The 115,343-nt window shown below is 37.6% G+C and carries 108 protein-coding genes, 3 pseudogenes and 1 other annotated feature (1 of these 112 cut by a window edge); of the genes and pseudogenes, 69 read left to right on the top strand and 42 right to left on the bottom strand.

What is annotated here, in order from left to right; translation table 11 throughout:
* The 5 genes from CSE16_RS11475 to CSE16_RS11460 all read left to right on the top strand — a co-directional run.
* A protein-coding gene (locus CSE16_RS11475) for a methyl-accepting chemotaxis protein (RefSeq protein ID WP_099424029.1) crosses the window boundary here: on the top strand, nucleotides 1–1,824 show its 3' portion. The gene continues 141 nt to the left of window position 1, outside the view; only the last 1,824 of its 1,965 coding nucleotides appear in the window; its start codon lies beyond the left edge, outside the window; the stop codon is at nucleotides 1,822–1,824.
* Nucleotides 1,825–1,972: 148 nt separating this feature from the next.
* On the top strand, nucleotides 1,973–2,311 hold the full coding sequence (locus CSE16_RS11470) for a YqzG/YhdC family protein (protein ID WP_099424028.1): 339 nt from the start codon (nucleotides 1,973–1,975) through the stop codon (nucleotides 2,309–2,311).
* A gap of 690 nt (nucleotides 2,312–3,001) precedes the next feature.
* Nucleotides 3,002–3,628: a hypothetical protein gene (locus CSE16_RS11465; RefSeq protein ID WP_099424027.1), complete on the top strand. Its 627-nt coding sequence runs from the start codon at nucleotides 3,002–3,004 to the stop codon at nucleotides 3,626–3,628.
* A 23-nt stretch (nucleotides 3,629–3,651) separates the two neighbouring features.
* On the top strand, nucleotides 3,652–3,792 hold the full coding sequence (locus CSE16_RS21400) for a hypothetical protein (RefSeq protein ID WP_157764800.1): 141 nt from the start codon (nucleotides 3,652–3,654) through the stop codon (nucleotides 3,790–3,792).
* A gap of 716 nt (nucleotides 3,793–4,508) precedes the next feature.
* Nucleotides 4,509–5,135 carry a hypothetical protein gene (locus CSE16_RS11460; protein ID WP_099424026.1) on the top strand — a complete coding sequence of 209 codons (627 nt, stop codon included), beginning with the start codon at nucleotides 4,509–4,511 and terminating at the stop codon, nucleotides 5,133–5,135.
* Nucleotides 5,136–5,489: 354 nt separating this feature from the next.
* On the opposite strand, the gene CSE16_RS11455 is transcribed toward CSE16_RS11460, so the two are convergent.
* Genes CSE16_RS11455 through CSE16_RS11445 form a run of 3 tightly spaced genes read right to left on the bottom strand, consistent with a single transcriptional unit; the run spans nucleotide 5,490 to nucleotide 8,002 of the window.
* The gene (locus tag CSE16_RS11455) at nucleotides 5,490–6,341 is read right to left on the bottom strand and encodes a dTDP-4-dehydrorhamnose reductase family protein (protein WP_099424025.1); all 852 of its coding nucleotides are present in this window, start codon (nucleotides 6,339–6,341) and stop codon (nucleotides 5,490–5,492) included.
* Nucleotides 6,338–7,366 carry a polysaccharide biosynthesis protein gene (locus tag CSE16_RS11450; protein WP_099425822.1) on the bottom strand — a complete coding sequence of 343 codons (1,029 nt, stop codon included), beginning with the start codon at nucleotides 7,364–7,366 and terminating at the stop codon, nucleotides 6,338–6,340. Before CSE16_RS11450 ends, CSE16_RS11455 begins: the two co-directional genes overlap by 4 nt.
* Nucleotides 7,367–7,402: 36 nt before the next feature.
* Nucleotides 7,403–8,002: a glycosyltransferase family 2 protein gene (locus tag CSE16_RS11445; RefSeq protein ID WP_099424024.1), complete on the bottom strand. Its 600-nt coding sequence runs from the start codon at nucleotides 8,000–8,002 to the stop codon at nucleotides 7,403–7,405.
* Between the two features lie 365 nt (nucleotides 8,003–8,367).
* Between CSE16_RS11445 and CSE16_RS11440 the strand changes: the two genes are divergently transcribed.
* Both CSE16_RS11440 and CSE16_RS11435 read left to right on the top strand, forming a co-directional pair.
* Entirely contained in the window at nucleotides 8,368–9,468 is a 1,101-nt protein-coding gene (locus tag CSE16_RS11440) for a glycosyltransferase (RefSeq protein ID WP_099424023.1), read from the top strand.
* 38 nt (nucleotides 9,469–9,506) lie between these two features.
* Nucleotides 9,507–10,481 (top strand): glycerophosphodiester phosphodiesterase family protein, encoded by a 975-nt coding sequence (locus tag CSE16_RS11435; protein ID WP_099424022.1) that lies wholly within the window; start codon nucleotides 9,507–9,509, stop codon nucleotides 10,479–10,481.
* 122 nt (nucleotides 10,482–10,603) lie between these two features.
* On the opposite strand, the gene CSE16_RS11430 is transcribed toward CSE16_RS11435, so the two are convergent.
* Nucleotides 10,604–11,809 carry an iron-containing alcohol dehydrogenase gene (locus CSE16_RS11430; RefSeq protein WP_099424021.1) on the bottom strand — a complete coding sequence of 402 codons (1,206 nt, stop codon included), beginning with the start codon at nucleotides 11,807–11,809 and terminating at the stop codon, nucleotides 10,604–10,606.
* 494 nt (nucleotides 11,810–12,303) lie between these two features.
* Between CSE16_RS11430 and CSE16_RS11425 the strand changes: the two genes are divergently transcribed.
* The gene (locus CSE16_RS11425; protein ID WP_099424020.1) at nucleotides 12,304–13,449 is read left to right on the top strand and encodes a DUF418 domain-containing protein; all 1,146 of its coding nucleotides are present in this window, start codon (nucleotides 12,304–12,306) and stop codon (nucleotides 13,447–13,449) included.
* A gap of 455 nt (nucleotides 13,450–13,904) precedes the next feature.
* Here CSE16_RS11425 and CSE16_RS11420 read toward each other — a convergent pair whose 3' ends face one another.
* The gene (locus CSE16_RS11420) at nucleotides 13,905–14,531 is read right to left on the bottom strand and encodes a hypothetical protein (RefSeq protein WP_099424019.1); all 627 of its coding nucleotides are present in this window, start codon (nucleotides 14,529–14,531) and stop codon (nucleotides 13,905–13,907) included.
* Nucleotides 14,532–15,201: 670 nt separating this feature from the next.
* Between CSE16_RS11420 and CSE16_RS22225 the strand changes: the two are divergent.
* A pseudogene (locus CSE16_RS22225) lies at nucleotides 15,202–15,573 on the top strand (DUF2691 family protein).
* Between the two features lie 570 nt (nucleotides 15,574–16,143).
* Nucleotides 16,144–17,334 carry an MFS transporter gene (locus CSE16_RS11415; protein ID WP_099425821.1) on the top strand — a complete coding sequence of 397 codons (1,191 nt, stop codon included), beginning with the start codon at nucleotides 16,144–16,146 and terminating at the stop codon, nucleotides 17,332–17,334.
* Nucleotides 17,335–17,543: 209 nt separating this feature from the next.
* Here CSE16_RS11415 and proS read toward each other — a convergent pair whose 3' ends face one another.
* The gene (gene proS, locus CSE16_RS11410; RefSeq protein WP_099424018.1) at nucleotides 17,544–18,980 is read right to left on the bottom strand and encodes a proline--tRNA ligase; all 1,437 of its coding nucleotides are present in this window, start codon (nucleotides 18,978–18,980) and stop codon (nucleotides 17,544–17,546) included.
* Between the two features lie 53 nt (nucleotides 18,981–19,033).
* Nucleotides 19,034–19,251, bottom strand: a binding site (T-box leader).
* A gap of 88 nt (nucleotides 19,252–19,339) precedes the next feature.
* Complete coding sequence (locus CSE16_RS11405; protein ID WP_099424017.1) at nucleotides 19,340–20,128, bottom strand: GNAT family N-acetyltransferase; 789 nt, start codon at nucleotides 20,126–20,128, stop codon at nucleotides 19,340–19,342.
* 855 nt (nucleotides 20,129–20,983) lie between these two features.
* Here CSE16_RS11405 and CSE16_RS22220 point away from each other — a divergent pair.
* Both CSE16_RS22220 and CSE16_RS11400 read left to right on the top strand, forming a co-directional pair.
* Nucleotides 20,984–21,166: pseudogene (locus tag CSE16_RS22220) on the top strand (hypothetical protein); the annotation flags it as partial.
* A 17-nt stretch (nucleotides 21,167–21,183) separates the two neighbouring features.
* Nucleotides 21,184–22,587: a serine hydrolase domain-containing protein gene (locus CSE16_RS11400; RefSeq protein ID WP_099424016.1), complete on the top strand. Its 1,404-nt coding sequence runs from the start codon at nucleotides 21,184–21,186 to the stop codon at nucleotides 22,585–22,587.
* A 103-nt stretch (nucleotides 22,588–22,690) separates the two neighbouring features.
* Here the strand turns inward: CSE16_RS11400 and CSE16_RS11395 are convergent, their stop codons facing one another.
* The 3 genes from CSE16_RS11395 to pgeF all read right to left on the bottom strand — a co-directional run bounded on the left by CSE16_RS11395 (nucleotide 22,691) and on the right by pgeF (nucleotide 25,237).
* Entirely contained in the window at nucleotides 22,691–23,689 is a 999-nt protein-coding gene (locus tag CSE16_RS11395) for an LLM class flavin-dependent oxidoreductase (RefSeq protein WP_099424015.1), read from the bottom strand.
* A gap of 55 nt (nucleotides 23,690–23,744) precedes the next feature.
* Nucleotides 23,745–24,320 (bottom strand): YdcF family protein, encoded by a 576-nt coding sequence (locus tag CSE16_RS11390; protein WP_099424014.1) that lies wholly within the window; start codon nucleotides 24,318–24,320, stop codon nucleotides 23,745–23,747.
* A gap of 158 nt (nucleotides 24,321–24,478) precedes the next feature.
* Nucleotides 24,479–25,237: a peptidoglycan editing factor PgeF gene (gene pgeF, locus CSE16_RS11385; RefSeq protein WP_099424013.1), complete on the bottom strand. Its 759-nt coding sequence runs from the start codon at nucleotides 25,235–25,237 to the stop codon at nucleotides 24,479–24,481.
* Nucleotides 25,238–25,785: 548 nt separating this feature from the next.
* Here pgeF and CSE16_RS11375 point away from each other — a divergent pair.
* From CSE16_RS11375 to CSE16_RS11355, 6 genes are all read left to right on the top strand, one after another.
* Nucleotides 25,786–26,046 carry a metal-sensitive transcriptional regulator gene (locus tag CSE16_RS11375; RefSeq protein WP_099424011.1) on the top strand — a complete coding sequence of 87 codons (261 nt, stop codon included), beginning with the start codon at nucleotides 25,786–25,788 and terminating at the stop codon, nucleotides 26,044–26,046.
* A gap of 90 nt (nucleotides 26,047–26,136) precedes the next feature.
* Nucleotides 26,137–26,799 carry a reverse transcriptase-like protein gene (locus tag CSE16_RS11370; RefSeq protein ID WP_099424010.1) on the top strand — a complete coding sequence of 221 codons (663 nt, stop codon included), beginning with the start codon at nucleotides 26,137–26,139 and terminating at the stop codon, nucleotides 26,797–26,799.
* Nucleotides 26,800–26,820: 21 nt separating this feature from the next.
* Entirely contained in the window at nucleotides 26,821–27,144 is a 324-nt protein-coding gene (locus CSE16_RS11365; protein ID WP_099424009.1) for a hypothetical protein, read from the top strand.
* A 124-nt stretch (nucleotides 27,145–27,268) separates the two neighbouring features.
* Nucleotides 27,269–27,409: a hypothetical protein gene (locus CSE16_RS21385; protein WP_157764799.1), complete on the top strand. Its 141-nt coding sequence runs from the start codon at nucleotides 27,269–27,271 to the stop codon at nucleotides 27,407–27,409.
* Nucleotides 27,406–27,705 (top strand): DNA primase, encoded by a 300-nt coding sequence (locus CSE16_RS11360; RefSeq protein WP_099424008.1) that lies wholly within the window; start codon nucleotides 27,406–27,408, stop codon nucleotides 27,703–27,705. The genes CSE16_RS21385 and CSE16_RS11360 overlap by 4 nt, the downstream gene beginning before the upstream one ends.
* A 496-nt stretch (nucleotides 27,706–28,201) precedes the next feature.
* Nucleotides 28,202–29,059 (top strand): hypothetical protein, encoded by an 858-nt coding sequence (locus CSE16_RS11355; protein WP_099424007.1) that lies wholly within the window; start codon nucleotides 28,202–28,204, stop codon nucleotides 29,057–29,059.
* 297 nt (nucleotides 29,060–29,356) lie between these two features.
* On the opposite strand, the gene CSE16_RS11350 is transcribed toward CSE16_RS11355, so the two are convergent.
* The 4 genes from CSE16_RS11350 to CSE16_RS11335 form a co-directional block, all read right to left on the bottom strand.
* Nucleotides 29,357–30,208: a DegV family protein gene (locus tag CSE16_RS11350; protein WP_099424006.1), complete on the bottom strand. Its 852-nt coding sequence runs from the start codon at nucleotides 30,206–30,208 to the stop codon at nucleotides 29,357–29,359.
* A gap of 313 nt (nucleotides 30,209–30,521) precedes the next feature.
* Complete coding sequence (gene aspA / locus CSE16_RS11345; protein ID WP_099424005.1) at nucleotides 30,522–31,937, bottom strand: aspartate ammonia-lyase; 1,416 nt, start codon at nucleotides 31,935–31,937, stop codon at nucleotides 30,522–30,524.
* A gap of 308 nt (nucleotides 31,938–32,245) precedes the next feature.
* On the bottom strand, nucleotides 32,246–32,455 hold the full coding sequence (locus CSE16_RS11340) for a helix-turn-helix domain-containing protein (RefSeq protein WP_099424004.1): 210 nt from the start codon (nucleotides 32,453–32,455) through the stop codon (nucleotides 32,246–32,248).
* 12 nt (nucleotides 32,456–32,467) lie between these two features.
* Nucleotides 32,468–32,947: a DUF2975 domain-containing protein gene (locus CSE16_RS11335; RefSeq protein ID WP_099424003.1), complete on the bottom strand. Its 480-nt coding sequence runs from the start codon at nucleotides 32,945–32,947 to the stop codon at nucleotides 32,468–32,470.
* Between the two features lie 227 nt (nucleotides 32,948–33,174).
* On the opposite strand from CSE16_RS11335, the gene CSE16_RS11330 reads away from it, so the two are divergent.
* The 4 genes from CSE16_RS11330 to CSE16_RS11315 all read left to right on the top strand — a co-directional run bounded on the left by CSE16_RS11330 (nucleotide 33,175) and on the right by CSE16_RS11315 (nucleotide 36,114).
* Nucleotides 33,175–33,705 carry a GrpB family protein gene (locus tag CSE16_RS11330; protein ID WP_099424002.1) on the top strand — a complete coding sequence of 177 codons (531 nt, stop codon included), beginning with the start codon at nucleotides 33,175–33,177 and terminating at the stop codon, nucleotides 33,703–33,705.
* Between the two features lie 179 nt (nucleotides 33,706–33,884).
* The gene (locus CSE16_RS11325) at nucleotides 33,885–34,637 is read left to right on the top strand and encodes a GNAT family N-acetyltransferase (RefSeq protein WP_099424001.1); all 753 of its coding nucleotides are present in this window, start codon (nucleotides 33,885–33,887) and stop codon (nucleotides 34,635–34,637) included.
* A 129-nt stretch (nucleotides 34,638–34,766) separates the two neighbouring features.
* The gene (locus tag CSE16_RS11320; protein WP_099424000.1) at nucleotides 34,767–35,261 is read left to right on the top strand and encodes an RNA polymerase sigma factor; all 495 of its coding nucleotides are present in this window, start codon (nucleotides 34,767–34,769) and stop codon (nucleotides 35,259–35,261) included.
* Complete coding sequence (locus CSE16_RS11315; RefSeq protein WP_099423999.1) at nucleotides 35,251–36,114, top strand: hypothetical protein; 864 nt, start codon at nucleotides 35,251–35,253, stop codon at nucleotides 36,112–36,114. The genes CSE16_RS11320 and CSE16_RS11315 overlap by 11 nt, the downstream gene beginning before the upstream one ends.
* Before the next feature lie 238 nt (nucleotides 36,115–36,352).
* On the opposite strand, the gene CSE16_RS11310 is transcribed toward CSE16_RS11315, so the two are convergent.
* Nucleotides 36,353–37,246: an EamA family transporter gene (locus CSE16_RS11310; protein ID WP_099423998.1), complete on the bottom strand. Its 894-nt coding sequence runs from the start codon at nucleotides 37,244–37,246 to the stop codon at nucleotides 36,353–36,355.
* Nucleotides 37,247–37,560: 314 nt separating this feature from the next.
* Here CSE16_RS11310 and CSE16_RS11305 point away from each other — a divergent pair, with 314 nt between their 5' ends.
* The 11 genes from CSE16_RS11305 (at nucleotide 37,561) to CSE16_RS11255 (ending at nucleotide 51,006) form a co-directional block, all read left to right on the top strand.
* Nucleotides 37,561–39,087 (top strand): stalk domain-containing protein, encoded by a 1,527-nt coding sequence (locus CSE16_RS11305; protein WP_157764798.1) that lies wholly within the window; start codon nucleotides 37,561–37,563, stop codon nucleotides 39,085–39,087.
* A 262-nt stretch (nucleotides 39,088–39,349) separates the two neighbouring features.
* Entirely contained in the window at nucleotides 39,350–41,233 is a 1,884-nt protein-coding gene (locus CSE16_RS11300; RefSeq protein WP_099423996.1) for an N-acetylmuramoyl-L-alanine amidase, read from the top strand.
* Nucleotides 41,234–41,399: 166 nt separating this feature from the next.
* Nucleotides 41,400–42,302 (top strand): ABC transporter ATP-binding protein, encoded by a 903-nt coding sequence (locus CSE16_RS11295; protein WP_099423995.1) that lies wholly within the window; start codon nucleotides 41,400–41,402, stop codon nucleotides 42,300–42,302.
* Nucleotides 42,295–43,527, top strand: a complete 1,233-nt coding sequence (locus CSE16_RS11290; RefSeq protein ID WP_099423994.1) for an ABC transporter permease — start codon at nucleotides 42,295–42,297, stop codon at nucleotides 43,525–43,527. The genes CSE16_RS11295 and CSE16_RS11290 overlap by 8 nt, the downstream gene beginning before the upstream one ends.
* A gap of 485 nt (nucleotides 43,528–44,012) precedes the next feature.
* Nucleotides 44,013–45,776: an ABC transporter ATP-binding protein gene (locus CSE16_RS11285; RefSeq protein ID WP_099425820.1), complete on the top strand. Its 1,764-nt coding sequence runs from the start codon at nucleotides 44,013–44,015 to the stop codon at nucleotides 45,774–45,776.
* Nucleotides 45,766–47,532, top strand: coding sequence for an ABC transporter ATP-binding protein (locus tag CSE16_RS11280; RefSeq protein WP_099423993.1), 1,767 nt, complete (start codon nucleotides 45,766–45,768; stop codon nucleotides 47,530–47,532). Before CSE16_RS11285 ends, CSE16_RS11280 begins: the two co-directional genes overlap by 11 nt.
* A 203-nt stretch (nucleotides 47,533–47,735) precedes the next feature.
* On the top strand, nucleotides 47,736–48,503 hold the full coding sequence (locus tag CSE16_RS11275; RefSeq protein ID WP_253896069.1) for a hypothetical protein: 768 nt from the start codon (nucleotides 47,736–47,738) through the stop codon (nucleotides 48,501–48,503).
* Between the two features lie 68 nt (nucleotides 48,504–48,571).
* Nucleotides 48,572–48,760: a hypothetical protein gene (locus tag CSE16_RS11270; RefSeq protein WP_253896068.1), complete on the top strand. Its 189-nt coding sequence runs from the start codon at nucleotides 48,572–48,574 to the stop codon at nucleotides 48,758–48,760.
* A gap of 339 nt (nucleotides 48,761–49,099) precedes the next feature.
* Nucleotides 49,100–49,447, top strand: coding sequence for a PadR family transcriptional regulator (locus tag CSE16_RS11265; RefSeq protein WP_099423992.1), 348 nt, complete (start codon nucleotides 49,100–49,102; stop codon nucleotides 49,445–49,447).
* On the top strand, nucleotides 49,413–50,609 hold the full coding sequence (locus CSE16_RS11260; RefSeq protein WP_099423991.1) for a DUF2812 domain-containing protein: 1,197 nt from the start codon (nucleotides 49,413–49,415) through the stop codon (nucleotides 50,607–50,609). The genes CSE16_RS11265 and CSE16_RS11260 overlap by 35 nt, the downstream gene beginning before the upstream one ends.
* Before the next feature lie 67 nt (nucleotides 50,610–50,676).
* The gene (locus CSE16_RS11255) at nucleotides 50,677–51,006 is read left to right on the top strand and encodes a hypothetical protein (protein WP_099423990.1); all 330 of its coding nucleotides are present in this window, start codon (nucleotides 50,677–50,679) and stop codon (nucleotides 51,004–51,006) included.
* A gap of 174 nt (nucleotides 51,007–51,180) precedes the next feature.
* Here CSE16_RS11255 and CSE16_RS11250 read toward each other — a convergent pair whose 3' ends face one another.
* A complete protein-coding gene (locus CSE16_RS11250) occupies nucleotides 51,181–51,825 on the bottom strand; it encodes a hypothetical protein (protein WP_099423989.1) in 645 nt (214 codons plus the stop codon).
* 384 nt (nucleotides 51,826–52,209) lie between these two features.
* Between CSE16_RS11250 and CSE16_RS21380 the strand changes: the two genes are divergently transcribed.
* Nucleotides 52,210–52,395: a hypothetical protein gene (locus CSE16_RS21380; RefSeq protein WP_157764797.1), complete on the top strand. Its 186-nt coding sequence runs from the start codon at nucleotides 52,210–52,212 to the stop codon at nucleotides 52,393–52,395.
* 28 nt (nucleotides 52,396–52,423) lie between these two features.
* Here CSE16_RS21380 and CSE16_RS11240 read toward each other — a convergent pair whose 3' ends face one another.
* Nucleotides 52,424–53,596, bottom strand: a complete 1,173-nt coding sequence (locus tag CSE16_RS11240) for an amidohydrolase (protein ID WP_099423987.1) — start codon at nucleotides 53,594–53,596, stop codon at nucleotides 52,424–52,426.
* A gap of 129 nt (nucleotides 53,597–53,725) precedes the next feature.
* On the bottom strand, nucleotides 53,726–54,508 hold the full coding sequence (locus CSE16_RS11235; protein WP_099423986.1) for an SDR family NAD(P)-dependent oxidoreductase: 783 nt from the start codon (nucleotides 54,506–54,508) through the stop codon (nucleotides 53,726–53,728).
* A gap of 387 nt (nucleotides 54,509–54,895) precedes the next feature.
* Between CSE16_RS11235 and rarD the strand changes: the two genes are divergently transcribed.
* From rarD to CSE16_RS11205, 5 genes are all read left to right on the top strand, one after another.
* Nucleotides 54,896–55,822, top strand: a complete 927-nt coding sequence (gene rarD / locus CSE16_RS11230) for an EamA family transporter RarD (RefSeq protein WP_099423985.1) — start codon at nucleotides 54,896–54,898, stop codon at nucleotides 55,820–55,822.
* Between the two features lie 159 nt (nucleotides 55,823–55,981).
* A complete protein-coding gene (locus CSE16_RS11225; protein WP_099423984.1) occupies nucleotides 55,982–56,608 on the top strand; it encodes a GIY-YIG nuclease family protein in 627 nt (208 codons plus the stop codon).
* Nucleotides 56,609–56,757: 149 nt separating this feature from the next.
* On the top strand, nucleotides 56,758–57,129 hold the full coding sequence (locus CSE16_RS11220; RefSeq protein ID WP_099423983.1) for a hypothetical protein: 372 nt from the start codon (nucleotides 56,758–56,760) through the stop codon (nucleotides 57,127–57,129).
* A 160-nt stretch (nucleotides 57,130–57,289) separates the two neighbouring features.
* Nucleotides 57,290–58,000 carry a cytochrome c biogenesis CcdA family protein gene (locus CSE16_RS11215; protein ID WP_099423982.1) on the top strand — a complete coding sequence of 237 codons (711 nt, stop codon included), beginning with the start codon at nucleotides 57,290–57,292 and terminating at the stop codon, nucleotides 57,998–58,000.
* A gap of 186 nt (nucleotides 58,001–58,186) precedes the next feature.
* On the top strand, nucleotides 58,187–58,678 hold the full coding sequence (locus CSE16_RS11205; RefSeq protein ID WP_099423980.1) for a CcdC family protein: 492 nt from the start codon (nucleotides 58,187–58,189) through the stop codon (nucleotides 58,676–58,678).
* Between the two features lie 66 nt (nucleotides 58,679–58,744).
* Here CSE16_RS11205 and CSE16_RS11200 read toward each other — a convergent pair whose 3' ends face one another.
* The gene (locus CSE16_RS11200; protein WP_099423979.1) at nucleotides 58,745–59,179 is read right to left on the bottom strand and encodes a DUF2621 domain-containing protein; all 435 of its coding nucleotides are present in this window, start codon (nucleotides 59,177–59,179) and stop codon (nucleotides 58,745–58,747) included.
* Nucleotides 59,180–59,286: 107 nt separating this feature from the next.
* Between CSE16_RS11200 and CSE16_RS11195 the strand changes: the two genes are divergently transcribed.
* From CSE16_RS11195 to CSE16_RS11175, 5 genes are all read left to right on the top strand, one after another.
* Nucleotides 59,287–59,505: a DUF1659 domain-containing protein gene (locus tag CSE16_RS11195; protein WP_099423978.1), complete on the top strand. Its 219-nt coding sequence runs from the start codon at nucleotides 59,287–59,289 to the stop codon at nucleotides 59,503–59,505.
* 39 nt (nucleotides 59,506–59,544) lie between these two features.
* On the top strand, nucleotides 59,545–59,766 hold the full coding sequence (locus CSE16_RS11190) for a DUF2922 domain-containing protein (RefSeq protein ID WP_099423977.1): 222 nt from the start codon (nucleotides 59,545–59,547) through the stop codon (nucleotides 59,764–59,766).
* A gap of 69 nt (nucleotides 59,767–59,835) precedes the next feature.
* Complete coding sequence (locus CSE16_RS11185) at nucleotides 59,836–59,967, top strand: YvrJ family protein (RefSeq protein ID WP_083493586.1); 132 nt, start codon at nucleotides 59,836–59,838, stop codon at nucleotides 59,965–59,967.
* A 125-nt stretch (nucleotides 59,968–60,092) separates the two neighbouring features.
* On the top strand, nucleotides 60,093–60,707 hold the full coding sequence (locus tag CSE16_RS11180) for an SCO family protein (RefSeq protein ID WP_099423976.1): 615 nt from the start codon (nucleotides 60,093–60,095) through the stop codon (nucleotides 60,705–60,707).
* Between the two features lie 67 nt (nucleotides 60,708–60,774).
* Nucleotides 60,775–61,506, top strand: a complete 732-nt coding sequence (locus CSE16_RS11175) for an AAA family ATPase (RefSeq protein ID WP_099423975.1) — start codon at nucleotides 60,775–60,777, stop codon at nucleotides 61,504–61,506.
* Between the two features lie 82 nt (nucleotides 61,507–61,588).
* On the opposite strand, the gene CSE16_RS11170 is transcribed toward CSE16_RS11175, so the two are convergent.
* Together CSE16_RS11170 and CSE16_RS11165 are read right to left on the bottom strand one after the other, a co-directional pair.
* Entirely contained in the window at nucleotides 61,589–62,704 is a 1,116-nt protein-coding gene (locus CSE16_RS11170) for a copper resistance D family protein (RefSeq protein WP_099423974.1), read from the bottom strand.
* Between the two features lie 2 nt (nucleotides 62,705–62,706).
* Nucleotides 62,707–63,255, bottom strand: a complete 549-nt coding sequence (locus tag CSE16_RS11165; protein WP_099423973.1) for a copper resistance CopC family protein — start codon at nucleotides 63,253–63,255, stop codon at nucleotides 62,707–62,709.
* A gap of 337 nt (nucleotides 63,256–63,592) precedes the next feature.
* On the opposite strand from CSE16_RS11165, the gene CSE16_RS11160 reads away from it, so the two are divergent.
* The 5 genes from CSE16_RS11160 to CSE16_RS11140 all read left to right on the top strand — a co-directional run bounded on the left by CSE16_RS11160 (nucleotide 63,593) and on the right by CSE16_RS11140 (nucleotide 67,590).
* Complete coding sequence (locus CSE16_RS11160) at nucleotides 63,593–63,955, top strand: rhodanese-like domain-containing protein (RefSeq protein ID WP_253896067.1); 363 nt, start codon at nucleotides 63,593–63,595, stop codon at nucleotides 63,953–63,955.
* Between the two features lie 82 nt (nucleotides 63,956–64,037).
* On the top strand, nucleotides 64,038–65,099 hold the full coding sequence (locus CSE16_RS11155; RefSeq protein WP_099423972.1) for a beta-carotene 15,15'-monooxygenase: 1,062 nt from the start codon (nucleotides 64,038–64,040) through the stop codon (nucleotides 65,097–65,099).
* A gap of 304 nt (nucleotides 65,100–65,403) precedes the next feature.
* Nucleotides 65,404–66,249: a copper amine oxidase N-terminal domain-containing protein gene (locus CSE16_RS11150; protein ID WP_099423971.1), complete on the top strand. Its 846-nt coding sequence runs from the start codon at nucleotides 65,404–65,406 to the stop codon at nucleotides 66,247–66,249.
* 286 nt (nucleotides 66,250–66,535) lie between these two features.
* Nucleotides 66,536–66,772 (top strand): phosphoglycerate mutase, encoded by a 237-nt coding sequence (locus tag CSE16_RS11145; protein ID WP_099423970.1) that lies wholly within the window; start codon nucleotides 66,536–66,538, stop codon nucleotides 66,770–66,772.
* Between the two features lie 236 nt (nucleotides 66,773–67,008).
* Nucleotides 67,009–67,590 carry a DUF7010 family protein gene (locus CSE16_RS11140; protein ID WP_099423969.1) on the top strand — a complete coding sequence of 194 codons (582 nt, stop codon included), beginning with the start codon at nucleotides 67,009–67,011 and terminating at the stop codon, nucleotides 67,588–67,590.
* A gap of 419 nt (nucleotides 67,591–68,009) precedes the next feature.
* On the opposite strand, the gene CSE16_RS11135 is transcribed toward CSE16_RS11140, so the two are convergent.
* The 12 genes and pseudogenes from CSE16_RS11135 to CSE16_RS11080 all read right to left on the bottom strand — a co-directional run bounded on the left by CSE16_RS11135 (nucleotide 68,010) and on the right by CSE16_RS11080 (nucleotide 80,876).
* Nucleotides 68,010–68,576 (bottom strand): NADPH-dependent FMN reductase, encoded by a 567-nt coding sequence (locus CSE16_RS11135; RefSeq protein ID WP_099423968.1) that lies wholly within the window; start codon nucleotides 68,574–68,576, stop codon nucleotides 68,010–68,012.
* A gap of 12 nt (nucleotides 68,577–68,588) precedes the next feature.
* On the bottom strand, nucleotides 68,589–69,644 hold the full coding sequence (locus CSE16_RS11130) for an LLM class flavin-dependent oxidoreductase (RefSeq protein WP_099423967.1): 1,056 nt from the start codon (nucleotides 69,642–69,644) through the stop codon (nucleotides 68,589–68,591).
* 18 nt (nucleotides 69,645–69,662) lie between these two features.
* Nucleotides 69,663–70,601 (bottom strand): ring-cleaving dioxygenase, encoded by a 939-nt coding sequence (locus tag CSE16_RS11125; RefSeq protein WP_099423966.1) that lies wholly within the window; start codon nucleotides 70,599–70,601, stop codon nucleotides 69,663–69,665.
* A gap of 35 nt (nucleotides 70,602–70,636) precedes the next feature.
* On the bottom strand, nucleotides 70,637–71,077 hold the full coding sequence (locus tag CSE16_RS11120; RefSeq protein ID WP_099423965.1) for a MarR family winged helix-turn-helix transcriptional regulator: 441 nt from the start codon (nucleotides 71,075–71,077) through the stop codon (nucleotides 70,637–70,639).
* 144 nt (nucleotides 71,078–71,221) lie between these two features.
* Nucleotides 71,222–72,907 (bottom strand): thiol reductant ABC exporter subunit CydC, encoded by a 1,686-nt coding sequence (gene cydC, locus CSE16_RS11115; protein WP_099423964.1) that lies wholly within the window; start codon nucleotides 72,905–72,907, stop codon nucleotides 71,222–71,224.
* Nucleotides 72,891–74,606 (bottom strand): thiol reductant ABC exporter subunit CydD, encoded by a 1,716-nt coding sequence (gene cydD, locus CSE16_RS11110; protein WP_099423963.1) that lies wholly within the window; start codon nucleotides 74,604–74,606, stop codon nucleotides 72,891–72,893. Before cydD ends, cydC begins: the two co-directional genes overlap by 17 nt.
* A gap of 388 nt (nucleotides 74,607–74,994) precedes the next feature.
* A pseudogene (locus tag CSE16_RS11105) lies at nucleotides 74,995–76,157 on the bottom strand (aminotransferase class I/II-fold pyridoxal phosphate-dependent enzyme).
* Entirely contained in the window at nucleotides 76,154–77,269 is a 1,116-nt protein-coding gene (locus tag CSE16_RS11100) for a methionine biosynthesis PLP-dependent protein (protein ID WP_099423962.1), read from the bottom strand. Before CSE16_RS11100 ends, CSE16_RS11105 begins: the two are co-directional and overlap by 4 nt.
* Nucleotides 77,270–77,519: 250 nt before the next feature.
* Complete coding sequence (locus tag CSE16_RS11095; protein WP_099423961.1) at nucleotides 77,520–78,200, bottom strand: ABC transporter permease; 681 nt, start codon at nucleotides 78,198–78,200, stop codon at nucleotides 77,520–77,522.
* Complete coding sequence (locus CSE16_RS11090; protein ID WP_099423960.1) at nucleotides 78,197–79,096, bottom strand: osmoprotectant ABC transporter substrate-binding protein; 900 nt, start codon at nucleotides 79,094–79,096, stop codon at nucleotides 78,197–78,199. Before CSE16_RS11090 ends, CSE16_RS11095 begins: the two co-directional genes overlap by 4 nt.
* Nucleotides 79,093–79,740, bottom strand: coding sequence for an ABC transporter permease (locus CSE16_RS11085; RefSeq protein WP_099423959.1), 648 nt, complete (start codon nucleotides 79,738–79,740; stop codon nucleotides 79,093–79,095). Before CSE16_RS11085 ends, CSE16_RS11090 begins: the two co-directional genes overlap by 4 nt.
* Complete coding sequence (locus tag CSE16_RS11080; protein ID WP_099423958.1) at nucleotides 79,737–80,876, bottom strand: betaine/proline/choline family ABC transporter ATP-binding protein; 1,140 nt, start codon at nucleotides 80,874–80,876, stop codon at nucleotides 79,737–79,739. The genes CSE16_RS11085 and CSE16_RS11080 overlap by 4 nt, the downstream gene beginning before the upstream one ends.
* A 366-nt stretch (nucleotides 80,877–81,242) precedes the next feature.
* On the opposite strand from CSE16_RS11080, the gene CSE16_RS11075 reads away from it, so the two are divergent.
* Nucleotides 81,243–82,112 carry a GNAT family N-acetyltransferase gene (locus CSE16_RS11075; RefSeq protein WP_099423957.1) on the top strand — a complete coding sequence of 290 codons (870 nt, stop codon included), beginning with the start codon at nucleotides 81,243–81,245 and terminating at the stop codon, nucleotides 82,110–82,112.
* A 32-nt stretch (nucleotides 82,113–82,144) separates the two neighbouring features.
* Nucleotides 82,145–82,810 (top strand): HAD hydrolase-like protein, encoded by a 666-nt coding sequence (locus tag CSE16_RS11070; protein ID WP_099423956.1) that lies wholly within the window; start codon nucleotides 82,145–82,147, stop codon nucleotides 82,808–82,810.
* A gap of 119 nt (nucleotides 82,811–82,929) precedes the next feature.
* Here the strand turns inward: CSE16_RS11070 and mscL are convergent, their stop codons facing one another.
* The gene (mscL, locus tag CSE16_RS11065; RefSeq protein ID WP_099423955.1) at nucleotides 82,930–83,322 is read right to left on the bottom strand and encodes a large conductance mechanosensitive channel protein MscL; all 393 of its coding nucleotides are present in this window, start codon (nucleotides 83,320–83,322) and stop codon (nucleotides 82,930–82,932) included.
* Nucleotides 83,323–83,489: 167 nt separating this feature from the next.
* On the opposite strand from mscL, the gene CSE16_RS11060 reads away from it, so the two are divergent.
* Entirely contained in the window at nucleotides 83,490–84,179 is a 690-nt protein-coding gene (locus CSE16_RS11060; protein ID WP_099423954.1) for a lytic transglycosylase domain-containing protein, read from the top strand.
* A 106-nt stretch (nucleotides 84,180–84,285) separates the two neighbouring features.
* On the opposite strand, the gene CSE16_RS11055 is transcribed toward CSE16_RS11060, so the two are convergent.
* The 6 genes from CSE16_RS11055 to CSE16_RS11030 form a co-directional block, all read right to left on the bottom strand.
* Complete coding sequence (locus CSE16_RS11055; protein WP_099423953.1) at nucleotides 84,286–85,158, bottom strand: glycine betaine ABC transporter substrate-binding protein; 873 nt, start codon at nucleotides 85,156–85,158, stop codon at nucleotides 84,286–84,288.
* Nucleotides 85,159–85,174: 16 nt separating this feature from the next.
* Nucleotides 85,175–86,026, bottom strand: coding sequence for an ABC transporter permease (locus CSE16_RS11050; RefSeq protein ID WP_099423952.1), 852 nt, complete (start codon nucleotides 86,024–86,026; stop codon nucleotides 85,175–85,177).
* Complete coding sequence (locus CSE16_RS11045) at nucleotides 86,019–87,218, bottom strand: quaternary amine ABC transporter ATP-binding protein (RefSeq protein WP_099423951.1); 1,200 nt, start codon at nucleotides 87,216–87,218, stop codon at nucleotides 86,019–86,021. Before CSE16_RS11045 ends, CSE16_RS11050 begins: the two co-directional genes overlap by 8 nt.
* A gap of 529 nt (nucleotides 87,219–87,747) precedes the next feature.
* Nucleotides 87,748–88,377, bottom strand: coding sequence for a GntR family transcriptional regulator (locus CSE16_RS11040; RefSeq protein ID WP_099423950.1), 630 nt, complete (start codon nucleotides 88,375–88,377; stop codon nucleotides 87,748–87,750).
* Between the two features lie 302 nt (nucleotides 88,378–88,679).
* Nucleotides 88,680–88,937: a GlsB/YeaQ/YmgE family stress response membrane protein gene (locus CSE16_RS11035; protein ID WP_099423949.1), complete on the bottom strand. Its 258-nt coding sequence runs from the start codon at nucleotides 88,935–88,937 to the stop codon at nucleotides 88,680–88,682.
* 94 nt (nucleotides 88,938–89,031) lie between these two features.
* Nucleotides 89,032–89,577 (bottom strand): cysteine hydrolase family protein, encoded by a 546-nt coding sequence (locus tag CSE16_RS11030; protein WP_099423948.1) that lies wholly within the window; start codon nucleotides 89,575–89,577, stop codon nucleotides 89,032–89,034.
* A gap of 508 nt (nucleotides 89,578–90,085) precedes the next feature.
* Between CSE16_RS11030 and CSE16_RS11025 the strand changes: the two genes are divergently transcribed.
* From CSE16_RS11025 to leuD, 10 genes are all read left to right on the top strand, one after another.
* Nucleotides 90,086–91,261, top strand: coding sequence for an alanine racemase (locus CSE16_RS11025; protein ID WP_099423947.1), 1,176 nt, complete (start codon nucleotides 90,086–90,088; stop codon nucleotides 91,259–91,261).
* Nucleotides 91,249–92,568: a D-arabinono-1,4-lactone oxidase gene (locus tag CSE16_RS11020; RefSeq protein ID WP_099423946.1), complete on the top strand. Its 1,320-nt coding sequence runs from the start codon at nucleotides 91,249–91,251 to the stop codon at nucleotides 92,566–92,568. The genes CSE16_RS11025 and CSE16_RS11020 overlap by 13 nt, the downstream gene beginning before the upstream one ends.
* Before the next feature lie 608 nt (nucleotides 92,569–93,176).
* The gene (gene ilvD, locus CSE16_RS11015) at nucleotides 93,177–94,847 is read left to right on the top strand and encodes a dihydroxy-acid dehydratase (protein ID WP_099423945.1); all 1,671 of its coding nucleotides are present in this window, start codon (nucleotides 93,177–93,179) and stop codon (nucleotides 94,845–94,847) included.
* Nucleotides 94,848–95,277: 430 nt separating this feature from the next.
* Nucleotides 95,278–97,029, top strand: a complete 1,752-nt coding sequence (ilvB, locus tag CSE16_RS11010; protein WP_099423944.1) for a biosynthetic-type acetolactate synthase large subunit — start codon at nucleotides 95,278–95,280, stop codon at nucleotides 97,027–97,029.
* Nucleotides 97,026–97,541: an acetolactate synthase small subunit gene (gene ilvN / locus CSE16_RS11005; protein ID WP_099423943.1), complete on the top strand. Its 516-nt coding sequence runs from the start codon at nucleotides 97,026–97,028 to the stop codon at nucleotides 97,539–97,541. The genes ilvB and ilvN overlap by 4 nt, the downstream gene beginning before the upstream one ends.
* A gap of 84 nt (nucleotides 97,542–97,625) precedes the next feature.
* Nucleotides 97,626–98,639, top strand: coding sequence for a ketol-acid reductoisomerase (gene ilvC, locus CSE16_RS11000; protein WP_099423942.1), 1,014 nt, complete (start codon nucleotides 97,626–97,628; stop codon nucleotides 98,637–98,639).
* 2 nt (nucleotides 98,640–98,641) lie between these two features.
* Nucleotides 98,642–100,186 (top strand): 2-isopropylmalate synthase, encoded by a 1,545-nt coding sequence (locus CSE16_RS10995; protein ID WP_099425817.1) that lies wholly within the window; start codon nucleotides 98,642–98,644, stop codon nucleotides 100,184–100,186.
* Between the two features lie 82 nt (nucleotides 100,187–100,268).
* A complete protein-coding gene (gene leuB, locus CSE16_RS10990; protein ID WP_099423941.1) occupies nucleotides 100,269–101,369 on the top strand; it encodes a 3-isopropylmalate dehydrogenase in 1,101 nt (366 codons plus the stop codon).
* 16 nt (nucleotides 101,370–101,385) lie between these two features.
* Entirely contained in the window at nucleotides 101,386–102,795 is a 1,410-nt protein-coding gene (gene leuC, locus CSE16_RS10985) for a 3-isopropylmalate dehydratase large subunit (RefSeq protein ID WP_099423940.1), read from the top strand.
* A gap of 14 nt (nucleotides 102,796–102,809) precedes the next feature.
* Entirely contained in the window at nucleotides 102,810–103,400 is a 591-nt protein-coding gene (leuD, locus tag CSE16_RS10980; protein WP_099423939.1) for a 3-isopropylmalate dehydratase small subunit, read from the top strand.
* 80 nt (nucleotides 103,401–103,480) lie between these two features.
* On the opposite strand, the gene CSE16_RS10975 is transcribed toward leuD, so the two are convergent.
* A complete protein-coding gene (locus CSE16_RS10975) occupies nucleotides 103,481–104,359 on the bottom strand; it encodes a LysR family transcriptional regulator (RefSeq protein ID WP_099423938.1) in 879 nt (292 codons plus the stop codon).
* A 114-nt stretch (nucleotides 104,360–104,473) separates the two neighbouring features.
* Here CSE16_RS10975 and CSE16_RS10970 point away from each other — a divergent pair, with 114 nt between their 5' ends.
* Nucleotides 104,474–105,484, top strand: a complete 1,011-nt coding sequence (locus tag CSE16_RS10970) for a DUF2332 domain-containing protein (RefSeq protein WP_099423937.1) — start codon at nucleotides 104,474–104,476, stop codon at nucleotides 105,482–105,484.
* Between the two features lie 54 nt (nucleotides 105,485–105,538).
* On the opposite strand, the gene CSE16_RS10965 is transcribed toward CSE16_RS10970, so the two are convergent.
* On the bottom strand, nucleotides 105,539–107,275 hold the full coding sequence (locus tag CSE16_RS10965) for an ABC transporter ATP-binding protein (protein WP_099423936.1): 1,737 nt from the start codon (nucleotides 107,273–107,275) through the stop codon (nucleotides 105,539–105,541).
* A 152-nt stretch (nucleotides 107,276–107,427) separates the two neighbouring features.
* Here CSE16_RS10965 and CSE16_RS10960 point away from each other — a divergent pair, with 152 nt between their 5' ends.
* From CSE16_RS10960 to CSE16_RS10935, 6 genes are all read left to right on the top strand, one after another.
* Nucleotides 107,428–108,849, top strand: a complete 1,422-nt coding sequence (locus CSE16_RS10960) for an ABC transporter permease (RefSeq protein ID WP_099423935.1) — start codon at nucleotides 107,428–107,430, stop codon at nucleotides 108,847–108,849.
* Between the two features lie 14 nt (nucleotides 108,850–108,863).
* A complete protein-coding gene (locus CSE16_RS10955) occupies nucleotides 108,864–110,360 on the top strand; it encodes an ABC transporter permease (RefSeq protein ID WP_099423934.1) in 1,497 nt (498 codons plus the stop codon).
* Between the two features lie 20 nt (nucleotides 110,361–110,380).
* The gene (locus tag CSE16_RS10950) at nucleotides 110,381–112,195 is read left to right on the top strand and encodes an ABC transporter substrate-binding protein (RefSeq protein ID WP_099423933.1); all 1,815 of its coding nucleotides are present in this window, start codon (nucleotides 110,381–110,383) and stop codon (nucleotides 112,193–112,195) included.
* A 310-nt stretch (nucleotides 112,196–112,505) separates the two neighbouring features.
* The gene (locus CSE16_RS10945; protein WP_099423932.1) at nucleotides 112,506–113,183 is read left to right on the top strand and encodes a response regulator transcription factor; all 678 of its coding nucleotides are present in this window, start codon (nucleotides 112,506–112,508) and stop codon (nucleotides 113,181–113,183) included.
* Nucleotides 113,164–114,531 carry a HAMP domain-containing sensor histidine kinase gene (locus tag CSE16_RS10940; RefSeq protein ID WP_099423931.1) on the top strand — a complete coding sequence of 456 codons (1,368 nt, stop codon included), beginning with the start codon at nucleotides 113,164–113,166 and terminating at the stop codon, nucleotides 114,529–114,531. Before CSE16_RS10945 ends, CSE16_RS10940 begins: the two co-directional genes overlap by 20 nt.
* Before the next feature lie 77 nt (nucleotides 114,532–114,608).
* Nucleotides 114,609–115,010, top strand: coding sequence for a hypothetical protein (locus tag CSE16_RS10935; RefSeq protein WP_099423930.1), 402 nt, complete (start codon nucleotides 114,609–114,611; stop codon nucleotides 115,008–115,010).
* The last annotated feature ends 333 nt before the right edge of the window (nucleotides 115,011–115,343 follow it).

Genomic DNA, 115,343 nt, shown 5'->3' with positions numbered 1-115,343 from the left:
AACCAGAGCATAGGGGTATTAAACAAACTTATAGACAAAACCATTAGTGAAAAAATTAATGACATTGATGTCTTTAGTGAGGAAATTAATTCGTCGATGTATGAACAGGGTGAGGTTGCCTTAAGGACATCTCTTCAACAATACTTTAAACGAAACCCAGATATCTTCAGCATTTATGTTGCAACGACGAGTGGGAAATTTATTCAAGGAGAGAACGTGCCTACTGCCGAAAATTATAACCCTTTGGATAGAAGTTGGTATAAAAATGCAGTAGAGCTTCAAGGGGATCCTTTTATAACAGAGCCTTACAAAGATTTGAGGACTGAAGAAATGATTGTTACAATTGCTCAACAGTTAAAAGACCGTTCAGGGGTTGTTGCAGTAGATCTTAAACTAACAGACTTACAAAAAATGTCAGAATCTATTCAGATCGGGAAAGATGGGTACTCTTCCATTTTTGATGTCAACAAAAAGGTTATTTCACACCCTACATTAGAAGGGGGTGGAGAAGTAAAAGAGAGCTTCATGGATAAGATGTATGAGAAGGAATCTGGTACGTATGATTATGTTTATGAAGGGGATAACCGAATATTATTTTTTACAACAAATAAATTGACGGGTTGGAAAATTTCAGGAACAATTTTCTCGAAAGAAATAGATGAATCTGCTTCCTTTATATTGTATACAACGTTACTTGTGTTAATTATTGCCATTGTAGTTAGCGCGATTGCCGTTCATTTCGTCGTAAAAGGAATTATTAGACCGATTGACAAATTAAAAGTAAGTGCAGTGACGATCAGTAAAGGGGATTTAACTGAAAAAGTAACGATCACTTCGAATGATGAAATTGGACAATTAGGTCAAGCTTTCAATGATATGCAGGAAAGTCTTCGAACACTAATAAAAAAAGTAGAAGTAAATGCAGAAGAAGTCGCATCTTCAGCGGAAGAGTTAACAGCTAATGCCGATCAAACGAGCTCGGCAACCGAGCAAGTGGCAATTGCGATACAAGAAGTTGCTTCTAGTGCAGATACGCAAACAATCAGTGCAAGCAAAAACGCGGAATCTTTAAATGAATTGTCAAAAGCAATTCTTCATATAGCAGAAATATCTTCTACTGTAACGGATCTTTCACAGCACGCTACGATGCAGGCAGATGAGGGTGGCAAAGTAGTCCAAGATACGAAGGATCAAATGAATTTCATACATCAATCCGTTTCAGAATCAAACACAAAAATTCAAACGTTACATGATCGTTCGCAACAAATTACGTCCATTTTAGATGTCATTACAGGCATTGCTGATCAAACGAATCTACTCGCTTTAAACGCTGCGATTGAAGCTGCAAGAGCAGGAGAGCACGGGAAAGGTTTCGCTGTAGTTGCAGATGAAGTGCGTAAACTGGCAGAGCAATCCCAACAATCAGCAAAACAAATTTTCGAATTAATTCATGGTATTCAAGCAGACACGGAACAATCGGTACGTATTATGGCTCAAGTTACAGAGGACGTACAAAGTGGCTTACGCGTATCGGATGAAGCGATTTCTAAGTTCCAAGTCATCATGACAAGCATGAGAGAAATTACTCCGAAAATGGAAGAAGTATCTTCCGCTTCCGAACAAATGTCGGCAAGTGTGCAAGAGGTTACCGCAATTACAGAAGATTTAGCTTTCACAGCAAAAGGGAATGCTGCTACATCAGAAGAAGTTGCTGCATCTACAGAGGAGCAATTAGCTTCAATGGAAGAAATTAATGCATCTGCACAATCACTTTCTCATATGGCGGATGAGTTAAAATCTCTTATTAACCAGTTCAAATATTAAATTTTAGTTTAATAGTACATTTTAAAAAAGATGGTTGAAGTAATGTTTATATGCTTCAACCATCTTTTTACTATTCAATTAGAGTAGCCAAAAGCGAATGGTCAAAAAAAACAAGGAAAGACTAAGATAAAAAGGAGCATTAAAAGACATGAAAACCTTTTTATCAATAGCAGTCATTTCTTGTACATTACTTTTAGCTAATTTCATATTTGCGAATTCGAACGATGTGGAAAAGGTATCACAAGAAGTTCCTCCATATGCAAAATGGGGAGGAATTGCTATGCAAAAGACTAAGGAAAAATATCCGCAAGCAAGTATTATTGATTATCATCATATTGGAAGAGAGGAAGGAACGGATACCTCCACAGAAAAATTTAAACTTTGGTTACGTGAAGGCAACAAAGAGTTCGGTGTATTTATTAACATTAAGTTTGATCGAAAAACAGAAAAAGTAATAAACATTACATTCAAAGAAACGACTCGGTGAACGGCCTTCTTCATATTATACACTGGGTGCAAGTACAATTATTCGGTTCCTATGCTTTAATACAAAAGTGATTATGAAATTGGCACAGTGGATAGAGCTATTAATAAAGCGCTAATCATACAAAATAAAAAAACTCATTCACAATTAAATAGGTTCTTTATTAATTTTCAGTTGAAATTTATGTCCTCATTTCAGCCAATATTTCCGCTGTGTTGATCTACAAATATGGAATAAACCAATTTTTGTATCGGGTGCAGCAATTAGTGCTAGCCAAAAATAGTCGCTCAATCCAAAAAGTCTTATTGAACTCTAGTGTTCAGCAAGGCTTTTATGACGTATTAAAATATATATCCCTGTAGATTATTCAGTAAAAATATTCTTCACCAGGTGCATACCCATTTATAGTTGAATTACATAAACCTATTTCATTTTGTAATGCTTAGAATCAATTAATTTTAGATATGATGAGCATCCGTTATTCTTTCTATTGCTAGATTAGACAACTAAACAGTAGAGAGACTTGGGTGGCTAGCAATTATCTTTAAAAGTTCTAGACTTTGCACCTCTAATTTGCAATAAAATTGAAACTATAAAATTAATGAGTAAAAATAGGTTATATATCCAAAACATATTATTGAAACTGAATAGATTAACACTGTAGTGCATTTTACAGGAAAGGAGGAAAAAATAATGTTAGATAAATATTATAAAGTCGCTCAATTTGAGGAGAATTCAAGTTTACTTCAACAAATCGAATCTTTATATGGTGTTAGTGATATTAATTTCGTTAGCTCTAAAGAAGAGATGATGGAAAAGTATTCAGACATTCTAAAACATGAAACAAATTTTTGTGATAGACCATGTAAGCAAACTTTCTCTACATGTTTTATTAAAGAAGCGCCATTAAATCTAGTAGCTGTTTCTAATGGTATTAACCCAGTTGCTGATTTTTCAGATCTTCATTGTATTATTGAGCCATGTGTTACGAAAGCAACCATTGATATTTATGGATGTAAGTCAAAACACGTCAAAACGAAACTAAACGCTGTTCATATTATTGGTAAATTTGGTTACTGGTTCAATTTTGAAGAAGTTTTTTTAAACAAATGTGAGAGAAGATTTGACTTTAGAACGGCAGCAGGTCAAGGAACAGGTTTCGTGGACCAAGTACTTTGCTATATTCCAGAATATGAACATGGATGTCCTGTAGACCTTTGCGATTCGAAAATTGATGTTGATTTTAAAAAGGCAATTATTTGTGATGACAAACTTTATTTAGTGTATGACGTTAAGGTGAAATTCCCTAAATGTTGTTAGTACTGAACGGAGGGAGGTTTACAATGAAGCGAATGGCAGGAGCTTTTAAAGAAAAGCATTTAGAGCAACAGAAAAAAACAAAAGAAAATGTAAAACGTTTTTGTGGTTGTGGTTGTAGAAAATATTTTGCACCGTGTGCCCAATCAATTTGTTGTAATTCATAAAATGAAATGAGCGGTGTTGGAAAAAATTCATGTACAGGGCCCGTATTTTATTCAACACTGTGACCAAGAGCGCTATCTGAAAAGGTATGCGCTTTTTTGTATTATGCGAGAGAATCCAATCGCGTATTTCAACAATCATTTCTTCATAACTTGGTACGGTAAATGAAAAATCTTGTCGGGAATTAAGTAAGGTTTTATATAATTGCACGATAGGAGAGGGTAAGATAGTCATCTTGTTTTTTTTACCTCAAGCAACTCACCTAAACTTTTCGCACGGTCATATAGCGTTTCGCCATCATGTTTATTGTTCAGCAAGGCTTTTATGACGTATCATGATATAGATCCCGATAGAATCTACATTAAAAAAATCCTTCCACAGGTGTATAACCATTTAGGGTTGAATTACATAAATCTATTTCCTTTCGTAATGCCTAGATTCAATTAATGTTAGACATGACGAACATCCTTTATTCTTCCACGCGATAGATTCGACAACTAAACAGTAGAGAGACTTGGGTGGTTTGCAAGTCTTTTTTTATGCAAGATAAAAGTGCTAGACTCTGCCCGAATTCGTTTCACAAGTTTGCATCTCTATTTTGCAATAAACATGTAGCTATTAAATAAAAAATAAAAAATAGGTTATTTATCCAAAACATATTTTTGAAACTGAATAGATTATAACTGTAGTACATTTTAAAGGAAAGGAGGAAAAAACAATGTTAGATAAATATTATAAAATCGCTCAGTTTGAAGGGAATTCAAGTTTACTTCACCAAATCGAATCTTTATATGGTGTTAACGATATTAATTTCGTTAGCTCTAAAGAAGAGATGATGGAAAAGTATTCAGATATTCTAAAACATGAATCAAATTCTTGTGATAGACCATGTAAGAATACTTTCTCTACATGTTTTATAAAAGAAGCGCCATTAAATCTAGTAGCTGTTTCTGATGGTATCAACCCAGTTGCTGATTTTTCAGACCTTCATTGTGTTATTGAACCATGTGTTACGAAAGCAACTATTGATATTTATGGATGTAAGTCAAAGCATGTAAAAACGAAAGTAAACGCAGTTCATATTGTTGGCAAATTTGGTTACTGGTTCAACTTTGAAGAAGTCTTTTTAAACAAATGTGAGAGAAAATTTGACTTTAGAAGAGCAGCAGGTCAAGGAACAGGGTTTGTGGACCAAGTACTTTGCTATATTCCAGAATATGACCATGGATGTCCTGTAGACCTTTGCGATTCAAAAATTGATGTTGATTTTAAAAAGGCAATCATATGTGATGATAAACTTTATTTAGTGTATGACATTAAGGTGAAATTCCCTAAATGTTGTTAGTACTAAACTAAGTGTGATTTACTATGGAACGAGAGGCAGAAGCATTTAAAGAAAATTATTTAGCGCATCAGAAAAACAAAAAATAATGCAAAACGTTTTGTGAGTATGGTTGTGGAAAATATTCTGAATCAGGTACCCAATCAATTTGGTGTAATTCATAAAATGGAGTGAGTGGTGTTGGAAAATATTCATGTATCGGGCCCGTATTTATTCAACACTGTGAACAAGAGCGCCGCCTGAAAAAGGTAGGCGCTTTTTTGTCAGCAAATAAAAAGTTCAATTAAAAAAGCCTTATTGAACTAGTGTTCAGTAAAGCTATTTTGACGTTTCACGATATAGATCATTTTAAGTTTTTCACTTAAAATAATGTGGATATAAGTTTTTATGCGAGAAGATCCAATCGTGCATTTCAACAATCATTTCTTCATAACTTGGTACGGTAAATGAAAAATCCTGTCGGGAATTAAGTAAAGTTTTATCTAATTGTACGATAGGAGAGGGTAGAATAGTCATCTTGTTTTCTTTTAAATGCTTGTTGAATAATTGAAGTAACTCATACTTGTTCACACTAGTCGGATGGACGAGATGGTATAGTCCGGTGAGGTTATCTGTTGCTGCTTTTTCTATGGCCTTTGCTAATGTTAACGTCGTTACACCATTCCAAATAGCTCCAGTGTATCCATTAATCGTACCAGATTGTTTCATAAACCAATTCAATAAGCCAATGCCACTTTCCTTTATGTCAGGACCAATTATTGAATTTCTGAATGTTAAGTGCCTACCACAAGCAACTTCACCTAAACTTTTAGTACGGTCATATAGCGTTTCGCCATCATGTTTACTTTTTTCACTATAAGGCGCAGCTTTTCCTGAGAAAACACAATCCGTACTTAGATGAATAAGCTTTGTATCTGTATCTTTTATTCTATTGACGATTGCATGTGGCAAATAACTATTCAAAAAGATGGCTTTTTCAGGGTCTTTATCACATGCCTCATTTAAAATACCGATACAATTGATGATGACATCATAATCGTCTGAAATAATGGAACGGAAAAAAGAAGAATCCGTAATATCACCCGTTATACCTTTGTTTAAAGGGAAGTGAGTTCGTGAATAAGTAGTGACGTTATGCCCGTTCTCACGTAAGAAGTAAGTAATCGTGTGACCGGCCATACCTGTTGCACCAAGAACTAGAAATTTCATGGTTTTCCGCCCTTCCATTTTTGTAATTCATCATGAATGTATGGAAGTTTTATTAGTTTTTCTTTAATTTCTTCTATTGAAAGTATTTTAGTATTATTGGAGTTATATTCATCTGTTAGCGTAATTTTTGGAGAACCTTCTTCAAGATACTTACCATAATTTAAATCACGATTATCTGCGGGAATTTTATAAAAGTTGCCCAAATCAACTGCTTTCGCGGCTTCTTCCTTTGTTAAAAGGACCTCGAATATTTTTTCTCCGTGACGTGTACCGATAATGTTTACATGATTTTGGACATTAAATAATTCCAGTAGAGCTTGAGCTAAATCAACGATCCGCGCAGCTGGAGATTTTTGGACCATAATGTTTCCATTTTCTGCGTGCGAAAAGGCATACAAAACTAATTCGACCGCTTCATCTAGGCTCATCATAAAACGTGTCATATTGGAATCTGTAACGGTTAATGGTTTGCCAGCTTTTATTTGTTCAATGAATAGGGGAATGACAGAACCGCGTGATGCCATGACGTTGCCGTATCTTGTACCGCATATAAGAGTTTGATCAGTTGTAAGCATTCTAGACTTAGCAATAAATGTTTTTTCCATCATTGCTTTTGAAATACCCATTGCGTTTACCGGGTAGGCAGCTTTATCGGTAGAAAGGCAAATTACTTTTTTTACACCTGCATTGATCGCTGCAGTTAGTACATTCTCGGTGCCTAGAACATTTGTCTTAACGGCTTCAAGTGGGAAAAACTCGCAGGAGGGGACTTGCTTAAGGGCTGCCGCATGGAAGACGAAATCTACATTATACATTGCGTTATGTATGCTCTGTATATCGCGTACATCGCCAATGAAAAATTTGATTTTATTATTTTGATATAAAATACGCATATCATCTTGCTTTTTTTCATCGCGAGAGAAAATCCGAATTTCTTTAATATCGGTATTTAAAAACCGTTCTAATACTGCATTTCCAAATGAACCAGTTCCTCCTGTAATCAATAATATTTTGTCGTTAAACATCGTCATGAAATGTTTCACCTCCTAGATGCGTGGGCGCTACTTAAGCCCTCTTTGATGTAAATCGGATTCAGAATTTTCTCTTGGAAAGTTATACCAATAGGCTAATATTCCGGTGTACTTGCATGAAGGGTTTTTATCCATGAGCGCGCAATTAAAATCCCAATCTCCTGCAATATCTTTTCTATTCGTGAAAAAGGCATCCCCAATAAAACTTCTTCGGATGATTTTAAATTGTCCAGGTAATGAATATCGATTTGATTCATCTTTGAAAAACGAGTATCCCGCTTTCGCATACATATTGTAGTAATAAATGTCATATGTTCCATCCACTTGTGCTAACACATCTCGGATCGCAGGTAAGTAATGATCATCGCTATCAATGATAGCTACGTAATCACCAGTTGCTGCTGCAATGCATCGATTATAAGATTCACTCGCACCTAAATTGGTGCCATTTTCAAGTATTTTTAAGACAGGAAAATACCTTTGATAGTCTTTTAATATAGCTACTGTAGCATCCGTTGACCCATCATCGCAGACGATAATTTCATAGGCATATTCTTTAGGAATGCTATTAAGCATTGTCACAATCCAATCTCCACTATTGTAAGCAGGTGTTAAAAAACTAATCTTCATTCACAACCCTCCATTCTATACTTATTGTCATTCAGCAGATTGTTTAGTAACGAGGGCGTAATTAATGAATATTGCTCATGTTAAAACGAACCCCGAATGAACGTTAAGACGCTTTCCTATACAATATGCATAATATTAACTAGTCGATAGGCTATTGTTCTTTTGGGCAAATGAGATTCAAAATTATCGTTTCATCTGGCATTAGGTTAGGAAACTATTAGCAGTAATCGTGCTAAATAGGAGCATTGGATAAGTGAAGTATTCGGGCAATTATAAGAAAGCATGGTTGATTCTGGTTAAGTTTTTCACGTAATGTTTCACGGCAACATACCTTAAATAAATCACTTATTTATTTGGGGGATACGATGTCAAAAAAAATAGCCTTTATTTGTAGTGTTGAATCATATAAGCTTTCAGAAGCTCATATTTTCAAAGATCTTTGTCTCGTACCGATCTTGCTCGGTGAATATTTAAATTATGATGTGACGATTGTAACGTCTGAATTTAATGAATCCGTACTCCATCAAACATTTCCTTTTGTGAAATTCCAACATATCCCTTTTGAAGGTAGTTTTGAGGAAAATATGAATGCTTACTTAAAGGAACATGCACAAGAAATTGATATAGCTTTTGCCATTGGACCTTATCCATCCTATTTATCCATGCTAAAAACATATAAGCAATACAATCCAAACGGTAAAATTTATATGAAGCTAGATGTTAATCGTTTTTGGTTGAGCCGACTTATGACTTATTCTTATTTTGAAGAGTTGCTTCACCTTTGTGATTTAGTCACTTCTGAATGCGAACCGATTCAAACACAAATTAATAGTGCGCTGAATTTAGATGTAAAGCTGATTCCAAATGGGTATTATGAATACTTTCCAACTGTGCCCGTTTCCTTTGAACAGAAAAAAAACAGAATACTGACGGTTGGTCGTTTAGATGCGCCTGAAAAACAAATTAAGATGGCAGTAACCTCCTTTTTAGCTGCTGAGCTTGCGGATTGGGAATTTCGCCTAGTTGGCCCCATGTCAGAGAAATTTAGACAGGAATTACACGAAATGCTTGAAGGAAGCGCATATGCTGATCAGGTAATCATTTTAGGACCGATCTACGATAAATATTTGTTAGAACAAGAGTATAGGCTAGCTAAAATATTTTGCCTCACATCCACAGTAGAATGTCATGCACATGTATTTGCTGAAGCGGCTAAAAATGGTTGTTATATCATATCTACCAATGTTGATGGTGCTTCGGACATTACACAAAATCAACGTTTTGGTAAAATTCATCCGACGTATGATTGGGAACATATTGGACTAGAATTAAAAAATGCGGCAACACAAGAGCAAGTACTTTCACATACATGTGACGAACTACAAAAGTTTGCGCGGACTGAATTGAATTGGAAGGTTATTGTGAAAAAAATTGCAGGTTTATTAGATGAGGAAAGAGCTGATTGAGGGCTCTTTTTCTTATTCAGATAAGAAAGGGTGACAAAATGAATAAAAGGAAAGGGAAAAAGAGATGGATTATTTTAGGGGGATTTATCCTGTTGGCTGCTTTCGTTTGGATAAATAATACGAGTTTATTTTATTCTAAAAATACGAATTATAAGATTCTGGCTCATCGAGGGTTAGCTCAAACCTTTGATATATCTAAGGTAGAGAGTGATACGAATACAGCTGAAATGATTTATCCACCTGAACATCCTTATTTAGAAAATACAATTCCTTCTATTAAAGCAGCGTTTGATCATGGTGCGGATGTAGTGGAATTGGATATTAAACTAACGAAGGACCGTCAACTAGCTGTTTTTCATGATTTTACGCTAGAATATCGAACAAATGGAAAAGGCGAAGTCAAAGATTTTACGATGGACGAATTAAAAAAGTTAGATATTGGCTATCGCTATACGGCTGATCAAGGCGCTACATACCCGTTTCGTGGTCAAGGTAGGGGTATGCTACCAAGCTTAGACGAGGTGTTTGCTGCTTTTCCGAATAAAGAGTTTTTAATACATGATAAAGATGCCACTAAAGAAACGACAAAAGTTTTGTGGGATACGTATTTAAGCAAAATGTCTAAAAATCAATTGAATTACATAACCGTTTATGGTGATGGAGAAAGTGAAGGATTTTCCTATTTACGATCAAAGAATAGTGACATGAAGCTATTAACAAAAGCAATGATGAAAGAGGCGTTATTAAAATATGAATTAATAGGTTGGACAGGCTATATTCCAAAAGAATTGCACAATATGGAGCTTCATTTACCTTTAAATTATGCAAAATACTTATGGGGTTGGCCGAATAAATTTGTAGATAGAATGGCGTCGGTTAATACAAGAGTCGTAATTGTAGAAGGAAATGGCAAATGGTCAGAGGGTTTTGATACAAAAGGCAGCCTTGAAAAAATTCCAGAAGGGTATCAAGGGTATATATGGACAAATCGGGTGGATAGGATTGCTGAATGATTTCTCAATAGGTCCTACTACCAAGCATGTAATGGACTTTCCCTATGGAGTTGTTGTGCCTATCGGGCAAACCAATAAAAAACCTTTGGATAAAATATCCAAAGGTTTTTGTGTTTAGGTAATTAAGAGACTGTTACGGCTTCATTTTGGTTAACTTGTACCACAACCGGTCCCATTGCATTTGTAATTATTTGTTTAATATCTTCAAGAGTAGCTTTTCGTGGGTTTGTCGCTGCGCAAACATCTAACATCGCATTTTGAGCTAAAATTTCGATGTCTTCGTCTTTCGCACCAAGCTCACGGAAGCCACTTGGAATATTTAAGTCTTTTGCTAACGCTTCAATTACTGAAATTGCTTTTTCAGCAGCATCGCGCTTGCTTAGACCTTCAATATTTGCACCTAATAATTCAGCGATTTTTGCAAAGCGTTCTGTACGTGCTGTTAAATTGAAACGGCAAACATGTGGTAATAAAATCGCGTTACATACGCCGTGTGGTAGGTTATAGAAGCCACCTAATTGATGGGCAATGGCATGTACATAACCTAATGATGCGTTGTTGAACGCCATTCCTGCTAAAAATTGAGCGTAAACCATTTGCTCACGTGCTTCTAAATCAGTACCATTTGCATATGCGCGTGGTAAAAACTCAGGGATTAACTGCAGTACTTTTTCGCCACAAGCATCTGTAATTGGCGTTGCATTTGTTGAAACAAATGCTTCGATCGCATGTGTTAATGCATCTAAGCCAGTTGCTGCTGTTAGTGCTGGTGGTAAACCAATCATTAACTCAGGGTCATTAATCGACACAAGAGGGGTAACATGTTTGTCGACAATGGCCATTTTTACTTTACGTGCTGTATCTGTAATAATTGTAAAGCGCGTCATTTCGCTCGCTGTACCAGCAGTTGTATTGATGGCAATTAGCGGAACTAATGGATTTTGTGTTTGATCTACGCCTTCATAATCATGAATGCAACCACCATTCGAAGCAATAATACCGATACCTTTTGCTGCATCGTGTGCACTTCCGCCTCCAAGCGATACGATTGAATCACAGTTCTCGGCATGATAAACCGCGATACCATCTTCAATATTTTTGTCCGTTGGATTTGGTTCTGCTTTCGGGAAAATTGCAACTTCAATACCAGCAGCTGTAATGATATTAGCAATTTGTTCTGAGAGACCTAATTCGTGTAAGCCCTCATCTGTTACGATTAATGTCTTTTTCACTTCTAAATCGGTTAGTTTTTTACCAACTTCTTGAATTGCACCAGGTCCAAATAAGTTTTCTGATGGCATTACAAATTGCTTTAGAACGTCTGACATGTTTCCAACCCCTTTTCAATGTTAGATATTGCTTGAATGGCGAAGAATCACCCTTCGAAATTCATATTATTCTTTTTATTTAGTAAACTCAACTGAAATCTTCCAGTTAAATGTAAAGATTTAGTGAACGTTATTGTAGAAAATTTTGTACATTTTAGCATATCTATAATTCATACTAAAAATGCAAGTGAATAATTGTTTAATGAAGGTAAATTGTTTTTCTAGGAAAATAGAAATTTTTCGAAATGGTTTGAGCAATTGATTTGAAGTAGAAACGTTAGCGATATTGATAAGCTATTAACTAAGCGAATTAACAGAAATTATTAAAAGGGTATAAACAAGAAGCGTTTTACATCTGCTACATTCGAAATTAATAACGATTTTCCATCTCCAAAATTTGGTGATGGCTTGTGGAAATACATTTTTTCCAATTATTATGAAACTATCTTTCGCTACATTCGTATAGTAATTAATAACGAAAAGAAGGTGAGAGATTGAAGGTAGAACGTGTAGAACTGATGGACGCATTGAGGGGATTTTCGCTAATTGGAATATTATTAGCTAATATGCTCCATTTCCAATTTGGTTCATCAGGCGTAGAAATTATTGAATCGGCAAATTTGCTAGATAAAATAAGCTATTATTTTGTGAAAATAGTTGTGGAAGGGTCATTTTATCCGATTTTTGGTTTTGTATTTGGATTTGTTTTGATAAAAATGATTGAATCAAGAGAGGCTTCGGGGTTAAAGTACAAAAATATTGTGTTTCGACGGGCTATTGGCTTATCCATATTAGGAGCGATGCATATTGCACTTGTATGGGAAGGCGATGTTTTATTAACATATGGCTCAACCCTTTTCATTTTATTAGTATTTTTCTTAAAGCGTCGAGTGAAAACGTATTTTGTATGGGGCATTATTTTAACAGCAATCCTAGGAGTGGGAGCCTATTTTGGTAGCAGTTTTATAAAGCTACTGAAACCTTTAACAGCAGCGGAAATTATGATTTATCAGGACGGTACATATGCCGAAATATTTGCACAACGTATAGGTGATTTTATTATAGGGGATGGACTTATATTTTTATTAACTTTACCAATTGGCTGGCTTTTCTTGACTATTGTAAGCTTTCTAGCTGTCGGTCCCTTTGTATTATTCGGAATAGGCATGGCGAAAAAGGGAGCATTTTTACAGCTCGCTAATAGCACTCAGACATATAAAAAAGTGGCGATGCTCGTACCAGTCGGGCTACTGCTGAAGGGATTCATTATTTTTGACACGCCGTTTAGCCTATTTATTTATTCGGCAGGGACATATGTGTTAGCAATCGGTTATATTGCCTTATTCGCATGGCTATTTAACCGCTATCAAACGCAAATGACTAATTATTTTGCCCCAATCGGAAAATTATCGCTTACCAACTATTTGATGCAATCGATTATTTGTACAATTATTTTTTACGGTTACGGTTTTGGATTGTTTGGGAAGCTAGGTGTATTTGTTGGGATCCTGTTATCGGTCATCATTTATGTTATGCAGCTAAAAATAAGTCAACTGTATTTAACACGCTTTTCAATTGGTCCAGTAGAAATGATGTTAAGATGGTTTATTTATTTGAAAAATCCACGTAAAGTGAATTAATATTCTGCATCGGGTACCATAATCAATAATTTGTTTTGGTATAGGATTTAAAAATTTTAAGGGTTAAAACGTGAGAGTATTGCGATGGAACGGTTGTCTTTAGTAATTACGGGAATCCTTTTCTTTTTGCCACACATACCACTAGTTAGTAAACTATGCAATAGCTATTAGCCTTAGCTATATTAATAGCAAAAAGGCAACAAGCTTGATGTATATAAATACAAATAAAAAAGGGGATAATCATTTATGATTCACCCCTTTTTGTACGATCATTTATAAATATATTAAGCTGCAATTGTAGATAGTGTAATTATTTCCCACATCCACAGCCACTTGAACGTTTGATACTTGTTTTTGGTTTTTTGGGTGGCTCTTGTTTAATCCCTGTATAAGGTCCTGCCATTCGTTTCATAGTATATTTCCCTCCGTTCAGTCAGGACTTTAAATTCCTGATATTAACAACACTTAGGGAATATTACCTTAACGTCATATACTAAATAAATTTTATCATCACATATAATTGCCTTTCTAAAATCAACATCAATTTTTGAATCGCAAATGTCTACAGGGCAATCATTTTCATATTCTGGAATATAGCAAAGTACTTGGTCCACGAACCCTGTTCCTTGACCTGCTGCCGTTCTAAAGTCGAGTCTTTTTTCACATTTGTTTAAAAATACTTCTTCAAAATTGAACCAGTAACCTAGTCGTCCAACAAGGTGAACTGCGTTTACTTTTGTATTCACATGTTTTGACTTACACCCATAAATATCAATAGTTGCCTTAGTAATGCATGGTTCAATAATACAATGAAGGCCTGAAAAATCAGCAACGGGGCTAAGACCATCAGAAATAGCTATTAGATTTAATGGTGCTTCTTTAATAAAACATGTAGAGAAGGTTTGCTTACAAGGCTTATCACAAGTTGTTAGTCCATGGTTTACAATATCTGAATACTTTTCCATCATCTCTTCTTTAGAGCTGACGAAATTTATTTCATTTACACCATATAAAGCTTCAATTTGGTGAAGTAAACTTGAATCCCCCTCAAATTGAGCGACTTTATAATATTTATCCAACATTAATATTTCCTCCTTTCGTTTAAAATGAACTTCTGTAATAATCTATTCAGTTTCGATAGTATGTTTTGGATAAATAACCTATTGTCTATTTAATAATTTAGTTAATTTTTTATTTATTCTTATAGGTACACTAGTCATACTAGTTTAATGACACGAAAAAACTCATACAATTAGAAGTAAATAAAAAGATTTCTTATATAGTGTGGGATTTTAATTCAATCTGAATAGGGTACGCAGCTACCAGTGGGAAGCAGAATTTTCTGATGAGGCTTACAATTTGAATAGCCATAATAACTGCTGGTAGCATTCTTATTTGGAATTTAAAATTATTATGCACCTGGTGTTCGACTAATTCATACAGCGATAGTTTAAGAAGAACATTATAACAGTAAGTTTAAATTTAGTATGAATAATTTATCGGAAAGTGCTGTTTATTCTACTTTGTATCATTTTATTTCTCGGGAAATTATCAATTCGCTAAAATTTACTATTGAGTGTAACAGGGAAGTCATATGCGGGTAAATTCTGTACAGGGCGATCAAATAATTACAAATGAGAAAAGAGGTAGTTTTTAATGAAGAATGGAGGAATAATGTTTAAAATTGATGACAGAAAATTTGCATTAGCGGATATTTTAATTGATCTAGTTGATCCAAAATGCTAACGGTCGATAGGTCCTGGTGAGATTTATAATTTTGAGGATAGAGTAAGGAATCAAAACTTATTTCAAACAAATGAAACAATTTTAGTAGGTCCTACATTTTTAGAACGTATTTCTACAAAGAAATATTACATAATCTTTGCGAGATTGTAGGCATTTCCTAATATTGATCGCAATCAGAATAATGTATATTATGCTGAATTTTTTAAACGTACATGTGAACTTGCATTTTTATCTGTGGATTCAATATATTTTGATTTTCTTAAAATCAGAAGTATTGCTTGTAAATTTCTAAAACATGTAGAAGCTGCTGGTTTTCATGATATTACAATAATAACAGATGAAAATGATACACATCCTTCATTGCCTGTATGGAGTTAGTAGCAAAAAAATCTTTTCTAAGGGCTGGGGCAATAAACGATTATGGAACTAATTAGATTATACAAGCAATGGATAAATGAAAGGGTGTACAAAGTCTTGGTTAATTTACAGTAAATACCTAATTTGTTTGGAAAGAATATGTTGAACCTTATGAATGGATAATGGTGCAAATGAAAAATCGGTTCCCCAAATATGCGGGAGAATATCCGATATGGCTTTGGACCGAGCGACCTGATCTAAAGGAAGACTGCTCATAAAGCGCTTCATGAACAAGGAGGTGTTCTTGTTCTTTTACTTGCAACTTGTTACAGCTGCACAAGTAATCCTCTATCAAAAAAAATGATTTATCATGCGAAAATAGTTTGTGGTATGATATTTAGGTTGTTGATTTTGAAAGGAGCAATAAAAGGATGTTAGCCTAAGGTCGTCGCATCCATGCGACAACGGCTAACTGACCTGCAGCTTGCAGGCGTAAGCACAATTTAAAATCCTGTCCCAATTACGCCGAGGCGTAATTGATCTACTTTAAAACACATTTCCATACATCTTAGAAAAGAGGCACTTATGCATATGAACTCCACAGAATTAACGAAGCGACATTGGTTGCTCATTTTAACACTTTCTTTATTAACATTTGTTCTCGGAACAAGTGAATTTGTTATTGTCGGAATCTTAACCGATATTTCCTCGAGCCTACAAATTACAAATGCAATGGCAGGCACACTCGTTTCTGCATTTGCCTTTACGTTTGCCATCGCCACACCATTAGTTATGTCAGCAACAAGTCATTTTCCAAAGCGTAAATGGATGTTGTTTTTAACAGGAACTTTCATCGTCCTTAATGCTTTGTGTGTCGTCGCGACAAGTTATACCATATTCCTTGCACTTCGAATTATGACAGCGATAGTAACTGGCGTATTAATTTCGCTAGCAATGATTGTTGCAAGTGAAACGATGCCCAGTAATAAACGCGGACTTGCTATATCATTCGTTTTTGGCGGTTTCACACTTGCCAATGTCGTTGGCGTGCCACTTGGTATTGTTATCGCCAAATCGTACGGCTGGAATGCGACGTTCATGTTAACTACTTTCCTAGGCGTATTGGCATTTTTGGCATCTTTTTTTATCTTGCCAAATAAACTAAGCCAAATACGCAGTTCGATGCGGGATCAGTTTTCTTTACTGACCAATCCAAGAATTTTGATGGCTTTTTTCATTCCTGCGCTCGGATTTGGCGCAACTTATGCCGTCTTTACTTATCTTGTTCCTATTTTGCAAGGAATGGAAGTACCAAATCATTCAATTAGTTTAGTGCTATTTGGATATGGATTTATCTCGATTTTCAGTAATATCCTTGCTGGTAAAATTGCTAGCCATAATGCAATCGGTCGTCTGCGATTTGTTTTTCTCATTCAGGCAGTTGTTCTGACAAGTTTATTTTGGACGACTAACCATTTTATATTAGGGCTAATCAATATTGGCTTGATGTCGTTAATGGCAATCCTATTAACAACATCTACTCAGCTTTATTTAATTGATCTTGCTGAAATTTATCAGCCAAAAGCAACAGGTCTCGCTGCTTCACTTATGCCAGTAGCAAGTAACGTCGGAATCGCTTTTGGTTCTGCATTAGGCGGAATGGTATATCATCAAGGGAATTTACTGAATGTCACATGGGTCGGTGGAATCGTAGCAGTTTGTGCAAGTTTGCTCACTTTCTATAGTTATTTTTTAGATCAGAAACAAAAGAAAGTGGCATAGACGAGGAGACCTAAATGTTTGGCAGCCACTTATTCGGTGAAATTTTTGTACCAGACGTACAAACTATTTATATTTCACTACAATTCAATTCATGTTTTGGAAATTATGAACAACATCAACAAGAGCGCCACCTGAATAGGGGGCGCTCTTGTTACATTTCGTAATTGGTGTACAAACAATGAAATCCAAAAGTTCAAAAACGAATATTATTAGTACGCACGAGCAAACCAAACTGTATGTTTAGCTTCTTTACCACAATGAATGCATGTTTGTTTTATTTGTGGTGGGTCGAATGGTATGTTTCGAGTTGTGAATTTTGTTTGTTCTTTTACATGTGTTTCACAAGCGTCGTCTCCACACCAACCTGCTAAGATCCAACCAGGAATTGTTGCGTTTTGTTCGGATTGTACGAGATGCTGCTTTAACTGCTCGATTGTATCGATGTGATGGTATGAATTATCTGCGCGGAAAGCTTTTGCTTTTTGTAAAAGGCGCGTTTGCATTGTTTCAAGTTCATTAATAATGCTTTCAACAATCGATTCTAAAGGGAAGGAAATTTTCTCATCTTCATCACGGGCCTTCATTAAAGCTTGATTATTTTCTAAATCACGTGGACCCAGTTCAATACGTACAGGTACTCCTTTCAATTCCCACTCATTAAACTTAAAGCCTGGTGATTGATCAGAATCATCAAGACGAACGCGGATGCCTTTTGCTTTTAACACTGCAAAGATTTCATCTAATTTTTCAATAATTGCAGGATTCTTTTTCCATGGGCCAACTGGAATTAAAACAACTTGAGTCGGTGCTATTTTCGGTGGTAAAACAAGTCCTTGTTGATCGCCATGAACCATGATGACAGAACCGATTAAACGTGTTGATGTTCCCCAAGACGTTGTATGCACATAGTCATGCTTATTTTCCTTTGTTAAGTACTTTATATCAAATGCTTCCGCAAATTTTGTGCCTAAATAGTGTGAAGTACCTGCTTGTACGGCTTTCCCGTCTTTCATCATTGCTTCGATTGAGAATGTATCGATTGCACCAGCGAAGCGTTCTGAAGGTGTTTTCTGCCCGTCATATACTGGAATGGCAAGCAATCCCTCTACAACGTCCTTATAAATTGCTAACATTTGCATTGTTTCTTTCCGTGCGTCTTCTTCATCCACATGAGCAGTATGACCTTCTTGCCATAAAAATTCAGAAGTTCGAATAAACGGCAGAGTTTTCTTTTCCCAGCGGAATACATTTGCCCATTGATTAATCAAGACAGGAAGATCTCGATAACTTTTAATCCAGTTTGAATATAAATGGCCAATCATTGTTTCGGAAGTAGGGCGTAGTGCTAACCGTTCTTCTAATTTTTCTCCTGCAGCTTCCGTTACCCAAGGGAGTTCTGGTGAAAATCCTTCAATATGTTCCTTTTCTTTTTGGAAGAAAGATTCTGGAATTAGCATTGGAAAGTATGCATTTCGGTGCCCAGTTTCTTTAAAGCGTTTATCCATCTCTGCTTGAATATGCTCCCATATTTCATAGCCGTCTGGTTTAAATGCAATACAGCCGCGAACTGGGGTATAATCCATTAAATCGGCTTTTTGTATCGTTTCAATATACCATTTAGAAAAATCATTCGTTTTTTGAGCCATCTTCTGTTCCTCCTAAGAATGTGAGATGAAAATAAAAAAAGCATAAAGAGTCCAAAAAGGACGTCTTTATGCTCATAGACGTGGTACCACCTTAGTTCGACATTAATAAAAATTATTAAGTCCTCTATACGTTTGTAACGAAACGACTCGGTTAGTTTTTAAGTAACATCTCCGTGGTAGGGTTCAATAAGAAGGGGTGATATAACTCTCAGCCAAGGTTATATTCTCTAGTTCACAATTCTTATTTACTTGATCACATCATTGATTTAATATTTATAAATTACTATATCATTTTTTTAATGAAATTCAAGATTTTAAGTTGAAAATTCGGAAAATTAATCACCTGGTGCACAAATAATTTAGTACCGAATCATATTCCAAATTCCGATATCCTCAAATCCTAAACGCTTATAAATTGCACCGGCAGCTGGGTTGTCATAAAAGAGGCATAGCGATTTTCCCTCATCCAGCAGCTCACCACATATTTTTTGCATACATTTTGATGCATAGCCTTTTTTCTTATAGCCCTCACGTGTGGCAACACCAACAATCATAGCAGACATGCTATTCTCTGCGGTTGTAGATGCGGTGGATACCATAACGTCACCTTCACGCATAATGTATGTGCGACCAGTTTTGTTTTCTTCCGCACGTAGTTTGCTTTCCACAGTAGAAGGACTCCCTGCAAATTCGGGAATGGAATGAATCAAAGCGATGTTTTCCTCAATTGCATCCAATGTTAGACGTTCCACATTAGTTAAATCAGCAGTAGGGTAGAGGGGCTGTAACACGGTGCATTTGGCGTAAAACAGCTCTTTTTTACTCGTAAACGTTTTGTTAATTTTAGGCTCTAATTGGTCTATTAAGTGCTTTAAACCTGATAACTCTTTCGCCTTTTCATCCGAATTAAAAATGGATGCGAAACCATCTACATCAAAAGGACCCTGTGCATATGGAATATAATTGCTGTCATATTTGAGCAATACCGCAACTAGTGTATCCTTTTCAAATTGTCCCCAAATTTTTTGAAATGGTTGATCATAGCCAAAAGCCTCGATGTCCCCGATAATAAATAAGTTTTCAGCAGGCTGCTGTTGGACTAGAGCCATACATACTTCATGGTCTGCGTTTGTTAACAATCGAATCATAAAATCCCCCCTCATGTAAATTAATAGAATGATATGGTAAATGATGTAATTTGTCAATGGGATGTTTAATGTTGGTAAGTAAAAATAATGGATTGAGTGTACAAAAAAATATAAACGATACTATTAAATTTCGTATTAGAGTACGATTTACTAAATGGGGGCTATTTAAATGAAAAAATCAATTTTGGTATCAACGACATTAACAATTGGATTATCATTCACACTCGTAGCAACGCCTCAATAGGAAGAGTAATTAAATTAATGACTAGCGCTGCCTCTCTAGATATGCCTATAGATTCTCTAATTGGGGGGATTGTAGGAGAAGCATTTACATCACAAATTCCGGTGATGATTTGTGGTACCTCAATGAATATTTTTAGCCTTTACTTGTTAAGTAGTTCTGTTATATGTTAACTTTCTGGTCTCGAGAATGTAAATCTGTTTAATAATAGTAAGGCTGAGGCATAATGACTTCACTTTGTTCCGGGTGTACAAATTACTAGAAATATAAATTGACTTTTCTTAACTTTCGGTTTATTATTATCTGAAATTTCGAATTTGTCTAAATACTAAGATGGGGATATGAGGTTTGATGATCGATTTACAGAGCGGGAAGATATGGTGAAGGCTTCCTAATGCCGAATCAAATTTTACTCCCCTTGAGTATTGTAAGGTAACATATGTCGTTTGTGCTACGTTAAAAGTACATTTGAGCTATTGGAATTTAGGTGGAACAACGGGTATTCAAACACATACTCGTCCTTTTGTGGGCGAATATGTGTTTTTTATCATATTTAGAAGTAACAATTCAATTACAAATGGAGAAAAGAACGTTTTAACTAAGGTGATACGTTAACCGATATTGCGAAAGCGATTAGTCCAAGCTTAGCGGAAAAATCAATTTTAGGGAGTGTAAATACCATGACAACTGATTTGGCACGACCAATTCTCATAGATGCTGAAATTTCCCTGAGGGTTCCTATCAAGGCGGAAGTGTCGTCACAATATTTTGGTGCTGGGCAGTTATACATTAATTGAAAGGGGAGACAGATCAGATGATATCACAACAAATAATAGCTACACTTGATGAGGTGCTTCATGATAAATGTTTGACGGCTAGTATTCCTGGGATGGCGTTAATAATTGCAAAAAATGGACAGCCTATTTTTGAAAAGTATTATGGTTACCGAGATGTAAGCAGGAAATTACCAGTCACGAAGGACACGATTTTCGGAGTTGCTTCGATCACGAAATCATTAACTGCTCTGGCTGTTATGCAACTAGAGGATGCAGGGAAGCTTTCAGTTGATGATCAAATGATTCAATGGTTGCCTGAACTCTACCTACCAAACCAACAATATAGGGAAAAAGTAAAAATACATCATTTACTTTCACATACTAGCGGTCTACCAGGGATGAATCTAGTAAACTGTGCAAGGGCAAATAGTATTCTGAGTGATCCACACGGGGAGTACTTATTTGATTGTTTGTCACTAGGATCGAATTATAGAAAAATTAATACAGTTAAGGAACTGATGGAGGGGATAGGCGAAACAGAGTATTCATTGCTTGGTCCTCCGGGTTCAATTTTTAACTACTCAAATGAAAGCTATGCATTACTTCAAGAAATAATCGAAAGAGCCAGTGGGGAAGCCTTCATTACATATGTACAGAAAAATATATTCCAGCCCTTAGAAATGAAACGCTCCTTTTTCTTAACTTCTGAATTAATGAACATTGAGAATGTTACTGAGCTCTATGCATACAAAAACGAGGCAGATAACCTTTCAGTTTTCAACTCACCAGCTTGGTGGGATGTTGGTGATATTTATTCCAATGGATCGCTTAAAACATCTAGTTCCGATTTGATGAAGTATTTAGAAGTTTTCCGTCTTGATGGAACAGTAAACGGAAAGTCAATTATCTCCAAACAGGGTATACAAAAGATGACTTCCGTTCAAGCAACTATGCCAACGGGTGACCGTTACGGATATGGCTTACAAGTTGATTATTTGTCGGGAATATCCGTTTTTGGGCATGGCGGCAGCATTAAGGGCGTTTCTTCTAATATGAAAGTCGCTAAAGAACAGGGAATCACGGTATCAGTACTTACGAATATAGCTGAGGCGAATGCAGAGAATCTGGCCAATACATCATTAAACCACATACTTCAGTTACCAGATGTAACGAGTAAGGAATTTACAGAATACAAGCTTTCTGAGGAACAATTAAAAGATTTCATTGGAGTGTACCTATCAGATGAGGGACAAAGAGCCGAAATTTTATTATATGAGAATCGTATCCAGATGAAGGTACAAAAGAATCTATCTCTTATGAAGGCTTATACGGTAGATGGTTTTATGAACTCAGAAGGTGAAAGGATAAAATTTATCATGGATGATCGAGGGAAGGTAATGGGGTTTTTTAAGGGCAGCCGTTTTATACCGAAGAGAAACTAATGCACCGATCACTTATTAAACAACACAAACAAGAGGGCCTCCAAAAACAGGATGGCGCTCTTGTTAGACTTACATAAAATTTGTAGTGATAAACCTATTATTTCTAGCTATTTAACAATTCCTCGCCAAGTAATCGGTAAGCAGTTAATCGTTGGTCGATGGAATGCAGGTTGCAGTTAATCATCGCCTCATCAAAACCATATTGATGTTGCTCTTCTAAAATTTGTGTCGCAACTTCCTTTGCTGTGCCAATGAGCATGAGCGGACGGTTTTTATCTAGGATTACCTTATCCATTTCTGTTAGCGGGTAGTCATTTGCTTCCTGTGGAGAAATGGTTGGAAGAAGGCGACCGCGCATTAAATTTAAGCGCATAATTTGCATTGGCATCGAATTATATTCGGCTTCCTCTGTTGTTTCCGCAACACTTACTGCATACGTCGTGATAATTTGTGGCTTTTCCATAAAATAAGAAGGCTGGAATGAATCACGATACGCATCAAAAATCGCCTTTGACATTTGTCCGTTAAAAAATTGCGCAAATGAATAGCCGATACCTGCTGCGCCTGCCTGTCTGGCACTTTGACCACTTGAACCGAGCAGCCAAGCTTGCGGTAATGTCACTTTAAATGGCGTGGCCACGACTTGATCGTAAATTTCTTCACCTGTACTTTTCTCATTCATTAGGTTCAAAATAATTTCTAGTTTATCATATTGTTCCGTTAATTCTGGTCTGCGTCCACTTGCAAGGGCGGTCATCGCAGGTCCATCCCCACCAGGAGCTCTTCCTGCACCGAAATCAATGCGGTTTGGTGCTAATGCAGCTAATGTTTTAAATACTTCTGCAATTTTTAATGGGGAATAGTGCATCATCATAATCCCACCCGTGCCTAAACGGATGCGCTCTGTTTTAGCCGCAATATAAGCCGCTGTAATTTCGGGCGCAGAGCTTGCGAGTGAAGTTGTATTATGATGTTCAGCAAGCCACATTCGTTCATACCCAATTTCATCACCAAGCTGTGCAATTTTCACGCTATTTGCCAGTGCCTCTGTGGAAGTCATTCCTTTAGAAATCGGCACTTGGTCTAATATACTCAATTTCATATTTACCGCCTCTTTTCATACTACTAAAATACCGAATCTCGAGGTGGAAGTAAAATTATTGACCTAAGATATATGTCTTTAAAAGTGCTAGTCTTTCACGAAACCTCATTTTTGCTTCGACGATTTTCGGGGTAGGGGCAGCGACGACATCTGCTTCTAATCCAATCTTCTCAGCTAAATAACTTGCACGTCTTAAGTGGAAATCATTTGAAATAATTGTGATATTAGTTACATCATCAGGCAATAATCGTTTGGAATAAAGTAAATTTTCGTATGTAGATGTTGCTTCATCCTCCACGAGTATTCGCTCAGAAGTAATGCCTTCTGCGAGTAAATAGTCTTTCATAACTGATGCCTCTGTGCGGTCCTCATCCGCGCCTTGCCCGCCAGATACGACCGCGATAACATGCGGATGCTTATGTAAGTATTCTGCTGCTACTTGTAAACGGTTCGCTAATGCCAATGAAGGTACACCACCAGGTTTCACTTTGGCCCCTAATATGATGACGTATTCATTTTCGCCCGTTGCTTTTTTTTCGACGCCACGATCCATTTCATGCCCCAACCAAACGTATACAGCGCTGCCACATAAAACCGTTATACCAAAAGCAAAGAACAGCCATTTCTTCATGCAAAATCCCTCCCTTTATCATTAATACGAATTAGGAGTGAAGAAAGTTTCCTGTTTTTGGGAAATTTAAGCTTCATTTCCCTTAAGTATGAGGGAATTCCATACGAAATAGAAAAAATGCTATTCCGACCGCGGTCAAAATAGCATTTTCATTTTAGTTATTTTTGCATAATAAAGCTTAAATGGCGTCCTGCTTGTTTCGATTGTCGATAGGAAAAACCGGATTCGTTTAAAAACGTACACATCGGATCGATTTGGATATTGGCAGCGGGAACACCAGCTAATTCGCATTGCTTTTGCACGGTCAATTGGTTGTCAATATGATATTTATTCGATGCCTCATTGTAATACATGAAATCCTCCGCATAGCCAAGTGCTTTGAATTGTTCATACACATCGGCGTCCACCTCGAATTTCTCCTGACTGAGTGCAGGACCGATAAAAACGTGTAAATCATTCATATGACAAGCTTCATTCGTCTTTAAGTGCTCGAATAAATGGCGCGTAATTTCCTTAACAGAGCCTTGCCAGCCGGAGTGAATTGCTCCAATTAATTCGATTTTCGGATTGTAAAAGAGCACGGGTACACAATCTGCTGTAAAACTGCTAATGACAGTATCTTTTTCATACGTGTAAAGGGCGTCGGTATTTAAAACGGAGCTTTCATAATCATGAGCACCCAAACCGATATGCTGTTTTTCCACCTTTAAAAAATTGGCACTATGCGTTTGGTTAGCACAAACAAATTGGCTTACATCCGTTTGCAGCACATCGGCAAGCTGTTGTCGATTTTCTAGTACCGTGATTTTGTTTTGGCAAACATTGAATGCCATATTATTTTGTTCTGCGAATGCGGCATCCTTAAGTGTAATACCTGCGATTATCTTTTCATTTTGAACATAAAATTTTTGCTTCATTTTCATCACCATCTGTACTATATCGCATCGGTCGTTTTTTGTATAGTTGAATTGAATTTGTTAAAATAAAGGAAAAAAGTAGGTGATAGAATGCGACTGATACAGGTTTTAATTTCTTCGCTTCTGCCTTTTTTAATCGGGCTATTGGCAATTTATTTAATGCTTTTTGGCAAGGGCGGTGCTAATTCGTTTCCCTTTGAATTGTTTATCATCGTTATTTTTTATGGTTTCCCTACCTATTGTATATTTTGTCTACCGTTTTATTTATTCGTTTATTATCTCCAAGGGTTACTGAAGCGTAGCATTTTTTTCATAACTGTTATTGTTTTCGTCTATTTACAAGGCTTTATCTATTCGTTTGTGCTTAATGTTCCACTTTTTAGTAAGGAAATGCTGAGCGTTGTATTCCCACTATTTTCCATCATGATGCTGTCTTTTATTTGCTGTATTTTTGTGTTTACGAAGCATTCCCAACAAATCAGTAGAATTAACTAGATACCTCTAGGGGATACTGTATAATAATAGTGATAGGTAAGGAGTGATAAACAATGGAATACGATTCAAAAACAAAAAGTCGTTTAAAACGCATAGAAGGTCAAATTCGAGGGATACTGCGCATGATGGAAGAGGGGCAAGAGTGTAAAGATGTTATTACACAGCTGTCGGCAGTCCGTTCAGGTGTTGATCGTACAATTGGTGTCATTGTTAGTGAAAATTTAGTGACCTGTGTACGTGAAAGCGAAGGCGACGAAGAAAAAATGAATGATTCAATACAACAAGCCGTAAACTTATTAGTAAAAAGCCGTTAATTTTAGACGGCTTTTTTCATACAGAAAGAACCTTTCATGCGGGGCAATGTTCGATATTTCTTCCAAATTAATGAGTAAGGGGATGGTATTTTGAAATTATCCATTGAATGGCATTATGTATCTGCGAAAAAACAGCAAACTGTTTTTAAAAGTGAGCCGTTACCTGCTGCACATGTGTATACACTTGTTGAGGATATGCAAAAAACGGGTCGGGTCAAACAAGTGATTTTAACGGATGAACAGGATAGTACATGGACATTGAAGGAATTGAAAAAGTATTTAACCGAAATGGAAACGGAGCCGCATGACGTGGCTGTTTATTTTGATGGTGGTTTTAATCGTGAAGAACAACGCGCTGGACTTGGTGCAGTCATTTATTTTCAGCAAAATGCGAAAAATTACCGCTTAAGAGTCAATCAGCAAGCGGACTATTTAGTTTCTAATAATGAGGCGGAATATGCAGCCCTTTATTTTGCTTTGGAATTATTCGACGAGCTTGGTGTGCATCATCAGGAAGTGGCGATTTTTGGCGATTCACTAGTAGTCATCAAGGAATTGAATGGTGAATGGGCAGTGACAGACAACGCACTTTCTAAATGGGCGGATCGCATTGAACACAAGCTTGGACAATTAGGAATTAAGCCAATTTATACGCATATTGAACGAGCGAAAAATGACGAAGCAGATCAGCTAGCCAATCAAGCACTTGCAGGGACGACGATTCATGCGCAACGTGAAATTCGGAAAAAATAAGCATCCATTGGGGGGAAGGCTTTGAAGAGAATTGCCGGAATATTAGCGTTTCTTGCGATTCTTCAAATTGGTAGCATTTGGTATGCGAAGTCGAAGGAAATTGAGCCAATCATTTTGACGGTCGATTACAGTGAAGATTATCGTTCGCTTACGAGCGCGGTCTTGACGAATCTTCAGGAAGAAAATCAAATTGCTTGGATTGAAATTAACGGGAGGCAATTTAACCCGCAGTATGATCAACCGATGTTTGGTTATATGCCGCTACACCTACAAGATAGCTATGCAAACTATACATACTACGCCATTCGGGATACTCATTTTCAATTAAGCGATAAAAATTTATAAAAACCTTTCCATTAATGTGCTCATTGCAATCGGTGGTTACGCACTAGTTAAGAACGGAATGAAGGAAAAGGCGTGAAGTAAACTATTATTTTTGAAATTTCGATAGTAGAGAAGAGGGTGTGAGTTGGGTATAATTATAATAGCACTCATAGTAGGATTAGTACTTTACATGCTCATACAGGCAGAAGTAACTTACATCCGTGCAGATAAGGTGAAACAGCAGCAATACATAGAGCAACATAAGAAAGAAGGAGATTCACAATGATTCGTTCCGTTGGGGCAGGCAGTACAGGGCTCAGTAATCAAACAAGACGCAAAACACAGCCAGAGCAAACGATCCCATTTCCGAAAATAGGTAATGAAGCCGTTTCGTCAAATGAAGATAAGATAGGGGGAGCTACGCCGAGTAAAGGCCCACTTATGGTTGGTGTCAAAACGAAGGCTGAACTCAAATCCATTTTTGATGAAGTAAATGGAGTCGTAAAGGTAAATGCAGATGGCGACCGTTTAGAAGTAAGCAAGCGTGCTATTTCAATGGCAAAGGAAAAATTGTTTTATTAAATTTTGAAAAGACATCCACTCGCTACATATGAGAGTGGATGTCTTTTTTGTTAGGAATCATAGTCGGTTTTCGGAATAGTACGTCGCTTTTTCAAGATGAAAGAGAAAAGCGAAAACAGTGGAAAAATAAGAAATAATGATTTTACATTTTCATAATTTGAAATATACTTGCTGAGAAAAACCGATTAATTCAGACTCAAAATCGTATTCTACAAATAGAATAAAAATGGATGTAATAAAGGCTATTAGAATAGGAATAAACTGTTAAATATGCCCCATTAGTTATGAAAATAAATATTTGGCTTGTCAAGTTAGTGAAAAGTGAATGTAATATAATTTTTTAAATTTATAGCTTTGAAATTTAAGTAAAAAATATTAAAACTACTTGCTTATTATGATGTAAAATAATGTATATAACTAATAAACTTGAACGACCACATACATAAAATCAGACATCTTTTGTAATCCAATACGAATGAGTAAAGGGTGATTTAATTTGCTAATTGCTGATGCAAGGCTTGTTAAAAATGCAGAGGAGAAGCTAGTCAACATTCAGGAAGTTTCCAAGCTGCTGTATGATACTAATTTCCGTGGTTTTTTATATTGCCCGACACCTGGTTGTCCAGCAAAGCTACTATATATAAATAGTGACAGGGCTCATTTCCGGACATGGAAATATCACTTGCATCTTGAGAGTTGTGTGTATCATATTGAAAGAAGATGGGTGGACCGAGATTATCAATTTGCAGATGTAACGGATGGATTTGAATTCCAACGCCGTCAAGTAGCATTAAGTAGGGCTTACCGGGCTATGAGATTTCCAGAAGAAGAGCTACCCAACTTAAAAACGAGAAATAGAACAACAGTGGTTGTCCAAAAACCGACACTCTCAAGACGCAGAAGAGTCACAGGGATCCAAACTAAATTGTTTAATGATGAAATTTTACAAAGTCTAGAGAGAAAGAGACCACCATTAAGAAGAAAATACGTCTCAATGATCAATGCAAATGATGTAGGGAAACATAAGCTCGTCATGGGCTTTGTTCAAAAAGTAGAGCTAATAAAAGATGTCGCAAAGATTACGCTTCTAGAAAGTGACAAAGAGATTGATATTGTATTTGAGCGATCATTTACCGCAGAATCCAAAAATAGCAGCTACTTAAATAAATTTGCTGTCATCCAACACTTAGCCGATCAAAATTCAGAAACCGCCTTTACAGCAATCGGCGAAGTAAGGTTCAATCGCAAAACCAATCGCTTCGAACATCAAATCTTCTTCGGGACAGATTTTAGGATAGAGGATATGGACTTGCTGACGTTATCAGCAAAAATGGTATTGGGTGAGTTGGAGTAGGGGACATATAAGAATTGGAGTTTTTATTTTGTGGGTCATTTTATGCTTGTATTCTTAAAAAACACAAAAAATGAGCTCTTAGACGAATCGAGACGTGGAATCGCCCGTCTCGATGTTTAATATGTCCGAGAGCTCAATCCTTTTATGAATTCGAGATGAATGGTTCAATGCCTGAAACTTCCTCATTGGTGCAAATCCACATTTTCCTGACGCTAAACCCAAATTAATTAATATAAAACAAAAGACATCTTCTTATCGTTCAATCCTTTTAATATATTTAATACACTGTATACAAAGTTAAACTTCTATTCCTGCAATCCCAAATCCTCCAGGACCGGAATGAGTAGAAATCATAGCACCAGCTTGGATCCACGTTATATTTTCGAATCCAGTTTCTTTGGCAATTTCATTAATTCGTTGCTTGATATGTTCACTAAATCCAATTGAGAATATAAAGTATATTTGTTGTCTATCAATTTCATATTGATTTAAATAATCACGCAGTAGCTTTTCAGCAACAGTGCTCATATTTCCACGATATTTTTTAGTGGAGACAAGCTTTCCCTCAACTAATTCAATGCATGGTTTAATTTTCAGCAAAGCACCTCCGAGATAAGCTAAATTACTTACTCGGCCACCTGCTTTTAAAAAATCTAAGCTACCAGGAATGAAAGCAAGTCTTGATTTAGGTATCTTGGTTTTAATTTTTTCTATTAAGAGAATAGGGTCAATCGTAGGTTCTTTCTCTAGCAAAGTAACGGCATACATCACAATTGCAGTTAATCCACCTGTTACGTTCAAAGCATCAATTAAAAATAGGTCCTTAAAATCTTCCGCTGCAATTAACGCATTTTGAAAGGAAGCAGATGCCTTTGACGTATAACCAATATGAATAATGATACTATCAGGGAAATCCTCTCTAATTTTCTTAAAAAGCTCATGATACTCATGGACATTAGTGGCAGATGTTGATGGTATCTTTTTTGTGCGATCATAAAAATCATAAATTTCTTGTACGGATAGATGACCATCTAAAAAATCCTGATTTTCCATGATTACATGCATTGGTACTACTTGTACATCATGTTTGTTGGCTAAAAATTCCGGCAAATCGGCTCCGCTCTCAGTGGATAAAATAATTCTTCTCAATGTTTATCTCCTCCTCCAACTTACATTCTAATAGTGCTTAACTTTAAAATTTACTCTAACTATACATTATAATAGGGTATATATGTTTAAATGTATTAAAATTGTAAAGTAATGGATTCGTTATGCTCAATGGAATTGTTAGACGCATGAAGACCTACTAGCAATAATCTAGAACATTTTGCATCGGTTATTATCGCCGATTGTAATGACACAAAATGGATAACAAAATTGTCCCATATTCGAAAAAATCTAAAAAAAGGACACTTCCCGATTGCAATGAATCGAGAGATGTCCTTTGATAATGAATTGATTATTATAGTGAAGCTAATCCTTTTTCGCCAGCAATACCTGGTTGCGTTAGCTCGAATGGATTTAAGATGATGTTTAATTGCTCTACTGTGAAGTACTTGTACTCTAGGCAAAGCTCACGAACTGATTTACCGCTATGCAAAGCTTCGCGGGCAATTTGGCTTGAACGCTCATAGCCTAAATGAGGTGCTAATGCTGTTACAACACCGATTGAGCTTTCTACATAGTCATGCATACGGCCTTCATTTGCTTCGATATGTTCTAAGCAGTGTGTCGTAAATACAGTGAAACCATTTGTCATAATTTCGATTGATTGTAATAAATTATGCACTAAAACTGGTTCCATTACGTTTAACTCGAATTGACCTGCTTCAGAAGCCATTGTAATTGTCACATCATTGCCCATTACTTGGAAAGCAATTTGGTTAATGAGTTCTGGCATAACAGGGTTTACTTTCCCTGGCATAATTGAAGAACCTGGTTGGCGCTCTGGTAAGCGAATTTCACTGAAGCCTGTTTTCGGGCCAGAAGCCATTAAACGTAAGTCGTTAGAAATTTTTGACATATTCGCCATTGCGATTTTTAGCATTGCTGAAACTTCAGTATATGAATCGGTATTTTGCGTACCGTCAACTAAGTTATCTACTTTAGTGAATGGGAATCCACTATACTCAACAATATTTTTCACAGCAAGCGTCATATATGCTGGATCCGCATTTAATCCTGTTCCAATCGCAGTTGCTCCGATATTAATTTGCAACATTGTTTGTCTTGCATTTTTAATACGTACGATATCGCGAGTAATAACTGCTGCATAAGCTCCGAATTCTTGTCCAAGACGAATTGGTACAGCATCTTGTAAGTGTGTACGACCCATTTTTACGATGGAATCAAATTGAACAGCCTTTTTTAAGAAGCTTTCTTTCATATTTTCCATTGCTACGATTAATTTATTTAATGTTGCCACCGTTGCGATATGAATCGCTGTTGGGAACGCATCATTTGTTGATTGCGCCATATTTACGTGGCTGTTTGGACTAATAATAGAATAAGATCCTTTTTCTTCGCCTATAATTTCTAATGCGCGGTTAGCAATGACTTCATTTGCATTCATGTTCATTGAAGTACCAGCGCCACCTTGAATTGGATCGACTACGAACTGGTCATGATATTGGCCTTCTAAAATATCATCAGAAGCTTGTGCGATGGCATTGGCAATTTTTTCGTCTAATTGTCCAATCGCTGCATTGGCAAGTGCCGAGCTTTTTTTAACAATCGCGAATGCACGCACTAATTCAGGGTGCATTGTCATATTGGTAATCGGGAAGTTTTCTAATGCCCGCTTTGTTTGCACGCCATAATAAGCGTCCTTTGGAATTTCTAATGTGCCTAAAAAGTCTTTTTCAATACGTGTACTCATCTGTACAAACCCTCCAAGAGAATTGAATAATATTGTTAATGTGAATGGGCAGTTGATGAAAGGTAAAATCTACCTTCGTCAATTGTTACAATTCACCAATCGGGCCTTTACGGGCAGTTCATCTTTTAATTTCAATTATTAGAAATGAAAAGCTGCTGCCCGCTCATGCGGGACAAACAACTACATTATACGTCATATTTTGTAGAAAAGGTAGATGTTTAATCAAGTATAATTTATTTCGTTTGAGGCGAGTCTTACTGGAGGGTTATTACTGATTAATCGAAATATTTCGCGAATAATAAATGGTCTTAATTGTCAGGTTGATATTCTAAAATATCGCCTGGCTGACAATCAAGTGCCTTGCAAATCGCCTCTAAAGTGGAGAAACGGATGGCTTTTGCTTTGCCATTTTTTAGTATGGATAAATTCGCCATCGTAATTCCAACCTGCTCCGTAAGTTCTGTGACGGTCATTTTCCTTTTTGCGAGCATCACATCGATATTAATAATTATGGCCATTGTTTTCCCTCCTTAGACAGTTAATTCGATTTCTGATTTCATTTCAATTGCGTTTTCTAATAATTTTTGCAAAATTGTAGCGAAAATAGCGATACCCATTGCAGCTATAATAAAAGCAACGCCTACAAAAATGAGTCCTGGCGCGTCATCTTTATCGGCAATAACATAAAAAAGTGGAAGGCTCATAAAATAAAGCCCACTAATTGTATAAGCGCAATATTTCACTTTTTTTAGTGCAACGACCGATAAATTTGAAAAGGCTTCATTTCGATCAATCAATGTTAATAGCTTGAATGCTTGATAGAGCGCACCGAAATAGGCTATAGCTGTCGCATATATGCCAATTAAAACAGGATATTGTAATATTGGCATTTTCAAATAACTTACGGAGAGCTCCTCTGTCATCGCTGGCATCCCAAAAATACATAATGCGAGCACGGGTATGGCGAACAAAATCAATGTCAACTTTAAAAAAATCGTTTGTTTTTTCATGTAAAGCACCTCATTTCTAATGTATGAATTGAATTTAACACAACGTTTATTGATTATCAATAAATTATTGTTGTTTTTCGTGAATAGGCGACATTAAAGCGATTCCATCATTTTATTTAGAAGGATTTCAAATTTTTTATGTGGAAATTTAAATTATTGCTGGTTGAATGTTAATTATGTCAGTGAGTTATATGTTTAAGTGTTAAATAGAAAAGAGGGAACTAATTTTGAGGAAAACTGAAATTTTAGCTTGGACGGAAGAGTGGGGAAAATTATTCAAACTAGAAGAAGTAATAATCAAAGAAGTATTGAAGGATGAATTAATAAATATTTTTCATATTGGAAGTACATCTGTACCAACTATAGGCTTTGCAAAACCGATTATTGATATTTTAATAGTTGTAAAGGATATTGATCAAGTTGATTTTTACACAAGAGAAATGGTGGCATTGGGTTACGTACCAAAAGGCGAAAATGGGATTATTGGCAGAAGATATTTTTCGAAGGGTAAAGAAAACAGAACGCATCATCTACATATTTTCCAAGTTGGAAATGAAAACATAAATATTCATTTACAGTTTAAACAATATTTAATAAATCACCCTTTAGAAGCTAAAAAATATGGAGATTTAAAAGTGGATTTAGCAAAGCGGTTTCCTAACGAACATTATAAATATCAAGAAGGTAAACAACAGTTCCTCAACGAGATAGTTTCTAAAGCGAAAGAATGGGCAATACAGAAGAAAGATTGTTATTAAGCTTAGTGGTAAAAATTTTTGGATTATTACCCTGCATAATGAAGAAATAAAGTGTCAGAAAATATGGGTAATTATTACAATAATGTATGGTATAATGGCTATTCAATGAAATTTATTTTGGTACATATTTTACCAAGTAGGACTTATTAGAAATCAATAAAATTTAGGAGAGGTATAAAATGAATTTAACATTTAGCAATATTTATAATCCTGGAATCATTGAAAAAGAAACAAACGAATTTAGCCATCTTGCGTTTATGGAAGTGGTTGATATGTATGATGGAAATTTCATTAAGTGGAAAGAAATGCCTACGCTCGAAACGCTCAAGCAGGTGGAAACGTATATGAAGGAAACACATCTCGCACGCGGGCAAAAGCATGTGAAATTTGTTTTCCCTCAGGATGAAAAAATTCCGGATGTGCTTGTAGCGTATTTAACAGAACAGCAGTACGACTTGGGCACTTTGGAAATGTATGCGGTGAAACCGAAAACGTTTTCCGCGGATGTCATTTGCTCCGCCAAAATCCAATTTGTTTCAGAGGAAACATTGCAGGCATACAGTACGATCCAATATGAGGAAGCAAAGCAATGGGGAGAGTCGTATGCACTGTCGAAGCATGAGATGTTGAAAAAGGATTTTCGTGACAAACGAAAACAGCAAATTGTCGCCATTATAGATGGTCAGGTAGTTGGTTCAACCGATGTCATTGTGCGTGATCAAACAGCGGAAATAGACAATTTATTTGTACTGCCGTCATTTCAGCGACAAGGGATTGGTTCAAAAATTCAGCAATTCGTTATGAAACACCACGAAGAAAAAACGATTATTTTAGTGGCGGATGGGGAAGATACGCCAAAAGATATGTACGTTAAACAGGGGTATCGTTTTATCGGATTTCAATACAATGCACTGAAAACTGATATTGAATAATGAAGAAGGTGTATTCCTACAAAAAAGGGATGCACCTTTTTTAAGTTTTTTGCTGAACAAAAATAATTCATTCTTTATTTACAAATTTTCTCCACTCGTTCGTCTTAATAAGTAAGAGAGGTGAAAGCCATGGACTTTGAAAAAATTTATGAGCAACATTTCCAAAAAATATACCAATACATACGCTACATGGTGACGAATGCCGAGTTGGCGGAGGATTTAACACAAGAAACATTTCTCCGGGTGTACAAAAGTACGTTTCGTCATGAGGCAACTATCACAACGTATATTCGACAAATTGCCCGCAATATTGTATATGATCATTATCGTAAAAAAGCATTAATTCAATGGTTACCATTTACAAAATCACATGAGCAAGAAGAAATGATCTATGTCCCACATGATTGGATTTTGCAATCGGAAAATCGAAAAGTACTTTATGAAGCGTTGCAAAAGTTAAAGCCTGTTCAGCGCGAAGTATTAATTTACCGGAAAATCGAGGAATTATCCATTCAAGAAACATGTGAAATTATGGGCATTCCAGCGATGAAAGTGGCGAATACACAACGTAGTGCACTGAAGGCATTGGAGCAGCTATTAGGAGGTGAGCGAGATGGATATTGAGAAAGAGCTAGCGCATTTAAATAATTTACCTGAGGATGAGCAAATAAAAGGAAAAATCCGGTCTTCAATCATCAGGCAAGCTGCACCAAAAAAGCGGGGAAATGTGTGGAAGGATATCGCGATGATCGTGGCGATTTGTAGTGTTGCTTTCTTTTTACTAGTGACGGGAACATCACAAACAAACCAAGCAACTAATAATGAAATTCAGCATATTTACACGTATTTTGGTGGGAAGGAAGATCAGTTCCGCGCGCGAACTTCTACGTTATATAGAGGTGTTCAGGAAATTAAGAATGACACAATAACCACCTTTTTTAAACAAATTGAGACGATGGAAAAAATGGAAAAGGGCTATTTGGGTGACCATATTGTTGATGTAATTGTCGTGCGAAATAATGAGCAACACCGTTACCAAATGTCTAATGTTTCATTATACGATGTGGATAATGGGATTTATTATAAAGGTGATGGAGCACTTTTTGGGGAGGCTTTTCAATTGCTTTATAAGCCTAAAATAAATTCATATTATATAATTTTACCTTTAGGCATTATTGCAATAAACCTTTTAGCATGGGCTTATTATCAGCGTCGAAAGATTAAAGTAGAAAATCCAGTAGGGAATAACTGGGGATATATGGTCTTAATTCTGGCGAGTCTTGCAGGTGTATTTGCATACAGTGCTTTTGTTGGCCCTTTATATAAGCCATTTCTAATTGTGTTGGCGATTTTGTATGGCTATATCATCTTGAAAATCATCCGACGTCATTCAAAAACATATATCATTGTAAAAATTGAATCATATAAAGCATTTGCATTAACAATCCTGCTAATTATTTATATCCTCAAATTATAACTTGTTTCAGCAGAAATCCCCCTACTTTTATAAGTGAGGGATGAATGTTAAATATGCCATTATATTGAGTGTTGGTTTAACCCCAATTGAATCAAGTTATTGCCCCGGCGGATGTCACAGATTTTTTAGGGGAGTTTTTCGAGCGAGCTCGAAAAAAATCTGGACGCAATAACGCCGAGGCGTTATTGATCAAAACGCCCCTTCTAATTTTACAGAAGGGGCATTTCACTCGACATTTTTAATCCGACTTTAACGCAATATAAACCATCATAAATAAAATAAAGGACGTGCCGAACCATTGGAATATGCCAAACGGTTCGTGTAGCCAAATGACCGTTGCGAGTACCGCAGTAAGTGGCTCGACATTGCCAAGGAGGCTCGTTTCCTTTGCTGTTAATGTTTGCAAGCTTTCAATGTAAAACCAAAACGACAGCATCGTCCCGAAAATGATAACAATAACGAGGTAAATAACGGTTGATGCTGTCCAACTGCCCACATCCACTTGCCACGGTGGGTGGAAGAAACTCATCGTCGTACCGGCTAGCGTCATTGCCCAGCCAACAACTACGAGTGAATCAAATTGCTTAAGTAGTGGAATGGCATAAAGTGTGTAAAAGGCAAGGCTCACCCCAGATAACAGCCCCCAAATAATGGCTGGCATCGGAACCGCAAGCGCGGAAAGGGACCCATTTGTTAATAAAAAGAAGCTTCCGCATAATGCGAGAACAATCGTAATCGCATCTTTTTTCGTAAATTTCGAATGACCGCGTAATGCTACGTACACAATAATCATGACTGGCGCTAAATATTGAAGCAATGTAGCGACCGCAGCATTGCCCTCTTTAATCGAAGCCATATACGTATATTGCACCGCAAGCATCCCAACAATCGCGAAAATGACAAGGCGAAATGCGGTGAATTTTTGCTGCCAAATAGCGAGTATTTGTTTGCGATCTTTAAAAATCGCTTGCGTACCTAATAATAATGTCCCCGCAATGAGTAGGCGAGTTGATACAAGCCAGCTTACCTCAATGCCTTCGGAGAATAACTGCTGGGCAACCGTTCCACCAATTCCCCAAAAAAAGCACCCTGTTATAACAAGTATAAATCCAATGTATCTTTTATTTTTCATGCCGAACCTCTTTATCTAGTAATATTTTCATTTTACCGAAAGTTCTGTCGGAATACTATATGCAGTTGGTTAATACCAATTTATCTTTGTTCAGCAGACAAAGTCTACCTATATTAATAATCAGTCGACTGATGTGTCCGTATTGTTTCAGCAATTGTTTCAATGCGCGCTGAACAGTGAAATTCTGGCAAAGAATGCCGCGACGCCAGAGTGACCAACATCTTGGTGTCCTAAATCCATAAAATAAAAAAATTCAAAATAGGTGTAACCTTTTTACGTAATATACTACTAATTTAATGAAAACGAGGAGAGGAATGACAAAAATGAATATGAATATGAAACGTATTACACCATTAGCACTATCTGTATTATTATTAGGAACAGTAACAGCAGGCGCAACGTCACCACCAAAACCAAACGAAGTACCAACAAGTGAGGAAACAAAGGAAATTAACCAAGCCACTTCATTTATGCACATGCAAGGAACAATCGGTGCTATTGAAAATCGCAAAGACCAAACATTTTTCAGCACAACGGATAAAAATAATCCATTTAATTTCACAACAAATGAAGAGACACTTGTTTTCGATAAAAAAGGAAATAAAGTGCAGCTGAAAAAAGGCGATAAAGTTTCGATTTATACACATGCGAATCAGCCAATGCTTTCGATTTATCCACCACAATATAACCCTGCCGTGATTATTGTAGAGAATGAGGAAGTAGCGAGTTCAGTGAAAGTGACTACTTTTAATGAAGAACTTTTAAGTGAAGACCAAGATTTAAAATTAAATATTGGTGACGAAACAGTGATTGTTAATGAAAAAGGTGAAAAAGTAGGCAAGGAAGCACTAGCTGGTAATGACGCAATTGTCTTTTATACATTCTCAACATTCAGCATTCCAGCACAAACAACACCGGAAAAAATTATCGTATTCTCAAACAATGATAATGATGCTACTGAAGAGAGTCCAATGACTGAAGTTGCGCCATTCATGAATGTAAAAGGGGCAATTAGCTCAGCTGAAAAGCAAGCAGATGGCACAATCCAGTTCAGTGTAACGGATGAAAATAACCCATTCAATTTTAGAACTGACAAAAATACAATAGTATTAGATAAAAAAGGGAATAAAGTAGAGCTGAAAAAGGGTGATAAAGTATCACTATTTGTTTCTACTAATCAACCTATGATTCTAATTTTCCCACCACAATACAGCCCAGCGGTAGTTATTGTAGAGGATGAAAAATCACCGACAAATGTTGTTGTAACAGATTTCAATGAAGGTTTCATCAATAAAGAAAACGATTTAAAATTAAACATTAGTAACGAAACAGTAATTGTTAATGAAAAAGGTGAAAAAGTAGCAAAAGAAGCACTTTTAGAAAATCATCACGCGATTGTTTTCTACGGCGTGACAACACGTAGCATACCTGCACAAACAACACCAGAAAAAATTGTAGTTTTCCCAAATGAAACGAATGAAACGGTTGTTGAAGAAAAGAAAGAAAATACATCTACTGAAGAAAAAGCAGCAGTAGTAGTAGAAACAAATGAAATGGATGCCGAAATTGCAAAGCTAATCAACAAAGATTTTTATGAAGTTGATGGCAAAGTAATGGTGCCACTACGTATCGTTGCAGAAGGCTTAGGATTTAAAGTAGACACGACAACGACAAAAACAGGTGCAATTGTTTCAAAAGGTGCATTATCATACACAATTACACGTGGAGAAAAAATGTACGGACATAACCGCGCTTTAGCACAATTTGAAGTAGCGCCTGCATTACTTGAATCAGGTAAAACGTATGTAGAATACGACTTTGCCTTACAATTATTAAACTAAGCTACTTAATTTTGTTTCACAATGATTGCATGAGAATCGAACGGTGATTCTCATGTTTTTTCGTTGAAACCCACTTGGAAATCATTCCGATATTACGATGTTGGCCCAATTTATATATTCAATTACAGTAAATGTAAAATGTAATGGATTTGTAACTGGAATGTAACAAGAATTTGATGTTTATTACCATTTTACCTATATGAATTTAGCATTCACTCCTATACAATAACTAGTGAACAGTTAAGAAAGGAACAAAAAAACAATGAAACAAAAATTAATTACATTCTTTGTTGCGATTCTCCTTGTTTGTACGATAGTGGTTAACCCAGCTTCGGCTAACGTCAAATTTGTAGATGTTGCGACAACCCATCCCGCTTATGATGAAATTCAGTACTTGATCAGCCTTGGTGCGATTAGAGGCTATGATGAAAATGGAAAGACTTACTACAAGCCAAATATTAGTGTTACGCGTGGACATGCTGCAAAAATGGTTGTGATATCTGCAGGTTATGAACCACTAAAAGTGAGCAAATCTTCCTTTACCGATGTAAAAGCTGGTACAGAAATTTCTGGTTACGTAGAGCGTGCGATTCAGCTTGGAATTTTCGAAAAGAAATCGACTAAATTTTATCCAAATGATCCATTAACACGTGAAGAAATGAGTTATGTTTTAGCAAAAGCGTTTGATATAAATGTAGAGGATTATCAAAGTTTACCAATGGTATTTCCTGATGTTCCTGCAACAAATACATATGCTTCATCTATTAAAGCTATTTATTATAACGGTATAACAAACGGTAGTGATGGAAAGTACATGCCGAAAAGTGCAGTGACACGTGCGCAGTTTGCATCTTTTATCGCACGTGCGAAAAGTGATAAATTCCGTTTAGATTTACCGGAAATTCCAGAGAAAGTGGATACGTCTCAAGTCATTGGCACAATTGCTGTGACAACCGATGGATTAAATGTACGCACGAAACCTAATACAAACGCGACTGTGTTAGGGAAAGTGAATACGGGCGGCAAGCTTTCGGTTTATGCGATTGAAGGTAGCTGGCTAAAAGTTTCTTACCAAGGTCAGTATGCCTATGTGAGTAAATCTTACACAAAATATTTGGACAGTAACGGTAATCCAATCGGTGCTGCCATAAAAGAAGTTACCGCAAATGAAACATTAAATGTGTATGTTAAAGCGACTTCAAGCTCGAAAAAAATAGGTACAGTTGCAAAAGATGCGACGGTTTCGGTTTATAAAGAAAGTGGCGGCTATTATTTGACAACAATCGATGGTTTACCGGGGTATATTATGAAGGAAAGCACGACAACTGTTGATAATGGTGACGAAAACCCAGAACCAACGCCAAAACCTGATCCAATTCCGGATGATTCAAACCTAATGGGGAAAGTGACAGTCAACGGTTTAAACATGCGTGAATCAGCAGATGGTAGTTCGAAAGCGATCGCAACATTATCGAAAGGTTCGATGGTATCGGTTCACTCGATTTCTGGTTTTTGGGCAAAGGTGACGGCAAATGGTCAAACAGGCTATGTGCATAAATCGTATATCAAGCTCATCAATCAAGCAGGTAGTGCTGTAAAAAATCGTGTCATTATCCTTGACCCAGGGCATGGTGGGAAAGATCCAGGTACTGGGAAAGATGGACATACTGAAAAAGCGATTACGCTTAAAGTTGGAAATTTAGTGCGTCAAAAGTTAGAGGCTGCCGGCGCGACGGTTCATATGACTAGAACGGGTGATACGTATCCGACGCTAGAAGACCGTGTCGCTTTCACAAAAGCAAAGCACGGGGAAATTTTTGTCAGCATTCATGTCAATTCCGCTTCATCTTCTTCAGCTAGTGGCACAGAAACGTACTATAATGTTTCCACTGGTGACCAATTTGAAGAGGATAAATTATTAGCGAAATATATTAATAATGAAATTGTTAAAAACGCGAATATGAAAGACCGTGGTGTCAAAGAAGGTCCGTTTTATGTGATACGTAATATGATTATCCCATCTGTGCTAGTAGAACTTGGCTTCCTTACGAACCCATCAGATCAAGAAAAGCTTATAAACGATAAGTATGCAGAAATTTTTGCGCAATCGATCTACAATGGTATTGTGCAGTATTATTCAAAGTAAGTAGATCAACCTGTCAAATTCCAATTGGAATTTGACAGGTTTTTTGTTGTGTAAATGTTTAAATTTCCTTATAATGGGTAAGGATTGGGTTGCTTTTTAATAAATCATTCAACATTGCTTAAATGAAGATAAAAAGAAATACTTCATGAAATTTAGGGGGAGACTGATGACTTTACAGTTAGAACGTGTAACAAAGCGTTATAAAGATTTTACTGCGGTGCAGGATCTAACGTTTACTATTTCAAAAGGCGAAATTTTTGGTTTAATTGGTCAAAATGGAGCGGGGAAAACGACAACATTCCGCATGATTTTGGATTTGCAAGATACAACAGAAGGCATGATTATGTGGGACGGAAAACCGATTAAGAAAATTAATCGTGATATTTTAGGATATTTACCAGAAGAACGCGGCATCTTTCCACAAATGAAAGTTGAGGATCAGCTATATTTCTTTGGAGAGTTGCGCGGAATGGATAAAGAGACACTAAAAAAGGAAATAGATTTTTGGATTACGCGTTTTGAGTTACAAGAAAAACGTAACGACAAGGCCGAAACATTATCAAAAGGAAATCAGCAAAAAGTGCAACTTATTGCGAGCTTCCTTCATCGCCCACAATTTTTAATTTTAGATGAACCGTTTAGTGGACTGGACCCGGTGAATATGGAGCTTTTGAAAAATGCAATTTTATATTTAAAGGAGCAAGGGATGACGATTTTATTTTCAAGTCATCAAATGGATAATGTCGAGGAATTATGCGATCATTTATGCCTATTAAAGCGCGGGGAAGCACTGTTTTCAGGTTCATTAATCGATTTGAAAAAGCAGTATGGCAAAACGAAATTAACGGTGCAAACGGATCTGGCACAAATCGAACTTGAAAAGCTGCCAGGGGTAAAGCAAGTGGGTTATGATCGCGACGGTCATGCGGTGTTAACGTTAGAGGATGAATCCTATGCACGCACGCTATTCGAGCATTTTTCGAATGGGCAGTACATTGAGAAATTCAGCCTTGATTATTTATCCCTTCATGAAATATTCAAAGAGAAAGTAGGTGCGGTTCTTGTCTAAATTTTCCGTACTTGTAAAGCAATTATATAAACAAAAAGTGCGTACATTAACTTTCCGTTTAATGACCCTGCTATATTTGGGACTCATTTGCGCGTTTATTTTTTGGCCGGAAATTAAAGGGCTGCTGTTTTCAGATGATGCCGAAATTGTAGGTGTTGTGAATGAAACGAATTTTGACGTGGCACCATTTTTACAGGGCAATGATCAATTTGACTGGCAAGTAGTGGATGCGGACAGTGCGAAGAAAAACGTAGAAGAGGGCGAATATTACGCACATGTAACGCTTACTGATGACCAAGGGAAGCTTTCTGCAATTATTACGTCATTTGACCCGCTACCACTTAATGACCAGCAATCGATTTCTGGTCTTTTAGGTCAAATGAGCCAAATGTATGCGATGGCGCAAATGGATTTAACAGCAGAACAACAGGAGGTATTATTATCAGCGGAGCCAATCATTTCCATGCAAACATTAAATGAGCAGGCGAGTGATGGCAAGTCGACAGAAGAAAAACAAGCTGGTATTTTTGTATCATATGCAATAGGCTTTGTCATATATATATTTGTCGCAACCTATTTATCTATGATTACGACAGAGGTCGCTTCGGAAAAAGGCTCACGTGCGCTGGAAATGTTACTTGTAAGCGTAAAGCCTGAAACACATTTCCGTTCGAAACTTGTCGGGGTCTTTTTAGTGGCCATTACGCAATTCACTATCATTTTTGGTGCACTTATCCTATTGTTGCGCTTTACGTATGGCGGCGAAAAATGGACGCTTGTCACGGATTTACTAGAATCTATGTCAATAGGTTATTTCCTTTACGTCATTGGTTTCTTATTCGGAACAATATTAATGTATTTAATATTAGGGGCATTATTTGGCTCGCTTGTGTCAAAAGTAGAGGAAGCCGGACAGGTGATGATGCCTGCGCTCATGATGACTTTAATCGGTTTTTACGTGATGATTTCAGGCATGGGCAATCCCGATACACTGTTAATCAAAGTGTTTTCTTACATTCCCTTCACGTCTGGAATGGTAATGCCAATGCGTATTGGAGCAACGGATATTAATAGCATCGAACCAATTATTTCATTCGTGCTATTAGTTGCAACAACGTTATTGCTTTACTTAATTAGCTTAACGTTCTATAAACGCAGCGTGCTGACTTATTCGTCTGGTGGTTTGATACAAAAAATTAAAACCGTGTTTAAAGTGACGACTTAATCGTTTGGAAGCTGTTTAATCATATAAAATGCCGAAACGTTGATTTAACAGCGTTTCGGCATTTTTTCGGTTAGTAGAGTTTGGAAGGCTGGAGAATGCTAGTTTAAATCTTTCTAGCCAACTCCTTATTTATCAGCCAAAAAATGATAGTTAACGAAAGTAGAACAATCGGGATTAAACTTAAACCTATATATTGTCATGCATTATTTGAACCAATCAGAAAATAGGGAGTAATTGGTAAAATTGTTAGCGTGCTAAGTAGAAGGGTGTACCACGTTTTTAAAATACAGATGAAAAAAGCAACATTCTCATCTTTAAGGTAGACTTCTGTATAGTCCGCTCATTATAAAATAAGGTCGTTTTTATATAAATGGGTCTATTACCTTGCTATTAATTCGGAATCCGAAAAAAATTAACTTCTAATATATCAAAATATTTAATTTTTTGCTAAAATAATGAGAATTGAAAAAAAGAAGGTGGAAATGTTGAACGTATTTTTTAAGTTAGGATGGTTTTTCCGAGAACGAAAAAAACAGTATTTTATTGGTTTAATTATGCTAACATTTGTTGCGATTTTACAACTGATTCCTCCGAAAATTATCGGCTACACGATCGATGAAATTGGGGAAGGGACATTAACGAAAGCGGGACTATTTAAATGGCTGGGGCTCATTGTGGTCGTCGCGTTAGTCATGTATGTATTGCGTTACTATTGGCGTCAAATGATTTTTGGTTCCTCGAATTATTTAGCCAAAATTCTACGTCAAAAGCTGCATCAACATTTTACAAAAATGGCGCCATCCTTTTATCAAAAGCATCGTGTCGGGGATTTAATGGCACATGCAACGAATGATATTAGTGCGGTTCAACAAACGGCTGGTGGTGGGGTGCTCACATTATTCGATTCGATTACGACAGGTGGTTTCGTCGTACTAGCAATGGCCATTACGATTGATTGGCGCTTAACGTTAATCGCATTATTGCCAATGCCGATTATGGCTTTTTTAACGAGTTATTATGGCAAGCTGCTTCACGAACGTTTCCGCCATGCACAAGCCGCGTTTTCAGATTTAAATGACAAAACGCAGGAAAGTATTTCAGGCATTAAGGTGCTCAAAACATTCGGCCAGCAACGGCAGGACGTAGCTGATTTTACAAAATTATCCGATGAGGTAGTAGAAAAAAACCTACGTGTGTCAAAAATCGATTCATTATTTGATCCAACGATTAGCTTTGTTGTGGGCCTGAGCTTTATGCTAAGTCTAGGTTTTGGCACTAAATTCATTTTGGAAGATGCGATGACGATTGGCGACTTAGTGACATTTACGACGTATTTAAGTATTCTCGTATGGCCGATGCTTGCGATAGGGATGTTATTTAATATTGTCGAACGTGGTAATGTTTCGTATGACCGCATTGAAAAAATATTGAACACTCCCGTGGACATTGATGATCAACCAAATGCGATTACGACGATGCCAAGTGGCGATGTATCATTCCAGGTCGATTCATTCACTTTCCCAGGAGACCCAAAACCGACGCTCCATCACATCCACTTTGATTTAAAACGTGGTGAAACTTTAGGTATTGTTGGAAAAACAGGTGCCGGGAAAACAGCTATTTTAAAGCTGATTTTACGTGAATTTGAAGGGTATGCAGGCAAAATCATGTTTGGTGACCACCGAATTGATGCGTACCAGAAAATCAAGCTACGAGAGGCAATCGGCTATGTGCCTCAAGATCATTTCCTGTTTTCAGCATCCATTTACTCGAATCTATCGTTTGCAAATCCAAATGCAACGCGAGATGAAGTAAAGGCTGCCGCGCAAATCGCTTATATCGACAAGGATATTGAAGGTTTTTCAGAGGGCTATGAAACGATAGTTGGAGAGCGTGGTGTTTCACTTTCTGGCGGGCAAAAGCAACGTATTTCCATTGCGCGTGCATTACTTATGAAGCCGGAATTATTAATTTTAGATGATTCATTATCAGCTGTCGATGCACGTACCGAAGAAGCGATTTTACATGCATTGAAGGAAGAACGAAAAGATGCAACGACGATTATTACTTCTCACCGATTGAGTGCTATACAGCAAGCACATGTCATCATCGTTGTGGAAGAGGGCGAAATGATTGAAAAAGGCACGCATGAAGAGCTGATGGCATTACACGGAAGCTATTATGAAATGTATCAATTGCAGCAGCTCGAACAATTAGTAGCGGAAGGAGGCGATAGTCATGGCAAATGAAACAATTTCAAGTAAAGAACAGCGAGCCATACTTCGCCGCTTACTTCGCTATTTACAACCGCATAAAAAGCTGTTAATTATCGCTTTATTCTTACTCATTTTAACAGTAATCGGAGATCTTGTTGGCCCGTATTTAATTAAAGTGTATATTGATGATTATTTAACTTTGCGTCATTTTGACAGGAATCCAGTCATGATTTTAGCGGTTTGTTACTTCACGATTCAAGTGCTGAATGTCGTCATTACGTACTATCAAATGTTGAAATTCCAAGAGTTGGCACTAAAGGTCATTCAGCAGCTGCGAATTGATGTGTTTTCAAAAATCCATAAATTAGGCATGCGTTATTTTGATCAAGTGCCTGCGGGGTCCATCGTTTCACGTGCGACGAATGATACCGAGGCCATTAAAGATATGTTTGTCACGGTGTTAATTAGTTTTGTGCAAGCTGCATTTTTAATTGTCGGTGTATATATTATTATGTTTATTATGAATGCAAAATTAGCATTTGCGATGCTCCTATTACTGCCAGTCATCATTTACATTATTTATATATATCGCAAAATGAGTGCGGTCGTATATATGAAAATGCGTGAAAAGCTAGGGGAGTTAAATGCGCGCCTAGCGGAATCTTTATCTGGCATGAGCATCGTTCAAGTTTTCCGTCAAGAAGATCGTTTTAATGAAGAGTTTGATAAAACGAATGAAGAACATTTTCAGGCAATGATGGACAATACGAAAATGAACAGTTTATTGCTTCGTCCAATTATTGATTTAGTGTATTTTACAGCGATCGTTATTTTACTCTTTTACTTTGGCTGGACATCATTTGAAACGGCTGTGGAGGTCGGAGTTGTATATGCATTTATTACGTACATGAACCGCTTCTTTGATCCAATTAATCAAATGATGGAGCGTCTTGCCTTGTTCCAGCAAGCGATTGTCGCAGCATCACGTGTCTTTTCGCTGTTGGATAATGAAGAGTTAGAACCTGCGCAGAAAAATGACCCAATCCACGTATCGAACGGACAAATTGAGTTCAAGAATATTTCGTTTAGCTATGATGGCAAGCAAGATGTACTGAAAAACATTTCGTTCACTGTCAATCCGGGTGAGACGGTGGCGCTCGTTGGCCATACGGGGAGTGGGAAAAGCTCGATAATCAATTTATTAATGCGCTTTTATGAATTTGAGCGTGGCGATATTTTGATTGACGGAGCATCGATTAAAAACTATCCCCAAGTGGAGCTTCGAGATAAAGTTGGTCTTGTGCTACAAGATCCGTTTTTATTTTACGGAACCGTGGCGTCAAACATTCGATTATATAATGAGAAGCTAACGTTGGAAGATGTGAAGGATGCGGCGGAATTCGTTCAGGCAAATGACTTTATCGAGGCGCTTCCAGACGGCTATTCGAATAAAGTAACGGAGCGCGGGTCTACGTTTTCAAGTGGGCAGCGTCAACTCATCGCCTTTGCGAGAACGATTGCCACGAATCCAAAAGTATTGGTATTGGATGAAGCAACAGCGGCCATTGATACAGAAACGGAAGTGGGGATTCAGCAATCGCTGGAAAAGATGCGAAAGGGGCGTACAACGATTGCCATTGCCCATCGCTTATCAACGATTCAAGATGCCGAGCAAATTTTAGTGCTGCATAAAGGCGAAATCGTTGAGCGCGGGACACATCAACAGCTTATCGCACAAAAAGGACTTTATGAAAAAATGTATTTATTGCAGAATGGGATTGTGGGGTAATCTGTGCAACAGCAACTAACTACATGTATTAAAAATATTAAAATTTTACCAATTTATCTGATTTTAATTAGTGAGGAGCAACATCATTATGGCTTGAAAACAGGTCAATAAAGTATTTTTTCAAAGCCAAATGAACAACAAATATATAAAGGGACGATTAACGGTTTAGAAATTATTTGGTCAGGGCTAGTTGATACTGATTAATGAAGGGGTGTTTTAAAATAAGACAAATATTTGCTTTCGAAACAAAAGAAGAACATGAAAATTGCCAAGAATTAATTGAAAGATTTAACAAGAAGTTAAAGGGATACCAGGCTGAGTTAGAAAAAAACTATTCGCTCAGGGATTTGCCAAAAGCCATAATATGGACTTCAGAAGAATTAGCAACGACTGTATTTTCTACTATAGCAATACCGGCATTCACAAATAAGGACATTATTTATTTTTCCCCTGACCTACTAAAATGGAGAAAATTATTTTTAAGGCAATTAGAGGGAAAAAACAATCCAAGAATAGAAAAGTTTTATGAAAGTATGTCTGAAAACCATTTATTAACCATTGTTGGACATGAACTAACACATCATTTAGATCTATTTGTGGATGATTTTGATGATGAAAGAAAAGATGCTATATGGTTTGAAGAAGGCATGTGTGATTATTTATCAAGAAAGTTTATTCTTAGCGACAAAGAATTTAATGAAATTACAAACATCGAATTAGATTTGATTGCAATGTTTCAAGATGAGTACGGAAATCATTCATTAGATGAATTTGGAACCTCTAGTTATGAAGGCAGTTTAACAAGTATTATGTTCGATTATTGGCGGAGTTTTCATGCAGTTAAACATTTGGTTGAAGAAAGAGCTAATAATGACATCACAATAATTTTTAGAGAGTATCATAAATGGCATAATGAAGGAAGAGAAAAACCATTGATTGAGCATTTTGGTTTGGGTAGCTTATTCAATTAACGGCTGTGTTTACTATTAAAACGATTGAGCTAACTGAAGAGGCAGCACAACAATGGAGTAAACAATGTATGGAAATTGCCAATAGTACATTATTTACAAAAACAGATTCTTGGTATACCGGCTCCAATATAGAAGGAAAACCACGTGGCTTCTTAATCTACTTAGGTGGGTTGGATAAATATCGTCAAATATGCAACGAAATCGCTGAAAATGGCTATAAAGGTTACCAATTAAAGTCCACTGAAGCGATAAAATAACTCAATATTTTAACCGAAAAGGACGCTCCTATTTGTGCATATGGGAGCGTTCTTTTTGGTTGATTTAAGCTGATAAGACGCTTATTTTTGAAATGTACTTTGTCAAGCTAAAAGAAGTAGGCGAACTGACGTGATATAGCTTTTTGGAAATGAGATTTAACAGCAAACACACTGTGAAAATTGGCATTGAAGGATAACAATAAGCATTTCTTTTTGTACAATGGAGCTTTGAATAAAATTAACAAGGGAATTTCCAGTTATTTATTTACAAATATTCAATTTAATCCTATCGTTATGTTATACGAAATATCGCGCGGCATAATATTGGAGGTGATGAAGATGTCTTATAGTGGTGGACCAATGACAGAGGCAATGTATTACGTATTATTAGCGTTAATGCGACCCAACCATGGATATCAACTGATGCAATCGATTGCGGAAGTCTCAAACGGACGTATAAAAATGGGACCAGGCACATTATACGGGGGACTTTCACGTATGCAAAAAGACGGTTTAATTGTTTTGTCAATAACTGATGGTAGAAGAAAAACGTATAAGATTACATCAGTAGGTGAGCAGGCATTAAGATTGGAGTATGAGCGTTTAAAATCCTTAATTATTGATAGCGTCATTTTGGAGGAGGAAGGAAGACATGACCAAAATTGTACGCAAAGTACGACCTACTGACTATTGGCGCATTGGGGAACACGAAAGCTGGTTTGCAGACATGTCTGCAAAAGGGCTGCATCTTTATAAAATGGGTACGCATTTTGCACATTTTAAAAAAGGCGTGCCGAAGCGAATGGAATACCGAATTGAAGTGACACAAACAAAAGAGATGTCCTATGAACAAAGTAATATGTATGAGGAAAACGGTTGGGGTTATGTGGAAAGCTATCAGTTTTTTCACGTATTTTCATCCCTTGCAGAAAATCATGCACCAGAGCTTCATACAGACCCTATGGAACAATCCTATACTTTAGATCAACTGAATAAAAGGCTCATTTTAAATTTTATTCAAATTTCATTAGTATTTCTATTTATTATTTGTACGTTAGCAGCAATGTGGTTTTTAGATGGCACACCTATTTTACAATTAGTGGAAGGGCAATTAACTCAACTAATAACTTCAAGCCTAACTTTTCTTTATATTGTGTATTACTCAACAAGAGCGATGATAGCCATTCAAGTATTACGGAGAAATTTAATCGAAGGGAAGGCAATTAATCATCACGCACCATGGGAAAAGCGTCTGCGAAGAAACACAGTATTTTCAATTTTATTTGCAACCATCATTTTAATCAGCGCCACACTTCCAATAGTACAAATATGGAAGTGGGAAACGTTCACATTACCAGAGAATGGTTCGAACTTACCACTTGTCCGATTAGCCGATATCGAGCAAAAACCGTTGCTCGTAGGTGATGATAATTATATAGATGGGATTAATTTGGCGGATCAATATACTTCTAATTGGAGTGTATTTGCACCTGTGCAATATGAGTTCTACGAAAGTGGTGTGATAAAAGGTGGGAAATGGTTAGGTGAAAGGGGCCCATATTCACCAGGTGTATTTACAGAAGTGTATCAATTAACATTAAAAATATTAGCAGAGCCATTAATTTCTGACTTAATTAAATGGCATTCATTGGAGAATAAAACAGATCTGTTTGTTGAAAAACAACACTCTAATTTTGACCGATTAATAATTTATGAAAATAAGGGATTGAAACAATTAATTGCCTCAAAGGGTAAGGTGGTTATGTATGTACGATATTCTGGAAATGCAGGAATAGATGTTTTAATTGAAAATGCTGCTCAAAAAATTAGATTGCTTGCAGGGAAGTAGTTTTTTGAGAGTTATATTGCACCGGTTGCACAAATAATTGGGTTAGACTAACAATCAGCGGGTGGGAATGGGAAATCCACTGTTTCGAGTGGGGACTCCTTTTAATGAGAATGGAGTTAAAGGCGTAAAATTTGATAAAGAGATTACAAATTCAAAATCCATCGAAAGTTTAAGGACGCTCATTAAAAAAGTAAGGGATATTGATGAACCAAATGGATTAAACAAAGAGTCAAATATCTTTTTTTCGCTTGATAGACCCAAGGATGGCATTTCTGAAATACGGCTGTATATATGGTATCAAGACGATGGTAGTTCCATTTTGAAAACTGATTCAAATAGTTACTTTGCTCTTACAAAAGAACATACTAATGAATTAAAAAATATATTAGAACAATAATGATTCTTTCATAACAGAAAGAGTCAATTGTTAGTTATTCATTGAAATTAGTTTTAACGTAACATATGTTTTTATAGCCCTCTACAAGGGGGACATTTTATTATAAAAATACAGCTGCACATAGAACACCATTAAAAATCACGATATCCCCAGTGTTAAATCCACTAGTAGTTATTAGTCTATAATCACAACTTTCACCATACGTGCATCAAAATTATTTTTCTCCAAAACGGCATTCCCGATTTGTTGTATTTCCCTTTTTAAATTTTCGCTAATAGGATTAGCAAATTTTATGATAACCTCTGAGGATTTGGGCGAAATTTCATAATCTAAACTGAATCCTTTTATGCCCTTATCCAACAAAGGGGAACGAATATACTCCATTAAATCATTATAGCTTAATCTGTTTGCCGCTTTTAATACGGGTTGAGTGGAATTGGATAGTTGAATTTGAAACGTGGCACGAACGAAATTTTGTTGTTCAATCAATTGGTTTACGATTTTTTTTATTTCTTCTATTTCTCTAGGTTTAAGTTTTTTTTTCATGTTTAGGTTTTTAATGAAAATTTCAACTTTTCCATCATTTACCATAGCGAAATCTACCGTTAATACGTATCCATGTTTCCGTAAGTCCGTATGGATCGAATCCATAAGACTAGTATATTTTTTCTGGTATTGCATCAATTGAATGTTACTGTAGGATGTCGTTTTAGATTGTTTCGCAACATGAGTTAGGGGGGTATTGAGGATAACGAACAGCGCAATCGTAAATATAATGTATGGTAAAAGATACCTTTTGAAAAATTGCATAATAGACATGCCAATACCTCCTAAAATGGATAGTAAAGGATATGTTTACGTTTTAGAAATAGAATGAAATTGGACAATTCGTAATAAAAATGCATAATTTAAAGCCATTAATGTACCTTCGTGTGTTTGGTTATTTTGAAATGGTAACGATTTGAAGCGGATTATGTATTAATAATGGAAATGGATTGGAGGGGGATATTTATGAATAAAAAATTCCGGAAATATTTGTTTTACTTTTTCTTATTCTTTAATTTAATGAATTTCTTAAGACTCGTATATGCTGAAAATTTTGATACTTTCAACCTACTTTTAATTTATGGCTATATCGCTTTTTTTATTATGGGTTTTCTATTTAGATCAATACGATATATTCTAAAACTTGAGGTTGAAAAGATGGAGAAAGTGGAACCGATTATTAAAGGGCTGATTATTGTGTCAACGGTTCAACTATTCATTATTTCAATCATTACTATAAGTACACTGTCGCTCATTTTTTCATTATTTATGATTGTTATATTATCTTTAGATTTTTATAAGATTTTAAAAAACAACAATCAAAAAATACTGCCCCCTGATTAGATTTAAGATACAGGAGGCAGGAAAACCTTTATTTCACAACACCATGAATTTTCAAGGCTTCTAAAAACACGGTGCCAATATGCAACATGGATGTTTCATCGACATCGAATTTTGGGTGATGATGTGGATACGTTGCGTTAATCTCTGCATTGCCACCACCTACAAAGAAAAATGTACCCGGTCTCTCTTGTAAAAAATAGGTGAAATCTTCTGCGCCCATCATTGCTGGGGCATCAACGACTTGGAAGTTTGGTTGATTTTTGATGACAGCCTCACGTAGTGCATTTGTTTCGGAAGGGTGATTATATACCGCATCATAGCCACGGTTATAGCTGAAATCAAGTTTGGCATCATGCTGGATTTCTAATGCTTTACAAAGTTTTGTCATTTTGTCTTCAATTAAATTACGTACCGCTTCATCAAATGTTCGAACCGTCCCCTTCATCTTAGCGGTATCTGGAATTACATTATTGGCTGTACCACTTTCGATTTTACCAACCGTAATAACGGCTGACTCTAGCGGGTTTACATTGCGGCTGACAATCGTCTGTGCTTGTAATACAAATTGCGCAGCCACGACAATTGGATCGATTGTGTCATGTGGAGAAGCACCATGTCCACCTTTTCCTTGAATAGTAATGTCAAAGAAATCAGCGGCCGCCATTGCATACCCTTCTCGAAATAGCACTTTGCCAAGATCATTTATTGACGATACATGGGCACCGTAAACATAATCGACTCCGTTTAAGCAGCCGTCCTTCACCATGGCAATCGCTCCACCAGGTGCAAGCTCCTCTGCAAATTGATGAATAAACACAATATTCCCGTGCAATGAATCACGATGTTGTGCCAATGTTTGTGCTAAGCCGAGCAACGAAGCTGTATGAATATCATGCCCACAAGCATGACTGATCCCATCAATTTTAGACTTATACGGAACATCCTTTTCATCTTGGATAGGCAATGCATCAAAATCTGCACGCAGCGCGATGGTTGGCCCTTCATGTGCACCCTTTAAATAACCAACAACACCATTGCCACCAACTTGCTCCTTTACATCAATTCCAATTGCTTTCAATTTTTCTGCAATTAACTTTGGTGTGTTGACCTCTTGGAACGACAATTCTGGGTACATATGAAGATGTCTTCTTAAGTCCACCATTTCATTGAAATTTGCGAATAACGTTTCTTCCCATTTCATAAACTACACCCCTTGATAAAAGATTATTTCGTACTGCTAAATAGATTATGCTTTGTCCAATTCATGCATTAATCAAATTCTAGAATTTTTTATTGTTAGCAAAATATTAGTAGAGGAGACCTAAACGATTTACATTGTGCTACCCGAGCCGCCGTCAATATTTAATGCGGTTCCTGTAATATAGCTGGCGGCATTCGATGCGAGAAAAACGATCGCATTTGCGGCTTCCTCGGTATTGCCAATGCGTCCGAGTGGAATCGTTTTGCCAACTTCTTTTGAATACGTGTCCCAAGATTCATCAGGCATGGCGTTTTTCCAGCGTTCTTCAATTTGGCTGCTGCGAATTAAACCAATACACACTGCATTGACACGAATATTGTACTTCCCTAAATCATTGCTCATCGCTTTTGTTAACGCGAGTCCAGCAGCGCGGCTTACTGTAGTAGGGAGGCTCCCAGCAGGTGGTGTTTTTGCTATGACGGCCGATAAATTAACGATTGCGCCACCGTTTGCCGCCTTTAAATGTTCAACGGCATATTTGGAGCAGTGAATGGCACCGAATAGCTTTAAATCTAAATCGGATTGCCATAATGCATGATCGACGTCCTCAAAGCTATTTGCTGAAGCAGTACCGGCATTGTTTATTAAAATATGTAATTGCCCGAAATGTGCAACGGTCGCTTCCACAATTTTTTTACATGCTGCTTCCTCAGCCACGTTTGCGACAAGCGTTAGTACTTCGACGCCTGTATGTTCGTGAATGAATGCTTTTGCCTCATGTAAGCCAGTTTCACCACGTGCAGCAATCGCAACATGCGCACCTTCTTTAACGAATTGGAGTGCACTATAAAGACCGATTCCTTTACTGCCACCTGTAATTAAAACTGTCTTTCCTTGTAAACCAAGCTCCATGTTCATCCCTCTCTTTCTATCTAATAATGGTACAAGTTTAATTGTATCAAAATTCTGATAACTTACCAGAATAATTACTTGACTACCAGTTAATTTAACGGACTCATAAAATTTCTAGTAGCGAAATAATTTCATTTACTTTACAAATTCCGACCTATATAATTGGTTTAACTTGCTTCAGCAGAAGTCCTCCACTTCTATTAAGTGGTGATGAATACCCAATATGTCATTCGGTGGGGGTTCCAACCCTAGCTGAATCAAGTTAAAGCCCCCGGCGGATGTCACAGATTTTTAGAGGAGTTATTCGAGCAAGCTCGAAAAAAAATCTGGACGCAATTACGCCGAGGCGTAATGGATTCTATTATTAATAATGTTAGAGGTGCAGCGATGAGTGAACATAATAAAGGTGTGCTGAATGCGATTGTCGCGTATGCATGCTGGGGAGTATTTCCGCTCTATTGGAAATTATTAGAACAAGTATCAAGCATGGAAATTTTACTGAGCCGCGTCATTTGGTCCTTCGTATTTACGACGCTTTTTATCCTGCTTATTGGACAGCGTAAAAATCTCCTGCAAGATATTCGGTTCTTATGGGCAAATCAAAAACAATTTTGGACGCTATTTGCGGCTTCTGTTGTCATTTCAATCAATTGGTTTACATATATTTGGGCGGTCACAAATGGACAGGTGTTACAGTCAAGCTTAGGGTATTATATTAATCCGCTTATTTCCGTGTTGTTTGGGATGCTCTTTTTCCGTGAAAAACTATCGAATGCCACGATTGTCGCTGTTTCCATTGCAGGGGTTGGGGTTACGGTCACGACTTTTTCAGGTGGAACGGTGCCATGGATCGCATTAACGATGGCGATTTCCTTTTCGATTTATGGTGTACTAAAGAAAACGATTCAGCTTGAAGCCACACGTGGTCTAGCGATTGAAACGCTCTTTATGTTACCGATTGCGCTCATTTATTATGCTTATATTTGGACGTCAAATGACATGCGGTTTTTACAAGGGGATGTAAAAACCGACCTTCTATTAATGGGAGGCGGAATTGTGACAGCCATTCCACTCGTGCTTTTTGCGAAAGGGGCACATCGTATCCCATTGTATTTGATGGGCTTTATCCAGTTTTTATCACCAACGATTACTTTGTGTATAGGTATTCTATTATTTAAAGAGCCGTTTACGAAATTAGAATTTTTCACATTCGGCTGTATTTGGATTGCGATTGTTATTTTTTCAGCATCAAAATTTATCGAAGCAAAACGTCGACACCAAATAATTGAATACCCGAAAAGCAAATTGTCCTAGGACAGTTTGCTTTTTTTATTGAAAAAAGGTACCCGATTAATTACGGAGTGGAAAATGGCAAGAGTTCATATTGCAGAAAAGACTAAATTTTATAGAGGGATTACGCGGTATTTAGCGAATAGTATCGATTAGGGGATAATTTGGGGAGGGGATGAAAAGGTGTTTGTTACGATAAATGAGGAACAATTTGCTTTTCAAAAGGTAGAAATTATTGTATTAGAACAGGGGATTCATAATTTATTTTCTAATTTTAATAAAATGACGCTTCAGGAACTGGTGTGTCAAAAAAAATACGAACAATTAAAGGAACTTACAGAAAAAAACTATGTACATTTACTTGAACAACCTGCTGGTAGGGCAATTCAGCAAATAAAGAATCTCGGGCATCCATTTTATAAACAGTTTTTGAATAATTACGGGGACTTGGAATATTCAAGGTTTGCAGTCAAGGGCAGTGACGAAGCGCTTCAAAAAAATGGTGTGTATATCGTCATTGTCGACAATGAGCTCGTTTTTTGTGGAGTTTGTGCGCGGACATTTAAGGAAAGGTTTAATCAGCATATCGGCAGTATTTATGCAAAGGGCTGCTTCCGTGACGGTACCGCGACGCACTGTCATATCAACGCCAATATTACACAAAAATTGCAAACGTCCAACGTGCATTTTGGAATTTGTCCGATCGACGATAAGAAAGAAATGAACGACTTAAAAAATGCCATCATAAAACGCTTTGAACCAGAATGGAATTTGAGATCAAATCAGATGGTCATGAGCTTAATCCATTAAAGAATTATTGAAAAGCAATTCGTTTTTCACGCCAATTTTGAGGAATATATGAATCCATCGCATGAAATTTATCGACAGGACATAGTTTATTATGACATGAATTGTGGAAATAATAGACTAAAATGGACAGGTAGGTGATGATCTTGCGAATGGCATTGAAGTTATTTCGGCAAACGCATTTACAATACTTATGGCTTCATTTTCTTGTGGCGGTCGTATTAATTTTCACTTCCGTTTTTTGGTTTGTGCTGCCTTACTTCATTATTAGCTATGGGACCTATTCTCCCTCCGTTTGGCTGCAATCCTTTTTATTGCTGGCTTTATTTATTACACCGTCGCTTTTAATTACTCTCCATTGTTGGTTCATCAATTTTCAAGCTGCGCAAAAATGGAAAAAGGAGCATCCGGACGAAAATATATGGCGCTGGGTGTTTCGCTTCCAGAGCGTTACATTTATCATCGTTATTTCATTTACCGCGATTATTTATTCGCTCCTTTTTATAATTGATCAACTACGTTAAATGCTAAAAAGTTTACTAAATCTCCTGTAAAGCGAAGACCATTTTCTATTTCACAGCAATCTCACATGTCCGTCAAAAAAAATTCACATGTTAAAAGGCAGTAATGTTCTGTATAATTTGGTACGATTGATGCATTACTGTGAAGGAGAGACGGGACACTATGAATACAGACATCAATATCTTTTTAGCCTTGGGTGCGGGATTTTTAAGCTTTATCTCACCATGTACATTACCACTTTACCCAGCCTTCTTGTCTTACATTACAGGTATGACGCTAGATGAACTAAAGAATGAGCGAGGAATGTTACAAAAACGTGCGATCTTACATACGCTATTCTTCTTACTCGGTTTCTCAATCATTTTTATTGCGATTGGATTTAGTACGTCATTTGCGAAAGAGTTTTTTGTACAATATCAAGAATTACTTCGTCAAGTAGGGGCTATTTTAATCGTTGTATTTGGCTTAATGATTGTCGGCCTACTACAAGTTGATTTTTTAATGAAAGACCGAAAATTCCAATTTAAAAACCGCCCTTCTGGTTATGTAGGTTCGGTATTGATTGGTATAGCATTTGCTGCTGGCTGGACACCATGTACTGGGCCGATTTTAATGTCGATTATTACATTAGGGGGCACAAACCCAGATTCGGCAATTTGGTATATGTTAGCGTACTTCTTAGGATTTGCAATTCCATTTTTCATATTATCCTTCTTTGTTTCACGCATGAACTGGATTCGAAATCACAGTCAAAAAATTGTAAAAGTCGGGGGCTGGATTATGATTGCGCTCGGTGTGCTTTTATTCTTTGACGGCCTAACGTATATTATTACGATTTTCGCACCGATTTTTGATGGTTTTACTGGATTTTAAGCAATTCCCCTGACTACCAAAATTATTATAGTGACGGCATTCGGGCGACCGCGTATAATAGTAGATGCGATTGTAAATAATGCAAAAGATTTTATTACCAAGCCTTTTACATTACAAACACTAAAAAGCGTTCTTTACAATAAACTAAATTAAATAGAAGATTAGTCAAAGTAGGGGAGGATTAAGATGTTTAACAATATACCTTCTCAATTTTTATTGATTGGTTCGACTGTTATGGCAGTTGTGATGGGTATGATCGTTATGATCGTTCGACTGCGTTCACAAAAAAAACCTGTGACGACGAAAAAAATCATTATCCCACCGATTGCAATGTCTACCGGTGCAGTCATGTTCTTATTACCGGAGTTCCGCGTTGAACCGACACAAATTGTTGAGGCAGTGATTGTCGGGTTATTGTTTTCGACGGTACTTATTGCCACGTCAAAATTTGAAATGCGGGATAATACAATCTACATGAAGCAATCGAAGGCATTCCCATTTATTTTAATTGGGCTGCTTGTACTACGCATCATTTTAAAGCTTGTTTTCTCAAACAACTTGGATGTTACAGAATTAGGTGGCATGTTCTTCATTTTAGCGTTCTCGATGATTTTACCGTGGCGTTTAGCAATGCTCATACGCTTCAAAAAATTACAAAAAACGCAATTGACTGCATAAAAAATCCTTACAAGGCGAGTTTATAAGCCTTGTAAGGATTTTTTGATTCATGAAAAAACGTGTAACCTATGCATGTAATAAATGATCATAAGGGGATGTATCAATTTGCATTTGCTTCAGCTTTTTACGCAAAAACTTATGATCCCGTTTTGGCGAAGCGATAATATAGCCACGAATAATTAAATCTTGATTGATTTTCGTCGCGTGCTCCTCTAGTGCAAGCTCCCCAATTTTTCCAGCAATCTTCTCCTTGGCCACTTGACGAAATAGCTCAGGCACTGGACTAACAAGCTCTAACAGTAAAGCCTTTTCCTCGTCTTCCCATAAATGAATCGTTTTGTCGAGGTATATATTTTGCCAGTCTAAATCCGATTTGCCATCTGCTTTTGGTAATGCTTTTAAAAACTTGCGGAACATGAAAAAGCCGCCGATTGCCATTAACGTAATTAGTACAACTACCCAAAATAAAATAAACCATAAAAACCAACCACTCAAGTCCACAATATTCACCTCTCTTGTCTATTATAGAAGGTTTTTACAATATTTTCACCCTCCTTGTCCCTTTTTTCATGAAATCGTGACATATATGAAGTAAGGAGGTGAACAAGATGAACCCATTCGTATTTCAATCGGCAACAATGACCGTTTTTTATCAAGCTGGTGTAGATGAACATGGTGAACCAGTTGTGAAGGGCACGACGTATCGCAATTTGGTCAATACCGTAACGGGCGCCCAAATTCAAACCGTTGCGCAAGCGTTAGTAGGTTTAACGGATTTTGCTTATATTGAATCCGTGAAAACGCAAAAAGATTTAATTGGTGTGTAATGACAAGGCTTAAAATTTAGGAGAAAGGAGGAGATGCTTATGACACAAGTATTACAATTAACTTTTGCCAATGCATTAGACAAAACAATGACGTTAAACATCGCACAGCCAAAAGCAAATTTATCAGAAACGGAAATCAATGCGGCAATGCAAATCATTGTGGATCAAGGAATTTTTGCGAAAGATGGTTCAGTTTTTAACATGAAAAAATCGGCGCGTGTAGTGGAACGTCATGTAACAAGCTTCGAATTAAACGTATAATGAAAAGCCGGTAAAGTGTTAAACTTTACCGGCTTTTCATTCCTTCATGTGGGAAGGAGGGGGTATATAATGGAACAGTGGTTTGCTATCATTCAAGAAGTCAGTTTTCCAATCTTTATTTCATTTTATTTGTTATATCGTATTGAAACAAAACTCGATGCAATTCACAGTGCGCTGATTTCATTGAAAAGCTCAGGCTAACCTTTGATGAATTGTGAAACATGGTTTCACAATATCGCCACACAACATTTCGCCGGGAAAGTATTGTGTAAATGCGCTCGTTTCGCTAAGATTAACTTAATGATGTGTAGAGTGGAGAGAGAAGCATGAAAAAGAAATCGTTAGCATTAGCACTATTGCTCGTCGTTTCGGTCGTAATGAGCGCTTGCAGCAACTATCAATTCAAACCAACAACAAGCTATGAAATTTCTGATTTTACGGCAACGGATCATCGTGGTGAAGAAGTGTCGCTTGAAAGTTTAAAAGGTGAGCCGTGGTTGGCGATGTTCATCTTTACAAATTGTACGACGATTTGTTCACCAATGACGTACAATATGAGCTTGATTCAAGAGGATCTTGTGAAAAAGGGCATAGAAGATTATAAAATTGTGGCCTTTTCGGTGGACCCAGCCAATGATTCACCAGAAGTGCTGTCAGAATATTTAAATCGCTTTAATGTCCCAGATGAGTCGAAATGGCATTTAGTAACAGGCTATGACCAAAAATTCATCGAGCAATTAGCGGTTGGTTCTTTCAAATCTTTAGTTAAAGCGATTGAAGGGGAAGACCAAGTGATGCATGCGAACACATTTTATTTAGTCGATGAAAAAGGCGTTGCGGTTAAAAATTACACAGGCTATTCTCAAACAGAAGACGGTGTACCGTATGACACAATCGCAGTAGATTTACAATCATTAATTGAAGAACGATTAGGAAAATAATATTTTAGTGAGAGTGTAAACCAATACGTGTTTATGCTCCTTTTTTTGATGAAAGGGATGAGTGCATTTGTTTTTAAAAACAGTCAAATTAAAGGATGAATTCGTACCAAATACAGCAAGTTATCCATTTTCGATTCCCGCACTAGCGCAACTAAAAGAACTATCTTTTGACAATGCCGTGACGTTTTTTGTTGGAGAAAATGGCTCAGGAAAATCAACGTTGCTTGAAGGAATGGCGGACCAAATCGGCTTTAATCCAGCAGGAGGCAGCAAGCAAAACTTCCAAGCATATGATGTTCATGCTGCCGAATCATCTCTTGGAGAGTATTTGCGCCTTTCTTGGATGCCACGTGTCACAGAAGGCTTCTTTTTACGTGCCGAAACATTTTATCAGTTCGCTTCACATATTGATGAAGTTGACATGTCGGGCTACCGCGATTATGGGGGGAAATCCTTACATGCACAGTCACATGGAGAATCTTTCTTTTCGTTATTTCAACATCGTTTTAAAGGAAATGCCATCTATTTATTGGACGAGCCTGAAGCCGCATTATCTCCAAATCGGCAGCTTGCTTTTTTGCGATTAATGCATGATTTATTGAAGGAAGGAAATGTGCAGTTTATTATCGCCACGCATTCGCCCATTTTACTTGGCTATCCGGATGCGCAAATTTATCAATTTGATGAATCAGGAATTGAATCGATTGCCTATTCCGATACTGAGCATTATCAAGTGACATCGTATTTTTTACAACATCGTGAGCGTATGTTAGAGCAATTATTTAAAGAGGATGATTAAGCGTTTGAGCGCAGAGAGTAAAGTGAAAATAAAAACAGCAACAAGATTGGGATAAGACCTTTCTCGTTGCTGTTTTCGTTGATTAGTGTACATGTGGAATGCAATAGCCAATAAAGTTAAACACGGTAATCGACATAATGCCTATATAAAAGCAAAGGGCCATTACCAAGCATAATAAAATCGAAATGATGAGTGGTGCTCGTTTAATAAAGCTCACAACAAACAGCCCAATAAAGACCGCTGTCAAAATAAAGAAAATCACACCGGTTCCGTTCATCTGAAAATGCCCAGTCATGCCATTTTCAAGTGGCATGGACAGCATCCACTGGAAGAGCAGCGATACATTATCGGTTTGAACGAATGGCATCGGGGGCTGATGTTCACTATAAATAGCTGTTACCAATAAGATTAACAGTAATAATGCTGCCTCTAGCTTCGTCCAAATGGTAGGATTGAAGTTTGGTTTAGAAAGCTGTAATTTTATAAGAACACCATTCGCAAAAATGATGAAAATAAGTGGCATTAATAGTACATGCTTAATAAATAACCAATGCCCATAAGGACTGGACCAGCCAGTGACATAATCCGGTACAATCGTCTCTGTTAAAAGTACGCCGCTTAGTGCAACGGCAGTTAAAGCAGCAATTGCAGTCGGGGAGAACCACTTTAAAAATGCTTCCCAATTATCATAAGATGTAGCAAAAAAGCTCACTTGTAAAAGGATGCCGACCCAAATACTGAAGGCAAATAAATGAATAAAATCAATGAAAAATCCTGCTGTCGAGCCCATTGCATGTGCATGACTCGCAAAGGCAATCGCAGCGATCATGGCAGTTAAAATGAATAGATAGATAACTGTAAACAAATGGCTTGCGCGCTTTTCGCTTACTAGAAGCAGTGCTGCTAAAATGAATGTTAGCACAACGGTAGCAAGCCAAGAGTGTCCTACCTGATAGTTCATTACTATTTTTAGCAAACTCGGGAACAGCCCAAATTGCTTTAGCAAAATGACGAGTAGCTGTAAAATGGGCGCAAACGTCACTATTGGGATACTCCATAAACTTGCATAAATCCATTTAGTCGGAAGTGAAATATCCGGTTTTAATGACGCGGGAATAAGCCGCATAATGAAAGCACCCATTAAAATGGATAAGCTAACGAATAAAATAAATTGACTTACAATTGTTACAACAATCATCCTTATTTTTTACGCTTCCATAAAACGAATGTACTAATCGCTATTAATACGACTAAAATGACACCAGCGACAATTAGTGATGACGAGGATTTTGAATCGTCCGTTTCTTCTTCGCCCACTATAGGTTGTTTAGCTTGCTGTTCAATGTCTACAACGTCCGTCTTTTCCTCTGTTTTTACTTCGTCAGTTTGTTCCGCTTCCGCTTTGTTCACGGTAAATGAAAAGTTACCTGATAATGGGTGACCATCTTGGCTAATACTATTCCACTTTACTGTATACGTGTCATTTTTAAGCGGTGCGTCCAACTGTCCCTTCAATACGCCACTATCTACTGTAAAAGAGCTGACAGGAATTTCATTTCCTGCACTACTTTCAAGTGTAAAGAAACTTCCTTCTTCAATTTTCCCTGAATAGTTTAATTCAATCGACTGAATATCTGTTGTTAATACTTCACCGTCTGCTGGCGTTGTAGAATCCAAATAAGTATGTGCAAACGCTTGTGGTGAAAATAGTAAAAATAACGCAAATGCTGATAAAATAATTTTCTTCATACGTTTTAAACTCCCCTGTTTGTTAGTGTTTTGTCACTTTTCATTGTAGCGGAAAAGTATCATCATTTCATTATTCATGAATATAATTTTACTATAACAATTGAATATTTGTCATAATAAAGACCAAATTGTGAAATCTTTTGGATGAATTGAACATGTTACAATAGTAGAACATGGTGAAATGATGAGGATTGATTAAGTGTGAGGATTTCGACAAGTTAAACAATTTGTAGGTCGAATTAACTACTAAAAATGCCGAAATAGATTGAAAACTAGCTTTCTAATCAAAATTAGACGACAAACGATTTTTTAAATAGTATGTATGGAGGAAGTAAATATGTTGGAAATGATTATTATTTTTGCCATTTGCGCTGCACTTGTTGTATGGAAAATGCGTCCAGTCCCTGGCGTTCAAACGATTACAACAGATGAATTACAAATGATGCTGCGTGATCAAGATAAGATTTTTATCGATGTGCGGAGTGCAGGGGACTTTAATAAAATGCATGTGGCTCCATTTCTTAATGATCCGCACGGGAAAGGCATTGCCGCTTTACCAAAGGACAAGGAAATTGTGGTCATGTGTCGCTCAGGTTTACGTTCACTTGAAACGTGCAAAAAATTGAAAAAGCTTGGCTATGACCGCGTAACGAATGTAAAGGGTGGTATTACGTCCTATCAGCAGCGTGGCGAGTTGTAGTCGAAGGAATTATGTGTGGTGAAAAGGATTTAAACGAAACGGGAAAAATTGTATAATAGTAAAAAACAGGGAGTGAGTTCAAATGATTTGGATTGAAAAGGGCAAACCGATTTGGCTCGTTTTGCTTATACTCGTAGTTGGTAGTAATATAGCACTTTATCAAACAGCGATAGGCACAAGTATTTTGACAGAGGAAACGAAGCTTGTCGTACTTGGTTCGTTACTCGATTTAATTCTCATTGCTCCGATATTATGGATGCTGTACCGCAAACAGTTTTCATGGAAAATGGCGATTGCGCTTATTGCATTCGGCTGTATTGGAATTCGGTTGCTCATACCGAGTGACCTGTTGGCCCCATTTTCGACGATTACACTAGCAGGCATTGGGATGGAAGTGTTACTCGTACTGTTTGAGCTATTACTTATTATCACACTGATACGCTATTTACCAATAATTATTCAAGAAGTGAAGCAAAATGAGCTGCCTGTGCTATATACATTTAATACAGCAGTTGAAAAATATGTAAAAAACAACTTACTTATTCAAATGATTTGCTCCGAATTACTCATGGTTTATTATGCGCTGGCAAGCTGGAAAAAGCCGATTCCAAACGGGATCACATTATATAAAAATTCAAGCTACATCGCATTTCAAGTGATGATGATTCATGCCATAATAGTAGAAACGCTCGGTATTCATTATTTTTTACATGCAAAATGGCCAGTTGTATCGTTTGTATTACTTATTCTCAATGTGTATTCTGTCATTTTTTTCTTAGCAGATATACAGGCCGTGCGAATGAACCCAGTGCAAATTCAAGAGGGCAAACTTTATATTTCATTAGGTTTAATGAAACGAATGAAAATGGATATACAAAATGTAGAATGCATAATTGAAGCGAAAGCGGTGCTGGAACAAAAATGCACGAAAGATACGCTTGAATTCATCGCACGTGATTTTGAAAAAGTGTATCCCGACTTTATTTTAAAAATGAAGCACCCACAAAAGGCGACATTATTTTTAGGGAAAGAAAAGCACTATAACTATATTGCGATAAAATCTGATGATCCTGTGCGATTGAAACAAATGATTGCGTTGGGGATCGAGAGTAATATTGCAGAAAAAAATGAGAAAGCATTTTGACGAAAAATTAAATACACTAAACTAATAAGAGGATACTATGTTAAATGTATGAGCATATATCCTCTTTTCTTATGCACATTTATTATATGTTTGAATATTTAAAATATGGTATAATGTGTAAAAAGTTATTATGGAACATTAGTTTCTAAAGGGGGATAAATAACCATAAAATATGTAAATTGGTGGGAGCGAAAGTAAAGCTAACTTAGAATTGAGATACACAACTTCTTCCAAGAGAGTTATTTACAAGCGTACACGGAGTTTGTATTAAAGATATTAACTTAAAAAAAGGAGTTTTCATACGATGGAAAAAGTGTTCACAGGAATTTTCCTTGCATTAATTCTAATCATTACATCGTCAACTACTTATGCAGCAGGCATTCAAATAAAAGTTGACGGTGTTTCTATTGCAACAGATGTGAATCCCGAAATTAAGAAAAATCGCACAATGGTTCCTTTACGAGTAATTAGTGAAAATTTGGGAGCTAAAGTCAATTGGTCGGATTCTGAAGTCACTCTTACTAAAAACGACATGCAAGTAATATTAAAACTAAATAGCAATACAGTAGTAAAAAACGGTAAAAAGGAGTTGATTGATGTAAAGCCATATATAAAGAATAATCGTACATTCGTTCCGATGCGTTTTATTGCAGAAACATTTGGCAGTAATGTCAATTACAAAAATGCCACAGTAACGGTTGATACAAAGCCATTTGTTATAGATGGTGTAAAAGTAAAAGCATTGCAACGCGAATATCATATGGTTATGGGCGGAGTAGTAGAGCAAATCAACGGGAATGGATATAACGAAGCCATTTATAATATTTTTGTAGAAAACAAAGGCAGTAAGGTCAAAGCTCCTGCTAATTACACATGGCAGTTTCATAGCGTTTCAGCGGGAGACTATTACAAAAATGGGCAATATGATTTTTTAGACCAAGAGGGGAACACTATAAAACGTTTTGATATCTATTCTTTAGCCCAATCTTCAGATGTAACTTTGCAAAAGTACCCCGAAGTATTGATTCATGAGACAACTGAAAATCAATGGTATTTGTTTAGTGATACTGCAAGCCAAGCTATTTATGAATTAATTTTTAATGCCTCGATGAACGGCTTTCTGACGGTTATCAGTAATACAGTTGCGTAAGGTAGACAATAGTGTGTATTGGTTGAATTTGAATGGATCATATTTTTTATAATCGCATTTTTAGGTGATTCAAGTGACTATGTATAATGTTACCCAACTACGATTTGATGGGCTTTGAACTATAGACTAAAAGAATAACCCTATAAGATGAACTTTTTTAAGTGCTTATCTTATAGGGCTGATTGTAGGTTAACGCTAGTGCGTTGTATTATTTAGTTAACACAACTACTATTTGGTGATAAAGTGAATTCCACTGTTAAATTATTTATGTAAGGGAGGGGTATTAATGGATGAAATATACATTAGCAAAGAAGCAATCAAAATTGATTTGGCACTTATTAAATCTTGTTTGAGGCTGATTAATCAAACTGTGATTTTAAGCAAACAAAGAGGTGAAACTTTTACCGCTTCAGAAAATGAAGAGTTACATATGTTAATTTCCAAAATTGATAAGGATTTGAACAAAATCAAGATGAACATACACTATGATTTAAATAATACTATGAACCGCAAAACTCATTAGTTCAACAAAATTCAATTTCAATAGTTAATAACTATAGGGGACTCGTCAGATTTATGCGGATTTAATATGTTAAGGAAAGGTTTGTTACCAAATGACGATTTGGGAACTAATATATTTAAAAGTATTTCGTGATAATAAAGTTGTTTAATTCATAAGGTTTTTAAAATTACAATGTATTAAGTTGTTCCGCAAACGGGCCATTTAATGGTGTGGAAGTCTAATTGAGGAGGGAAACTGTGAGGATACCTTTTGTCCCTAAAAATGTTGAGATTAATCAAGATCGCTATGATTTTATTAAAGGATATCGAGGCGGAGGATTTATGTTAATTGCGGGTGCTATTTTTTGGTTATTAGCATTTATATTAACTTATGTATTACCTAAAGGGGCAGTAGTAGAGTTCTATATCTGGGGTGGTTTACTCACTCCTGTAATTGGAGCAGCATTATTTAAAGTAATGAAAATGTCTACAAAACCGAATCAGTACTCATCATTAGTTGTATTTTCCTCCGGTGTCATAGTTGTTTGCCTTCCAGTATTGTTGCTCATTAAACAACTAAACGTGGATATGTTACTTCCCGTAATATGTATTATAAATGTCGCCCATCTTCTCATTCTTTGCTGGGTTCATTTAGATTATTTGTATTTCATACTTGTTATGTTGGGAGTTTCACTTGGGTGCCTTTTTATTTATACTCTACCAAGCTCTCAGGTACACTTCCTTGCATTGATTTGGGGATTAATTTCTTTAATAACTGGAATTATTACTCACTATTCTACCCTACAGCCATTAAAAGGATATGACTTTACCATCAAATGATAAATTCGGGTTATTCCATTAAAGGACGCGTTTGTGGAATAAGCTCTAATTTTCTAATTCAATTAACATGTACTTAAATTCCACAAGGATTTATAACGTATACTAAATAAACTTAATAAACGTTTCCAAATAAAAGTTTTGGGACAAAACAAAACACTTAAAACGTTGTTATGCCAACGTTTTAAGTGTTTTTCTTTTTTTTATTAATATACAGTTTTATATGCACAATTATTCGAATCTATAATAATTAACACATTTTCAAAGATGTTCAAAAGAAACTGCACTAACCCACGTGTTGAATAAAATCTTGCATATGCAGCCGATTCTTTAACGTTGTAAATCAACCTTGTTCTTTAACATAGTCATTTTAATCTAGATCTTGACTAATCCATTGAAAATGATTTTTGTAAAAGTGGCATTCAAAAATCGTACTGCGCATCCTTTTTCTTTCGTAATGCTGCGTGGACTTCTACTAAATCAACCGTATCGTCAATAAGGCGGTCTATCCGGAATAATACATCATCATTGACGATCTCCTTACGGTGAAAATCCTTTTCCTCGGCAAATACATATGTTGGCACGATATGGGCCTTCATGTACGCTAAAATCGGTTTTAGTTGTTGTTCGACCATCATGTAATGCTTAGAAGTGCCTGCTGTCACAATTATGCTTACAACTTTATCACGTAAACCATTGACAGGGAGTAGATCAAAAACATTTTTCAATGTCGCAGGAATTGATGCTTGGAATGTCGGTGTTCCGATAATAATGGCATCTGCTTGCATTATCGAATTTGCAATAAATAACGTATCGCCTTCATATTCAGAATAATTGCGTCCATCACTAAAGCGCATATCATAATTAGCTAAGTCGACCAATGTAACGTCTGCTTGTGGATATTTTTTTTGTAGCAATCCTACTGTTGTAGACATAGCCGTACGTGTTTTTGAGCCGATTGTTGAACCGACTAATGCGACAATTTTCATTGAACTGCCTCCTTATTTTGCTGTATATTTTTTGATCGCCGGAATAATGTCATTACCGATAATTTCAACATTCTTCATTAATTTTTCGAACGGAACGCCACCGAAATCAATTTGTGCCATAAAACGTTGCATTCCGAATAAATCATGCTGATACAGTAATTTTTCAATAATTTCATTTTTACTACCCACCATTAACGCATCACGCACATCTGTTGATTGAGCAAATTGTTGCTTTGGATAGCCCGAGCCGCGAATTGCTTGGAAGCCACCGTTAATATGGGGATACATACCTTTCAATGCTTCTTGTGTTGTATCTCCTACATAAAATAAGCTCGTCGTAGCAATTGGCAATGTTGCAGGGTCAAAGCCACTTCTTTCTGCAGCTTCACGATAAATATCAACTGAAGGCTTAAAGTTTACCGCCGGACCACCAAGTGTTGTTAGCATCATTGGAATGCCCATGTAGCCAGCTTTAATCGCACTTGCAGGGGGGCCACCAACCGCGCGCCAAATAGGTAACGATCGATGTAAAGGCTGTGGTAAAATACGAGCATTTTCAAGTGGTGCACGGTATTCACCTTGCCAATTCACAACATCTTCCTCATTGATTTTTTTCAATAATTCTAGTTTTTCCTCAAAAATTTCCTCATAATCCTTTAAATCCACACCGAGTAAATGGTAGGCACCGACACGAGAGCCACGACCTGCCACGATTTCTGCACGACCATTTGAAATTAAATCAATCGTCGAAAAATCCTCATAAACCCGTACCGGATCAGATACACTTAACACCGTTGCAGAACTCGTAATTTTAATTTTTTGTGTTGCCTGCGCAATCGCACCTAACACGACGGTATGGGCCTGTGTTGTGAAATATTGCTGATGGCTTTCTCCTACGCCGAATACATCAATGCCAGCTTGCTCTGCTAATTGACTTAGTTCAATTAGCTCTTGAATGCGTTGTCGAGGTGATACAGTTTGCCCTGTTAACGGGTTCGGGATATGGTCACCTAATGAATAAAGACCAAATTCCATTCCTTTTGATTGATCAATACGATATTTTTCCATTTTTCATTCTCCTTAATGTTAGACAATTGGATGTAATTTTTCTACGATTTCATCACGGTGCGCTTCTAAAAAGTCGGGTAAATCGAGCTGTTCACCTAAAGTTTCGACGTTACCATCACGTAAAAATCCTGGTCCATCCGTAGCGATTTCAAATAAGATGCCGTTCGATTCACGGAAATATAAGCTCTTGAAGTAGAAGCGGTCGATAATTCCCGATGTTTGGAAGCCGCGTTTTTTCACTTGCTCATCCCAATACTGTAGTTCTTCGTCATTTTTCACACGAATCGCTAAGTGATGAATGCTACCTTTTCCTGGTTTTTCTGAAGGACCATCTTGCTGAATGACATAAATTTCACCAAATACTTCACCAGCCACTGATTGGAATAATGCGTCCTGTTCATTCTCAAATACAGTTTGATAGCCAAATATTTCAATTAAAGTACGAGATAATTTTGATAAATTCTTCACAGTCATTTCTACGGTGCCCATTCCTTGAATTTGATGCTCTTGTGGAACAGGAGAGCGATCATACGTTTCCCAGTGTGATATCTTTTCACCATTTGCAACGATTAATGCCATGCGTAAACCTTCTTCATCCTCAAAAAGAAGGGCAGGGCGGTTCGCATACGTAGAAATACCTTCATGTTGCACTTCATAGTCATCAAAGCGTTTCATCCAATATTGCAAGCTTTCTTCTGAAGGAACGATTAATCCAATTTTTGTAATCGCATTTGTACCGCGATGTGTGCGACCTACTAAAGGAATTTCAAAGAACGATAATTCAGTCCCTGGGCTACCCGTTTTATCTCCATAGAATAGGTGATACATGGATGGTGCATCTTGGTTTACGGTTAATTTGACACGACGTAAGCCTAAAACTTCTCGATAAAAATGGTTATTGTCATTTGCGTGTTTCGTAATCATTGAAATATGGTGATGTCCTGGAATGTTATACATAAAGTTTCCTCCTAAAGGGATATTTTGAAATGATTTTATTCGTATTTGCTCTTCTTTTCGCTATTTTTTTGCACACGAGACATTAATTCGTATAATGTTTTCTGCTCGTCGGCTGATAAGCAGTCATCAAAAAAGGAAGATTGAAAGGCAAGCTGAGCATCAAATGCATTTGCTAAGTGTTGTGCGCCTCTTTCTGTTAGCGAAATGTATTTTGTTTTCCATTGTTGCTTACGTTCGATGAATCCGTCTTGCTCAAGGCGTGCCAACATACGGGAAATGCCACCTTGTGTAACAGTTACTTTATCTGCTAAATCGGATTGTGTAATCGGTGCATATGTGTCGATTTGCATGAGCACGTCAAATTGAGCTGTAGTTAATCCAAATGGCTTGAGAAAATCATTCGATAATAGATTACTTTGATGCGTAAAGCGTGTAATTCGTAACCAAATAAGTGAGCCGCGTGTATTGTTTTTCATGCCGTCACATCCTTTCGTTACTATCACTTTACTACTCAATTGATAAAAATACAATAAAAATATCTCGAATTCGAAATAAATTTCAGGAAAGGTAAAAAACGAGCTGAGAAATGGAGAGTACCACGCATTTTCAGCTCGCTATTATTATGATGTTGAATCATGCAAAGTATGAATGTGCTTCATTTCAAAAAATAATCCTTTTGCTACTAGAAGTTGTTCATAGGAACCGGATTCTGCAAGTTGTCCATCTTGCATGACGAATATTCGATCCATCTTTTCTAATCCATCCAACTTATGCGTAATTAAAATGACCGTTCGTTCTTTCGTGCTCGTGAGCAATTCATGAAAGAGAGCGCGCTCTGTTACGGCGTCTAAGCTTGTGAAAGGCTCATCTAATAGCCAAATGACACCGTTTTTTAGAAGTGTACGTGCAAAGGCTAGACGCTGGCGTTCACCACCGGATAAATTTTCACCCTTTTCTAAAATGACATCATCCAAGCTTTTTGACAGCCGTGCGCGGTTTAACGCATTGATAAGTTGTTCGTCGGTTGCCCATTCATTCGCCAGTAATAAATTATCTCGAATTGTCCCAGAGAAAAAGTGATTGTGCTGCAGTTGCACACTCATCTGTGACCATAAGGATGCTTCTTCGATGTTAGCAAGTAGTTCGCCATTGATGAAAAGCTGCCCACTCGTTGGCTCTAATCCCTTTATAAGGAGTTGAAAGAGAGTGGATTTTCCTGAGCCACTTGGACCGACAATCGCAATTTTTTCGCTCGGCTGTATTGTAAATTGAATGTCCTTTAAAATCGGTTTATTGAAATGCACATAAGAAAAATGCACGTTCTTTGCTTGAAGGCTGTAATTATTTGTAATGGCTAGAGGTTTTGTGTCCGTTTCTGGCATCGCTGTCACCTGCTGCAACCGGGCCATTGCAAGTGTTGCCCCTTTATAATGATGCGGCACAGTAGCGAGCGGGATGGCAGTTTCAAAAACGGTCAGCGCGATTAATAACAGCATCGCCAAATACAATCCATCGAGGGCATTCGTCGTGACAAAATAAGCACCGATCGTCACGATGAGAAATACCGTCAACAAAGAAGCACCTTGATTGTACAGCTGCATGCGAACGAGTGCTTGTTGCTCTTTTTTGACTTCTTCGGTATAGGCATCGCTTAAATGGAGCAGTGCCTTGCTTTTCTCGTCGACTAAATGATGATTTTTTAATTCTCGAAAGCCATATAAAAATTCCGTTGTTTCGGTCATGAGCGTGCGTTTATAAGGAGCAGGCTGTGTTTTTTTTGCGATTAAAAGTGCTGGAATAATGACCGCCACAAATAAAAAACCAAAGACGAGGAGCAGGGCAATCCAAATCGAGAAAAAAGCCGTGAAAATGACCGTTCCGAAAAAGACGAGCAAGGCAATAAGTGGTGGATAAACGACACGTAAAAAGAAATTTTGGAGCGTCGTCACATCATTCGTAATGCGCGCGAGCAATTCACCACTTTGATAATGCAAAAATAACTGATTAGCAATGGGCTCTAGCCGGTCAAAAAAACGCATCCGAATTGCTGATAAAAGGGAAAACGTCACGCGATGAGAAACATAGCGCTCTGCATATTTGCTCGTAGATTTTGCTACGCCAAATATTTTTAAAAAGGCAGTTAAGATTAAAATGACATAAAAAGGGGGCATTAACGCTGCTTTTGAAATAAGATAGCCACTTTGTGCAAAAAGGGCGACCGCTGTTAAACCACTTATAGTGCCAGCAATTAATGCAAGTAGCATTTCTTTTTTCTCACGCCAAATCATTTCATAAAGCTCTTGCATCAGGTAAACCTCCTTTTTTCATTGCCTCAAAATATCGTTCCTGTTGCAATGCTTCGGGTGAACCGCTCGCACGAATAGTGCCGTTTTCCAAAACATATAACAGATCGGCGTGCTGCAACGTTTCGAAACGGTGCGTGACAAGAATGACGGTCGCATGAGATTTTAATGTTTGAATCGCATGGGCAATAAGCTGCTCGGTTAATACATCCAGTCCGGCAGTGGGCTCGTCAAAAAATACGATGGTAGGCTGATGAACAAAAGCCCGAGCAATGGCGATTCGCTGCTTTTCACCGCCAGAAAGCCCGCGACCTGCTTCACCTATTTTCGTCTCAAAGCCGTCTTGTAGTGTTGCAAACCAATTTCCTAATTGTGCTTTTTGTAATGCACACCAAAGCGATTCATCGTCTAGGTTTTTCCCCATCGTCAAATTATCTCGTAGTGTACCAGCAAATACGTAAGGATGCTGTGAAATCATACTCATTTGCGCATACCAGCTGTGCTCACTACTGCTTTCGCGCGCGATTCCGTTGATGTCAAGGGAACCTTGCGTTAGCTCAACCGCGCTTGCCAGCATATTTAAGACGGTCGTTTTGCCATGTCCAGTCGGTCCGATAATGGCAACCGTTTTCTGAGGGGGGATGTCAATGGAAATCGGACCAATACTTGTTCCGTCTGGATAACGGTATACCGCATTTTTTAATACAAGAGAAGGGGCGGGTGTGATCAGCTGTTGTCCCCATGCGACCATCTGCGATTCTTTTTCAAGATCTGTATGAATGAGCTGCATCGCGCCAAGACTACCTTTCCCAGTATGAAACGCCGTACCTAATTCCTTTAAAGAACTATAAAACTCAGGTGCTAATGTTAAAACGAAAAAAGCAGAGGCAAAGGCAAGCGTTTCAAATACAATCATTTGAAAGCCGATTTCAAGTGCCACAAGCCCAACACCAAGCGTTGTAATGAGCTCAATAAACAACGTTGAAGCAAATGCAATTTTCAACACTTCGAGTGTCGTCTCCATAAAACGTGTGTTGTAATGCTGTAAAATGTTCCTTTGTTTTGCGCTTTGTGAAAAGAGCTTAAGCGTCTGCAAGCCTTGTAAAACATCTAAAAATTTACCAGAAAAGCGATTCATATTTTCAAGCTGTTGTTCCGATTTCCTTTTCGTTTGCACACCGATAATAATATAAGAAAGGGGAATAAAAGGTGCCGTTATGAGCAAGATTACCGCACTCATTGGATGGGCAAAAAATACAGCGACTATCAAAAACAATGGCACAATAAGCGTTTTCATCGTTTGCGGGATATACTCACGAAAATAAGCATCGAGCTCATCTACCGTATCGACAAATAACGAAACTTGAAAGCCCGTTTGCTGTAACTTTACATTTGCGATGGATTCTTTGCTCCAGCGTGTCAGCAGTTGTGCACGTATCGATTTTTTGACATGAGCGGAAAGTTGATTACCCGTCCAATGAAGAAAATAATTGGACGCAACCCGAAGTGAAATTGCCAAAAGCAACCCGTATACATAGGGTAAAACGGCATTAAAAGTGGTTTTCTGAATAAATACGGAATCCACTATGTGAATGATGCTATATGCTTGTAATACAATCGCGAGCCCTAGCAGAAGGGCAATAAAAATGAGCTTCATGCGGTATTTTTTCATTGATGGAATCCATTTTTGAAACTGGCGCATTCTATTCCCCCTAAAAAAGCGTTGTTGTTATTTATTTCACTCTTTAGGATAGATTAAACACAAAAAAGCAAAAGAAGTGGGGGATTCATTGGTTTTTAATGAGGTAGGCTTATAAAAAGCTAAAAGTAACGGATAGAAAGTTAAAAGTGTTGAATAGAAATCGTGACGGAAAGCCGCAAAAATATATGGGGCAGACGGATAAATCTCGAAATAGACGGATAACCACAAAAAATCGCTTAAAAAAAGATGCGTTGAACAGGCCTTATTCAAGCTCTAAACAATAGAAAACCAGGAGCCTAAGAAGCTACCTGGTTTAAAAGTAATTAAAAGGATCAGTATTATTAAACTTAGTGGATATGTTTCTAATAAAAAACACGCCCAAAAGAATCTATAGAGCGGTACTAGCTTTCTCTAATGCTTGTTTGAAATCTTCTAGTAAATCGTCTTCGTTTTCTAATCCAACAGAGAAGCGTAGGAGACCATCTGTAATACCGCGTTTCACACGTTCCTCGGGCTCCATTGCCGCGTGACTCATTTTGGCAGGGTACGATAAAATCGATTCGACACCGCCAAGGCTTACGGCGAATACGGGAATTTTCATAGCCTCAACGAAAACTTTTGTCACATTATAGCTCGGTAAAGTAAACGATAAGACAGCACCGGCAGATGTGCTCTGGCTTGCATGAATTTCGTAGCCTGGATGGGTTTTCAGCCCAGGGTAATAAACGTTTTCTACTAGTGGATGAGCATTTAAAAATTCAGCGATGCGCATAGCAACACGCGATTCCTCATTAAAACGGACAGCAGTAGTTTTCATATTTTGGATGAGTGTATAGCAATCTTGCACGCCTAAAACAGAGCCAAATGAATTTTGGATGAAATAAATTTGATCAGCAAGCGCCTCATCATTTGCCACAACAAGTCCAGCGACGATATCGGAATGACCTGATAAAAACTTCGTTGCAGAATGAATTACCACGTCCACACCCATTTCTAGTGAACGTTGATGAAGTGGCGTCATAAACGTATTATCTAAAAACGTTAATGCGTCGCTCGCCTTAGCAATATCAACAATTGCTCGAATATCGGTAATGCCGAGTGTTGGATTCGATGGTGTTTCGATGTAAATAAGCTTAGTTTCTGGTTTTACAGCTGCTTGGATTGCTTCAACATCCGTAAAGTCTACAAATGTGTGAGTAATGCCAAAGCGGGGCAATACTTTTGTCACAAAGCGATACGTCCCACCGTATACATCTTCGGTAATAACGATATGGTCGCCAGCAGATAAATCATAAAGCAGGCAGAGACAGCCGCCATCCCTGTGGCAAACGCAAATCCGCGATGACCACCTTCAAGCTCAGCAATCGCTTTTTCAAGGGCTGCTCTTGTTGGGTTGCCTGAACGGGCATAGTCGTATTCACCAAATTCATCGATCGATTCTTGATGGAACGTCGATGATAAATACATTGGGACATTGACTGCCCCTTTTTTATCCGCATAGCCTTCGCGGATTGCGCCATGAATTAAAGCGGTTTCGATTCGGTTATTCATTCGAATTTACCTCGCAATGTGTCAAATACTTGCTTTAAATCTGCTATTAAATCGTCCGCTTCCTCAACGCCAATGGAGAAGCGCAGAAGACGGTCACAAACACCACGTGCGACACGCTCTTCATAAGGAATATCCGCATGTGTTTGCGTTGCAGGGTACGTGATGAAGCTTTCCACACCACCTAAACTTTCTGCAAATGTAATGAGCTGCATCGCTTTTAAAAACGGATTAACCATAGCAGCATCCTTCACTCGGAATGACAGCATGCCACCTTTACCCGTATATAAAACATCCGTTACAAGTGGTTCAGTCTCCAAATAGGCGGCGATTTTTTTGCCATTTAAATCATGCTGCTTTAAGCGTAAATGCAATGTTTTTAATCCACGAATTAATAGCCAAGAATCCATTGGAGATAGTACTAAGCCCATTCCATTATGCATAAATGCAAGCTTTTCACAAAGCTCTGCACCTTTGGCAACAACAATTCCTGCAAGTACATCATTATGCCCACCAATATATTTCGTTGCACTATGTAATACAATATCTGCTCCTAGTTCAATCGGGCGTTGGAAATAAGGTGTATAAAACGTATTATCCACAATTAACAGAAGCTGATGTTTTTTAGCTAATTCGGCATAAGCGACTAAATCGATTTCCTGCATTAAAGGGTTTGTCGGGGTTTCAATAAATAACGCTTTCGTGTTTTCTGTGATTAATGCCTCAACTTCACTCGAATCAACAAAGGCATTATAAACCGGACGGATGTTGTAATTTTCCGCGTATGTTTTAAATAAGCGGTAAGTACCACCGTATAAATCGTCAGGTACGATAATTTCATCGTTTGGCTTAAAGATGGAAAGTACTAATTGCACAGCTGCCATTCCTGAACTACAGGCAAATCCTGCATCGCCGTTTTCTAAATCTGCCATGCCACGCTCTAAAAGTTCACGTGTTGGATTTTTTGTACGTGAATAATCATAACCCGTTGATTCTCCAATCCCTGCATGCTTATACGCAGTCGACATATAAATTGGAGGGTTAACTGCGCCTGTTTTCGGGTCGCTTAAATTACCAAGCTGAACTAATTTTGTATCAATTGATCGTTGTGACATGAAAAAACACTTCCTTTATAAATTTACGAAACATTTGGAATGAATCGATTATTACCTCAATTTAACATGAGATAGTTCTCGCGACAATAGTTGTTGCGGCTGAAAAGTAAAAAAGTAATAAATTTCAATCAGAAAAGACGGAATTAACATCCGATAAGAAGAAGTAGTTGTGATGATTCGTACGATATGTTCAAATAAGGCATCTTCTATTTAAAATAGAAGATGCCTTAAATGTAAAGAAAGCTATTGACTAGACAATTTTAAGTTTTTTTCGTTTCGTCGGATCAAGACGTCGCTCCAACCAGAGTAACAATACATCTGCCAAAATCGCCATGAGAGCAGTAGGAATCGCACCTGCTAATATGATGGCTGTTCCATTCGTGGCATTTGTCCCTCGAACAATAATATCGCCTAAGCCACCAGCACCGATAAAGGCACCAATCGCAACAATACCAATCGCTACGACTAACGCGATTCGAATACCAGTAATGATGACCGATAAGCTAAGGGGGATTTCAACCATATAAAGCACTTGAAGCTTCGTCATACCCATCCCACGTCCAGCATCCGTTAAGCTGTGATTAATCGTTGTAATGCCGACATGTGTATTTTTAATAATCGGCAATAATGAATAGAAGAAAACTGTCACAATTACCGCCGTTTTTCCAAGTCCTAAAACAAGCATAATCATGGCCATTAATGCAAGTGCAGGAATCGTTTGAATAATATTCGCCAATGTAATGATTAGTCCAGAGGAGCGTGGAAATTTTGAAATTACAATCCCGATTGGAATACCTACGACCGATGCGAGTAAAACACCATAAATTGATAATAAAAAATGATTTATAAATTGTGAAAAGATGTAAGACCCATTTTCCCCCATGTAAAAGAAAAATTGCTCGATAACGGATAGCTTTGTGATATCAGTCATGGCGTGTCACCTCCAGAGAAGTAATTTTCCTTAATTAAAAAGTTTTCAGCGACGATTGCTGGTTCAATTAAGTTATTATCCGCTAAAAAGTTTAATCGTTGCATTTCCGCTGTGGAAATTTGCCCAACTAGTAGTTCTAATACTTTTTTTACTTCAGGCTTTTCCTCTAATAAATCGGTGTTCGCAAAGGGGGATGCATCATATGGTGGGAAAAAATGAAGGTCATCCTCTAAAACGACCAAATCATAGGAAGCAATTCGTCCATCCGTCGTGTAGCCAAGTACAGCATCGAGCTCGCCTTGTGCAACAGCATCATAAACAAGACCGATTTGCATAGGGAAGACACGTCCAAATTCAAAGCCATATTTCGCACTAAAATCTTTATAGCCATCCCCTTCACGATTCATCCAAGACGTATCCACTCCGACTTCTAACTCCGCTGCGATTGCTTCAAAATCACTCACCTTTTGAAGCTGATACTTGTCTGCTGTTTCACGTGTCACCATAAAGGCAAACGTATTATCGAAACCATAGGAATTAAAAAATGTCATATTAAATTGTTCTTGGAATAAGCGCTGTACCATTTCTAAAGCCTTTTGCGGATCACTCGTAGGCTTTTGCTTGAGTACGCCTATTAAATCGGTTCCAGTGTAGCGAACCGCTGAAATATTCGCGTCACCATTTAGCATTGCTTGATGGAGAACAATAGAAGAGCCGAGATTATTTATGAGCTCCACTTCTTCATCCGTGTAATATTCAATCATGTCTTTGACTATATAAGCTAATATTTGGCTTTCTGTCGTCACCATAGAACCGATGCGAATTGTGCTATTATCTTGATTGCTACATGCACTTAGAAACAGCATCACTAGTACAAAAGGTAGGAATTTTTTCATGATGTGCGACCTCCTTGTATACGAAGCCCTTTTGGAATTATTACTCGCTCGACTCGGCTTAAAAAGAAGTCTGTAAACAGTGCTAATATCGTAACGATAACTGCACCGCCTACAATGAGATCAATTTTAAATAAATTTAAACCGTTAAAGATAAAGTCACCTAAACCACCTGCGCCAATATAGGAAGCGAGTGTTGCCCATGAAATGACATACACAGCAGATAACCGGATCCCGGACATAATGATTGGCATTGCGAGCGGCAGTTCAATCATTCGGAGAGACTGAAACGGTGTCATTCCCATCGCACGACCTGCTGCTTTTACGTTTTCATTCACAGACTGCATTCCCGTAAAGGTGTTATTTAAAATGGGGAGAAGGGAATAAATGCAAAGTGCAATAATTGCAGGCACTTTCCCTACCCCAAAAAATGGTATCATAATGGCAAGCAGTGCGAGGGAAGGGACTGTTTGTAGCATGCTCGTAATCGTGAGCACAATTTTCGCGATTTTCTTTGTTTTAGATAAAAGAATGCCTAAAGGTACTGCAATGAGCGTACCTAACAATAATGCAATGAATGAAATATAAATATGTTCCCATGTTTTTAAAAAAATATCCGCCGTATTCTCAATGAAAAAGTTGATCATGAATTTGTCAACTCCTGTTCCTCATCGCCCCAAATTGTTTCATAGACGATATCCACGATGTTTGCACGAGTAATGAGCCCAATTAAATGATTTTGATGATCGACTACTGGAATATTATTTAAATTACGGTTTAAAATGCGGCGAACAGTATCTTGTAATTTTGAACCCGTTTTCATATAAACAATTTCTTTAATATATACTTCCGCAACGCTTTTTTTCGAACGCGCTTCACCTGTTAAGCTTTCAACATTTAAATAGCCAAGCAAGCGATTGTCGCCATCTGTTACAAACAACGTATCGACACGTGATTTAACCATTAATCGAATGGCCTCATCCAAACTGCGCTCAAGCGTAATTGAAATTGGCTTGATCATAACTTCGTCAACGGTTTTGAAATTTGGCTTTTGCTGGATTAATCGATGAGACCCGATAAATTCTTTCACGAAATTATTAACGGGATTGGACAAAATATTGTCTGGCGTATCAAACTGAATAAGCTTGCCATCATGCATAATCGCAATTTTATCCGCCAATTTTATCGCCTCATCCATATCATGCGTGACGAAAATAATCGTTTTATTTAAATTTTTTTGCAGCTCTTTAATTAAGTCTTGTAAGGTATCGCGTGTAATGGGGTCGAGTGCCCCAAAAGGCTCGTCCATTAAAATGATATCCTGCTCAGCAGCTAATGCTCGGATAACACCGATCCGTTGCTGTTGACCACCAGATAATTGAGAAGGGTAGTAATCTAAATAGGATTCTGGCAAGTTGACTAATGAGATTAAGTGTTTTGCCGTAGCTTCAGATTTTTCTTTTTGCCATTGAAGTAAACGAGGGACGAGCGTGATATTGTCTCGGATGGTCATATGCGGCATTAAACCGATTTGTTGAATAACATAGCCAATACTACGTCTTAGCGTGACCGGATTCATTTTCATCATATCTTTTCCATTTATCGTCACAGTACCACTTGTAGGCTCGACCATGCGATTTAGCATGCGAAGTGCCGTTGTTTTTCCGCTACCACTCGTACCAATAAAGGCGATAAATTCTCCTTTTTGTATATCAAGTGTTAAATTATCGACGGCAACTTTGCCACCACGATAAACTTTTCTTAACTTTTCGATATGTAGCATATTCTTCATCTCCTTGTGTAAATTAAGTCATACTTTTTTTTAGAATTTTCTAAAAAACAAAGCGTTCTAAAAGGATACCCTATTATTGCGATTATTATCATGATTTTTGTTAATTATGAACGATTTTATCTTCTTTCAGTAGAAGAATTCCAGCTTTATTAATATTTGTGAGCAAATTATCCTGTTATGGTGGGGTAGTCACTTATAAGGGTAAATTACCTAGCAAATGAAAGTGAAAAGTTATTTTAATAGTTTTTGAAAGGGAGATGATGGATTTGTGAAACTAAGTAGTATATAATTTAATTCTGAATTATCTTATAATTAAGAGCGTCCAAATAATAGATTGCAGTAGTTAGGAGAACAAATATGAACATAAGCTTAGCAACAATCACTGAAACAAATGAAATCGCCAAATTTATCGCCAGATTAAATCAGCAAAAATCTACTCATATCGGTTATGTTGGAACTGAGTTTGAAGAAATTGTTGCTACTCTAGAAGATGATTTTGTTTTAGAAAATGGTCATCTGTCATTTGTAATACTGAAAAATGAAGATGATGAAATTGTTGGGGCAATTGGTTTAGATATTGATGAAAATTCAGCAGAAGTTTGGGGACCTTTCGGAGATTCGGTTTCTGAAGAGGCACTCACAATACTTTGGCAAACCACGCTTGAACAATTTCCTTATGTAGAAACAGCTCATTTTTTTGTAAATCTTGAAAATATAACCCAACAAAATTTTATTGAGCAATTACATCCTAAAAAAACGGGAGAACATTTAACACTTACCATTTCCAAAGAGAATTTTGTACCACTAATCAGTCAACGATTAGTCCCGTTTCAAACGGGAGATGAGAAGGACTTTGAAAGCTTACACAATGAACAATTTCCGAATACATACTATGATGCGAAGACGATTATTACACGTATAAATGACAATAATAAGCTCCTACTTCTGAAAAATGAGCAGCAGGAATTACAGGGATATGCGTATTTTGAAGTTAAACCCGTTTTTGGTGATGCGAGTTTGGATTACATTGCCGTTTCCCCAAAACACCAAAATCAAGGGTTAGGGACACTAATGTTAAAGGAAGTACTTCAAGAAATATTCAAGTACGACAATATTATAAAAATTAATCTTTGCGTTAGTAACGACAATGACCAAGCAAATCATGTCTATATGAAGGCTGGATTTAAAAAGGAAAATATTCTTTTGAGTTACACGTTAGAAAGATAAAGAACTTTAATAAGACATAGGAGGTAAGAACTATGCAAAACGCAATCATTTTTGATATGGACGGCACATTATTTAAAACGCATCTTATTTTAGAAGGGGCACTCGAGCAAACATTTGATAAATTACGTGCTGAATTGTTGTGGGAGGGCGAAACACCACTTGAAAAATATAAGGAAATAATGGGCGTGCCGTTAGCTGTCGTGTGGGAAACACTTTGTCCGCATCATTCACTTGTCATAAGGGAACGCAGTAATGAATGGTTCCAGCAGTTTTTAGTACTACAAATTAATGCCGGGCAAGGGGATTTGTATGAGGGTGTTTTTGACACGTTGCAACAACTCTCAATAGACTTGCCAATTTATATTGCAAGCAATGGGCAGCCGGCTTATTTACAAGCGATAGTGACGCATTATGATCTAAATCGTTGGGTCAAAAAAACATACAGCATTGAGCAAATTGCTTCACGTGATAAATCATCGCTCGTACAAAAAATCATCGAAGAAAATAATGTCGCAGGCGGTTTTGTCATTGGGGACCGGTTGTCGGATTTTCAAGCGGCGAAAGAGAATGGCTTGCAATCGATAGGGGTGCGTTTTGATTTCGCGCAGCAACAGGAATTAGAGACAGCAGATTTTGTCGTTGAACAATTTACTAGCATTCTTCCTATTATTAAAGGTAAGATGCCCTCAATTGTATAGGTTGAGTGGATTTTTGACTCACGGATAGAAAGTGGAATATAACGGATAGAACTATCATTTAATTAAATAGACATACAAAAATGCTATTCTGACCGAAATCAAAATAGCATTTTGCAATATTATTCAGCTTGTTCCTTCTTTAGTAAATCGCGAATTTCTTTTAGTAATTCTTCTTTTGCGTCGAGTTGAGGTGCTGGTGCTTCAACAACGGCTACTTCTTTTTTACGGTTCAACTTCGCAATAATTCGTAAAACCATGAAAATAGCAAAAGCGATAATTAAGAAATCGATAATCGATTGGACAAATACACCTAAGGCCACTTGTGCATCACCCGAGCCGTATGTCCATTTCTTAGTAAGGTCAATGCCGCCTGTTAACATACCAACTAGGGGCATAATTATATTTTTTACTAAAGAGTCGACAATTTTACCAAATGCAGCACCAATAACTACTGCAACAGCTAAGTCCATAACATTCCCACGCATCGCAAAATCTTTAAAATCTTTCCACATTCGAATTTCCTCCTCTATCATTTCTCTATGTGCAACTCCATATTATACTCAAAATAGAAGTAATTTTCAACTGTGAAAATAGTTGGAATAACCTTTATAATATAGGGAGCAATTCCTTTCGAGACACAATAATCCATTGCTTAAAAAGAAAAAGATTGGTGGCAATTATGGCAGCTAAGAAAAAGAAAAAACCGTTCATCTCACCGAAAGTAAAGCTATTTTTAATCGTTCTATTAATCCCGGTCGCTTTGACGCTTTATGTATTTAGCTATTTTACATGGCAACAAGGTCGAGGGTTTCCGTTTGGTGACCAATTTACCGAAAAGTCCGTATATCACCAAATTCAGGACCAATTTGATATGTCTATTCCGATTGAATACATACCGATTTACGTCGCAGCAGAAGAAAAATATAAAGTACCGTGGACACTGCTCGCGGCTCATCACAGAGTTGAAACGCGTTTTTCAACGATGAAAACACTTGTGTCACCAGTTGGGGCAGAAGGACATTTACAGTTTATGCCGTGCACATTCGTTGGCTGGAAGCATCCGTCATGCAAAGGTCTCGGTAAAGGAGAAATACCAGAAAAGGACAAAACAAATCCTGCAGTTATCAAAAAGTATGGTGGCTATGGGATTGATGCCAATGGAGACGGGATTGCAGACCCATTCGATATTGAAGATGCAGTCTATAGCGCGGCGAACTTTTTAGCAATATCGGGTGTTAATAAAGGGCAATATAAAAAAGCGATTTACCAGTACAATCATAGTGATGCATACGTCGAGGATATATTAAAATACTATAATCAATACAAAGATTACGATGATCAGTTGAAGCAAATCGCATTAAAGGATTAATTGTTTTCACAAGTGAAATGAAGAACGCCAAGTAGATGAGATATTCCATCTACTTGGCGTTTCATTATTTTAATATATTCTATATCTAATAGAAGTAGTACAGGCTTTATTTTACATCTGCCTTCCATTTATCAACGGTTTCTTGATTTTCTTTAATCCAGTCTGCAGCCGCATCTTTTGGCTTTTTACCGTCATTTATTTCTAACATGACTTCTTCCATATCTTCAGCTGTCCAGTGGAACGCATCGAGTACTTTATACGCTTCAGGTGAAGTTTCTTCTAGACCTTTACGGGCAAATGTATGAATTGTTTCCTCGCCCCCAAAAATACCTTCTGGATCTTCTAAATATTTTAAATCATACGATGCAAACTTCCAGTGAGGAGACCAACCTGTTACAATAATTTCTTCATTATTAGTAATTGCTTGACTCAAAGCAACCGTCATTGCCCCTGATGAAGAAGGAAGTAATGACCATGATTTTAAATTTGGATAGGCTTCAAGTGCTTTTTCAGAAGCTATCATAATACCAGCACCGGGTTCAATTCCAGTAATCGTAGATCCTGCTTCCGCATCCAAGTCTGCAATGGAATTGACGTCCATATAGCTAGGAACAACCAAGCCAATTTTTGCACCGGATAAATTTTCACCTAAATCAATTAAATTATCTCCATATTTTTCTAACTGCGCGCCGTGGGTAGCAGGTAACCAGCCAGCAACCATCGCATCTGCTTCACCTTTTGAAACGGCCTCCCACATGATCGCATTGTCTAGTGGTGTTAATGATACGTCATAGCCAATTTCTTCTAATACTTGACCTACTACATGGGTTGAAGCGACTTCAGTATCCCATTCCACATAGGCAAGATTGATTTTCCCAAGCGAGTCTTCTTTTTCTGAAGATGAACCGCCTCCACAAGCAGAAAGTAAAATACTCGCACTAATTGTCATGGCGCCTAAAAGAATTTTGTGTTTTTTCATCTGAAATTCTCCTTTATTACATTGATTTTTTATTGAAACTTTGCGTTAATCGATCGACGATTATTGCAAAGATAACTAAGCTAATCCCAGCAACAAAGCCGTTTCCGACCTGAGCACGTTGTAAAGCAGATAAAACTTCTCGTCCTAATCCAGGTGCCCCAATCATCGAAGCTATAACGACCATTGATAAAGAAAGCAATACCGTTTGGTTAATCCCGGCCATTATCGTTGACTTGGCGATCGGAAGTTCTACTTTTAGTAATTTTTGAAAACTAGTACTACCGTATGAATCAGCTGCCTCTACCAGTTCTTTTGAAACTTGGCGAATCCCTAAATTCGTAAAGCGAACAGTAGGGGGGAGGGCGAATATGACTGATGCAAATACACCTGGTACAACACCGATACCAAAGAATGCAACAGCAGGTATTAAATAAACGAAGCCAGGCATTGTTTGCATAAAATCAAGAATAGGCTTAATAATATTATCTGCCAACTTGCTCTTTGACATTAAAATACCTAAAGGAATCCCTATAATAATAGCAACGACACTTGCAAATAATACGAGAGTAAATGTGTTCATTAATTGCTCCCAAAGTTGCTGATTATAAATGAACAGTAAGCCAATTATTGAAAAGAGTGATAGGCCAAATTTCTTCCCAGTAGCGAAAAATGCGAGAATCGCTATGAGTAATATGAATAGAATAGGAGGGATTGAGATGAGTAAATTAGTGACGGTATCCATTAACGCTGTTCCGTCAGTTTGAATAAACTTAAATACACTTGAAAATGTATCGGTGAACCAATCCATTACGTTTTCTACTACATCCCCAACAGGTAATTCTGGTATTTGATTTAGAAAGTTACTCATGATCTTCTACCTCCTCAGTTGCAGAGGCAAGTGACTCAATAATGACACCACGAATAAGTATTCCGCGAAGTTTCCCTTCATCAACGACCGCTACAGGTGTTGGACAATCAGATATAATCGGTAACACGTCTTGAATCAGTGTTGTAGGTTCGACTGTGGGCATATCCGTCTGAACAATTTCACGGACAGATTTCTCTCCATTTTGAGCAGCTTTCAGTGCATCATTCGCTGTAATATACCCTTTAAATTGTCGTTGTTTGTCGATTGCAATAAGAACACTTATTTCTTCCTCACGCATACGTTGTAATGCTACTTTTGGACCGTCTTGTTCAATGTTAATCGTCATTGCACGAACCATAACATGCTCAGCAGTTAATACTTTTGATCGGTCAACATCCTCTAAAAATGTTCGGATATATGCATTTGCTGGATTCGTTAAAATCTCTTCTCCAGTACCAATTTGAATGATTTTTCCATCCTTCATAATCGCGATACGATCGCCTATACGAAGTGCTTCATTTAAATCATGTGTGATAAATATAATTGTTTTTTGTACGTTTGCTTGAAGTTCTAATAATTCGTCTTGCATTTCTTTTCGAATTAATGGATCGAGTGCAGAAAAAGCTTCATCCATGAGCAATATTTCTGGATCATTCGCAAGTGCTCTCGCCAAACCAACGCGCTGCTGCATCCCACCAGATAATTGATGAGGAAACTGATCTTTATAAGCCAGTAAACCTGCATTATTTAAAGCCTTTTCTGCTTTCAATCTTTTTTCTTCCTTAGCAATACCACGGATTTCTAAGCCAAATTGTGTATTTTCCAAAATGGTGCGGTGAGGGAATAGACCGAAATTTTGAAAAACCATACTCATTTTTTCACGACGAATAAGTTGTAGTTGGTTTTTTTTAAGATGTGTTATTTTTTCACCATCAATGAATATTTCTCCACCAGTTGGATCAATGAGGCGGTTTAATAGACGAATGAGCGTAGACTTTCCGCTACCCGACAAGCCCATAATGACGAAAATTTCACCTTCGTTTACGGTGAACGATGCATCATAAACACCGACTGTTGCTCCTGTTTTTTGCAAGATCTCTGTTTTACTCATTTGTTTTTCGACAAGCTTCATTGCATTTGCAGATTGCTTACCAAAAATCTTGGTGACATTTTCTACTCTTAGTTTTTCCATTTCATCACATCTACTTTCTTATTTATGTCAATTTCGCCTTAGCGTAATTGCGTCAGAATTTTGTATTGTGCTTAGGCCTGCACGATGCAAGTCAGTTAGCCGTTGTCGCATGGATGCGAAGACCATAGGCAAACTTCCTAATATTGACTCCTTTCAAAATCCTTGACATCCGCCGTGGGCTATATCTTCATTCAGTTAGCGTTTGGAAGTCCACAGTAAAAAGCTATACTTGCATTCATCACGCCACCTATTGAGATGGGAGTCTTCTGCTGAATGAAGATAAAATTGTTACGCTTTGAACAAAGTAACAACTTAATGTTAACGGTAAGTTGTTACTTTTGTCAAATGAGTGATTCGAATTTATATTGTAGTGTAATAAAAAGTGATACCTTTCCTAAAAGGGGGAGGTGTGCCTGTAAAATGCAAAAAATAAAAAGCCGAAACGTTGATTTAACAGCGTTTCGGCTTTATAAAAATTAATTATTTTGATTGTAAAAGGGACGGTTAGATTGCCCTTATTTTACTATGGCTAAAGTTGTAAAAATTGTTGCGCATTTGCTAATGATTCATCATCACCGATAAAGTAAATAACATTGCCAGCATCAAGTGTTGCATATGGACCGGGAGACATGATTAAATGGTCGTCTTTTCGTATACCAACGATTGTTGCTCTTGTATTTTGCCAAAAATTGATTTCGCCAATATTCTTGTACAAAAAAGGGCAATTTTCGGTAATTTCTAATTGAAACGGAACGAACGGATTAATATTACGGAAACGATTTGTTCGATTAATCAATTCCTTTGTCGTTTCTTTTAATGTTGTTAGCTCGACGATTTGTTTATCAATGCTTTGTTGTAAGGTAGATTGCAACTCCCAAATGGATTGAACACCTTCAAGCCGATGGACAAATTTTGCGGCATTTTCATACGAAGTAATAATAACGCCACTTCCTTTTGTCGCTTCCACAATGTCCAAATCCTGCAAGACTGCAATGGCACGACGCGCTGTTTCTGCTGACACATTGTATTGGGATGCGAGCGATGAGCGGGCATAAATTTTTTCACCAACAATATATTTTTTTTCGACAATTTTAGAAGCAATATCTTCAGCAATTGTTTGATATTTTGGTTGTTTGATTTGTAGTTTCTTTGATTCCATTAGTTGAACCTCTTTCTGTCGATCATCATTCCTATCGTACAATATTTTTGAGAATAAGCATACTTTGTTTTTTTAGGATAATTTTTTGCTTATGATTCCTTTCCAATTTAGCAAATTTCAGCTAACTTCAAGGTGGATTTCTTAGTGAAACATTATCAAATATCACTTATTTTGAAGATTCAAAGTGTGATAAAAATTTATCTTATTAACGACAAAAGGCACTCAGATGAAACATCATTCTGAATGCCTTTTCCTAGTATAAAGAGGGTGATTATCCCTTTATCTTCCATATCTTTTAAAAATTACGTTGCTTTGCGCATGGATTTTAAAATTAAGCTTACGATAAATATTAAAACAATGGCACCAATAAGAGCAGGGAATACATAGAAGTCAGATACTTGCCAACCCCAGTTACCTAAAACCATACTACCAATCCATGAGCCGATGATTCCCGCAATAATATTACCAATAATTCCGCCTGGAACATCTTTCCCTAATATAACGCCCGCTAACCATCCTAGCAAACCGCCGATGATTAAAAACCAAATGAAACTGATCATGTTGTTCAACTCCTTTTGAAAGATTAAGAATGATAATGGTATCTACTTAATTATTTCCTGAAATCTGAAAGTTAAACGTTGAAAAGAAAAATTTTTAAAGAATCTTTGCACCAAGTGTCGTTTGGAAATGCTGCAGTGCCCAGTTATGCCCAGCCACGTTAAAGCTTGCCACACCATCCTTTGGCACGGTAATCGTATACCCTAAATTATATGCGTCAACAGCTGTGTGTAACACACAAATATCGGTACAAACGCCAACAAGTACTACTTCTGAAATGTTTCGAGCGCGCAATAAAATATCCAAGTTCGTCCCTGCAAATGCGCTGTATCGTGTTTTATCAAATGAAATGACCTGATCCTTATACTGCTCATAGGCATCTTTTACCATACCGTATAAGTCACGGCCAGGTGTTCCTATAATGTTATGAGGTGGGAAAAGCACCGTTTCAGGATGATACGGATCTTGTTCAAAATGTAAATCATTCGCAAAAACGACCACGTCTTGCTCCTTCATAAACTGTTCAATTAAGGAAGTAATCGTCCCTTCAATCGCTTGTCCAGGAGCTCCACAAGTTAATTTTCCATCTGTTGCGACAAAATCATACGTGTAATCAATTACAATTAAAGCTTTTTTTAACATCGATAAACCCTCCTTAAAAAAATGTCTTGCATCTATTATGACATGAAAAAATGAAGAATGGATGAAAGATAGTTCACAAATTGTACAAAAAGTTTTGATTTTTGACCTTGTTTGTTGTATAGTTTTATTAACTCAAATGAAGAGGTGATGAACATGGACTTAGCTTTAATGAAAAAACTGAACCGTCAAGGATTAATTTTTGTTGGTATCCATAGTTTGTTTATAATAAATTTTGCGCTTGAATTAATGCTATTAAAATAAGTAACATATAAGTTATTAAATAAAAAAGCTATTTTGATTGAATTCAAAATAGCTTTTTTCTTTTGAATTGAGATGAATGCGACGAACTTAGGCAAAACCCTATATTAGTACAATTCAAAATTTGTACGCAATTACGCAGAAGGGTAATTGATACTAGTTTATAAGGGTAATACCTACAATTTCTTTAGAATTAGCAGGGGAATTATTTCTTAAGGGCGAATTATTAAAAACGAAGGAGTGAACGGAGTTGGAAAAATTTGAACGAGTTTTCTCTGAAATCGAACGGCCTTTTGCATGGCTTGATCTCGATGCTTTAGAACAAAATATCGCATTTGTAAATGAAGCATGTGGACAAAAAAAGATCCGAATCGCGACAAAATCAATCCGATCTGCGCCTCTGTTGAGCTATATTTCAAAGCGAATAAATCATTGCGCCGGTTTTATGACGTTTACAGCAAGCGAAACATTTTTTTTACTTGAAGAAGGCTTAGACGAATTTCTAATTGGCTACCCGGTATACGAAAAACAGTCCATTATGCTTCTTGCAGATTGGGTGAAAAAAGGTAAGTCCATTACGTTCATGGTTGATGCGATTGAGCAAGCTAAATTGTTAAATACAATTGCAAAAGCAGAGGGGATCGTATTTGAAATTTGTATTGATGTAAATGTTTCAACAGATTTTCAAGTGCTGTACTTTGGATCAAAACGTTCACCCATTGCAAACTTCCAGGCATTAAATGAACTGACAGATCTATTACAAGCACTTGATTCGGTTACGGTTAGTGGTGTCATGGGCTATGATGCGCAAATTGCGGGTGTCGCCGATCAATCCTCGCAGCTGTTCGGCTTACAAACTACACTGATCCGTACATTAAAAAAGCAATCTAAAAAGAAAGTGACAGCCTTTCGTCAATTTGCTGTGGCCCATGTTAAAAGCTTAAATAATGTAAAATTCGTCAATGCTGGGGGGTCAGGCAGTATGCAATATACCGCGCAGCAACAAGATGTTACGGAAATTACAGTAGGCTCTGCATTCTTTGCCCCGGCATTATTTGATCGTTATGATACATTATCATTAGTACCAGCAGTTGGATTTGCCCTGCGTGTTACACGACAGTTTGCTCCAAATATCGTCGTTTGCCATGGTGGAGGCTATATTGCGTCAGGCGCAGTAGGAAAAGATCGATTGCCGTCCTTTGTGGAAGCGGATCGTTTTGAATTTTTACCACAAGAAGGTGCTGGGGAAGTGCAAACACCGGTTGTTGTTAAGAAAGGCACGGTCAACATTGGTGATACGCTTTACTTGCGCCATTCAAAAGCTGGGGAGCTATGTGAGCGATTTCAAGTATTACATGCAGTAAAAGATGGTAAGTACTTTGGGTCGATTCAAACATATCGGGGGGATGGGCAATGTTTTCTATAAAAAAATGGCGGAACGGGGCAAAATGGACAAATTGGTCAGGAAGCTATTTATCCTATCCAAGTCAATTTTATGCACCACAATCGATTGATGAGGTATGTGCGATTGTGAAGGAGCATACATTTTCAAAAAAAACGATTCGTGTAACAGGTGCTGCGCATTCATTCAGTCCGATTGCCATGCCAGAGCAATCTGCACTAACATTACATAATTTACGAGGACTTATTCAGGTAGATAAAGAAACACAAACTGCGACTTTTTATGCGGGAACGTATTTGCATGAAGTCGGTCCGATTTTAGCAGAGTATGGATTAGCGCTCATTAATATGGGGGATATTCAATATCAAACATTAGCGGGTGCCATTTCGACGGGAACGCATGGAACCGGGGTTACGCTCGGTTCATTTTCTTCGATGGTGAAACGCTGGGGCATTGTGACCGGTGAGGGGGAGTATTTCGAACAAGAGCGCAGACCAGATGCACTGTCAGAGGCGTTGCATGTGTCATTGGGCTTATTAGGCATCCTCGTAACAGTTACGATTCATGTCATGCCGTTGTATAGCTTAGAATATACATCGGAAAGAAGCGATTTCCAAATAGAGGTGGATAACTTCCAACAAACGATCCGTGAAAATCGCAATGTTGAATGGTTTTACTTCCCAGGAAGCGATCAAATCCAAGTGAAAAAGATGAAGCAAGTGGATCCGATTGCCCAATCGAAATTGCAAAAGTTGGTAGATCGAACGAAGGTACAAGTCATTGAGAACGGTGCATTTTTCGTCGCATCGGAAATTTGTAAATGGAAGCCATCCCTTAGTTTGCCGATTAGTAAATTATGTTCGGTTGCGGTTGGTCAAGAGCACCGTACAGATATTAGTTATGAAGTTTACCCGTCTCCGCGTAGCGTAAAGTTTGTAGAAACGGAATATGCGATTCCTGTTAATCAGTTTGAAGCGTGTATAGAAGAAGTGAACTATGTATTTGCGCGTCAACAATTTGATGTTCATTTCCCAATTGAATGTCGTACAACTGCAGGCGAAACAGGCTATTTAAGTCCGACTCAGGAAGAAGAAAGTGCGTTCCTGGCGTTTCATATGTATAAAGGAATGGACGAATCGAGCTATTTTGCTTGGGTGCATGACATGATGCTGAAATACAATGGGCGACCACATTGGGGCAAAATGAACAAATATAACCGCGATAATATCGAAAATTATTACCCAAATGTGGCTAAATTCAATGAACTGCGACAAATGTATGATCCACACGATATCTTTTTAACATCATATTTTAGAAATATTTTTAAATAGAAGAATACGAGATGAAGAGAAGGGAACATTCCGAACAATCGGGTTCTCTTCTTTTTTGTTTCGAAAAAAAGTTACGCGCAACTCTTATAACCTAATTATTAAGAAAAAACAAAAAATTCAATTTTCTGTAATAAAGTATTTTACGAGCATAAAACGCCCAGGTTCCACGATGAAAGCGATTTCAATCAAACGTAAACTTTTTGAATTGTTTAAATAATTAAAAAATAGTGTTGACGACCACTATTCATTCGTACTATGATAACAACAATTTAGTACACCAACTTAGTAATTCCAACTCAAATTTTGAACTTGAAAGAATCATTGAAACGGTTACGCGTTAGAAGTTCAAGGTAGAAAGAAGGACTGACTATTACATCTTTTTTTCAGCAGAAAACTCCTAATTTTTATAGTTGGTGAGATGAATAAGGTTTTAATTTCCTATTCAAGGGGTGTTCAAAAGCCAGCTGAAAAAATCTAGACGTAATTACGCTAAGGCGTAATTGAATAGGATGGTAGAAAGTGAGTCAAGGCCATCTATATTTCTAATAAAATAAGTTGTAAATACATGTACTTGAAAGTAAATGGATTACGTTGAGGGGCGTTTAGAAATGAGAAGCGATATGATTAAATTAGGGGTTGACCGAGCTCCACACCGTAGTCTTTTATACGCTACGGGGAAAGTGAAGGCAAGAGATTTAGAGAAGCCATTCATCGGTGTTTGTAACTCTTATATTGATATTATTCCAGGACACGTTCATTTACGCGAATTTGCAGACGTTGTAAAGGAAGCCATTATTGAAGCAGGCGGTATTCCATTCGAGTTCAATACGATCGGTGTTGATGATGGAATCGCAATGGGACATATTGGAATGCGTTATTCCTTACCATCGCGTGAAATTATTGCAGACTCTGCTGAAACGGTTATTAATGCACACTGGTTTGACGGTGTTTTCTACATTCCAAACTGTGACAAAATTACACCAGGAATGTTAATGGCAGCTGTACGCACGAACGTTCCATCTGTGTTCGTATCAGGTGGTCCTATGGAAGCAGGTACATCGGCAAGTGGCAAGCAATTATCACTGACGAGTGTATTTGAAGGGGTAGGTGCTCATAAAGCAGGTACGATGACTGCTGAAGAGTTGCTTGATATTGAAAACAACGCCTGTCCAACATGTGGTTCTTGCTCAGGAATGTTCACTGCCAACTCGATGAACTGTTTAATGGAGATGCTCGGTGTAGCACTTCCAGGTAACGGAACAATCGTAGCGACAAGTGCAGAGCGACACCAGCTCATAAAAGATGCAGCAAAACACTTAGTTCGCATGATTAAAGAGGACGTTAAACCTCGTGACATCATTACAAAAGAAGCAATTGATGATGCCTTTGCGTTAGATATGGCAATGGGTGGCTCGACAAATACGGTGCTGCACACATTAGCCATTGCCAATGAGGCGGAAATTGACTATAACATTGAAGAGATTAATAAAGTAGCAGAGCGTGTACCGTATATAGCAAAAATTATGCCAGCATCGGATATTTCGATGGATGATATTAATAAAGCAGGTGGCGTACAAGCTATTATTAATGAATTAACAAAAATTCCAGGCGCCATTCATCCAGATCGCCCGACTATTACGGGCTTAACGATGCGTGAACTTGTGAAGGATTACCATATTACAAATGAAAATGTAATTCGCACGAAAGATAATCCATATAGTGCAGTGGGTGGTTTGTCTGTATTATTCGGCAATATCGCACCAGAAGGCTCCGTTATTAAAGTAGGTGCGGTGGATCCATCGATTAAAGTATTTACTGGTGAGGCGATTGTATTTAGCTCACAAGAAGATGCTCAGGAAGCTATTGATAATGGTGAAGTAAGTGAGGGGCATGTCGTTGTTATCCGATATGAGGGGCCAAAAGGTGGTCCGGGAATGCCGGAAATGCTTGCGCCAACGTCAGCGATTCAAGGGCGAGGGCTAGGAACAAAAGTTGCGTTAATAACAGATGGTCGTTTTAGTGGCGCATCACGCGGAATTTCCATTGGTCATATTTCACCAGAAGCAGCAGAAGGCGGTCCAATCGCTTTAGTTGAAAATGGTGATATTATCGAAATTGACTTACCAGCACGTACGATTAACTTACAAGTATCCGATGAAGTATTAGCGGAACGTCGTACAAAATTACCAGTATTTGAACCAAAAATTAAGCGCGGCTGGTTAGCTCGTTACTCAGCATTAGTAACGAATGCTTCTCAAGGTGGCGTCATGAAAATCTAAAGATGAAAATTTAATATGTTAAAACGTTGATGAGGTTAAAGGTTACAGAGCATTGTATTTACCAGAGAGCCGGCAGTGGTGGAAGCCGGCGATACAACTGTATCCGACATCCCCTCGGAGTGAGCTATTAAACGCATTTTGCCATTAGATAGCTCCGGGCACATTCGAAGTGCTCGTTATTAATGAATCGTCCGCTAGATTTTTTAGCACTTTTTAGCATTAGCTAAAGTGTAAATCTAGTATCAGCACGATTCACGAGGTAGCAGGGTCAATAAATGGTCTTTCACTAGCAATGTGAAAGGATGTTTAATTTCGCTACAAACGAGGGTGGTACCATGAAAAGTCTTTTTCATCCCTACGCAACAGGATTTCTTTTGCGTGCGGATAAAAGGGCTTTTTTGTTTCTTAAAAAAGGAAGGAGAGTTCAAATATGAGTGCAAATGTTTCAACAAAGCAAGAAATCGAAAGTACAGCTGAAGATCAACAAGTAAAGAAACCGAGAGATGGTGCAGACATTTTAGTACAGTCTCTACATGATCAAGGTGTTGATATAATTTTTGGTTACCCTGGTGGTGCCGTGTTACAAATTTATGATGCGCTTTATCGCAATCCGATTCGCCATATTTTAACAAGACATGAGCAAGGTGCCATTCACGCAGCAGAAGGTTATGCACGTGTCACAAATCAGCCCGGTGTCGTAATCGCGACATCAGGTCCAGGTGCGACAAACCTAGTGACAGGAATTGCCGATGCGATGATTGATTCGATTCCATTAGTCATTTTCACAGGGCAAGTGGCGACATCAGTTATTGGTACAGATGCATTCCAAGAAGCGGATATTATCGGCATTACAACACCGATTACAAAGCATAACTACCAAGTTCAGGATGTAGCAGATATTCCACGAATCGTGCAAGAAGCATTCCATATTGCGAATACAGGTCGTAAAGGTCCGGTATTAATCGATTTCCCGAAAAACGTTTCTCAATCAATTTTCCAGGACGATCAAATTAAAACACCGGATGAAATTTATTTACCAGGTTACCAACCAACAACTAAACCAAATTACTTACAAATTCAAAAGGCGATTCAAGCATTATCAATCGCAAAAAAACCGCTTGTGCTTGCTGGAGCGGGTGTATTATTTGCCGATGCACGCAATCAATTAACTGAATTTATAGAAAAATATAATTTACCAGTTGTAAATACATTACTTGGTTTAGGGAGTATCCATGGTGATCATGAGCAATTTTACGGCATGGCAGGGATGCATGGTTATGTAACGGCTAATGATGCAATTACAAAATGTGACCTATTACTCAATATTGGCGCACGCTTTGATGACCGCTTAACAGGGAACTTAGCAACATTTGCACCGAATGCAACGATTATCCATATTGACATCGACCCAGCAGAAATCGGCAAAAATGTCCCGACAGATATTCCAATTGTTGCTGATGCGAAGGAAGCGTTGTACGCATTATTGAAAAAAGACTTTACGATGTCAGATACATCCGATTGGGTTGCTTACTTAAAAGAAAGTCGTCAAGCGTATCCATTGTGGTACACAGAAGCTGGCGAAGAAATTTTACCGCAGCAAGCACTTGAAATCATCCACAAATTAACAGGTGGAGATGCTATTGTCACAACAGATGTTGGTCAGCATCAAATGTGGGCTGCCCAATATTACCGCTTAAACAATGACCATGGCTGGGTAACTTCAGGTGGTTTAGGAACGATGGGCTTCGGTTTCCCAGCAGCGATTGGCGCACAATTTGCTCGTCCAGATAAGAAAGTTATTTCCATTGTGGGGGATGCAGGTTTCCAAATGACGAATCAGGAGCTGGCATTGTTAAAAGAGTTTAACTTACCGGTGAAAGTCGTAATTTTAAACAACAGCTGCTTAGGAATGGTACGTCAATGGCAGGAAACATTTTACGAGGAGCGCTATTCACAATCGTTAATGCCGATCCAACCCGATTTCGTAAAGTTAGCCGATGCGTATGGCGTTAAAGGGTATCGCATTGATAATTTATCAGAAGCCGAGGCGATTTTTGCAGAAGCCATTTTATCAGATGAACCAGTAGTAATTGATTGTCGTGTGAAGCAATTAGAAAATGTCTATCCAATGGTTGCACCAGGTAAAGGCTTACATGAAATGATTGGAGTGAAAAAACTATGAAACGTGTCATTACTGTAACTGTAATTAATCAAAGTGGCGTTTTGAATCGTGTCACAGGTTTATTAATGAAACGCCAATTTAATATTGAGTCCATTACTGTTGGCCATACAGAGCAACCGAACTTCTCAAAAATGACGTTTGTCGTAAATGTAGAAGATGAAAGTAAAATTGAACAATTAATTAAGCAATTATCAAAACAAATTGATGTGTTAAAGGTCAATGATATTACAGAAAAAGCGATCGTTTTACGTGAGTTGGCTTTAGTAAAGGTCGTATCACCACCCAATTTACGACTTGAAATGAATGCGATTGTAGAGCCATTCCGTCCACAAGTTGTTGATACTGCTAAAAATGTGGTGACGTATGAAGTAGTCGGACATCCCGACAAAATTGATGCCTTTATCGAATTAATTCGCCCATATGGCATTAAAGAATTGACACGTACAGGCGCAACAGCAGCTGTTCGTGAAACGCAAAAAGTAGAGGGTCCACAATTGTCGATTTTAAAATAACATGCGAGATTTCTTAGGGTGGAGGATGTCATCTGAAGCCCTAATTTCTAAAAAAACTAACTTAACTAATTGGAGGAAACAAAAATGTCAAAAATGTATTATGAAAACGAAATTAACGAGCAAGTACTAAAAGGTAAAAAAATCGCAATTATTGGGTACGGATCACAAGGCCATGCACATGCTCTTAACTTAAAAGAATCAGGTTTTGATGTAGTTGTTGGGATTCGCCCAGGTAAATCATATGATGCAGCAAAAGCGGATGGTTTAGATGTAAAAACAGTTTCAGAAGCTGCAGCAGAAGCGGATGTTATCCAAATTTTACTTCCTGACGAGCGTCAAAAAGCAGTTTATGAAGCAGAAATCGCGCCACATTTAACAGCCGGTAAAGCATTAATGTTTGCACACGGTTTTAACGTACACTTCGATCAAATTCAACCACCTGCTGATGTAGACGTGTTCCTAGTAGCACCAAAAGGCCCTGGTCACTTAGTTCGTCGTCAATTTACAGAAGGTGCAGGCGTTCCAGGATTATTCGCGATTCACCAAGATGCAACAGGTGAGGCACGTGAAATTGCACTTGCATACGGGAAAGGAATTGGTTCTGCACGTGGTGGTTTACTTGAAACAACATTCGCTGAAGAAACAGTTACAGACCTTTTTGGTGAGCAAGCTGTACTTTGCGGTGGTACAACTGAGCTAGTGAAAGCTGGTTTCGAAACATTAGTTGAAGCAGGCTATCAACCAGAACTTGCATACTTTGAAACGCTACACGAATTAAAATTAATCGTTGACCTAATGTTCGAGGGTGGTATGGCAACAATGCGCTACTCAATTTCAGATACAGCAGAGTGGGGCGACTATGTTTCAGGTCCACGCATTATCGATGCATCTGTTAAAGCGCGCATGAAAGAAGTGCTAACAGACATCCAAGACGGCACATTCGCAAAACGCTGGATCGAAGAAAACGAAACTGGTCGTCCTGAATATACAAAATTCAAAGAAGCAGGCGCTAACCACCAAATTGAGGAAGTTGGGGCAAAATTACGTGCAATGATGCCATTCATTAACCAAGGAAAACAAAAGGTTACTGTACAATAATGATGAGAAAAATAGATATTTTCGATACAACATTGCGCGATGGTGAGCAATCAGCTGGTATTAATTTAAATACAGCTGAAAAAATCGAAATAGCAAAACAACTAGAGCGTTTAGGTGTCACAATTATCGAGGCGGGATTCCCTGCCTCATCTCCTGGTGATTTTGAGGCGGTCAATCGCATTGCTAGCACGGTGAAAAATTCGATTGTGACAGGGCTTGCCCGCTGTATTCAAAAGGATATTGATAGGACGTGGGAAGCGCTAAAAGTAGCAGAGCAACCACATATCCATATTTTCTTGGCAACGAGCCCAATCCATATGGAATACAAGCTGAAAAAATCACCAGAACAAGTGATTGAACAAGCGGTAGAAGCAGTAAAATACGCAAAAAAGCTTTTCCCACTCGTGCAATGGTCCGCAGAAGATGCCTTCCGATCTGATCGCGAATTTTTAGCGGAAATTATCGGTGAAGTCATTGCGGCTGGTGCGACTACGGTGAATATTCCAGATACAGTAGGCTACGCATCACCAAATGAATACGGGGAACTTTTCAAATATTTGCGAGAAAATACGCGCGGTGCAGACAACGTGAAATTCTCTGCCCACTGTCATGATGATTTAGGTATGGCGGTTGCGAATTCAATCGCAGCCATTCAAAACGGTGCCGATCAAGTAGAATGTACGATTAACGGAATCGGTGAACGTGCAGGAAATGCCGCATTAGAAGAAATCGGTGTTGCCATGCATATTCGTAAAGATTTATACCAAGTTGAAACCGGCTTAAATTTAAAAGAAATTAAACGCACATCACAGTTGGTGAGCCGATTAACGAATGTTGTTATCCAACCGAATAAAGCGGTTGTAGGGAAAAATGCATTCGCTCATGAATCAGGTATTCACCAAGATGGCGTATTAAAAAATCCCGAAACGTATGAAATTATCTCACCTGCATTAGTAGGGGAAGATGAAGTTGCTTTAGTTTTAGGGAAACACTCAGGTCGTGCCGCATTCCGTGACCGTGCACATACTATGGGCTTTGAATTATCCGATGAAAAGCTGAATAAAGCATTCGCAGAGTTCAAAAAATTAGCGGATCGCAAAAAGGAAATTACCGAAGAAGATTTAACGACGATCTTAACAGAACAGCAAGTTTCGATTGAAGACGTGGCATTATTTGAACTGAAAAGTGTCCAAGTGCAGTATGGTACAGAAAATATCCCAACTGCTACAGCATCAGTTGTTACGCCTGAGGGAGACGTGAAAACAATTGCAGCAACCGGCTCTGGTTCAGTTGAAGCCATTTTCAATACATTAGAACAGCTTGTTAATGGCAAGGTGAACATTTTAGACTATCGTGTAAAATCGGTTGGCAAAGGGCGCGATGCGTTAGGAGAAGCCGTTGTCAACTTAAAATACAATGGTTACACATCAACAGGTCGTGATTCTGCACAAGATGTTTTAGAAGCATCTGCAAAAGCCTATTTAAATGCTATTAACCGTCAACTTATTCAACAAAAAGTACGAGAAGAACAATTTCAAGTTCATTAATTAAAGAAAAGCGCCATCAAGCGAAATTGTTTGGTGGCGTTTGTATCTAAGTGATATTGCGAAGAAAGAAGGGTGTATTCAAATGGAAAAGAAAATTACAGTACTGCCTGGTGACGGTATCGGCCCCGAAGTTGTTGCAAGTGCAGTGAAAGTATTACGAGTAATTGGGAAGCGTTTTAATCATACGTTTCATTTAGATTATGCGTTAATTGGAGGCGCAGCAATCGATCAGGATCAAAACCCACTACCGGAAGAAACCATTGCAAAATGTGAAGCAAGTGATGCCATTTTATTAGGTGCAGTAGGCGGACCGAAATGGGATAATAACCCACCAGAATTACGTCCAGAAAAGGGCTTATTAAAAATCCGCAAGCATTTTGATTTATTTGCTAATTTACGTCCAGTAAAAGCCTTCCCAAGTTTACTCGCTTCTTCTCCATTAAAACGTGAAGTTGCGGAAAATGTAGACTTAATGATCGTCCGTGAATTAACAGGGGGCTTGTACTTCGGGGAACCTCGTTATAAAACAGGTATGGGTGCTGTTGATACATGTGTGTATTCCCGCATGGAAATCGAGCGCATCGTGGACAACGCGTTTGAACTAGCAAGACTACGTCGTGGAAAACTTTGTTCCGTAGATAAAGCTAATGTTTTAGATACGTCACGTTTATGGCGTGAGATTGTAGAAGAAAAGAAAAAGCAATACCCAGATGTAGAAACAGAACATAATTTAGTCGATTCAGTAGCGATGAAACTCATTACGAATCCAGGTCACTATGATGTGGTCGTAACGGAAAACTTATTCGGCGATATTTTAAGTGACGAAGCATCTGTAATTACAGGCTCTCTAGGGGTACTTCCTTCTGCATCTATTCGCGGTGATAACTTTGGACTATATGAACCCGTGCACGGTTCAGCACCTGAAATTGCTGGGCAAGGCATTGCAAACCCAGCAGCAACAATTCTTTCGGTAGCAATGATGCTGCAATATTCATTTGGATTAAAAGAAGAAGCGGCAGAAATTGAACGTGCCGTAAGCGCTGTTTTTGAAGACGGCTACTATACAGCAGATCTTGCACAACAAGGCGCGCGTGTTCTTTCGACAGATGAATGGACAGAAAAAGTAATCAACGAAATCGATGCAAGCTTCGTTTCAGATAGCATTATGATTTCATACAATTAAGGAACGGTGAAAAACTATGGGGAAAAATATAATTGAAAAAGTGTGGGAGCAACATGTCGTACATCGTGAAGGAGGAAAGCCAGATTTACTTTACATCGACCTCCACTTAATTCATGAAGTAACAAGTCCACAAGCGTTTGAGGGACTGCGCCTTGCTGGACGAAAAGTACGTCGTACAGATTTATGTTTTGCTACGATGGATCATAATGTACCAACGAAAAACTTACCGACGATTAATGATCCAATTGCGAAAAAACAAATTATGACACTGGCAGAAAATGCAGTAGAATTTGGCATTGAACTTGCGGATATTGGTCATCCAGATCAAGGAATTGTACATGTAATCGGTCCAGAGCTTGGTTTAACACAACCGGGTAAAACAATTGTATGTGGAGACTCTCATACGGCGACACATGGTGCATTTGGTGCCATTGCTTTTGGGATTGGTACATCTGAAGTGGAGCATGTATTATCGACACAAACATTATGGCAAATTAAGCCACCGACGATGGAAATTCGCGTGAATGGAGAAATAGGAATCGGTGTAACGGCGAAAGATATCATTTTAGCGATTATTGCAAAATGGGGAATTGGAATCGGCACAGGCCATATCGTGGAATATACGGGAGATGCCATCCGCAACTTATCAATGGAAGAGCGTATGACAATTTGTAATATGTCTATTGAAGCAGGGGCAAAGGCAGGTTTAATTTCTCCAGACGAAACGACCGTAGAATTTTTACGTGGTCGTCGACATGCTCCACAAGGTGAACAATTTGAAGAAGCGGCAAAGTACTGGCTAAGCCTTGCATCTGATGCGGATGCAATGTATGATGTGGTGCTTGAAATTGATGCAGCGGACATTGAGCCAATCGTTACATGGGGAACTAATCCAGCAATGGGAGTCGGCGTTTCTAAAACCGTGCCAACAGCTGCTGATTATGACAATGAAGCGGATAAATCGGCATTAGATAAAGCGTTACAGTATATGGATTTACAAGCAGGTCAAAAAATTACCGACATTGAAATACAACACGTTTTCATCGGCTCTTGTACAAATTCTCGTATTACCGATTTACGTGCAGCTGCTGAAATTGTCGAAGGTCAAACAATCGCATCAGGTGTCACTGGTATTGTTGTGCCAGGGTCATGGTCAACAAAAGCGCAGGCTGAAAAAGAGGGGTTACATAACATCTTCTTAGAAGCGGGCTTTGAATGGCGCGAATCCGGATGCTCCGCTTGCCTAGGAATGAATGAGGATGTAATACCATCAGGGGAACGCTGTGCATCTACATCAAATCGTAACTTTGAAGGACGACAAGGTGCGGGTGCGCGAACACACTTAGTATCACCTGCAATGGCAGCCGCAGCGGCAATTCATGGGCGTTTTGTAGACGTACGTCAATTACAAAAGCAAGAAGCGTAAGGGGAGAGTAATTTATGGAACCAATTAATATCGTCAATAGCGTATTTGCGCCACTAGATCGTAAAAATGTCGACACTGACCAAATTATTTCAAAAGAGTTTTTAAAGCGCATTGAACGCACAGGCTTTGGCCAATTCGTGTTTTATCACTGGCGATTTGATAAAGAAGGTAATGTGAATCAGGATTTTGTATTAAATAAACCGCAATATAATGGCGCGGAAATACTTGTCGCACAAGATAATTTTGGCTGTGGTTCTTCGCGTGAGCATGCACCATGGGCTATTTTAGACTATGGCTTCCGCGTAGTGATTGCACCTAGCTTTGCTGATATTTTCTACAATAACTGCTTTAAAAATGGGATTTTACCAATCAAACTAACAGAAAAAGAATGTGATGAACTGTTAGAAAATGGCTTAGCACAAGCGCAAGCCATTGAGGTAGAGTTAGAGACACAAACGGTAAAAACAGGCTACGGAAAAATGTACTCTTTTACGATTGATCCTTACTACAAAGAAATGCTATTAAACGGCTGGGATGAAATTTCGTTAACGTTTAAATACGAAGATCAAATCACAGCGTATGAGAAAAATCGTATTGCCTATTAATAGATAGCTTGTCACAAAGCGTTTTAATCACGTATGTGACGAGCTTTTTTAATGTGAAAAATATTGAATCTATCCTCTGATTATTTCGTGTTTCCCTCACGAATTGCTTGTAATAATGGCAATAAATTTTCATCTCCCCGAATATGGCGCATATACAAATCGACAGTAGGTAAATAAAAAAATGTAAAATGGAAACTCGTAAAAAAGCCATCTTTCAAATCTTGGTCAATTATGGATTCTGGTAAAAATGCCATCCCGAGTCCGTCTTTAACGAATTGTTTTATGATATGACTTTGCTTGATTGTTCTTTTTCGCAATTGTGGATAGTCTTTTTCTAGCAATGTTTCAACTTCCATTGTTTCCTCTAAATGTCCTGAAAACAATGGATATTTCTCTACCAGTTGTTGAAGCTGCTCAAAATTCCTCGTATTATCTTCACCTTCTTGTAATGGGTAAATCAATTTCAGCGGGCTTGAACTAATTTTTTCAGAATGAATTTTTTTAATTTTACTTTTCCCAATGCAAATAGCTAGTTGAACTTTATTAGTAAGAATGAGTTCATCCATATATTTTGAATCCTCGACAATAATATCGATCTCATATTGTGGATAATTAATTGAAAACTGATAAATAATTTGTGGTAAATTCGTTTCTGCGAGAAGGGGCGAAAGGGCAACAGCTAGCTGTATTTTATTTTGTTGTGAAAGTAATTGCACTGCTCGGCTACTTTCATCTATATTTTTTAAAATATTTAAAGCTAACGGATAATAAAAAAGACCTGCTGAAGTAAGTTTGATTTGTGTATGATGTCGTTCAAAAAGCTGAACATTTAGGCTTTCCTCTAATTGTTTAATATGGACCGTTATACTCGGCTGAGAAATGAATAATTTTTCTGCAGCGATACGAAAATTACCAGTTTCAACGGTCGTAATAAATGTTTTTAACCATTTGATTTCCATTGTTGACCTCCAATCGTAATTAATAATATTAATTACTTTGATTTGAATTCATTAATTCTATTAATTTTATCTTCATTATACAATAAGATTACAGAAGTTGGAGGAGGTCTTTATATGGAGAGATTAGCAATGATTTTTACCCGGTTTGCAAAACAGGAAGCGAAAGGTAGCAGTCCATTATATGAATACTGGAGTTTGAAAATTGCACAAGATATCGAATTACTAACTTTAGTTCAATTTATTCCACCAAATCAACCAAAACCAAACTTATTTTTCGCAGCTGTACAATATTTGGCACATGAAAAAAACCATCCTTTAGCGGACTATTTTAATCAAGTTTCGTCAGGTGAATTTGCACAAAGTTTTAGACAGTTACAAGATTTTTGTAAGCAATATAGAGCACAATTAAAGGTTATTTTTCAAACGAAACTAGTTCAAACGAACGAACTCAATCGAGCTGCTTATTTGTATCCAATATTTAGTACCATTCAGGCTAAGAGTCAAAAGCCGTTATCACTTATTGAAATTGGTTCAAGTGCAGGTTTATTACTTAATGTAGATCAATATTGTTATGAAATTGAAGAAGCCGGAGTAAAAAATATTTATGGAAATGAAAACAGTAAGGTACATATTTTCGCGGAAAATACTGGCCAACCTATCGGAGCATTGAGTGCGTTAAACATTGATCATCGAGTGGGCATTGATTTAAATATAGTAGATTTACAAAATGATGAAGATTCTCGCTGGATGCAAGCGTTAATATGGCCAGAGCATAAAATGAGAAAACAGCAATTAGAAAATGTGCAAGAGTTGAATAGTGAAGTGCGGAAAACGTTGCTTGAAGGGGATTTTTTATCGTTGATACCAAAAATTATGGAGCAACAGGATAAAACAACGCAATTCGTAATTTTCCATACCCATGTTGCAAATCAATTTTCTAAAGAGTTGAAACAACAATTGTTGCATATGCTTAATGAATTAAGCTTTAAACAGCCAATTTATCATGTTTATAACAACATGGATGACAATTATGTACACGTCGACTATGTTCGTCATGGACAAACGCAAGCTATAAGATTATTACAAACGGTTGATAATCATGGGAAATATTTCAAATGGAATTGAACAGAACTAATAATAGCCATTCCCTATACATGCAGGGAACGGCTTTCTTCGTTGTTATTTAGCTACCCAGTGATCTTTCGAAACTTCGACAAGCGTTGTGTTTTCCACATCGAAACGGTTGTTCATTAATTCTTCTTCGGACATAACTTGTCGCTTTTTTTGCTTTTCAATGACCGGGTCTGGAATAGGGATGGAGTTAAGCAGCATTTTTGTATAAGGATGCTGTGGATTCGCGTACAATTCTTCGCTTTCTGCTAGCTCCACAATTTTCCCTCCATACATAACTGCGACACGGTCACTAATGTGTTTTACCATTGATAAATCATGTGCAATAAATAAATACGTTAAGCCAAGCCGTTGCTGTAAGTCTTTTAATAAATCAACTACTTGCTTTTGGATGGATACGTCAAGGGCAGATAATGGCTCATCACATACGATAAAATTCGGCTCTACCGCTAATGCACGGGCAATACCGATTCGCTGTCGTTGACCACCACTAAATTCGTGTGGATAACGGCGTGCATGTTCTTTATTTAAGCCTACCAGTTCTAATAATTCTTCCACTCTAGCACGTCGCTGCTCTTTTGACGTGACAAGCTTATGTACATCTAGCGCCTCTCCGATAATATCGAGTATTTTTTTACGCGGGTTGAGGGATGAGTACGGGTCCTGAAAAATCATTTGCATATGGCGTCGCATGCTTTTTAGCTCCATTTTCGTTAAACGCGTTACAGGTACCCCTTTATAAAGCACCTCACCATCAGTCGGATCATGCAATTGGAGCAGCGTCCGGCCAGTCGTTGATTTTCCTGAACCGGATTCCCCAACAAGTCCAAGTGTTTCACCAGGGTAGATTTGGAATGTTAAATCGTTTACCGCTTTTAATACGTTGCCTTTTGTCAATTCAAAATGCTTGGACAGATTTTTCACTTCAACTAATGGCACTGTTAAATCGACATCGGAACCAACATTTGGCAGTTGCTTCGGTTCTTTCTTTTCATGTAATTTCGGTAAAGCGTTTAAAAGATTTATTGTATAAGGGTGCTGTGGGTTGGCGAAAATTTCTTCAGTCGTGCCTTCTTCCACAATTTCGCCTTCCTTCATAACGATCACGCGGTCACACATACCTGCAACGACACCTAAATCATGTGTAATTAAAATAATGGACGTGCCTAAACGTTCCTGAATTTGCTTCATTAAGCTTAAAATTTGGGCTTGAATGGTCACGTCCAGCGCAGTTGTAGGTTCATCGGCAATGAGTAGAGAAGGGTTACACGCAAGGGCCATCGCAATCATGACACGCTGACGCATCCCGCCACTAAACTCATGTGGATATTGTTCATAGCGTTCTTCACTATTTTTAATTCCTACTAATTTTAAAAGCTCGATTGTTTTTTCATAGGCTTGTTGTTTAGATAAGCCTTGATGCTTAATTAAACCTTCAGCTATTTGTTCACCAATACGAATGGTTGGATTCGTTGAGGTCATGGGATCTTGGAAAATCATACTAATATCTTTTCCGCGTATACCTTCCATTTGTTTTTCGGATTGCGTAATTAAATTTTTGTCTTGAAATGTAATGGTCCCAGATTTTAAAAAAGAAGGGGGAGAAGGGAGTAGGCGCATAATCGAACGAGCAGTTACACTTTTTCCACTACCTGATTCTCCAACAATGCCTAACGTTTCTCCTTTGTTTACATGGAAGCTAACCCCTTTTACTGCTTCGAATTCTGATTCTCCCGTAATAAACGAAACGCGCAAATCATTTACAGTTAATAGTTTTTCATTCATCGTTTACTCACCCTTTTAGAAAATTCAAATAATTGTATTGACGAAATGATATTGCTAATACATACTGTACTATACAGGTAGGGATTATACAATGATAATATTCACAATATTTAAAACTATTTTGCTGTTTGTCATTGGAAAGGAGACGATATATGGGTAAATCGAACGATGCTAGGAGGAAGAATTTAGTTCATAATAGCTATCAAAAAAACGCATCGAAAAAAAGTTATTTAATTGCGTATTTTGTTCTTGGTTTTCCTGTGCATCTCATAACGTTGCTCCTCTATTTAGTAAAGGGTTCGAAAGCATCCTATTTAGAAAATGTGGCGCTACTAAAGGAGCAGTTCATACATGATGGAAAGTTTGAGTCATGGTGCAAGGAATATAGAGAACAGGAACTGACGAAAGCGCAATTTTTTAAACAAGCTATTGACGAGCAAAAATTAGGGGATCATGCAAAAGTGCTCGCTACACAGCGCGTGCAACGTGAAGTAGAAAAAATAATGGCTTCAAAGGGGATTGAGAAACATACATATACAAATTATTTTGGTCATTTGTTAAAAAATCCGTTGTTTTTAGCTATTAGCTTCATTCCAGGAATGCTTATGTACTTGCTGCTAATAATAAGTAGTAATCCGTTTGTGCGATTCGTATTTGAGCGCTTCATTCAGAGTGCATTTGTTATTTTAGGTGTGGCGACGTTAGTCTTTACAATTCTTTATATTTCGCCGTTTGACCCGGCAAGAAATTTACTAGGTGTCGAAGCAACGCAAGAGCAAATTAACAATTTCAACCGTTTATATGGATTAGATCAGCCGTATCTTGTTCAGCTTTGGCATTCATTAACGGGACTCTTTACCTTTGATCTTGGGACTTCGTTTGCAGGGAAGGAAGATGTCACACAAAGTATTATTAATAAATTCCCTGTGACATTAGAAATTGCCTTATTCTCGTTATTGATGGCGATTGCGATTGCCATTCCAGTTGGCATTATTTCAGCAGTAAGACCGAATACATTATTCGATTACGTATTGATGTTCATTGCCTTAATCGGCTTATCGATTCCGAGCTTTTGGCAAGGGTTAATCTTTATTTTAACTTTTTCATTAGAATTAAAGTGGTTCCCAGCGACCTATAACCCAAACAATTGGATGTCACTAGTGCTCCCAATTGTAGTACTCGGAACATCACTTTCAGCATCCATAGCCCGTATGACGCGTTCAAGTATGCTGGAAGTTATTCATGAGGATTACATTATTACAGCGAAAGCAAAAGGATTAAGTGAACGAAAAGTGATTACAAAACATGCGATTCGTAATGCGATGATTCCAATTATTACGGTTATCGGACTATTATTCGGTGGCATGTTGGGCGGGGCGTCAGTCGTTGAGAAAGTATTCAATATTAACGGAATCGGTAGCTATATCGTGGATAAGCAGTTCATTCCAGATATTCCAGCCATTTTAGGTGGGGTTGTATATATTGCGATTACGATATCAATTGTTAATATGCTGATCGATATTTTATACGCATTCTTTGATCCACGCATTCGTTCGAAAATGAAAAAGTCCTAGGAGGAGGTAGACACGTGAAATTCATATCAGATGTAAAACTGCTTTTGAAAATAACACAAGAATATGTCAATGCACAGTTTACGCTTGCCTTTTCTGCCATTTTTTCAGCGCTGTTTTTAATTTATAGCTTCAATTTTTCAGAAGGTGTATGGAGACCGTATGTTGTCGCATTGTTTGCCATATATGCAGTGACCACATTATACGTCTGGCTTGCATCTCAATTAATAAAAAAAGATTTAGCAAACGAACGTGAAATTACAAAGCGTACCCGTTTACTTGGGTATCCGCTTATACTGACGATATTTTTGGGGAATGTATTTGCAGCAGGCTTTGGATTTATGCTCGTAACGAAAAATAAAACAGTCGAATATACTTTTGCGGTATATGCATTTCAAACACAAATCTTTATTGTCATGATTTCGGGCGTAAACATTTTTAAGCCGTATGTTGTCGATACATTTTTACTTGCGATGGGTGTATTTATTGTATTAGCGATTGTTTACTTAGTTGTGGCAATATTAATTGCGCGCAAGGTGACATTAAATTATGCACCAAAATGGATGCAAATACTTGGGTTCCTTTTATTATTACCGGTGCTAACGGGGAATTTCTTCTCCTTTTTACTAGGCATTACCTTAATACGGAAAGCACGTAATTCGGATCCATCTGCTATTGAAAAGTGGCAAAAAATGTGGCATAAAATTTTACGCAATACGATGGCTGTATTTGGGTTATTTTTCATCGTCTTTATGTTTTCTCTCTCAGTTGTAAGTAGTTGGACGTTTGATTATGACTTTGCGGTGCAAAATAATTATAGTGCGCTGTTACAAACGCCATCGCTTGAATATCCTTTAGGCACAGATAACTTTGGAAGAGATTTATTTTCTCGTATTATTTTCGGCGCACAAATTTCACTCATTGTTGGTTTTAGTGCAACGGTCATCCCAGCATTAGTTGGTGGAGCACTCGGCGCAATTTCAGGCTATTACGGGAAAAATACCGATAATATCATTATGCGTTTGTTAGATGTGCTGTATGCAATTCCTGGTATTTTACTTGCAATTGCGATTATTGCAGCATTTGGAGCGAACACAGTGAATTTAATTGTTGCGCTAAGTGTAGGGGCGATTCCGACGTATGCCCGTACGATGCGCGCCAATGTTTTACAAATTTCAAACTACGAATTTGTTGAATCAGCCCGTGCATTAGGGGCGTCGGACCGCTCGATTATTTTTAAACATATCGTACCTAATGCCCTGGCGCCAATGATTGTTAAAGCAACGCTAACAATCGGTGGCGCGGTTATTTCAACAAGTAGTTTAAGCTTCCTAGGACTAGGTATCGAGCCACATATTCCTGAGTGGGGCAATATTTTAAAAGTAGGTAGTACGTATTTAGAGTCCCATTCGTATTTAGCGATTTTCCCAGGGCTATGTATTATGTTGCTCGTTCTGTCATGTAACTTTTTTGGCGACGGACTGCGCGATGCATTAGACCCGAAAGCAAACTAACTAATTTGGAGGAAATGAAAATGAACAAAAAATACTATACGTTAGCTTCTACGGCAATTGTAGCGGCAGTGGCATTAACAGGCTGTGTAGAAACAAAATCAGATGTAAAAGAAAATGATAAAGAGGTCGACGAAACAGCGGGTGCAAAACCAGTTATTGAAGTGTTAGGTATGGCGGCAAACGAACAAGACATCAACATCGTTCGTGACCAATTGGTGAAGAATGGATTTGATGTTAAATTAAATATTCAACCCGATTATGGTTCATTTAAAGCCCAGGAAGATGGAGGTAACTATGATATCTCACTTTCAGGTTGGACAACGGTAACAGGGAACCCTGATTATGCAGTGCGAGGCTTATTCAAAACAGGTGGCGATTATAGCCGAATTTCTGATGCGACAGTGGATAAATTAATTGACGAAGCAAGTACGTTAACAGGGGATGAAGCAAAAGAAAAATATAAGGAATTAGAGCAAGCATTAGTATTTGATAATGCATATATTGCGCCTTTATACATTTCTCAAAAATTCCAAGGTATTTATGCAAAAGAAGTGAATCCGGATACAGTTCGTTTACCAAAATCACGCGCGCAAGCATGGGAATCGATTTCGTTTAACGATGCAGCAAAAAATAGCTCAGAAACATTAGTTTTACAACAAGCCTCTTCTTCCTTAACATCACTTGATCCAGTGAAGGGGAATGATGGGTCAATCAATACATTAAATACGAATATGAATGTCCGTTTAGTGAACTTAACGGATACAGATGAGGTCGTTTCAGATGGTTCATTATCTTACAATCATGCGATGTCAGAAAATAAAGATGAATACTATTTCGTCCTACGTGATGATATTAATTTCGCAAAAGTAGAAAACAAAAAAGCAGTAGATACGGGCGATTTAGTATCAGCTGAGGATGTTGTATTTTCATTAAATCGTGCAAAAGATCAAAAAGCAGTACCAGATCACCGCACATACTCGATTCATGAAAACATTGAAACGGTTGAAATTGTGTCTGATATTACGTCATTAGAAGCAGTTAAAACAGCAGATGGCGGTACAGTTTTAGATGCGCTATCAAAAGACCTTCCATCGGCAGTTGCAGAAGTTGTAACGAGTGAAGCAGACGTAGACAATGCAGCAGGGAAATACCAAGTAGTGAAAATTACGACACCTGCAGCATTCCCACAAGTATTAAACTACTTAGCGCACCAATCGGGAGGCATTGTTTCAGAAGCAGCAGTGACAGCAGTAAATACATTTGACGTGGCAAAATATGACCCAAATAAAGATGTAGCATACGGTGACCAAGCGACAATTACAGAAGGCGCAACATATGCCAACCATTTAGCTGCGTCAGGTCCATATATTTTAGTTCAAAAAAATGACTATGAAGCAACGTTCGTTAAAAATCCAGCTTACCAAGTAGGCACGGAAAACGAACCAAAAATTAATAATATTAGCGTTCGTTTCATCCAAGATAATGACAGTGCATTATCAGCGCTGCGAAATGGTGAAATTCACGTATTACAAACGGTTCCAGAAACGAAAGTAGATGTAGTCGAGGGCGATACGAACTTAAAATTAAAAACATTTGATAGTAATGCTGTAAGCTACTTAATATTCAATCCAAAAGGACGCGAAGTTTCAGAATCAGTTGACTTACGTAAGGCTGTACTTTATTCAATCAATCAAGATGAATTTATCAGCTACTATCAAGGGAAGAAAAAACCAGCTGTATCAACGGTTTCTCCATTAATAGATACAGGCTTAAAAGTAGAAGCGGATAGCGCGAAAGTGAAAGAGTTTTTAAACGCTTATAACGCAAGTAAATAATGAAACGTGCCCGATGCGGTAGACAGGTTGAAAAATTTGTTTACGCATCGGGCGTTTTTTATCTTTGTTCAATAAAAAACGCACTGAACGAAGATAAGCCCCCGACGGATGTCACAGATTTAGAAAGGTTAATTGTACGTATGCCTGCACAATGCAGACCCAGATACAATTAAAATCTGAACGCAATTATGCCGAGGTGTAATTAATCTCGTTTCCTCTGTAAAATTTTTCAGAATGTAAACTTGCTTCCAGCGCTGTTTCATGTCAAAATCAAAACCAATACGCATGTCGAAAAAAGGGGCTGGCTGCAATGAGGAAAATTTTACTAGTCGATGATGATGAAGCAATATTAAATTTACTAGCGACGTATTTTAAACAATGGCATTATGAAACAATCAAGGCGAGCAATGGCGTCGAGGCGCTTGATATGATGGATGAAACAGTGGATATTGCTGTTGTAGATGTCATGATGCCAGTCCTAAATGGCTTTGAATTAACGAAAAAATTAAAAGAAGATTGGGAAATTCCCGTGTTACTACTTACTGCGCGCGGACAATTAGAAGATAAACGTGAAGGGTTTTCGGCCGGGGCTGATGATTATATCGTTAAACCATTCGAATCCGAGGAAATGCTTTTTCGTGTACAGGCGATTTTGCGTCGGTACGATAAATTAACGATTTCTAAGTTAGAAATAGGCGATCTGACATTAAATCGAGCACAGTTTGAAGTTTCCAAAGGGCATATTTCAATTGTGCTGCCAAATAAAGAATTTGAGCTGTTAGAGCTTTTATGTAGCCGAACTCGTGTCTATGAGCGTGCCCATATTATGGAGCTCGTGTGGGGTGATATTGTGAGTGACGATACATTGAACACACATATTAAGCGATTACGCGAAAAATTAACACGGTTAAAAAGCAATATTACAATCAAAACGATTCGCAACGTCGGGTATCAAATAGAGGTCATTCATGAAAACGCTATACAGTAAATTTATCGTTTTTACACTTGCAACATTTTTAATTAGCGCAACTTTTAGTTTTTTATTAACGAACGCGTTTTACCACCAAGTGATGAAGGAAAAAAACGATGCCAACTATGTCAAGTTAGCTACGGATATTACGACCTATATTCAAACGCATCCACCAGATTCGTTAGACGCGTATTTAACACAGCTAGGTCAAATCGGGTATCAAATTTATTTAGCAGATGAATTTGGGAAACGCACTTTTTACGGAGATGAATACCGATTAAAAGAGTTAGAAACGGTGGAAATTAATCGCGTTTTAGCAGGTGAAACGTACCATGGAGTTGGAGAATACCCACAGCAGCTATTCATAACAGGCTTCTTTTCAAACGATTTAAAAAATACAGTCGGGCTCCCATTTGAATATGAAGGGAACAATTATGCACTGTTTATGCGCCTGGATATTAAGCTACTATTTAGTGAAATGCATTTTATTATCGCTGGGTTTTTCATCTTCATCCCCGTTGTTAGTATTCTTGCTATGATTTTAGCCGCTTGGTATTTAGTCAAACCGATTCAACGCTTATCGAAAGCGACAAAATTAGTGGCCTCGGAAAACTTCGATGCACATATTGATGTTGATCGTGCGGATGAAATTGGTACGCTCGCGATGAATTTTAACTTAATGACGAAAGAATTAAAAAAACAGCGGGAAATTCGCAAAGAGTTTATTCGCAATGTGTCGCATGATTTCCAAACGCCACTGCAAAGTATAGGTGGCTACGCATCGCTTATTCAGCAGCAAAAAGCGGATGCTGAACGCACGAAGCAGTACGGTGAAATTATTGAGCGAGAAAGTGAGCGGTTATCCCATTTAACAAAGCAATTATTATTATGGCAAAGTGCGACGAAACTAGCGGAACAAAAAGAAAACCTCGCGCTAGATGCTATCATAAAACAAGTCGTCAATGAACAGCAATTTTTGCTACAACGAAAAAATATTTCCGTATGGATGGAGCTTGTTCCATTAGAAATGTACGGAAGTGAACCATTTATTATACATGCCATCGAAAATTTAATAAGCAATGCGGTGAAATATAGTGAAGCAGGAACTGAAATTAGTGTGTCAGGAAAAATAATCGATAAGAAAATTGAGCTTGTAATTCAAGATGAAGGGCAGGGTATTAGTGAGGAACATATCGCGCGGATTTTTGAACCATTTTACCGAGCAGATGAATCCAGATCGACACCTGGTACTGGTTTAGGGCTTGTCATTGTCAAGCAAGTTGTTGAAATGCATGATGGGACGATTGCTGTACAAAGTGAAAAAGGTGTAGGGACGAAATTTACATTGACGTTTCCTATTCAATAAATAGCTGTTGTCGTTCAGATTCAGTTCAGATACGTATTTTATACTCTCTATAAATCAAGTTTATGGAGGGTATTTAAATGGTAGAAAAAAAATGGGGTATCCGCTTTATTCGTTTAGCAGCAATTTTTGGATTAATCGGTGCGTTCATTGGCTCTGATATGTCGGGTTCAGGTAATTATGCATTACGCCCTGTTCATGCGCATATTTTAGTTGTCGGCTGGTTGTCACTTGCAGTTTGGGCATTATTTTATCAATCATTTGTTGTGAAATCAAAAAAATTAGTGCATTTACATGGCTGGACAGCAGTAATCGGAACAATTGGATTAACGGTCGGTATGCTCTTTTACAATGTCAATCCGTTTAACTTTAATGAAACGTTCACATTAGTTTTCTTCATCGTTGGCGGCACGATTTTATTAATCAGCTATGTCATCTTTATTTGGATTACTTTTACGCTGAAAGCAGTGGAAGATAAATAAAATTAAAAATAGGCTCCACCTTAGTAGAAAGAGTTTAATTTGTTTAACACCTGTGTAGTTTTGGAAATAGATTTTTCATAGAAAAAGATTGATTAAAATCATCTCTCCCCTAAAGATTTGTTAGAGGAGAGATGATTTTTTATTGGATATTTATGTTAAAATTATTGTAAAGATTGTGAAAAAATGTACTTAAACTTAAGGGACAGGTTAATACAACAAGAAGATTGGCAAAAATAGGAAAAGGAGTAAGGTTTTTTTATGCAATTAAAAGAATTTATTACCTTTCTAAATAAGTTAGAGGAAAATAGTATTTTTTATAAGCTAAATAAAGAC

The organism is Solibacillus sp. R5-41 (assembly GCF_002736105.1).
Lineage (GTDB): Bacteria > Bacillota > Bacilli > Bacillales_A > Planococcaceae > Solibacillus.
This window is presented reverse-complemented; position numbering and strand designations above follow the sequence as displayed.

Bases quoted from the DNA above. Each gene is read 5' to 3' on its own strand.
- CSE16_RS11255 (WP_099423990.1), top strand. From the start codon at position 50,677: ATGGGAAATCCACTGTTTCGAGTGGGGACTCCTTTTAATGAGAATGGA.
- CSE16_RS11300 (WP_099423996.1), top strand. From the start codon at position 39,350: ATGAAACAAAAATTAATTACATTCTTTGTTGCGATTCTCCTTGTTTGT.
- CSE16_RS21400 (WP_157764800.1), top strand. From the start codon at position 3,652: ATGAAGCGAATGGCAGGAGCTTTTAAAGAAAAGCATTTAGAGCAACAG.
- CSE16_RS11470 (WP_099424028.1), top strand. From the start codon at position 1,973: ATGAAAACCTTTTTATCAATAGCAGTCATTTCTTGTACATTACTTTTA.
- CSE16_RS11375 (WP_099424011.1), top strand. From the start codon at position 25,786: ATGGAATACGATTCAAAAACAAAAAGTCGTTTAAAACGCATAGAAGGT.
- ilvN (WP_099423943.1), top strand. From the start codon at position 97,026: ATGAAACGTGTCATTACTGTAACTGTAATTAATCAAAGTGGCGTTTTG.
- CSE16_RS11340 (WP_099424004.1), bottom strand. From the start codon at position 32,455: ATGGCCATAATTATTAATATCGATGTGATGCTCGCAAAAAGGAAAATG.
- ilvB (WP_099423944.1), top strand. From the start codon at position 95,278: ATGAGTGCAAATGTTTCAACAAAGCAAGAAATCGAAAGTACAGCTGAA.
- CSE16_RS11360 (WP_099424008.1), top strand. From the start codon at position 27,406: ATGATTCGTTCCGTTGGGGCAGGCAGTACAGGGCTCAGTAATCAAACA.
- CSE16_RS10940 (WP_099423931.1), top strand. From the start codon at position 113,164: ATGAAAACGCTATACAGTAAATTTATCGTTTTTACACTTGCAACATTT.
- CSE16_RS11045 (WP_099423951.1), bottom strand. From the start codon at position 87,218: ATGGAAAAACTAAGAGTAGAAAATGTCACCAAGATTTTTGGTAAGCAA.
- CSE16_RS11270 (WP_253896068.1), top strand. From the start codon at position 48,572: ATGGAAATTGCCAATAGTACATTATTTACAAAAACAGATTCTTGGTAT.
- CSE16_RS11305 (WP_157764798.1), top strand. From the start codon at position 37,561: ATGACAAAAATGAATATGAATATGAAACGTATTACACCATTAGCACTA.
- CSE16_RS11460 (WP_099424026.1), top strand. From the start codon at position 4,509: ATGTTAGATAAATATTATAAAATCGCTCAGTTTGAAGGGAATTCAAGT.
- CSE16_RS11220 (WP_099423983.1), top strand. From the start codon at position 56,758: ATGGCATTGAAGTTATTTCGGCAAACGCATTTACAATACTTATGGCTT.
- CSE16_RS10975 (WP_099423938.1), bottom strand. From the start codon at position 104,359: ATGGAAATCAAATGGTTAAAAACATTTATTACGACCGTTGAAACTGGT.
- CSE16_RS11320 (WP_099424000.1), top strand. From the start codon at position 34,767: ATGGACTTTGAAAAAATTTATGAGCAACATTTCCAAAAAATATACCAA.
- CSE16_RS11280 (WP_099423993.1), top strand. From the start codon at position 45,766: ATGGCAAATGAAACAATTTCAAGTAAAGAACAGCGAGCCATACTTCGC.
- CSE16_RS11315 (WP_099423999.1), top strand. From the start codon at position 35,251: ATGGATATTGAGAAAGAGCTAGCGCATTTAAATAATTTACCTGAGGAT.
- CSE16_RS10995 (WP_099425817.1), top strand. From the start codon at position 98,642: ATGAGAAAAATAGATATTTTCGATACAACATTGCGCGATGGTGAGCAA.
- CSE16_RS11205 (WP_099423980.1), top strand. From the start codon at position 58,187: ATGTTTAACAATATACCTTCTCAATTTTTATTGATTGGTTCGACTGTT.
- CSE16_RS11445 (WP_099424024.1), bottom strand. From the start codon at position 8,002: ATGAAGATTAGTTTTTTAACACCTGCTTACAATAGTGGAGATTGGATT.
- CSE16_RS10965 (WP_099423936.1), bottom strand. From the start codon at position 107,275: ATGAATGAAAAACTATTAACTGTAAATGATTTGCGCGTTTCGTTTATT.
- CSE16_RS11160 (WP_253896067.1), top strand. From the start codon at position 63,593: ATGTTGGAAATGATTATTATTTTTGCCATTTGCGCTGCACTTGTTGTA.
- pgeF (WP_099424013.1), bottom strand. From the start codon at position 25,237: ATGAAGCAAAAATTTTATGTTCAAAATGAAAAGATAATCGCAGGTATT.
- CSE16_RS11145 (WP_099423970.1), top strand. From the start codon at position 66,536: ATGGATGAAATATACATTAGCAAAGAAGCAATCAAAATTGATTTGGCA.
- CSE16_RS11430 (WP_099424021.1), bottom strand. From the start codon at position 11,809: ATGTCAGACGTTCTAAAGCAATTTGTAATGCCATCAGAAAACTTATTT.
- mscL (WP_099423955.1), bottom strand. From the start codon at position 83,322: ATGTGGAAAGATTTTAAAGATTTTGCGATGCGTGGGAATGTTATGGAC.
- CSE16_RS11215 (WP_099423982.1), top strand. From the start codon at position 57,290: ATGAATACAGACATCAATATCTTTTTAGCCTTGGGTGCGGGATTTTTA.
- CSE16_RS11240 (WP_099423987.1), bottom strand. From the start codon at position 53,596: ATGAAATGGGAAGAAACGTTATTCGCAAATTTCAATGAAATGGTGGAC.
- leuB (WP_099423941.1), top strand. From the start codon at position 100,269: ATGGAAAAGAAAATTACAGTACTGCCTGGTGACGGTATCGGCCCCGAA.
- CSE16_RS11050 (WP_099423952.1), bottom strand. From the start codon at position 86,026: ATGAGTAACTTTCTAAATCAAATACCAGAATTACCTGTTGGGGATGTA.
- cydD (WP_099423963.1), bottom strand. From the start codon at position 74,606: ATGCGCCAGTTTCAAAAATGGATTCCATCAATGAAAAAATACCGCATG.
- CSE16_RS11295 (WP_099423995.1), top strand. From the start codon at position 41,400: ATGACTTTACAGTTAGAACGTGTAACAAAGCGTTATAAAGATTTTACT.
- CSE16_RS11030 (WP_099423948.1), bottom strand. From the start codon at position 89,577: ATGTTAAAAAAAGCTTTAATTGTAATTGATTACACGTATGATTTTGTC.
- CSE16_RS11085 (WP_099423959.1), bottom strand. From the start codon at position 79,740: ATGATCAACTTTTTCATTGAGAATACGGCGGATATTTTTTTAAAAACA.
- CSE16_RS10950 (WP_099423933.1), top strand. From the start codon at position 110,381: ATGAACAAAAAATACTATACGTTAGCTTCTACGGCAATTGTAGCGGCA.
- rarD (WP_099423985.1), top strand. From the start codon at position 54,896: ATGAGTGAACATAATAAAGGTGTGCTGAATGCGATTGTCGCGTATGCA.
- CSE16_RS11170 (WP_099423974.1), bottom strand. From the start codon at position 62,704: ATGATTGTTGTAACAATTGTAAGTCAATTTATTTTATTCGTTAGCTTA.
- CSE16_RS11055 (WP_099423953.1), bottom strand. From the start codon at position 85,158: ATGAAAAAACACAAAATTCTTTTAGGCGCCATGACAATTAGTGCGAGT.
- CSE16_RS11180 (WP_099423976.1), top strand. From the start codon at position 60,093: ATGAAAAAGAAATCGTTAGCATTAGCACTATTGCTCGTCGTTTCGGTC.
- CSE16_RS11120 (WP_099423965.1), bottom strand. From the start codon at position 71,077: ATGAAAAACAATACACGCGGCTCACTTATTTGGTTACGAATTACACGC.
- CSE16_RS11235 (WP_099423986.1), bottom strand. From the start codon at position 54,508: ATGGAGCTTGGTTTACAAGGAAAGACAGTTTTAATTACAGGTGGCAGT.
- CSE16_RS11185 (WP_083493586.1), top strand. From the start codon at position 59,836: ATGGAACAGTGGTTTGCTATCATTCAAGAAGTCAGTTTTCCAATCTTT.
- CSE16_RS10960 (WP_099423935.1), top strand. From the start codon at position 107,428: ATGGGTAAATCGAACGATGCTAGGAGGAAGAATTTAGTTCATAATAGC.
- CSE16_RS11070 (WP_099423956.1), top strand. From the start codon at position 82,145: ATGCAAAACGCAATCATTTTTGATATGGACGGCACATTATTTAAAACG.
- CSE16_RS11035 (WP_099423949.1), bottom strand. From the start codon at position 88,937: ATGATCAGTTTCATTTGGTTTTTAATCATCGGCGGTTTGCTAGGATGG.
- CSE16_RS21380 (WP_157764797.1), top strand. From the start codon at position 52,210: ATGGAGAAAGTGGAACCGATTATTAAAGGGCTGATTATTGTGTCAACG.
- CSE16_RS10970 (WP_099423937.1), top strand. From the start codon at position 104,474: ATGGAGAGATTAGCAATGATTTTTACCCGGTTTGCAAAACAGGAAGCG.
- aspA (WP_099424005.1), bottom strand. From the start codon at position 31,937: ATGAGTACACGTATTGAAAAAGACTTTTTAGGCACATTAGAAATTCCA.
- ilvC (WP_099423942.1), top strand. From the start codon at position 97,626: ATGTCAAAAATGTATTATGAAAACGAAATTAACGAGCAAGTACTAAAA.
- leuC (WP_099423940.1), top strand. From the start codon at position 101,386: ATGGGGAAAAATATAATTGAAAAAGTGTGGGAGCAACATGTCGTACAT.
- CSE16_RS11090 (WP_099423960.1), bottom strand. From the start codon at position 79,096: ATGAAAAAATTCCTACCTTTTGTACTAGTGATGCTGTTTCTAAGTGCA.
- CSE16_RS11405 (WP_099424017.1), bottom strand. From the start codon at position 20,128: ATGATTCGATTGTTAACAAACGCAGACCATGAAGTATGTATGGCTCTA.
- CSE16_RS11075 (WP_099423957.1), top strand. From the start codon at position 81,243: ATGAACATAAGCTTAGCAACAATCACTGAAACAAATGAAATCGCCAAA.
- CSE16_RS11310 (WP_099423998.1), bottom strand. From the start codon at position 37,246: ATGAAAAATAAAAGATACATTGGATTTATACTTGTTATAACAGGGTGC.
- CSE16_RS11130 (WP_099423967.1), bottom strand. From the start codon at position 69,644: ATGGAAAAATATCGTATTGATCAATCAAAAGGAATGGAATTTGGTCTT.
- CSE16_RS11095 (WP_099423961.1), bottom strand. From the start codon at position 78,200: ATGACTGATATCACAAAGCTATCCGTTATCGAGCAATTTTTCTTTTAC.
- CSE16_RS11080 (WP_099423958.1), bottom strand. From the start codon at position 80,876: ATGCTACATATCGAAAAGTTAAGAAAAGTTTATCGTGGTGGCAAAGTT.
- CSE16_RS11400 (WP_099424016.1), top strand. From the start codon at position 21,184: ATGATATCACAACAAATAATAGCTACACTTGATGAGGTGCTTCATGAT.
- CSE16_RS11440 (WP_099424023.1), top strand. From the start codon at position 8,368: ATGTCAAAAAAAATAGCCTTTATTTGTAGTGTTGAATCATATAAGCTT.
- CSE16_RS11190 (WP_099423977.1), top strand. From the start codon at position 59,545: ATGACACAAGTATTACAATTAACTTTTGCCAATGCATTAGACAAAACA.
- CSE16_RS11335 (WP_099424003.1), bottom strand. From the start codon at position 32,947: ATGAAAAAACAAACGATTTTTTTAAAGTTGACATTGATTTTGTTCGCC.
- CSE16_RS10935 (WP_099423930.1), top strand. From the start codon at position 114,609: ATGGTAGAAAAAAAATGGGGTATCCGCTTTATTCGTTTAGCAGCAATT.
- CSE16_RS11135 (WP_099423968.1), bottom strand. From the start codon at position 68,576: ATGAAAATTGTCGCATTAGTCGGTTCAACAATCGGCTCAAAAACACGT.
- CSE16_RS11040 (WP_099423950.1), bottom strand. From the start codon at position 88,377: ATGGAATCAAAGAAACTACAAATCAAACAACCAAAATATCAAACAATT.
- CSE16_RS11465 (WP_099424027.1), top strand. From the start codon at position 3,002: ATGTTAGATAAATATTATAAAGTCGCTCAATTTGAGGAGAATTCAAGT.
- CSE16_RS11275 (WP_253896069.1), top strand. From the start codon at position 47,736: ATGAAGGGGTGTTTTAAAATAAGACAAATATTTGCTTTCGAAACAAAA.
- CSE16_RS10945 (WP_099423932.1), top strand. From the start codon at position 112,506: ATGAGGAAAATTTTACTAGTCGATGATGATGAAGCAATATTAAATTTA.
- CSE16_RS11455 (WP_099424025.1), bottom strand. From the start codon at position 6,341: ATGAAATTTCTAGTTCTTGGTGCAACAGGTATGGCCGGTCACACGATT.
- CSE16_RS11265 (WP_099423992.1), top strand. From the start codon at position 49,100: ATGTCTTATAGTGGTGGACCAATGACAGAGGCAATGTATTACGTATTA.
- CSE16_RS11395 (WP_099424015.1), bottom strand. From the start codon at position 23,689: ATGAAATTGAGTATATTAGACCAAGTGCCGATTTCTAAAGGAATGACT.
- CSE16_RS11420 (WP_099424019.1), bottom strand. From the start codon at position 14,531: ATGTTGGATAAATATTATAAAGTCGCTCAATTTGAGGGGGATTCAAGT.
- CSE16_RS11250 (WP_099423989.1), bottom strand. From the start codon at position 51,825: ATGTCTATTATGCAATTTTTCAAAAGGTATCTTTTACCATACATTATA.
- CSE16_RS11435 (WP_099424022.1), top strand. From the start codon at position 9,507: ATGAATAAAAGGAAAGGGAAAAAGAGATGGATTATTTTAGGGGGATTT.
- CSE16_RS11260 (WP_099423991.1), top strand. From the start codon at position 49,413: ATGACCAAAATTGTACGCAAAGTACGACCTACTGACTATTGGCGCATT.
- ilvD (WP_099423945.1), top strand. From the start codon at position 93,177: ATGAGAAGCGATATGATTAAATTAGGGGTTGACCGAGCTCCACACCGT.
- CSE16_RS11020 (WP_099423946.1), top strand. From the start codon at position 91,249: ATGTTTTCTATAAAAAAATGGCGGAACGGGGCAAAATGGACAAATTGG.
- CSE16_RS11165 (WP_099423973.1), bottom strand. From the start codon at position 63,255: ATGAAGAAAATTATTTTATCAGCATTTGCGTTATTTTTACTATTTTCA.
- CSE16_RS11155 (WP_099423972.1), top strand. From the start codon at position 64,038: ATGATTTGGATTGAAAAGGGCAAACCGATTTGGCTCGTTTTGCTTATA.
- CSE16_RS11325 (WP_099424001.1), top strand. From the start codon at position 33,885: ATGAATTTAACATTTAGCAATATTTATAATCCTGGAATCATTGAAAAA.
- CSE16_RS11060 (WP_099423954.1), top strand. From the start codon at position 83,490: ATGGCAGCTAAGAAAAAGAAAAAACCGTTCATCTCACCGAAAGTAAAG.
- CSE16_RS11390 (WP_099424014.1), bottom strand. From the start codon at position 24,320: ATGAAGAAATGGCTGTTCTTTGCTTTTGGTATAACGGTTTTATGTGGC.
- CSE16_RS11195 (WP_099423978.1), top strand. From the start codon at position 59,287: ATGAACCCATTCGTATTTCAATCGGCAACAATGACCGTTTTTTATCAA.
- proS (WP_099424018.1), bottom strand. From the start codon at position 18,980: ATGGCTCAAAAAACGAATGATTTTTCTAAATGGTATATTGAAACGATA.
- CSE16_RS11450 (WP_099425822.1), bottom strand. From the start codon at position 7,366: ATGTTTAACGACAAAATATTATTGATTACAGGAGGAACTGGTTCATTT.
- CSE16_RS11415 (WP_099425821.1), top strand. From the start codon at position 16,144: ATGAACTCCACAGAATTAACGAAGCGACATTGGTTGCTCATTTTAACA.
- cydC (WP_099423964.1), bottom strand. From the start codon at position 72,907: ATGCAAGAGCTTTATGAAATGATTTGGCGTGAGAAAAAAGAAATGCTA.
- CSE16_RS11125 (WP_099423966.1), bottom strand. From the start codon at position 70,601: ATGTATAACATTCCAGGACATCACCATATTTCAATGATTACGAAACAC.
- CSE16_RS11100 (WP_099423962.1), bottom strand. From the start codon at position 77,269: ATGTCACAACGATCAATTGATACAAAATTAGTTCAGCTTGGTAATTTA.
- CSE16_RS11150 (WP_099423971.1), top strand. From the start codon at position 65,404: ATGGAAAAAGTGTTCACAGGAATTTTCCTTGCATTAATTCTAATCATT.
- leuD (WP_099423939.1), top strand. From the start codon at position 102,810: ATGGAACCAATTAATATCGTCAATAGCGTATTTGCGCCACTAGATCGT.